Origin of the sequence: Allobosea spartocytisi, from assembly GCF_014764685.1 — a bacterium.
Taxonomy (GTDB): domain Bacteria; phylum Pseudomonadota; class Alphaproteobacteria; order Rhizobiales; family Beijerinckiaceae; genus Allobosea; species Allobosea spartocytisi.
The window spans coordinates 115,344-228,048 of the sequence record NZ_JACXWY010000002.1 but is presented as its reverse complement, the minus strand read 5'-3'; the positions used below and the strand labels follow the sequence as shown (position 1 = coordinate 228,048).

102 protein-coding genes, 1 tRNA gene and 1 riboswitch (1 of these 104 running past the window's edge) are annotated in these 112,705 nt (G+C 67.3%); of the genes, 39 read left to right on the top strand and 64 right to left on the bottom strand.

The window, feature by feature from the left end; translation table 11 throughout:
• The 3 genes from IED13_RS03895 to IED13_RS03885 all read left to right on the top strand — a co-directional run.
• Positions 1–333: the 3' portion of a DoxX family protein gene (locus IED13_RS03895; RefSeq protein ID WP_191123439.1), read on the top strand. Its footprint begins 93 nt before the window's first position; the window shows 333 of its 426 coding nt (coding positions 94–426); the start codon falls outside the window, past its left edge; its stop codon occupies positions 331–333.
• Positions 334–426: 93 nt separating this feature from the next.
• On the top strand, positions 427–1,404 hold the full coding sequence (locus IED13_RS03890) for a LysR family transcriptional regulator (protein WP_191123438.1): 978 nt from the start codon (positions 427–429) through the stop codon (positions 1,402–1,404).
• Between the two features lie 77 nt (positions 1,405–1,481).
• Positions 1,482–1,643 carry a hypothetical protein gene (locus tag IED13_RS03885; protein WP_156116080.1) on the top strand — a complete coding sequence of 54 codons (162 nt, stop codon included), beginning with the start codon at positions 1,482–1,484 and terminating at the stop codon, positions 1,641–1,643.
• A gap of 131 nt (positions 1,644–1,774) precedes the next feature.
• Here the strand turns inward: IED13_RS03885 and sugE are convergent, their stop codons facing one another.
• From sugE to IED13_RS29045, 7 genes are all read right to left on the bottom strand, one after another.
• The gene (gene sugE, locus IED13_RS03880; protein WP_112761875.1) at positions 1,775–2,092 is read right to left on the bottom strand and encodes a quaternary ammonium compound efflux SMR transporter SugE; all 318 of its coding nucleotides are present in this window, start codon (positions 2,090–2,092) and stop codon (positions 1,775–1,777) included.
• Positions 2,093–2,269: 177 nt separating this feature from the next.
• Positions 2,270–2,761 carry a MerR family transcriptional regulator gene (locus IED13_RS03875; RefSeq protein WP_191123437.1) on the bottom strand — a complete coding sequence of 164 codons (492 nt, stop codon included), beginning with the start codon at positions 2,759–2,761 and terminating at the stop codon, positions 2,270–2,272.
• Between the two features lie 41 nt (positions 2,762–2,802).
• Positions 2,803–3,117, bottom strand: coding sequence for an integration host factor subunit alpha (locus IED13_RS03870; protein WP_191123436.1), 315 nt, complete (start codon positions 3,115–3,117; stop codon positions 2,803–2,805).
• A 190-nt stretch (positions 3,118–3,307) separates the two neighbouring features.
• Complete coding sequence (locus tag IED13_RS03865; RefSeq protein ID WP_038368276.1) at positions 3,308–4,285, bottom strand: beta-ketoacyl-ACP synthase III; 978 nt, start codon at positions 4,283–4,285, stop codon at positions 3,308–3,310.
• 12 nt (positions 4,286–4,297) lie between these two features.
• The gene (gene plsX, locus IED13_RS03860) at positions 4,298–5,356 is read right to left on the bottom strand and encodes a phosphate acyltransferase PlsX (protein WP_038368278.1); all 1,059 of its coding nucleotides are present in this window, start codon (positions 5,354–5,356) and stop codon (positions 4,298–4,300) included.
• A 164-nt stretch (positions 5,357–5,520) separates the two neighbouring features.
• Complete coding sequence (locus tag IED13_RS03855) at positions 5,521–6,081, bottom strand: YceD family protein (RefSeq protein ID WP_191123435.1); 561 nt, start codon at positions 6,079–6,081, stop codon at positions 5,521–5,523.
• On the bottom strand, positions 6,071–6,613 hold the full coding sequence (locus IED13_RS29045) for a ubiquinol-cytochrome C chaperone family protein (protein ID WP_191123434.1): 543 nt from the start codon (positions 6,611–6,613) through the stop codon (positions 6,071–6,073). Before IED13_RS29045 ends, IED13_RS03855 begins: the two co-directional genes overlap by 11 nt.
• Before the next feature lie 149 nt (positions 6,614–6,762).
• Here IED13_RS29045 and IED13_RS03845 point away from each other — a divergent pair, with 149 nt between their 5' ends.
• Positions 6,763–7,257 carry an outer membrane protein assembly factor BamE gene (locus tag IED13_RS03845; RefSeq protein ID WP_081925652.1) on the top strand — a complete coding sequence of 165 codons (495 nt, stop codon included), beginning with the start codon at positions 6,763–6,765 and terminating at the stop codon, positions 7,255–7,257.
• Positions 7,258–7,345: 88 nt separating this feature from the next.
• On the opposite strand, the gene IED13_RS03840 is transcribed toward IED13_RS03845, so the two are convergent.
• The 11 genes from IED13_RS03840 to glyA all read right to left on the bottom strand — a co-directional run bounded on the left by IED13_RS03840 (position 7,346) and on the right by glyA (position 18,850).
• Complete coding sequence (locus IED13_RS03840) at positions 7,346–8,272, bottom strand: DMT family transporter (RefSeq protein ID WP_191123433.1); 927 nt, start codon at positions 8,270–8,272, stop codon at positions 7,346–7,348.
• 197 nt (positions 8,273–8,469) lie between these two features.
• Positions 8,470–10,626 carry a sodium-translocating pyrophosphatase gene (locus IED13_RS03835; protein WP_038368288.1) on the bottom strand — a complete coding sequence of 719 codons (2,157 nt, stop codon included), beginning with the start codon at positions 10,624–10,626 and terminating at the stop codon, positions 8,470–8,472.
• A 211-nt stretch (positions 10,627–10,837) separates the two neighbouring features.
• A complete protein-coding gene (allE, locus tag IED13_RS03830) occupies positions 10,838–11,638 on the bottom strand; it encodes a (S)-ureidoglycine aminohydrolase (protein ID WP_142020708.1) in 801 nt (266 codons plus the stop codon).
• A gap of 33 nt (positions 11,639–11,671) precedes the next feature.
• Positions 11,672–12,877 carry an MFS transporter gene (locus tag IED13_RS03825; protein ID WP_191123432.1) on the bottom strand — a complete coding sequence of 402 codons (1,206 nt, stop codon included), beginning with the start codon at positions 12,875–12,877 and terminating at the stop codon, positions 11,672–11,674.
• A gap of 36 nt (positions 12,878–12,913) precedes the next feature.
• On the bottom strand, positions 12,914–13,909 hold the full coding sequence (gene thiL / locus IED13_RS03820; RefSeq protein WP_191123431.1) for a thiamine-phosphate kinase: 996 nt from the start codon (positions 13,907–13,909) through the stop codon (positions 12,914–12,916).
• 160 nt (positions 13,910–14,069) lie between these two features.
• A complete protein-coding gene (gene nusB / locus IED13_RS03815) occupies positions 14,070–14,537 on the bottom strand; it encodes a transcription antitermination factor NusB (protein ID WP_112761867.1) in 468 nt (155 codons plus the stop codon).
• Positions 14,534–15,058: a 6,7-dimethyl-8-ribityllumazine synthase gene (ribH, locus tag IED13_RS03810; protein WP_038368300.1), complete on the bottom strand. Its 525-nt coding sequence runs from the start codon at positions 15,056–15,058 to the stop codon at positions 14,534–14,536. The genes nusB and ribH overlap by 4 nt, the downstream gene beginning before the upstream one ends.
• A gap of 186 nt (positions 15,059–15,244) precedes the next feature.
• A complete protein-coding gene (locus tag IED13_RS03805; RefSeq protein ID WP_112761866.1) occupies positions 15,245–15,892 on the bottom strand; it encodes a riboflavin synthase in 648 nt (215 codons plus the stop codon).
• The gene (gene ribD / locus IED13_RS03800; protein ID WP_191123430.1) at positions 15,892–17,022 is read right to left on the bottom strand and encodes a bifunctional diaminohydroxyphosphoribosylaminopyrimidine deaminase/5-amino-6-(5-phosphoribosylamino)uracil reductase RibD; all 1,131 of its coding nucleotides are present in this window, start codon (positions 17,020–17,022) and stop codon (positions 15,892–15,894) included. Before ribD ends, IED13_RS03805 begins: the two co-directional genes overlap by 1 nt.
• The gene (nrdR, locus tag IED13_RS03795; RefSeq protein ID WP_038368308.1) at positions 17,015–17,509 is read right to left on the bottom strand and encodes a transcriptional regulator NrdR; all 495 of its coding nucleotides are present in this window, start codon (positions 17,507–17,509) and stop codon (positions 17,015–17,017) included. The genes ribD and nrdR overlap by 8 nt, the downstream gene beginning before the upstream one ends.
• Before the next feature lie 42 nt (positions 17,510–17,551).
• Complete coding sequence (gene glyA / locus IED13_RS03790; RefSeq protein WP_038368309.1) at positions 17,552–18,850, bottom strand: serine hydroxymethyltransferase; 1,299 nt, start codon at positions 18,848–18,850, stop codon at positions 17,552–17,554.
• A gap of 278 nt (positions 18,851–19,128) precedes the next feature.
• On the opposite strand from glyA, the gene IED13_RS03785 reads away from it, so the two are divergent.
• Positions 19,129–20,463 (top strand): hemolysin family protein, encoded by a 1,335-nt coding sequence (locus IED13_RS03785; protein ID WP_038368843.1) that lies wholly within the window; start codon positions 19,129–19,131, stop codon positions 20,461–20,463.
• A gap of 148 nt (positions 20,464–20,611) precedes the next feature.
• On the opposite strand, the gene IED13_RS03780 is transcribed toward IED13_RS03785, so the two are convergent.
• The 5 genes from IED13_RS03780 to IED13_RS03760 all read right to left on the bottom strand — a co-directional run bounded on the left by IED13_RS03780 (position 20,612) and on the right by IED13_RS03760 (position 26,762).
• Positions 20,612–21,856: a L,D-transpeptidase family protein gene (locus tag IED13_RS03780; protein ID WP_191123429.1), complete on the bottom strand. Its 1,245-nt coding sequence runs from the start codon at positions 21,854–21,856 to the stop codon at positions 20,612–20,614.
• A gap of 291 nt (positions 21,857–22,147) precedes the next feature.
• On the bottom strand, positions 22,148–22,660 hold the full coding sequence (gene ldtR, locus IED13_RS03775; RefSeq protein WP_038368311.1) for a transcriptional regulator LdtR: 513 nt from the start codon (positions 22,658–22,660) through the stop codon (positions 22,148–22,150).
• Between the two features lie 341 nt (positions 22,661–23,001).
• A complete protein-coding gene (locus IED13_RS03770; protein ID WP_051988506.1) occupies positions 23,002–23,442 on the bottom strand; it encodes a DUF6163 family protein in 441 nt (146 codons plus the stop codon).
• 2 nt (positions 23,443–23,444) lie between these two features.
• Positions 23,445–24,500, bottom strand: coding sequence for an enoyl-CoA hydratase/isomerase family protein (locus IED13_RS03765; RefSeq protein ID WP_133565642.1), 1,056 nt, complete (start codon positions 24,498–24,500; stop codon positions 23,445–23,447).
• Positions 24,501–24,722: 222 nt separating this feature from the next.
• Positions 24,723–26,762, bottom strand: coding sequence for a putative bifunctional diguanylate cyclase/phosphodiesterase (locus tag IED13_RS03760; RefSeq protein WP_210323492.1), 2,040 nt, complete (start codon positions 26,760–26,762; stop codon positions 24,723–24,725).
• Between the two features lie 275 nt (positions 26,763–27,037).
• On the opposite strand from IED13_RS03760, the gene hemB reads away from it, so the two are divergent.
• The 5 genes from hemB (at position 27,038) to IED13_RS03735 (ending at position 31,804) form a co-directional block, all read left to right on the top strand.
• Positions 27,038–28,093 (top strand): porphobilinogen synthase, encoded by a 1,056-nt coding sequence (gene hemB / locus IED13_RS03755; RefSeq protein ID WP_191123427.1) that lies wholly within the window; start codon positions 27,038–27,040, stop codon positions 28,091–28,093.
• 33 nt (positions 28,094–28,126) lie between these two features.
• Entirely contained in the window at positions 28,127–28,549 is a 423-nt protein-coding gene (locus IED13_RS03750) for a GatB/YqeY domain-containing protein (RefSeq protein WP_191123426.1), read from the top strand.
• A gap of 65 nt (positions 28,550–28,614) precedes the next feature.
• Positions 28,615–29,955, top strand: coding sequence for a branched-chain amino acid ABC transporter permease (locus IED13_RS03745; RefSeq protein ID WP_142020702.1), 1,341 nt, complete (start codon positions 28,615–28,617; stop codon positions 29,953–29,955).
• A gap of 74 nt (positions 29,956–30,029) precedes the next feature.
• Positions 30,030–31,274 carry a threonine ammonia-lyase gene (locus IED13_RS03740; RefSeq protein WP_038368319.1) on the top strand — a complete coding sequence of 415 codons (1,245 nt, stop codon included), beginning with the start codon at positions 30,030–30,032 and terminating at the stop codon, positions 31,272–31,274.
• A 56-nt stretch (positions 31,275–31,330) separates the two neighbouring features.
• Positions 31,331–31,804 (top strand): RDD family protein, encoded by a 474-nt coding sequence (locus tag IED13_RS03735; RefSeq protein ID WP_051988508.1) that lies wholly within the window; start codon positions 31,331–31,333, stop codon positions 31,802–31,804.
• Between the two features lie 4 nt (positions 31,805–31,808).
• Here IED13_RS03735 and IED13_RS03730 read toward each other — a convergent pair whose 3' ends face one another.
• A complete protein-coding gene (locus tag IED13_RS03730; protein ID WP_191123425.1) occupies positions 31,809–32,639 on the bottom strand; it encodes a class I SAM-dependent methyltransferase in 831 nt (276 codons plus the stop codon).
• 86 nt (positions 32,640–32,725) lie between these two features.
• Here IED13_RS03730 and IED13_RS03725 point away from each other — a divergent pair, with 86 nt between their 5' ends.
• The 4 genes from IED13_RS03725 (at position 32,726) to IED13_RS03710 (ending at position 36,497) form a co-directional block, all read left to right on the top strand.
• Positions 32,726–33,490 (top strand): arginyltransferase, encoded by a 765-nt coding sequence (locus IED13_RS03725; protein ID WP_038368323.1) that lies wholly within the window; start codon positions 32,726–32,728, stop codon positions 33,488–33,490.
• A gap of 204 nt (positions 33,491–33,694) precedes the next feature.
• Entirely contained in the window at positions 33,695–34,720 is a 1,026-nt protein-coding gene (locus tag IED13_RS03720) for a DUF2336 domain-containing protein (protein ID WP_191123424.1), read from the top strand.
• A gap of 104 nt (positions 34,721–34,824) precedes the next feature.
• Entirely contained in the window at positions 34,825–35,433 is a 609-nt protein-coding gene (locus tag IED13_RS03715; RefSeq protein WP_038368326.1) for an outer membrane protein, read from the top strand.
• 203 nt (positions 35,434–35,636) lie between these two features.
• Positions 35,637–36,497, top strand: a complete 861-nt coding sequence (locus IED13_RS03710; protein ID WP_051988509.1) for a peptidoglycan-binding domain-containing protein — start codon at positions 35,637–35,639, stop codon at positions 36,495–36,497.
• Between the two features lie 34 nt (positions 36,498–36,531).
• On the opposite strand, the gene parC is transcribed toward IED13_RS03710, so the two are convergent.
• From parC to IED13_RS03695, 3 genes are all read right to left on the bottom strand, one after another.
• On the bottom strand, positions 36,532–38,778 hold the full coding sequence (parC, locus tag IED13_RS03705) for a DNA topoisomerase IV subunit A (RefSeq protein WP_191123423.1): 2,247 nt from the start codon (positions 38,776–38,778) through the stop codon (positions 36,532–36,534).
• Positions 38,779–38,958: 180 nt separating this feature from the next.
• Positions 38,959–39,705: a DNA repair protein RecO gene (recO, locus tag IED13_RS03700; protein WP_112761853.1), complete on the bottom strand. Its 747-nt coding sequence runs from the start codon at positions 39,703–39,705 to the stop codon at positions 38,959–38,961.
• 141 nt (positions 39,706–39,846) lie between these two features.
• Positions 39,847–40,227, bottom strand: coding sequence for a tautomerase family protein (locus IED13_RS03695; protein WP_191123422.1), 381 nt, complete (start codon positions 40,225–40,227; stop codon positions 39,847–39,849).
• A gap of 122 nt (positions 40,228–40,349) precedes the next feature.
• On the opposite strand from IED13_RS03695, the gene IED13_RS03690 reads away from it, so the two are divergent.
• Complete coding sequence (locus tag IED13_RS03690; protein WP_191123421.1) at positions 40,350–41,195, top strand: LysR family transcriptional regulator; 846 nt, start codon at positions 40,350–40,352, stop codon at positions 41,193–41,195.
• Between the two features lie 57 nt (positions 41,196–41,252).
• On the opposite strand, the gene IED13_RS03685 is transcribed toward IED13_RS03690, so the two are convergent.
• The 3 genes from IED13_RS03685 to IED13_RS03675 form a co-directional block, all read right to left on the bottom strand.
• Complete coding sequence (locus IED13_RS03685; RefSeq protein WP_038368850.1) at positions 41,253–43,466, bottom strand: RelA/SpoT family protein; 2,214 nt, start codon at positions 43,464–43,466, stop codon at positions 41,253–41,255.
• Positions 43,467–43,624: 158 nt separating this feature from the next.
• On the bottom strand, positions 43,625–44,014 hold the full coding sequence (gene rpoZ, locus IED13_RS03680; protein ID WP_038368333.1) for a DNA-directed RNA polymerase subunit omega: 390 nt from the start codon (positions 44,012–44,014) through the stop codon (positions 43,625–43,627).
• A gap of 240 nt (positions 44,015–44,254) precedes the next feature.
• Positions 44,255–45,973 carry an ATP-binding protein gene (locus tag IED13_RS03675; protein ID WP_191123420.1) on the bottom strand — a complete coding sequence of 573 codons (1,719 nt, stop codon included), beginning with the start codon at positions 45,971–45,973 and terminating at the stop codon, positions 44,255–44,257.
• A gap of 234 nt (positions 45,974–46,207) precedes the next feature.
• Between IED13_RS03675 and IED13_RS03670 the strand changes: the two genes are divergently transcribed.
• On the top strand, positions 46,208–46,960 hold the full coding sequence (locus tag IED13_RS03670; protein WP_191123590.1) for a pyridoxine 5'-phosphate synthase: 753 nt from the start codon (positions 46,208–46,210) through the stop codon (positions 46,958–46,960).
• 9 nt (positions 46,961–46,969) lie between these two features.
• Positions 46,970–47,374: a holo-ACP synthase gene (gene acpS, locus IED13_RS03665; RefSeq protein ID WP_191123419.1), complete on the top strand. Its 405-nt coding sequence runs from the start codon at positions 46,970–46,972 to the stop codon at positions 47,372–47,374.
• A gap of 92 nt (positions 47,375–47,466) precedes the next feature.
• On the opposite strand, the gene aqpZ is transcribed toward acpS, so the two are convergent.
• Positions 47,467–48,192, bottom strand: a complete 726-nt coding sequence (gene aqpZ / locus IED13_RS03660) for an aquaporin Z (protein WP_038368335.1) — start codon at positions 48,190–48,192, stop codon at positions 47,467–47,469.
• A gap of 458 nt (positions 48,193–48,650) precedes the next feature.
• Between aqpZ and lepB the strand changes: the two genes are divergently transcribed.
• From lepB to IED13_RS03635, 5 genes are all read left to right on the top strand, one after another.
• On the top strand, positions 48,651–49,418 hold the full coding sequence (lepB, locus tag IED13_RS03655; RefSeq protein ID WP_191123418.1) for a signal peptidase I: 768 nt from the start codon (positions 48,651–48,653) through the stop codon (positions 49,416–49,418).
• Complete coding sequence (rnc, locus tag IED13_RS03650; RefSeq protein WP_260368319.1) at positions 49,415–50,146, top strand: ribonuclease III; 732 nt, start codon at positions 49,415–49,417, stop codon at positions 50,144–50,146. Before lepB ends, rnc begins: the two co-directional genes overlap by 4 nt.
• On the top strand, positions 50,139–51,050 hold the full coding sequence (era, locus tag IED13_RS03645) for a GTPase Era (protein WP_191123417.1): 912 nt from the start codon (positions 50,139–50,141) through the stop codon (positions 51,048–51,050). Before rnc ends, era begins: the two co-directional genes overlap by 8 nt.
• 21 nt (positions 51,051–51,071) lie before the next feature.
• Positions 51,072–51,623 (top strand): sugar O-acetyltransferase, encoded by a 552-nt coding sequence (locus IED13_RS03640; protein WP_191123416.1) that lies wholly within the window; start codon positions 51,072–51,074, stop codon positions 51,621–51,623.
• A 198-nt stretch (positions 51,624–51,821) separates the two neighbouring features.
• The gene (locus tag IED13_RS03635) at positions 51,822–52,457 is read left to right on the top strand and encodes a LabA-like NYN domain-containing protein (protein WP_038368345.1); all 636 of its coding nucleotides are present in this window, start codon (positions 51,822–51,824) and stop codon (positions 52,455–52,457) included.
• A 21-nt stretch (positions 52,458–52,478) separates the two neighbouring features.
• On the opposite strand, the gene smpB is transcribed toward IED13_RS03635, so the two are convergent.
• The 3 genes from smpB to dapA are packed head-to-tail and all read right to left on the bottom strand — an operon-like array spanning position 52,479 to position 54,543.
• Positions 52,479–52,952 carry an SsrA-binding protein SmpB gene (gene smpB / locus IED13_RS03630; RefSeq protein ID WP_038368346.1) on the bottom strand — a complete coding sequence of 158 codons (474 nt, stop codon included), beginning with the start codon at positions 52,950–52,952 and terminating at the stop codon, positions 52,479–52,481.
• On the bottom strand, positions 52,949–53,596 hold the full coding sequence (locus IED13_RS03625; RefSeq protein WP_191123415.1) for an FMN-binding negative transcriptional regulator: 648 nt from the start codon (positions 53,594–53,596) through the stop codon (positions 52,949–52,951). Before IED13_RS03625 ends, smpB begins: the two co-directional genes overlap by 4 nt.
• A gap of 53 nt (positions 53,597–53,649) precedes the next feature.
• Positions 53,650–54,543 carry a 4-hydroxy-tetrahydrodipicolinate synthase gene (gene dapA / locus IED13_RS03620; protein ID WP_191123414.1) on the bottom strand — a complete coding sequence of 298 codons (894 nt, stop codon included), beginning with the start codon at positions 54,541–54,543 and terminating at the stop codon, positions 53,650–53,652.
• A gap of 171 nt (positions 54,544–54,714) precedes the next feature.
• Here dapA and IED13_RS03615 point away from each other — a divergent pair, with 171 nt between their 5' ends.
• On the top strand, positions 54,715–56,793 hold the full coding sequence (locus IED13_RS03615; protein WP_191123413.1) for a lytic transglycosylase domain-containing protein: 2,079 nt from the start codon (positions 54,715–54,717) through the stop codon (positions 56,791–56,793).
• A gap of 8 nt (positions 56,794–56,801) precedes the next feature.
• Entirely contained in the window at positions 56,802–57,689 is an 888-nt protein-coding gene (locus IED13_RS03610; RefSeq protein ID WP_191123412.1) for an alpha/beta fold hydrolase, read from the top strand.
• A gap of 25 nt (positions 57,690–57,714) precedes the next feature.
• On the opposite strand, the gene IED13_RS03605 is transcribed toward IED13_RS03610, so the two are convergent.
• From IED13_RS03605 to IED13_RS03580, 6 genes are all read right to left on the bottom strand, one after another.
• The gene (locus IED13_RS03605) at positions 57,715–58,779 is read right to left on the bottom strand and encodes a hypothetical protein (protein ID WP_191123411.1); all 1,065 of its coding nucleotides are present in this window, start codon (positions 58,777–58,779) and stop codon (positions 57,715–57,717) included.
• Positions 58,780–58,789: 10 nt separating this feature from the next.
• The gene (locus IED13_RS03600) at positions 58,790–61,120 is read right to left on the bottom strand and encodes an OmpA family protein (protein ID WP_191123410.1); all 2,331 of its coding nucleotides are present in this window, start codon (positions 61,118–61,120) and stop codon (positions 58,790–58,792) included.
• Positions 61,121–61,495: 375 nt separating this feature from the next.
• The gene (locus IED13_RS03595; protein ID WP_191123409.1) at positions 61,496–62,881 is read right to left on the bottom strand and encodes a porin; all 1,386 of its coding nucleotides are present in this window, start codon (positions 62,879–62,881) and stop codon (positions 61,496–61,498) included.
• A gap of 390 nt (positions 62,882–63,271) precedes the next feature.
• The gene (locus tag IED13_RS03590; RefSeq protein WP_191123408.1) at positions 63,272–67,570 is read right to left on the bottom strand and encodes a translocation/assembly module TamB domain-containing protein; all 4,299 of its coding nucleotides are present in this window, start codon (positions 67,568–67,570) and stop codon (positions 63,272–63,274) included.
• 122 nt (positions 67,571–67,692) lie between these two features.
• Positions 67,693–69,705, bottom strand: a complete 2,013-nt coding sequence (locus tag IED13_RS03585) for an autotransporter assembly complex protein TamA (protein ID WP_191123407.1) — start codon at positions 69,703–69,705, stop codon at positions 67,693–67,695.
• Between the two features lie 108 nt (positions 69,706–69,813).
• Complete coding sequence (locus IED13_RS03580) at positions 69,814–70,569, bottom strand: hypothetical protein (RefSeq protein WP_038368358.1); 756 nt, start codon at positions 70,567–70,569, stop codon at positions 69,814–69,816.
• Positions 70,570–70,711: 142 nt separating this feature from the next.
• On the opposite strand from IED13_RS03580, the gene IED13_RS03575 reads away from it, so the two are divergent.
• Positions 70,712–71,224 carry a DUF4142 domain-containing protein gene (locus IED13_RS03575; protein ID WP_162738029.1) on the top strand — a complete coding sequence of 171 codons (513 nt, stop codon included), beginning with the start codon at positions 70,712–70,714 and terminating at the stop codon, positions 71,222–71,224.
• Between the two features lie 102 nt (positions 71,225–71,326).
• Entirely contained in the window at positions 71,327–72,451 is a 1,125-nt protein-coding gene (locus IED13_RS03570; RefSeq protein ID WP_191123406.1) for a zinc-dependent alcohol dehydrogenase family protein, read from the top strand.
• 146 nt (positions 72,452–72,597) lie between these two features.
• On the opposite strand, the gene IED13_RS03565 is transcribed toward IED13_RS03570, so the two are convergent.
• The gene (locus IED13_RS03565; protein WP_191123405.1) at positions 72,598–74,031 is read right to left on the bottom strand and encodes an aldehyde dehydrogenase family protein; all 1,434 of its coding nucleotides are present in this window, start codon (positions 74,029–74,031) and stop codon (positions 72,598–72,600) included.
• Between the two features lie 198 nt (positions 74,032–74,229).
• On the opposite strand from IED13_RS03565, the gene IED13_RS03560 reads away from it, so the two are divergent.
• The 3 genes from IED13_RS03560 to IED13_RS03550 all read left to right on the top strand — a co-directional run bounded on the left by IED13_RS03560 (position 74,230) and on the right by IED13_RS03550 (position 79,335).
• Positions 74,230–76,191, top strand: a complete 1,962-nt coding sequence (locus tag IED13_RS03560) for a bifunctional 2',3'-cyclic-nucleotide 2'-phosphodiesterase/3'-nucleotidase (RefSeq protein WP_191123404.1) — start codon at positions 74,230–74,232, stop codon at positions 76,189–76,191.
• 151 nt (positions 76,192–76,342) lie between these two features.
• Positions 76,343–78,253, top strand: a complete 1,911-nt coding sequence (locus tag IED13_RS03555) for a putative bifunctional diguanylate cyclase/phosphodiesterase (protein WP_191123403.1) — start codon at positions 76,343–76,345, stop codon at positions 78,251–78,253.
• Between the two features lie 41 nt (positions 78,254–78,294).
• The gene (locus IED13_RS03550) at positions 78,295–79,335 is read left to right on the top strand and encodes an aspartate carbamoyltransferase (protein WP_191123402.1); all 1,041 of its coding nucleotides are present in this window, start codon (positions 78,295–78,297) and stop codon (positions 79,333–79,335) included.
• A 222-nt stretch (positions 79,336–79,557) separates the two neighbouring features.
• On the opposite strand, the gene IED13_RS03545 is transcribed toward IED13_RS03550, so the two are convergent.
• Complete coding sequence (locus IED13_RS03545; RefSeq protein ID WP_133565667.1) at positions 79,558–80,295, bottom strand: SIMPL domain-containing protein; 738 nt, start codon at positions 80,293–80,295, stop codon at positions 79,558–79,560.
• Positions 80,296–80,485: 190 nt separating this feature from the next.
• Between IED13_RS03545 and IED13_RS03540 the strand changes: the two genes are divergently transcribed.
• Positions 80,486–81,052 (top strand): cytochrome b, encoded by a 567-nt coding sequence (locus IED13_RS03540; RefSeq protein WP_191123401.1) that lies wholly within the window; start codon positions 80,486–80,488, stop codon positions 81,050–81,052.
• Positions 81,053–81,059: 7 nt separating this feature from the next.
• Here the strand turns inward: IED13_RS03540 and IED13_RS03535 are convergent, their stop codons facing one another.
• The 4 genes from IED13_RS03535 to ccrA form a co-directional block, all read right to left on the bottom strand.
• The gene (locus tag IED13_RS03535; RefSeq protein WP_191123400.1) at positions 81,060–82,748 is read right to left on the bottom strand and encodes an acyl-CoA dehydrogenase family protein; all 1,689 of its coding nucleotides are present in this window, start codon (positions 82,746–82,748) and stop codon (positions 81,060–81,062) included.
• Positions 82,749–82,861: 113 nt separating this feature from the next.
• Entirely contained in the window at positions 82,862–83,740 is an 879-nt protein-coding gene (locus tag IED13_RS03530) for a DMT family transporter (RefSeq protein ID WP_051988516.1), read from the bottom strand.
• Positions 83,741–83,852: 112 nt separating this feature from the next.
• Positions 83,853–84,512 (bottom strand): glutathione S-transferase family protein, encoded by a 660-nt coding sequence (locus IED13_RS03525; RefSeq protein ID WP_191123399.1) that lies wholly within the window; start codon positions 84,510–84,512, stop codon positions 83,853–83,855.
• 80 nt (positions 84,513–84,592) lie between these two features.
• Entirely contained in the window at positions 84,593–85,864 is a 1,272-nt protein-coding gene (gene ccrA / locus IED13_RS03520; RefSeq protein WP_133565671.1) for a crotonyl-CoA carboxylase/reductase, read from the bottom strand.
• Between the two features lie 202 nt (positions 85,865–86,066).
• Between ccrA and IED13_RS03515 the strand changes: the two genes are divergently transcribed.
• On the top strand, positions 86,067–86,369 hold the full coding sequence (locus tag IED13_RS03515) for a hypothetical protein (protein WP_191123398.1): 303 nt from the start codon (positions 86,067–86,069) through the stop codon (positions 86,367–86,369).
• A gap of 12 nt (positions 86,370–86,381) precedes the next feature.
• Here IED13_RS03515 and ubiG read toward each other — a convergent pair whose 3' ends face one another.
• The gene (gene ubiG, locus IED13_RS03510; protein ID WP_191123397.1) at positions 86,382–87,137 is read right to left on the bottom strand and encodes a bifunctional 2-polyprenyl-6-hydroxyphenol methylase/3-demethylubiquinol 3-O-methyltransferase UbiG; all 756 of its coding nucleotides are present in this window, start codon (positions 87,135–87,137) and stop codon (positions 86,382–86,384) included.
• A gap of 141 nt (positions 87,138–87,278) precedes the next feature.
• Between ubiG and IED13_RS03505 the strand changes: the two genes are divergently transcribed.
• A complete protein-coding gene (locus IED13_RS03505) occupies positions 87,279–88,517 on the top strand; it encodes an aspartate kinase (protein WP_038368386.1) in 1,239 nt (412 codons plus the stop codon).
• Between the two features lie 133 nt (positions 88,518–88,650).
• On the opposite strand, the gene IED13_RS03500 is transcribed toward IED13_RS03505, so the two are convergent.
• The 4 genes from IED13_RS03500 to IED13_RS03485 form a co-directional block, all read right to left on the bottom strand.
• Positions 88,651–91,785, bottom strand: a complete 3,135-nt coding sequence (locus IED13_RS03500; protein WP_191123396.1) for an efflux RND transporter permease subunit — start codon at positions 91,783–91,785, stop codon at positions 88,651–88,653.
• Entirely contained in the window at positions 91,782–92,972 is a 1,191-nt protein-coding gene (locus IED13_RS03495) for an efflux RND transporter periplasmic adaptor subunit (RefSeq protein WP_191123395.1), read from the bottom strand. The genes IED13_RS03500 and IED13_RS03495 overlap by 4 nt, the downstream gene beginning before the upstream one ends.
• Before the next feature lie 15 nt (positions 92,973–92,987).
• The gene (locus IED13_RS03490) at positions 92,988–93,467 is read right to left on the bottom strand and encodes a MarR family winged helix-turn-helix transcriptional regulator (RefSeq protein WP_191123394.1); all 480 of its coding nucleotides are present in this window, start codon (positions 93,465–93,467) and stop codon (positions 92,988–92,990) included.
• Between the two features lie 165 nt (positions 93,468–93,632).
• The gene (locus tag IED13_RS03485) at positions 93,633–94,424 is read right to left on the bottom strand and encodes an enoyl-CoA hydratase/isomerase family protein (protein WP_191123393.1); all 792 of its coding nucleotides are present in this window, start codon (positions 94,422–94,424) and stop codon (positions 93,633–93,635) included.
• 174 nt (positions 94,425–94,598) lie between these two features.
• Here IED13_RS03485 and IED13_RS03480 point away from each other — a divergent pair, with 174 nt between their 5' ends.
• Both IED13_RS03480 and IED13_RS03475 read left to right on the top strand, forming a co-directional pair.
• Complete coding sequence (locus IED13_RS03480; protein ID WP_191123392.1) at positions 94,599–95,690, top strand: NADH:flavin oxidoreductase/NADH oxidase; 1,092 nt, start codon at positions 94,599–94,601, stop codon at positions 95,688–95,690.
• 161 nt (positions 95,691–95,851) lie between these two features.
• Positions 95,852–97,345, top strand: coding sequence for a carboxypeptidase M32 (locus tag IED13_RS03475; RefSeq protein WP_191123391.1), 1,494 nt, complete (start codon positions 95,852–95,854; stop codon positions 97,343–97,345).
• A 279-nt stretch (positions 97,346–97,624) separates the two neighbouring features.
• On the opposite strand, the gene IED13_RS03470 is transcribed toward IED13_RS03475, so the two are convergent.
• The 7 genes from IED13_RS03470 to IED13_RS03440 are packed head-to-tail and all read right to left on the bottom strand — an operon-like array spanning position 97,625 to position 104,287.
• A complete protein-coding gene (locus tag IED13_RS03470; RefSeq protein WP_191123390.1) occupies positions 97,625–98,677 on the bottom strand; it encodes an extracellular solute-binding protein in 1,053 nt (350 codons plus the stop codon).
• Positions 98,674–99,879: an NAD(P)/FAD-dependent oxidoreductase gene (locus IED13_RS03465; protein ID WP_191123389.1), complete on the bottom strand. Its 1,206-nt coding sequence runs from the start codon at positions 99,877–99,879 to the stop codon at positions 98,674–98,676. Before IED13_RS03465 ends, IED13_RS03470 begins: the two co-directional genes overlap by 4 nt.
• Positions 99,876–101,285, bottom strand: a complete 1,410-nt coding sequence (locus tag IED13_RS03460; RefSeq protein ID WP_191123388.1) for an FAD/NAD(P)-dependent oxidoreductase — start codon at positions 101,283–101,285, stop codon at positions 99,876–99,878. The genes IED13_RS03465 and IED13_RS03460 overlap by 4 nt, the downstream gene beginning before the upstream one ends.
• Entirely contained in the window at positions 101,282–101,572 is a 291-nt protein-coding gene (locus tag IED13_RS03455; protein ID WP_142020668.1) for a (2Fe-2S)-binding protein, read from the bottom strand. Before IED13_RS03455 ends, IED13_RS03460 begins: the two co-directional genes overlap by 4 nt.
• 5 nt (positions 101,573–101,577) lie before the next feature.
• Entirely contained in the window at positions 101,578–102,372 is a 795-nt protein-coding gene (locus IED13_RS03450; RefSeq protein ID WP_113255074.1) for an ABC transporter permease, read from the bottom strand.
• Positions 102,373–102,383: 11 nt separating this feature from the next.
• On the bottom strand, positions 102,384–103,235 hold the full coding sequence (locus tag IED13_RS03445) for an ABC transporter permease (RefSeq protein WP_191123387.1): 852 nt from the start codon (positions 103,233–103,235) through the stop codon (positions 102,384–102,386).
• Positions 103,232–104,287, bottom strand: coding sequence for an ABC transporter ATP-binding protein (locus tag IED13_RS03440; protein WP_191123386.1), 1,056 nt, complete (start codon positions 104,285–104,287; stop codon positions 103,232–103,234). Before IED13_RS03440 ends, IED13_RS03445 begins: the two co-directional genes overlap by 4 nt.
• 172 nt (positions 104,288–104,459) lie before the next feature.
• On the opposite strand from IED13_RS03440, the gene IED13_RS03435 reads away from it, so the two are divergent.
• Both IED13_RS03435 and IED13_RS03430 read left to right on the top strand, forming a co-directional pair.
• Positions 104,460–105,278 carry an IclR family transcriptional regulator gene (locus IED13_RS03435; protein WP_133565681.1) on the top strand — a complete coding sequence of 273 codons (819 nt, stop codon included), beginning with the start codon at positions 104,460–104,462 and terminating at the stop codon, positions 105,276–105,278.
• Positions 105,279–105,380: 102 nt separating this feature from the next.
• Entirely contained in the window at positions 105,381–105,695 is a 315-nt protein-coding gene (locus tag IED13_RS03430; RefSeq protein WP_191123385.1) for an Rdx family protein, read from the top strand.
• Between the two features lie 72 nt (positions 105,696–105,767).
• Here IED13_RS03430 and IED13_RS03425 read toward each other — a convergent pair whose 3' ends face one another.
• The 4 genes from IED13_RS03425 to thiO are packed head-to-tail and all read right to left on the bottom strand — an operon-like array spanning position 105,768 to position 108,381.
• Entirely contained in the window at positions 105,768–106,385 is a 618-nt protein-coding gene (locus IED13_RS03425) for a thiamine phosphate synthase (protein ID WP_191123384.1), read from the bottom strand.
• A gap of 14 nt (positions 106,386–106,399) precedes the next feature.
• Positions 106,400–107,173: a thiazole synthase gene (locus IED13_RS03420; RefSeq protein WP_038368417.1), complete on the bottom strand. Its 774-nt coding sequence runs from the start codon at positions 107,171–107,173 to the stop codon at positions 106,400–106,402.
• Between the two features lies 1 nt (position 107,174).
• A complete protein-coding gene (thiS, locus tag IED13_RS03415; protein WP_038368420.1) occupies positions 107,175–107,372 on the bottom strand; it encodes a sulfur carrier protein ThiS in 198 nt (65 codons plus the stop codon).
• A complete protein-coding gene (thiO, locus tag IED13_RS03410; protein ID WP_191123383.1) occupies positions 107,356–108,381 on the bottom strand; it encodes a glycine oxidase ThiO in 1,026 nt (341 codons plus the stop codon). The genes thiS and thiO overlap by 17 nt, the downstream gene beginning before the upstream one ends.
• Before the next feature lie 52 nt (positions 108,382–108,433).
• Positions 108,434–108,535: riboswitch (TPP riboswitch) on the bottom strand.
• A gap of 238 nt (positions 108,536–108,773) precedes the next feature.
• Here thiO and IED13_RS03405 point away from each other — a divergent pair.
• Both IED13_RS03405 and IED13_RS29320 read left to right on the top strand, forming a co-directional pair.
• Positions 108,774–108,864 (top strand) — tRNA-Ser (locus tag IED13_RS03405).
• Positions 108,865–108,931: 67 nt separating this feature from the next.
• Positions 108,932–109,198 (top strand): DUF6538 domain-containing protein, encoded by a 267-nt coding sequence (locus IED13_RS29320; protein WP_404801879.1) that lies wholly within the window; start codon positions 108,932–108,934, stop codon positions 109,196–109,198.
• A 237-nt stretch (positions 109,199–109,435) separates the two neighbouring features.
• Here IED13_RS29320 and IED13_RS03400 read toward each other — a convergent pair whose 3' ends face one another.
• Together IED13_RS03400 and IED13_RS03395 are read right to left on the bottom strand one after the other, a co-directional pair.
• Entirely contained in the window at positions 109,436–110,179 is a 744-nt protein-coding gene (locus IED13_RS03400) for a DUF6065 family protein (protein ID WP_260368318.1), read from the bottom strand.
• A 94-nt stretch (positions 110,180–110,273) separates the two neighbouring features.
• Complete coding sequence (locus IED13_RS03395) at positions 110,274–111,707, bottom strand: collagen-like protein (RefSeq protein WP_191123382.1); 1,434 nt, start codon at positions 111,705–111,707, stop codon at positions 110,274–110,276.
• A 794-nt stretch (positions 111,708–112,501) separates the two neighbouring features.
• Here IED13_RS03395 and IED13_RS03390 point away from each other — a divergent pair.
• The gene (locus tag IED13_RS03390; RefSeq protein WP_191123589.1) at positions 112,502–112,690 is read left to right on the top strand and encodes a DUF3008 family protein; all 189 of its coding nucleotides are present in this window, start codon (positions 112,502–112,504) and stop codon (positions 112,688–112,690) included.
• The last annotated feature ends 15 nt before the right edge of the window (positions 112,691–112,705 follow it).

Genomic DNA, 112,705 nt, shown 5'->3' with positions numbered 1-112,705 from the left:
ATCTTCACGCCGGCCGGCTTTGCGGGCTTCCTCGGGCAGGTCGGCCTGCCGGGCTTCCTCGCCTGGCCGATCATGCTGGCGGAGCTTCTCGGCGGCCTCGCCATCCTGCTCGGCTTCTACGGCCGCTATGTCTCGCTGCTGCTGATCCCGATCCTGCTCGGCGCGCTGATGGTCCATGCCCCGAATGGCTGGGTGTTCAATGCCCCGAACGGCGGCTGGGAATATCCGGCCTTCCTGGCGCTGACCGCCTTCGCCCACGCCCTGATCGGCGATGGCGCCTTCGCGGTGAAGCCGGCGCCGTCGCTCCTCGATGCGAAGCCCGCCCTCGCCTGACGCTGCCTGACTTCAGCACCGAGCCTCCGTCCGACGCCGGCCATGGCCGGCGTCGGTCTTGAACGTGACGATGCCTTGGCGGAAACTGACCGGATGACGTCTTCCCCTCGCCCCTCCGCCGCCAAAACGCTCGCCTGGGACGATTTCCGCCTGATCAAGGCCGTCGCCGACAAGCGGGCCCTGCCGGCGGCTGCCGACGCGCTCGGCGTCAACCACTCCACCGTGTTCCGACGGCTCGGCCAGATCGAGGAAGCGCTCGGTGTCAGGCTGTTCGAGCGGCACCGCAGCGGCTATGTCGCGACGCCGGCCGGCGAGGAGATGGTCCAGCTCGCGGGCCGGGTCGACGACGACATCCACGCCTTCACGCGCCGGCTCGCCGGCCAGGAGATCAAGCCCGCCGGCGAATTGCGGATCGCCACCAACGACACGTTGCTGGTCGATCTGCTGACACCGGTCTTCGCGAAGTTCCTGGCGCAATGCCCGGATATCCGGCTCGACATCCTGATCGGCAACCAGGCCGCCAATCTCTCCAAGCGCGATGCCGACATCGCGATCCGCGCCACCGACAATCCGCCGGAGACGCTGATCGGACGCAAGCCCGCCCGCATCGCCTGGGCGCTCTATGGGCGCAGCGCCGACTTTCCCGGCCCGGAGCTGCCCGCGCGCGAGGCCCTGTGGGAGCACAAATGGGTGTCGCTCGGCGAGCAGTTCACCATGCTGAGCGCCGTGCGCTATCTCGCGCGCCATGTCGCGCCCGAGCGGGTCGTCTACAAGCTCAACACGGTGCTCGGCCTCGCGGAAGCGGTCGAGGCCGGCATCGGTATCGGCTTCCTGCCCTGCTTCATCGGCGATACGCGGCCCGGATTGACGCGGCTTGCCGAACCCGATCCCGACCTCTCGGCCGATCTCTGGCTGCTGACCCATCCCGATCTGCGGCATACGCCGCGCGTGCGGCTGTTCCTCGACTTCGCCGCCACCGAGCTGGCGCGTCTCAAGCCGCTGGTCGAGGGCGACAGGATCATCGGACGGGCAGAAGCCGTCACAGCAACCGGCGCCGAATCCCCAGCTTGACACCGTCCGTCCGGCGGCGGTCGCCCCCGGATTTGGCGGGCGGTGCGAGCTTGCCCTATGCTCGCGCCATGGAGATCATGATCCCCCTCATCGCCGGGCTGGCGCTGTTCTGGCTGATTGGTCGTGGCGTTCCCTGGAATGCCAAGCTGACGACGATCGTGGTGACGCTCGCCATCGTCCTGCTGATCGTGGCGCTCGAACGCGGCGGCTACTGGCCCGAGGCCTTTCGCCGCCGCTAGAGCATTTTCGAGCGAAGTGGAAACCGGCTTTCGCGAGAATCCCGCTCTCACTCTTCGGTCAGAGACGGATTCGGATGTCAGATGGGATCGCCTTGCGACCCATCTGACATCGTCCGGCTCTCGCCGAAGCGTCAGGCCGAGACCAGCTTGAGCCCGACGATGCCCGCCACGATCAGGCCGATGCAGGCGAGACGCAGCGCGCCAGCCGGCTCGCCCAGCAGGACCATGCCGAGAATGGCGGTGCCGGTCGTGCCGATGCCCGTCCAGATCGCATAGGCCGTGCCGACCGGCAGGTTCTTCAGGGCGAGCCCGAGCAGGCCGACGCTGATCACCATGCTGGCGAGCGTGAAGACGGTCGGCATGAGGCGGGTGAAGCCCTGCGTGTATTTCAGGCCGATCGCCCAGCCGACCTCGAACAAACCCGCGATGAAAAGATAGAGCCAGGCCATGACGGCGCTCCTCGGAAATCCGGCGAGGTCGTCCACGCCTGTCACATGAAAGGGCTGCTAGCCGGGGTCGTCCCCGGTAGGGGAACCTAATGCGCAAGCAGCGGCAATCAAGCGCCGGAGCGCAGCCATGGGTCAGACTATGTGCTAACCGGGCAAGCGCTCGACCGCTTGCTACACTCAGGCCGGCTCGGCGGCGGGCTTCAGCGCGCGTTCGAGGATGCGCCGGCACTCGCCGAGCTCGGCCATCACGGCCGTCAGGACCGTGATGTCGTCGAGCCCTTCCGGGACGGGCGGGTGCCGGGGCGCCCTGTCATCGGCGTGAGGCGCCTCGCCTGCGTGATCGGCGCGCGCCGGCGCGGATGACGAGCCGGCGCCGCTGGCCGGGCCGATGGGCCCTCCGCGTCCGATGGCCTGGACATGGCGCGGCCCCTGCTCCTTCAGGATCCGCTGCAGGCCCTTGATCGTATAACCCTCGCCGTACAACAGGCGGCGGATGCCCTTGAGCAGGGCGACGTCGTCAGGGCGGTAGTAGCGGCGTCCGCCGCCGCGCTTCAGCGGCTTGATCTGGTTGAAGCGGGTTTCCCAGAAACGGAGCACATGCTGGGGAACGTCGAGGTCCTCTGCGACCTCGCTGATGGTTCGGAAGGCATCGGGGCTCTTGGTGTCCAATTCGGCCTCCGCATCTGCTTCGCCGGCGTGGAACTCCAGATTCACTCGGTCTCGCCCTCACCCGTCTGCCCGTTGATGCGGGCCTTCATCACGTTCGAGGGCTTGAACACCATCACGCGACGCGGCTCGATGGGCACCTCAACGCCAGTCTTCGGATTACGCCCGATTCGCTCGCCCTTGTCTCGCACAACGAACGAACCGAACGAGGACAACTTCACGTTCTCGCCGCGTGCGACCGCGTCGCAGATCTCGTCGAGCACCGCCTCGACCAGTTTCGACGCCTCCGTGCGGGACAGCCCGATCTTCTGGTAGACAGCCTCGCACAGATCCGCACGAGTCACCGTTTGCCCCGACATTCATATCCTCCAGAGGCGCATCATCGACGGCGGCCGCAGCCTCCGCCCTTCGCCAAATACGGACGGCGGACGCTAGGCGCCCGCGCTGTCCCGGTCAATCCTCGAACGCGGGATTAGCGGCCACGCCGACGAAAATCGACCCGAATCGGCAAGAAAAACGTCACAATTTAAGCAAATGCCGCAAACCGGCTCACCACCGGATCAGCGCCGACCCCCAGGTGAAACCGCCGCCCATCGCCTCGATCAGCACGAGCTGACCCGGCTTGATCCGGCCGTCCTTATGTGCCTCCGCCAGCGCCAGCGGAATCGAGGCGGCCGAGGTGTTGCCATGGCGATCCACGGTCAGCACGACATGGTCGTGGCTGATCCCGAGCTTGTCGGCGGTGGCGTCGATGATGCGGCGGTTGGCCTGGTGCGGCACGAACCAGTCGATGTCGGTACCGGAGAGCCCCGTCTCGGCGAAGGTATGGCGCACCGTCTCGGCGAGGTTGTTGACGGCGTGGCGGAAGACTTCCTTGCCCTCCATGCGCAGGAAGCCGACCGTCTTGGTCGAGCCCGCGCCGCCATCGACATAGAGCTTGTCCTTGTAGCGACCATCCGAGCGGATATGGGTCGTGAGCACGCCACGGTCGGCGAGCGTCCCCTCGCCGGGAACGGCCTTCAGCACCACCGCGCCGGCGCCGTCGCCGAAGAGGACGCAGGTCGCGCGATCCTCCCAGTCGAGAATGCGCGAGAAGGTCTCCGCGCCGATCACGAGCGCGGTCCTGGCGCCGCCCGTCGTGAGGAACTTGTCCGCCGTCGCCAACGCGAAGACGAAGCCGGAGCAGACCGCCTGCAGGTCGAAGGCGACTCCGCCGGTGATGCCGAGCGCGGCCTGGATCTGAGTCGCGGTGGCGGGAAAGGTATGGTCGGGCGTCGCGGTCGCGACGATGATCAGGTCGATCTCGGCGGCGTCGATGCCGGCATCGGCGATGGCGTCCTGCGCGGCCTTGAGGCCGACCACGGAGGTGGGCTCGTCATCGGCTGCGACATGGCGCTGGCGGATGCCGGTGCGCTGGACGATCCACTCGTCGCTGGTGTCGACGCGCGTGGCGAGTTCGGCATTGGTGACGATGCGGGCCGGAAGATAGGAGCCGCAGCCGACGACCTGTGAGCGCAAGATGGACAAGGAGACTATTCCCTATTCGGCGTCGGCCGGCTGCGCGGCGACAGGCGCCGGCTGCGTGCTCGCGGCGACCATCTCGCGCAGCTTCGCCATCAGATCCTCGCGCGCCATCTCATAGGCGAGCTCGGCCGCGCTGGCGAAGCCGATGGCATCCGTACCGCCATGACTCTTGATGACGATGCCTTCCAGCCCCAGGAAGACGCCGCCGTTGGATTTGCGCGGATCGAGCTTCTCGCGCAGCGCCGAGAAGGCGCCGCGGGCGAAGAGATAGCCGATCTTCGCCATCAGCGAACGGCTGATGGCGGCACGCAGATAGTCTGTGACCTGGCGCGCCGTGCCTTCGGCGGTCTTGAGCGCGATGTTGCCGGTGAAGCCTTCCGTCACCACCACGTCGACCGTGCCCTTGCCGAGATCGTCGCCCTCGACGAAGCCATGATAGGTCAGATGCGGCAGGTTGCCCTCGCGCAGGATGCGCCCGGCCTCCTTCACCGCCTCGACGCCCTTGATCTCCTCGACGCCGACATTCAGCAGGCCGACCGTCGGCCGGTCGAGATCGAAGACGACGCGGGCCATGGCCGCGCCCATCACCGCGAGATCGACGAGATGGCGGGCATCGGCGCCGATGGTCGCGCCGACATCGAGCACGATGCTCTCGCCGCGCGCCGTCGGCCACAGGCAGGCAATCGCCGGCCGGTCGACCTGTGCCATCGACTTCAGGCAGAATTTCGACATTGCCATCAGCGCGCCGGTGTTGCCGGCGGAGACGGTGACATCGGCCTCGCCGGTCTTGGTCGCGTCGATGGCGCGCCACATCGACGATTTATAGCGGCCGTAGCGCAGCGCCTGGCTCGGCTTGTCGTCCATCTTCACCGAGACTTCGGTATGATGGAACGTCGTGACGGCCTTGAGCTTCGGGTGCTGCTCGACCAGAGGCAGAACCTCCTTCTCGTCGCCGAAAATGACGAAGCGCGCATCCGGGCGTCGTTCCAGCATCAGGGCAGCGCCGGGAATGGCGACGGAAGGGCCGTGGTCCCCGCCCATCGCATCGAGCGCGATTGTAACCGGTCTTGTCATGGAGTTCTGGTGTGTCCCGGGAGCGGCCGACCTTCGATCCCGGGCGGCTCTTTGCCGGCCGGACAATAGCGGTTTAGCGCCAAGCCGCAAGCGGCGGAGGCGGTTTGGCGCCGCTCAATCATTGTTGCGATCCGTGTCCGCGGCCGCGCTGCCCGCTGCCCGCGTCACGTGGCGTCCCGCTTCAGCTTCGCGAGCGCGGCGAAGGGCGAGAGCTCTGCGGAATCCGCCGCCGGCGCCTCGAAGCTCACGCCCGGCTTGCGCGGGTAGGGATCAAGCGAGAGCGCCAGGAATTCGAGCGTAACGCTACCCAGGTCGATGACGCCGTCCACGATGGGCTCCGGCGGGTCCTCCTCGTTGAGCAGGACCTCGATGTCGATGTCCGCATCGCCCGAATCGGTGCGGCGAGCGGCGGCAAGCGCATCGTCCTGCGGTGCGAAATCGAGCTTCACCGGCACGTCGAGCCGGACCGGGAAAGGCTCGAGCGTGACGATGCAGGTCTGATGCAGCCGCGCCTCGATGCGGCCCTCGAGCTTCACCCGTTCGCCATTGCGCGAGAGCATATAGCGCGCCTCGAGCGCCTCCAGGGAGGCGAGGTCGAGCATCGCGGCGATGCCGGCCAGCTGCTGCGGCTCGGCCTTGACCACGGCCTCGGTGCCGCGCAGGCGGATGAGCTCGACGCGGATGGGGTGGCTCAAGGGCAAGACGCGCCCGTGATCAGGCGTCATGCACGGCCTCCTGGCTGACGAAATCGGGAAAAAGCGGCTCGCGATGCAGAAGCGCTTCGAGGTCGAGGGCGGCGAGCCCGGCCTGCGCCTCGCGCAGATAGGTGGCGACGGCGGAAGCACCCTGCTGCGAGGCATTGCGGTGCAACGCTTCCGTCAGCGCCTCGGGATCGGATCCGGCAAAGGCCGGCTCATAGGCCTGGATGCGGCCATAGAACATCTGGCCGATCTTCTTCATCCGCTTCGGCACGGCGATGTCGCTGACGCCGCCATTGCGGAAGCCCAGCTCGAGATAGGCGAAGCAGGCATCGATCAGCTCCTGCGAGAGATCGCCCGCAGGCGGCGGCAATTCGCGCAGCCGCCGCAACACAAGAAACATGTGCAGGGTCAGCGATTCGAAGCGGCCCTCGAAGCTGTCGGGAATGCCGCCCGCGAGATAGAGCCCGGGCTGACGCGACGCTTCCGCGACGCGCCCGAACAGCGCATCCACAGGTGCGCGCCGTTGCGCGCGCTTGCCGAACCAACCGAAAATCACGCTCTTGCCTCCGCCCGGCCGCGTCGCGGGCGTCCTCGCCTTGCCAAAGCCATCCTCGGGCGTTACGCCAACCCTGCCCCTTTTGACAAGCGGCTTGGAACGGTCACCCGGCCCTCCACGTCCGCCCTCGCCTTTCGGATCGTGCCCGCATGACCCAGATTTCCCGCCGCGCCGTTCTGCTCGGAGCCCTCGCGACCTCGTCCCTGACGCTGGCCGGCTGCGGCCCCGATGCCGGCGGCTTCGTCCTGCCGACATCGACCGGCATGAACGAGGAATTCACCCGTGGCTTCGTGATGGACGACTCGCTCGTCGCGCAGGTCAAGGTCGGCATGGACGTGCAGTCGGTGCTGCAGATCCTCGGCACGCCGTCGACGACCTCGACCGTCGGCAACCGCACCTTCTACTATATCAGCCAGCGGATGCGCCGTCGCTTCCAGTTCCAGGACCCGCAGGTCATCGACCAGAACGTGCTGGTGATCTATTTCAACAAGAGCTTCAAGGTCGAGCGCATCGCCAATTACGGGCTGCAGGACGGCGTGATCTTCGACTTCATCAGCCGCACCACCCCGGCCGGCGGCCAGGAGCAGAGCTTCCTGCGCAACCTGTTCCGCGGCGTCACCAAGTTCAACCCGCTCGGCGCCTGAACGGCTCCCACGCGGTCCGAAGACAGGAGAACCCCGCGACGAGGTCGCGGGGTTTCTTTTTGGGCCATTTCGGGATGTGCACCGGCCCTCAGGCAGGCCGGGCCTGCTTTTTCTCCGGCAGGGTCATCGCCATCACCCCGACGACCACCAGCGCAAGACCGGCCCAGGCCGTCGGCTGCAGGCGCTCGCCCAGGAAGACGAGGCCGATCGCCACGCCGATCGGCACGCGCAGATAGGACACCGCCGTCGTCCCGACCGAGCCGAGCGTGCGGATCAGCCGGAAATAGATGGCGAAGGCGAGCGCCGTCGAGAATACCGACAACGCCAGCAGCGCGAGCAGGGATTCCTGCGAGGGCGCCAGCGTCCAGGGCCGGTCGACGACAAGGGCGGCCGGGATCAGCAGCGCCGTGCCGGTCAGCATCGAGCCGGCCGCCGGCAGCAAGGGATCCATCCCGGTGAAATGCCGGCCGAACAGCGCCGCGCAGGCATAGGCGATCGTCGCCGCGACGATGGCGAGCTGCGGCAGGGCTTGCGAGCCCAATCCGGAAAAGGCGTCGACGCCGACGATCAGGCTGATGCCGGCGACGCCAGCGGCGACACCGAGGCCCTTGCGCCAGTCGGGGCGCTTGCCGGACATCAGCACGAGCGAGATCAGGAAGACGAAGACAGGCGTGGTGCCGTTGAGGATCGAGGCGAGGCCGGCATCGACGCTGCGCTCGGCCCAGGCGATCAGCGTGAAGGGCACGACGCTGTTGAGGCAGGCCTGGGTCAGGAAGCGCCGCCAGGCGGTCAGATCCCGCGGCATCCGCAGGCCGCGGCCCCGGATGACGGCGAGCAGGATCAAGCCGGCGATCAGCGTGCGGGCGGCGATCAGGGTCAGCGGCGGGATCGTCTCCACGCCGAGCTTGATGAAGGTGTAGGAGCCGCCCCAAAGCGTCGCCAGCGCCAGCAACAGGGCGAATTCGGTGCTGCGGTTCGGGGTCGCGGATGTGGCTTCGAGCGCTTGCGTGGACATGGTTCCTCCTCGGTCGCGGGGACCATGCCAGCACTTCGCGCCGACAGCATGCGGCAACACTACGCTCCCGGCCGTAGCTTGCGGGCTTGATTCAAGGCGTTGCCGATTTGATTCAATCGGCCGCAGCAAGCCATTGCCAAAAAAGAAGAACCCGCGACTTTCGTCGCGGGCTCCAGATGTTCAGGCGATGCCTGCGCTCAGCTATGCGCCAGGATCGCCAGCAGCAGCAGGGCGATGATGTTGGTGATCTTGATCGCCGGGTTCACGGCGGGGCCCGCCGTGTCCTTGTAGGGGTCGCCGACGGTATCGCCGGTCACCGAGGCCTTGTGCGCGTCCGAGCCCTTCATGTGGCGCACGCCGTCCTTGTCGACGAAGCCGTCCTCGAAGCTCTTCTTGGCGTTGTCCCAGGCGCCGCCGCCCGACGTCATCGAGATCGCGACGAAGATGCCGGTGACGATCACGCCCATCAGCATGGCGCCGACGGCCGCGAAGGCGTTGTTCTTGCCGGCGATCCAGTAGATCACGAAATAGGTCACGATCGGCGCCAGCACCGGCAGGAGCGAGGGCACGATCATCTCCTTGATCGCGGCCTTGGTCAGCAGATCGACGGCGCGGGCGTAATCGGGCCGCTCCGTGCCCTGCATGATGCCGGGCTTCTCGCGGAACTGCCGGCGGACTTCCTCGACCACCGAGCCCGCCGCGCGCCCGACCGCCGTCATGCCCATGCCGCCGAAGAGGAAGGGGATGAGGCCGCCGAGCAGCAGGCCGACGACGACATAGGGGTTGGACAGCGAGAAATCGAGCGTGACGCCCTTGAAGTACTGGAAGGCCGTGCTGCCCGCCTTGTTGGCCTCGGTGATGAAGAAGTTGAGGTCCGAGGTGTAGGCGGCGAACAGCACCAGCGCCCCGAGGCCGGCCGAGCCGATCGCATAGCCCTTGGTGACCGCCTTGGTGGTGTTGCCAACCGCGTCGAGCGCGTCGGTGGAGTGGCGGACCTCCTTGGGCAGCCCCGCCATCTCGGCGATGCCGCCGGCATTGTCCGTCACCGGACCGAAGGCATCGAGCGCCACGACGACACCGGCCAGCGCCAGCATGGCCGTGGTCGCGATCGCGATGCCGAACAGGCCGGCGAGGCTGTAGGCGGCGATGATGCCGGCGATGATGACGATGGTCGGCGCCGCCGTCGCCTCCAGCGAGACCGCGAGGCCCTGGATGACGTTGGTGCCATGGCCGGTCACCGAAGCCTGGGCGATGGAGACGACCGGGCGCTTGCCGGTGCCGGTGTAGTATTCGGTGATGATGACGATGCAGAGCGTCACGGCAAGGCCTACCAGCGCGCAGCCGAAGAGGTTGCCGGAGGTGAAGGTGACGTTCTGGACCGTCGTGAAGCTGGTGGAGAAGCCGCCGAACATGACGTAGTTCACCACCGCGATCGCGCCGACCGAGAGCACGCCGGCCGCGATGAAGCCCTTGTAGAGCGCGCCCATGATCGACTGGTTGGCGCCGAGCTTCACGAAGAAGGTGCCGATGATCGAGGTGACGATGCAGGCCGCGCCGATCGCCATCGGATAGAGCATCATCGTGCCCAGCGCGGGCTGGCCGGCGAAGAAGATCGCGGCGAGCACCATGGTCGCGACCAGCGTCACCGCATAGGTCTCGAACAGGTCGGCGGCCATGCCGGCGCAATCGCCGACATTGTCGCCGACATTGTCGGCGATCGTCGCGGGGTTGCGCGGATCGTCCTCGGGGATGCCGGCCTCGACCTTGCCGACGAGGTCGGCGCCCACATCCGCGCCCTTGGTGAAGATGCCGCCGCCGAGACGGGCGAAGATCGAGATCAGCGAGGCGCCGAAGCCGAGCGCCACCAGCGAGTCGATGACGGTGCGGCTCGAAGGCTCGAAGCCGAGGAAGGAGGTCAGGACGCCGTAATAGACGGCGACGCCGAGCAGCGCGAGGCCGGCGACCAGCATGCCGGTGACCGCGCCGGCCTTGAAGGCGACGTCGAGCCCCTCGCCGAGCGACTGCATCGCCGCCTGTGCCGTGCGGACATTGGCGCGCACCGAGACGTTCATGCCGATGAAGCCGGCGCTGCCCGAAAGCACCGCGCCGATCAGGAAACCGATGCCCACCCACTTGCCGAGCAGCCAGGCCAGCACGACGAAGAGGACGACGCCGACCATGGAAATGGTGAGATATTGGCGCTTGAGATAGGCTTGAGCGCCTTCGGCGACCGCGCCGGAGATCTCCTGCATGCGCTGGTTGCCGGCATCGCGCTTCATGACGTCGCCATAGGCCCAGATGCCGTAAGCAATCGACAGCGCACTCAATACGATGATGAGAAGCAGAGCTGACATTCGGTTTCCTACCTTGAGCTTCCGGGCTGTCGGGAGCGCTGTCGCTCCTCTTTGCAGCGTTGGACGTCAGGCAGCGAAAAAACGGGCCCTGAAGACTAAAAGGCCCGCCTTGCGTCGCCTGTGTCAGGCGAATTTGTGGCAAGTTTCGGCGGTGAGCGCAAACGGCTGCGCTTACAAATTTCGTCGAATGTCAGGTACGGGCGATTCAGGCTCAGAGCGCGACGTCGCGGTTGACGTTCTTGTAGAGCAGGTAGCAGGCGTCGCCATGGCCGGTCGGGTAGAATTGCTGGGGGCAAAAGCCGCCCATCCAGATGAAATCCCGCTCCCAGATCTCGTGCCAGTCCTGATCGAGGAAGTAGAGCCCCTGCCCTTCCAGCATATAGAGGCCGTGCTCCATCACATGGGTCTCGACCGCCGGGAAGCAAACTCCCGGCTTGAACCACATCAGGTTCATCTCGAAATCGAAGCGCATATCGCCATAGGGCAGCAGGAACTGGAAGCCGCGCCCCTCCATGCCGGTATGATTCGTCATCGGCACGGCGTCGCGATGCGACAGGATCGATTCGGGAACGGCGAGGCCGGGCGCCGGCTCGTAGCGTTTGCGCAGCGCCAGCACATCGGCGCGACTGCCCGTGTCGTTGCGCAGCGTGAAGCGCGTGCCGGGCGGCAGATAGGCAAAGCCGCCGGGGCCGAGCGTCCGGCTCTCGCCACCTTCGATGGCGAAGGCGATCTCGCCGGAGAGGACATAGTAGAAATGCTGGATGTCCGGCTCGCCGAAAGGAGCCGGCGTCCCGCCGCCAGGCGCGATTTCAAGCACATATTGCGCAAATCCCGCCCCAAGCACGGGCCCGGCAAGAATGCGGACGACGGTGCTCGCCCAATGCGGCAGGCGGCTGATCAGGACGCCTTCGGGCGGCATGAAGGCATAGTTCCGCTTCACCACGCCGCGGTTATGGCCGATCGCGCCGGGCGGCACGCGGCCGGTGGCAGGCGGAAAGCTGCGGTCGGTCATCCGTTTCCCCGGCATCGTCAGATCAGGAGGGCTTCAGGCCAGCCCCACGCGCTTCTGCGTGCGCTGCCAGATCACCAAGAGCAAGGCAAGCGCGACCGGCGGAAAGACGAGCCAGTTCACGGTTTCCCAGCCGCCATGGCTGAGCAGGCCGCCGGACGAAAACGAGGCGATGGCGACCGAGCCGAAGACGAGGAAGTCGTTGGCCGCCTGCACCTTCACCCGTTCTTCCGGCCGGTAGCAATCCGTCACCAGCGCGGTGGCGCCGATGAAGCCGAAGTTCCAGCCGATGCCGAGCAGCACCAGCGCCAGCCAGAAATGGCCGACGCTGAGGCCCGTCAAGCCGATGATCGCCGCCAGCGCCGTCAGGGCGAGGCCTGTGATCGTCACCGCCTCCTTGCCGAAGCGTTCGATCAGCTTGCCGGTGAAGAAGCTCGGCCCATACATGCCGAGCACATGCCATTGGATGCCAAGCGCGGCATCACCGACCGAATGGCCGCAGGCGACCATCGCCATGGGCGCGGCCGTCATCACGAAGCTCATCAGCCCGTAGGCCACGAGCGCGGCGATGACCGAGGCAATGAATTTCGGCTGGCGCATGATCTGGCCGAGTGGCCGGCCGAGATCGCTACGGACCGTCTTCACCGGCGGCGCGTGCAGTTGCGAGACGATGCAGATCGCCAGCAGCGCCAGCGCACCCTGGGCGAGGAAGCTCGCGGCGAAGGGCGCGGATGGCGTCAGGTCGCGGGTCCAGTAGACCGATTGCGGACCGATGATGCCCGCCGCCAATCCGCCGAGCATGACCCAGGAAATCGCGCGGGGCCGGAAGCTCGCGCTGGCGGTATCGGCGGCGGCGAAGCGATAGCTCTGCACGAAGGCACCGTAGAGCCCGCAGATGAAGGTGCCGAGGCAAAACAGCCCGAATTCCCTGGAGGCGACGCCGCCAGCCGCCAGGCTCGCTCCCGTGGCCCCGACAAGCGCGCCGATGAGATAGCCGCCGCGCCGTCCGAAACGGCGCATCAGCATCGCCGCCGGAATGACGCCGGCCGCGATGCCGAGCTGCAGCAGGCTGACCGGCACGGTGGCGAAGGTCTTGTCCGCGGCGAGCTGGGCGCCGACGAGGCCGCCGAGCGAGACGACGATCGCCGGATTGGCGCCGCCGAGCGCCTGGGCGCCGGACAGCACGAGCGCATTGCGCTTCGCGAGCCTGTCGCCCTCGGCGACCTGGACATGCTGGTTCATCGCCACGCCATTCCGCGGCGCCGCGGGGCGTCGCTTTCAGAAATGAGAGAAGGAGCCGTGCGCGAAACCCTGCGCTGCGCCCTTTCCGCTGTAACGCACCGCGCCCGCCCCGGAGACGATCCGGCCGATCGGCGTCAGCGGAACCGCATGCTCCGCGGCCGCCGCAATCAGAGAAGAATACTCTCCTTCAGGCGCCGTGCAGAGAATTTCGTAGTCGTCTCCTCCGGTCCAGGCCAGTTCCGCCAGCGCGGGATCGGCCATGAGCGCGGCGCGGGCCGGACCGGACAGCGGAACGGCGTCGAGGTCGATCTCGGCCCCGACTCGGGAGGCCTTCAACATCTTGGCGAGGTCGCCGACGAGCCCGTCCGAAATGTCCATGGCGGCGCTGGCATGACGCTGGAGCGCCTCGGCCAGGGTGGTGCGCGGCTGCGGATGCAGATAGCGGTCGGCCAGGAACCCACGCTGGCCGTCATCCAGCGCGGCGACCCAGCCGGGCTTGTCCGGACCATGCACCTTGAGGCCGAGGGCGCCATCGCCGATGGAGCCGGAAACGAGCACGACGTCGCCGGGCTTCGCGCCGGCACGGCGGACCATCCGGCCGGCGGGAACCGCACCGAAAGCGGTGATCGAGAGGGTGAGCGGCCCGGAGGTCGAGACGGTATCGCCGCCGATCAACGGGCAGCCGGCCTGTTGCGCGAGACGGCCGAGGCCCGCGGCAAAGTCCTTCAGCCAGCCTTCGGTCCAGTTGCGCGGCAGGGCGATGGTGAGGACGAAGCCCTCGGGCTTCGCCCCCTTGGCGGCGAGGTCGGAGAGGTTGACGGCAAGCGCCTTCCAGCCGATCGCGGCCGGCGGATCATCCGGGAAGAAATGCACGCCGGCGACCAGCGCATCGGCGGTGACGACGACCTCATAGCCGCGGCCCGGCCGCAGCAGCCCCGCATCGTCGAGGAGGCCGAGGCCGCCCGGCCCGGCCAAAGGCGCGAAATAGCGCTCGATCAGCTCGAATTCGCCGGGGCGCTGGTTATCGGCCATCGTCGACCGGCCTCCAAGGGTTCCGAGCCTGTCCGTCGTCATTCCGGGCAAGCTGCAATAGCAACGCCGACCCGGAATCCATCATAGAACGCGACGCCCGACGATGGTTTGCGGATCTCCGCTTCGCTGCGTCCGGAATGACGGCGTAGAGCTCAATGAGCTAAGCCGCCGGAGCGTCGAACTCGTCGGCGCGGAAGTCGCGGGCCATGCGGTCGAGCACGGCGTTGATCATGCCGATCTCTTCGCCGTCATAGAAGGCACGGGCGACCGCGACATATTCGGAAATGACGGCGCGGGCCGGCACGTCCTTGCGGAAGGCAAGCTCATAGGCGCCGGCACGCAGGACGGCGCGGACGACCGCCTCGACGCGCTTCAGCGGCCAGTCCTTGGCGAGAAGCTCATCGACGGTGCGATCCACCAGCCGCTGCTCGCGCACGACACCGCCGAGCAGGTCGCGGAAGAAGGCGATCTCCGCCTTCGGCAACTCGATCTCTTCGACCTCCTGGCCGATCCAGAAGGCCTCGAACTCGGCCATGGCCTCGGTGACGCCGCGGCCGCCGATCTCCATCTCGTAGAGCGCCTGCACGACCGACAGACGCGCGCCGCGCCGCATCTCGGCGCGGCTCATTCCGGTTGCTCCGGATCGGCGGCCTCGGCCAACGAGCGCTTGTAGCGCAGCACGGCGAGCGCGGCTTCGGCCGCGCCGCCGCCCTTGTCCATCTCGGAGCGGTTGGCGCGGGCCCAGGCCTGCGCCTCGTTCTCGACGGTGAGGATGCCGTTGCCGAGCGGCAGGGCGAAGGCGACCGAGAGGTCCATCAGCGCGCGCGAGCTTTCACCCGCGACGATGTCGTAATGGCCGGTCTCGCCGCGAATGACGGTGCCGAGCGCGACGACGGCCTCGTAAGGATCGACCGACTCGTCGGCGGCGCGCAGGCCGATGACGATCGCCGAGGGAATTTCGAGCGCGCCGGGCACGGTGACCACGTCGACGCGGCAGCCGGCCTTCTCGAGCACGGCAGTGGCGCCCGCCAGCAATTCATCGGCGAGCGTGTCGTAGAAGCGCGCCTCGACCACGAGCACGCGGGCGCCCTCGATGTCGAGCGCGGGAGTTGCGGCCTCGTCGGCCGAGATCTGCCGGGGTCCGGCCATGGTTCTTGTCCTTGTTGCAGTCGACTCCGGTCCAATGACCGGATCACACAGCCCTCATCCTGAGGAGCCATTTCCACAGAAATGGCGTCTCGAAGGATGGTCCAGAGCACGCTGGAACATCCTTCGAGACGCCGCTTCGCGGCTCCTCAGGATGAGGGCTCGAATTCTCGAATTGAGCGCAGGCTCTTACCCCTGCGGGCGCGCCTCCGCAAGCCGCGCGGCATAGCGCGCCATCAGATCGACCTCGACATGGACGGCATCACCCTCCTTGCGTTGCCCCCAGGTGGTGACGGCGAAGGAATGCGGGATCAGCAATACGGTGAAGACGTCGTCCTCGACCGTGTTGATGGTGAGCGAGGTGCCGTCAAGGCAGATCGAGCCCTTGGTCGCGATGAAGCGCGCCAGGCCCTGCGGCGCCCGGATGTGGAAGCGGGCGGTCGCGCCCCAGGGCTCGTCGGGATCGGCTTCGATCGCGTCGATCTTCAGGATGCGGCCGACACCGTCGACATGGCCGACGACGAGATGGCCGCCGAGCTCGTCGCCGACCTTGAGCGAGCGCTCGAGATTGACCAGCGTGCCGGGTTCCCATTCGCCGACCAGCGTCTTGGCCAGCGTCTCGGCCGCCGCCTCGACCTGGAAGATGCAGCCGGGCTCGCCATCCGTGCGCGGCCGGAGCGCCGTGACAGTGAGGCAGACACCGGCGCAGGCGATCGAGGCGCCGATGGCGATACCGTCCGCCTCATAGGGGCAGGCGATGGCGAGGCGCTTGAGGTTCGGCCCCTTGCGCTCGGATTCGACGACCTCGCCGATGGCGGTGACGATGCCGGTGAACATCAGCCTCTCCTCACGAATTGCTCGAAACGATCGCCGCCGATCCATTCGGTTTCGGCGAGGCGGTAAAGATCGGGGTCGGCCAGCAGCCCGGCAAGGCCCGGACGCACGGCAACAATGCCGGGCTGACCCAGCATTTTCGGGGAGGTCGAGACGATGACCTCGTCGGCGAGCCCCGCCAGCGCCAGCTTCTCGCCGATGCGCGGGCCCCCTTCCGAGAACACGCGGGTGATGCCGCGCGTGCCGAGCAGCTTCAGCGCCTCGCCAAGGTCGAGATGACCGTCCGGCGCAGCCGAAACGCGCATGACCTCGACGCCGGCCGCGACCAGCGCGGTTTCCGGCTCGACCGGCGCAGTCTCGGCCGCGATCACCCAGACCGGAACCTCGCGGGCGGTGCGAACGAGCCTCGCCGTCAGCGACAGCCGCAAATGGGTGTCGAGGATGACCCGCACGGGCGAGCGCTCCGCCATGCCAGGCAGGCGCACCGTCAGTTGCGGATCGTCCGAGAGCACCGAGCCGATACCGAGCATAATCGCGTCGTGATGCGCCCGCTGCAGATGCACCCAGGCCCCGGCCGCCGGACTGGAGACGGCGATCGGCTTGCCCCCTGCCCCGCCGGCATAGCCATCGGCCGTGCGGGCGATCTTGAAGGTCACCATCGGCCGGCCTTGCGTCACCCGCAGGACATGGCCGCGATGGGCGCGCTCTGCCTCCTCCCGCAACACCCCGGTGACGACCTCGATGCCGGCCGTGCGCAGCAATGCATGGCCGAGACCGGCGATGAAGGGATTCGGGTCCGTTATGGCCGAGACGACACGCCTCACGCCGGAGAGAATCGTGTGCTCGACGCAAGGAATGCCGCCGCGCAGCGAACGATGCGAGCAGGGTTCGAGCGTGACATAGAGCGTGCCGCCCATCGATGCGGCGCCCGCCCGCGCGAAGGCCAGGGCCTCGCCATGCGGGCGCCCGCCGGCTTGCGTCAGCCCGCGCGCCACCACGATGGGCCCGTCCGGCGTATCGCGCGTGACGATGGCGCCGACCGAAGGGTTCGGCCAGGTCGCACCGAGATTGCGAGCGCCATAAGCCAGCGCCTGCGCCATGAAGACGCGGTCGACCGCGTCTCGGTCAGTCATCAGCGCGGGGCGGCGGGGCGGAAGCGGCCTCCTCCTCGATGGTGCCGAGCTGGCCGAGCAGCTCCTCGAAGTCCTTGGCCTCGCGGAAGTTCTTGTAGACCGAGGCGAAGCGGACATAGGCGACGTCGTCGAGGCCTTTCAGCCCCTCCATGACCAGTTCGCCGATGGTCGAGCTCGGGATCTCCGCCTCGCCCGAGCTTTCGAGCTGGCGCACGATGCCGTTGACCATGCGCTCGATACGCTCGGGCGCGACCGGGCGCTTGCGCAGCGCATGCGCGATCGAGGTCTCCAGCTTGTCGCGGTCGAAAGGCGCGCGCCGGCCCGAGCGCTTGACCACGGTGAGTTCGCGCAACTGCACGCGCTCGAAGGTGGTGAAGCGGCCGCCGCAATCGGGACAGACCCGGCGGCGGCGGATCGAGGCATGATCGTCGGTGGGACGGGAGTCCTTCACCTGCGTGTCGAGGGAGCCGCAATAGGGACAGCGCATTCCGGTTCGCCAGCCTTTCTCAGAGCCCCTTCGAGACCATCCTCAATAGATCGGGAAGCGCGCGGTGAGCGCCTTGACCTTGGCGGTCACGGCCTGCTCGACGGCGGCGTTGCCGTCCTCGCCATTGGCGGCGAGACCGTCCAGCACCTCGGCGATCAATTCACCGACCTGCTTGAACTCGGCGATGCCGAAGCCGCGCGAGGTCGCCGCAGGGGTGCCCAGACGGATGCCGGAAGTCGTCATCGGCTTCTCCGGGTCGAAGGGGATGCCGTTCTTGTTGCAGGTGATGTGGGCGCGGCCGAGCGCCGCTTCCGCCGCCTTGCCGGTCAGCTTCTTCGAGCGCAGATCGACCAGCATCAGGTGGTTGTCGGTGCCGCCGGTGACGAGGTCGAAGCCCTTCGCCTTCAGCGTCTCGGCCAGCGCCTTGGCGTTGGCGACGACGGCATGGGCATAGGTCTTGAACTCGGGCTGCAGCGCCTCGAGGAAGGACACCGCCTTGGCGGCGATGACATGCATCAGCGGGCCGCCCTGGATGCCCGGGAAGATCGCCGAGTTGATCTTCTTCGCCAGCGCCTCGTCATTGGTCAGGATCATGCCGCCGCGTGGGCCGCGCAGCGTCTTGTGCGTCGTGGTGGTGACGACATGAGCATGCGGGAACGGCGAAGGATGCGCGCCACCGGCGACGAGACCAGCGAAATGGGCGATATCGACCATGAAATAGGCGCCGACCTTGTCGGCGATCTCGCGGAAGCGGGCGAAGTCCCAGTGGCGGGCATAGGCCGAGCCGCCGGCGACAATGACCTTCGGCTTGTGCTCGACGGCGAGACGCTCCAGCGCGTCATAGTCGATCAGCTGGTCGACGACGCAGACGCCGTAGGAGACGACGTTGAACCATTTGCCGGACTGGTTGACCGGCGCGCCATGGGTCAGGTGCCCGCCGGCGGCGAGATCGAGGCCCATGAAGGTGTCGCCGGGCTGCATCAGGGCCATGAAGACGCCCTGATTGGCCTGCGAGCCCGAGTTCGGCTGGACATTGGCGAAGCTGCAGCCGAACAGCCGGCAGGCGCGCTCGATGGCGAGCTTCTCGGCGATGTCGACGAACTGGCAGCCGCCATAGTAGCGCCGGCCGGGATAGCCCTCGGCATATTTGTTGGTCATCACCGAGCCCTGCGCCTCGAGCACGGCGCGGGAGACGATGTTCTCGGAGGCGATCAGCTCGATCTCGTCGCGCTGGCGACCGAGCTCCAGATCGATCGCGCGGGCGATCTCGGGATCGGCATCATGCAGCGAGGCGCCGAAGAAGGAGTTCGAGAGGTGCTTGTCGCGCGCGGCTTCGCTCATATCCGGCTCCTGAAGTTCGGCGGCCGGCCACGAACCGGCTCCATCGCCGGCTCCCTATCATGCGGCGGGGGGCTGTCCAAGCGTTTCCCCTACCCCGAGGCATTGCGCCGCTCGCCGAGGCGCCGCCGCCGCCCGCGGGCACGGGCTCTAGCCAGCCGCGGCCCCGGCATGTTAGTTGCGAAATATCCGCGTCAGGCGCGGATGCGGCGGCATCCAGCGCGATGCCGCCTTTTTTGTTCTCCGGCGTGGCGACACGCCGCAACCTTCCAGAGGAGATCATGCCTGCGGGCGATGGCAGTAGCAGTTGGGTCGACGTTCTCGGAATTCTGTCGGTCCTCATCCTCGTTGCCGCGAACGGCTTTTTCGTCGCGGCGGAGTTCTCGCTCGTCGCGGTTCGCAAGAGCCGGGTGACGGAGCTGGTCGCGGCAGGCCGCATGAATGCGACCGTCCTTCAGCGCGCGCTCGACAATCTCGACTCCAACCTGGCCGCCACGCAGCTCGGCATCACCATATCCTCGCTCGCCCTGGGCTGGATCGGCGAACCCGCGCTGGCGCATCTCATCGTTCCGCTGCTGGGGTGGCTGCCGGAGGGGCTGATCTCCTTCGGCTCGCACGCCATCGCCGTGGCGATCGCCTTCATCATCATCACGACCCTGCACATCGTGCTGGGCGAGCTCGCGCCGAAAAGCCTCGCACTGCAGCGCAGCGAGGGCACGGCGCTGTGGATCGTGCGCCCGCTCGGGCTGTTCCTGTTCCTGCTGCGGCCGGCCATCGTGACGCTCAACGGGCTCGGCAACCTCGTCCTGCGCGCCTGCGGCCTGCGGCCGGGCGCAGCGGAAGGAGCATTGCACTCGCCCGATGAGCTGAAGCTGCTGGTTCAGGCCAGCCAGGAAGCCGGCATCTTCGAAAGGGCGCAGCAGGAGGTGCTGGTCCGGGCGCTGAACATCGGTGACCTGCGGGTCGCCAACATCATGACGCCTCGCCACGAGATCGAGTGGATCGACGCCGAAGAAACGCGCGAGGACATGATCCGCATCATCCGCGCCTGCCGGCACGAGCAGTTGCTCGTCGGGCGCGGCAGTATCGACGAGCCGCTCGGCATGGTGCTGAAGAAGGATCTTCTCGACCAGTTCCTGGACGGGCAGCCGCTCGACCCCATCGCGGTGATCCGCGAACCGGTGATCGTCCATGAGGCGACATCAGCGGTGAAGATTCTCGAGCTCTTCAAGCGCTCGCCGCTACGCCTGGCGACGATCGTCGACGAATATGGCAGCCTCCAGGGCATCGTCACGCAAACCGACCTGCTCGAGGCCATCGCCGGCGCCCTGCCCGCCACGGAAGGCGAGGATCCTGACGTCACCGTGCGGGAGGACGGCTCGCTGCTGATCGACGGCATGATGCCGGCGCACGAGGCCCTGAGCCATCTCGGCATCAGGCCGCAATCCGCCGACGGCGATTTTCACACCGTCGCAGGCTTCGCGCTGTTCCAGCTCGGGCATCTGCCCGATGTCGGGGAAAGCTTCGTTTTCGACGGCTGGCGCTTCGAAATCGTCGACCTCGACGGCCGCCGCATCGACAAGCTCCTGGTGCGCCCGGAGTCTGCCCCGCAATAGGCGCGCCTCGTGTATCGGTCCGGCGTGGCCGCCGGTGCTCCCGCGTCTCCGCGACGCGCGGCCCGGACGATCGAAGCAGGCGAACCAAGCAAAAAGCCCGCCGATGAAGATCGGCGGGCTTCGTAGCGATCCGGCGGAGCGCCCGGGATCAGATGTCGTTTTCGCCCTGAAGCGCGGCGACCGGCGCCGGGCCGAGGCCGTCCTTGTTGTAGATGTCGTCGCGGAACTGCACACCGCCATCCGGCGTCGCCCAGGCCGTGACATAGACCCAATAGCAGGAGACCGGATCGGCGATGCGGGCGTTGACGCGCTGGCCGGAATTGATCGTTTCGTCGATCTTGGCACGGTCCCAGCCGGGGGTGTTCTTGAGCAGCCAGGCGACGTAGTCGCGCACGTTCTGGACGCGCATGCAGCCCGAGGAGACGAAGCGGTAATCGTCGCCGAAGATGCCCTTGGCCGGCGTGTCGTGCATGTAGACGCCGTAGGGGCTGGGAATGTTGATGCGCACGAAGCCGAGCGAGTTGAAGTCGCCGCCCGGATCCTGCCGGAAGGTGTAGCGCGTCGCCTCGTCCGAATTCCAGTTGACCTGCGAAGGCGCGATCTCGCCACCGCTGGACGAGATGATGCGGATCTTGTTCTCGGCGAGGTAGTTCGGCTCCTTCCTCATCTTCGGGATGAGGTCCTTCTTGATGATCGAGGCGGGAACCGTCCAGGTCGGGTTGAAATTGACTTCCGGAATCTTGGTCTGGAGCAGCGGCGACTGGCGGTCGATCTTGCCGACGCCGGCAGCATGGCGCGTCGCGACATGGCCGTTCTCGACCGTCTCGACCATCGCAGCCGGGATGTTGGCGACGACATAGCGCCCGCCGAGATTGCCGGACCAGGTGCGCAGGCGCACGACGTTGGTCTCGAGCTGGCGGATGCGGCGGTCGATCGGAACGTTCAGCGCAACGACCGTCGCGCGGTTGATCGCGCCGGTCGTGGAGAGGCCGACCCGGGCCTGGAACTGGCGCACCGCCGCTTCGACATAGGAGTCGTAGACGTTGCTCTCACCGGCATTCTGCTGGAGGTCGCCGGTGATCGAGAGGCGCTGGCGCAGCGCCGCAACGGCGGACCCCCTGGCGCCGAGGCCCATGCGATCGGGCAACTGCACCGGTTGCCAGCCGCCGCGGGCGGCAAGGTCGCGATAGGCAGCGATGGCCTGCTCGGTCGCCTGCAGCGACTCGGGCGACAGCATCGGCGTCGAGGAGCGCAACACGGCGTTGCGCGGGCCGGCATCGTAATTCTGAAGCCATTCGGCCTGCTGGGCGAAAGCAGGAGCCGCTGCGGTCGAGGCAGCGCCGGAAAGCAGCGCCAGCACAGTCTCGCGGCGTGTCAGGCTCAGTTGCGACATCTCTTCCCTCTTCAACTTCATCCGAACGCGGGCGGCCGGCACGAAAACGCCGCCGGCGGGAGCGGCAGCGCGGCTGATCGGCTCCCATGACGGCGACGGTGTCGTATCACAGTTAAAGAGGCGTGATGAGAGCGGCGAATTTAGGGCATGGCCATGTTTTGCCGCATGCATGGCAGTAAAGTCACACTTGACTGCCGGCCGGCATCTCACCGCCGCTGAAACGACCCCGGACGGCTGGGGTTAGCCAGCCGCCCGGTGGGCAATCTCCCGAAACCCCTGGAAAGACGGCCTTCAGAGCTTGTAGCGGATCTGATCGGTCCAGAAGCGCTCCAGCCGCAGCAGCGCGTTGTTCATGCGCTCGAAGTCATCAGCCGCGATGCCGCCGATCTGCTCGACGGTGCGAACATGCTTGTCGTAGACGCCCTTCACGATGTCGTGCACTTCGGCGCCCTTCTCGGTCAGGCTGATGCGGACCGAGCGGCGGTCGATGCGCGACCGGGCGTGATGGAGATAGCCGAGCTCGACCAGCTTCTTGACGTTGTAGGAGACGTTCGAGCCGAGATAGTAGCCGCGGGTGCGCAGCTCGCTGGCGGAGAGTTCGGCGTCGCCGATATTGTAGAGCAGCAGGGCCTGCACGCTGTTGACGTCGTCGCGACCGCGGCGCTCGAACTCATCCTTGATGACGTCGAGAAGCCGGCGATGCAGCCGCTCCACCAGGGTGAGCGACTCAAGATAAAGCGGCTTCACGTTGAGATCGGCCGCGCTATCCTTGGCAACTACAGAAGTCTTCACGCTCGCTTTCATGGTATTACCCGCCTGTTGTGTGCCGGCCGGAATTTCTCTTCCGGTCCGCTTCTGAAAAACACCATAAGCCTGCCCGGATGAAAACGAGTTTAAATATCAGGATGAATCGGAGATTTACCCCTTTGGGTGAATCGTAGGTGAAGCCAGAAACGCTTAAGCTAAAGCGATTCTTACCATGACTCGCGGCAATCGCACGGTTGCAGGGCGTCAGCGCCCGTCGCTCGAAGTCGGCCGGAGGGTCGATATCTGCGCTGAAATCCGAGCCTCATCCTGAGGAGCCATTCCCGAGGGAATGGCGTCTCGAAGGATGAGGGCTCGCTCGACAAGGAGGCCGGAGCGCCCTACTCCGCCTCGTTCTCGGCCGCCCAGGTGACGAGGAAGTAGACCGCGATCAGCGCCATATAGATGCCGACCATCCAGGTCGTCATCGGCACGAAGCGCGGAAAGAAGAAGCTCAGCAGGAGCTGGCTCAGCGTCGCGAGCAGCCAGAGCACCCCGCCCCAGGTCGAGGTCAGCCACAGCCCCACCGCCGCGACGAGGTCGATCACCGCGAAATAGACGATGATCGCCTGGAAACTGAGCAAACGATTCTCGAAGGGCAGCTGGCCGTCGCCCGAAACGCCGAAGATCACCATCCAGGCCATCAGCCCCTTGGCGAGCCAGAGCACCGAGAGCAGCCGCAGGAACCAGACCAGCACGAGCCGCCAGCGGGCCGCATCCTTGGTGCCGCCCTCGCCCGCCTGTTCGCCGCGCAGGGCCTCGACGTCGCCACCCAGACCCAAGCTCAGACCTCCAGCTTCAGCTCGGCGGCGCCGAGCGGAGCGAAATAGGCCGCGATCGCGGCAGGCTCGACGGCTTCCAGCGTATCCGGCCGCCAGTGCGGCGCCTGGTCCTTGTCGATCACCACCGCGCGCACGCCTTCATAGAAATCATGGCCATGGGCGATGCGCGAGACGATGCGGAATTCGGTGCGCATCGCCTCGGCGAAATCGAGATCCTTGCCGCGGCGCATCTGCTCATGGGCGATGGCGACGCTGGTCGGCGATTTGGCGGCGATGGTCTGCGCGAGCTTGCCGGCAAAGGCGCTGCCGCCGGTCGCGAGAGCTTTCAGCCGCGCGACGACCTCCAGCGGCGAGGCCGCGGCGAAGGCGTCCGCGATCGTCGCGGCCTCCGCCTGCAACGGGCCGGGCGGCCGGGCGATGGTGAAGCCGGCGAGGATGTCGTCGAGGGCGGCGCGGCTGGTCAGCGCGTCGGCGAGCTCGGCCATGCGGTCGCTGGCGACGCTATGGGTGGCAAGGCCGACCGAAAGCGCGTCGGCCGCACCGATGCGCTCGCCGGTCAGGGCGAGGAAGTTGCCGAAGGCGCCGGGCAGGCGCGGCAAGGCATAGGTCGCGCCGACATCGGGGAAGAAGCCGATGCCGACCTCGGGCATGGCGAAGAGATAGCGGTCGCCGGCGATGCGATGGCTGCCATGCAGCGAGATGCCGACACCGCCGCCCATGACGATGCCGTCGATGAGCGCGACATAGGGCTTGGGATAGGTCTTGATGCGATGGTTGAGGATGTACTCCTCGCCCCAGAAGGCGAGCATCTCGTCCTGGCGGCCGGCCTTGCCGCAATCATGCAGCCAGCGGATGTCGCCGCCGGCCGAAAAAGCCTTCTCGCTCGTGCTGATGACGACGACGCGCGTCACCTGCGGATCGTTCTCCCAGGCGTCGAGGGCGCGGGCGAGCTCGCGGACCATGCCGAGGCTGAGCGCGTTCAGCGCCTTCGGCCGGTTGAGGATGACCACGCCGGCCGCGCCGCGGATCTCGCAGATGATGTCCTGGTCCTGCGCCATGATCCGCCCCGGTTACGATGGGCTGCGGTTCTGGAAGGCGGGGGCGAGGTTGTCAACGCGGGGGGTGGTGTAACGGTGCAAATGTCGGTTTGGGGTGGAAACGAACGCTGGAGGATCTCCCCTGAAGCCGGCACCCTGCCTCCAAGACCTGCCCCGGCTCAAACGGTGCTGCTGGAGCCGGTGAAGGTTGCGTGCTGGCCGGTGGCTCGGATCATTGGTGCGTCAGGAGCGGGTCGAGGGCGAGCGGCCTGCCGGCGACCAATTCCGAATGGTCTTCGGCACCTTCTCCCCTTGCAGAGGCCTTGCATACAAATAGCCTTGAGCGGAATCGCACCCTGTTTCTCGCAGGCGCGCGGCCTGCTCGGCGCTTTCGACCCCTTCTGCCGTCGTATGCATTCCCATGGCGTGGCCGAGGCTCACGATGGCGGCGACAATCGCGGCGTCACTGTCGTCGCTGATCAGGTTCTGCACGAAACTCTGGTCGATCTTGATGTGATCCACGGGGAACTGCTTGAGGTGGAGGAGCGAGGCAAACCCCGTCCCGAAATCGTCCAGAGCGATGGAGACGCCAGCCTCATGCAGTTCGCTCAAGATGGCGGACGCCGTCGCTGTCCTGCGCCCGAGGAACGCCGTTTCGGTCACTTCGACTTCGAAATGCTCGGAGGAGACGCGCGCCTCTTCCAGGATGCGGAGAATCCTGTCGGCGAGTTTCGGGTCGGAGATGTCGGCCGAAGACAAATTGACGGCTACCCGGCCGCATTCGAGACCCTGGTCCAGCCATAACCGAACATCGGCGGCAACCTGGCGGATCATCTGCTCGCCCAGCGCAATCGAAATGGCCTGCTCGGCGAACATGGAGCCAAAATAACCGGGAGTGAGAAGCCCTTTGGTCGGGTGGTTCCACCGCGCGAGGGCCTCGAAGCCGACGATCCGGCCTGTCACCAACGACACTTTCGGCTGGTAGTACGGAACGAACTGCCGCGCAGCGAGCCCTTCCCGCACGTCATGTGCGATGGTCACGCGGTGTTCCATCGTCTCGCGGGCGGCGCTGGTATACACCACGGCCTGGCTGCGCCCCTGCTCCTTGGCGCGATAAAGCGCGATGTCGGCGTCCTTCATCAGTTCGACCGGGTCGCGGTGATGTTCCGGGAAGGTCGCCAGCCCAATGCTGACCGTGGTGGAGAGCGCCCGTCCCTCGTGCTGGAAGGGCGCGCGCAGAGCCTCGACAATTTCCGCAGCCCGGGCGATGGCGTCGCTCCCCGCTGAAATCTCGGCGAGGATAATGGCGAACTCATCGCCCCCGAGGCGTGCCACGGTATCACCTTCGCCAACGAAGCTCCTGAGCCGAAGGGCCGCTTCCTGAAGGAGGAGGTCTCCGACCGCATGGCCGAGGGTATCGTTGACATCCTTGAAGTCGTCGAGATCGAGCAGCAGCAGGCCCACACCGGCCCCGGAGTCCCCCGCATTCTTCAGGGCCTCGTTCAGGCGGACATGGAACAGCGCCCGGTTCGCCAGGCCCGTCAGGGGGTCGTGGTTGGCGGTTCGCCAGATGGCTTCCTCGGCCGCTTTCCGATCGGCGATGTCGAAGGTCAGTCCGATGAGCCGGTTTTCGCCCTTTCGCTCAGCCCTGAGCGACAGCCATGTATGCGTGCCGTCGGGGGACAGGTAGCGCACTTCGGTCGCGCCACTGCCCTCCGACATGACGGCGTGCCAGAAGGTCGTCACCCTCTGCCGGTCGTCGGGATGCACCCGATCGATGAAATCGGCCGCCGGTCCCGAAGAAATCCCCAGCAGCACCATGGAATTCTCGGAGCGATCGACCCACAGCGTCTCGAGATCGAGTTCCCAGGCCGCCATCCTGCTGGCTTGCAACGCCAGCCGCAGGCGCTCCTCGCTCACCCTGATCGCGTTCTCGGCTGCATTGCGGATGGTGATGTCGGTAAAGGTGCGCACCATTCCGCCATTGGGAAGGCGGTTGGTTCGAACCTCCAGCACCGTCCCGTCCGGTCTCTGCCTCTCATAGTCCAGAATTTCGACGTTTATTCCTTCGTATTTGATGGCGCGAAGGAGCGCTTCGGTGACCGTACCAAATTCGCCTTGCTCCATCTGCCATCGTTTCACCGCCTCGAACGACGGATGGGACCGCATCAAGTCGGCAGGCAGGCCGAGCAGATCGATCGCGCGCTGATTGCAGACCGCCACATAGCCGTTGGCATCCACCATCAGAATTCCCTGGTCCACATGCTCCACGACAGCGTTCAACAGAGCGCTGTCCACGGGGAATGCTCGCGTCATGCGCTGAGTGGTCAAGCGTCGGCCCCTCCCCAAGCTAATGGTCAAGCAAGGTATGGCCGCCCACTTTCGAAATACTGAAAGACCGAATGCCCGGCATCGCAGGCCAGACCGGCATGCTCGCCAGGCTTGCGACCATGCGCCTCTGGTTTGGAATTGTTCCGATGTGATATGAAGCCGGCATGAAGCTGCCGCCCCCGCTCAAGCCTCGGGCGTGCCGCGACGTCGTCATTTGAGGCATCGCCATGGAATCCCGGGTCGTCAGGCCGTTCCCCCATCCTGAATCGCGCCAGAGCGAGGCCCAGGCCGCCCCCTCGCTCGGGTTGACGCGCCGCATGCGCCGCAACCGCAAGGCCGAGTGGTCGCGACGGCTGGTGCGCGAGACGCGGCTGACGACCGACGATCTGATCTGGCCGATCTTCCTGATGGACGGGCAGCAGGCCCGCACGCCGGTGGAATGGATGCCCGGCGTCGACCGGCTGAACATCGACGAAGCCGTCCGGCAGGCGGCCGAGGCGGCGGCACTCGGCATCCCCGCCATCGCCCCCTTCCCCTATGTCGAAAAGGCGCTGCGCGACCCGACGGGCTCCGAGGCGCTGAGCAGCGAAAACCTGATGTGCCGCGCGGTGCGGGCGATCAAGCGGGAGGTGCCGCAGATCGGCATCATCTGCGACGCCGCGCTCGACCCCTACACCTCGCATGGCCATGACGGCGTGATGGATGGCGAGCGCATCCTGAACGATGCCAGCGTCGCGATCCTCGTCCGGCAGGCGCTGGCGCTGGCCGATGCCGGCGCCGACGTGATCGCCCCCTCCGACATGATGGACGGGCGCGTCGGCGCGATCCGCGCCGCGCTCGACACCGCCGGCCAGGAGGACGTGCAGATCATGGCCTATGCGGCCAAATATGCGTCCGCCTTCTACGGCCCGTTCCGGGACGCCATCGGCACCAATGCGACGCTGATCGGCGACAAGCGCACCTACCAGATGGACCCGGCCAACACCGACGAGGCCATCGCCGAGGTCGCGCTCGACCTCGAGGAGGGCGCCGACATGGTGATGATCAAGCCCGGCCTGCCCTATCTCGACGTGGTGGCGCGGGTGAAGGATCAGTTCCGCGTGCCGACCTTCGCCTATCAGGTCTCCGGCGAGTACGCGATGCTGATGGCCGCCGTGCAGAATGGCTGGCTCGACGGCGACAAGGCGATGCTGGAGAGCCTGCTGGCCTTCAAGCGCGCCGGCGCCGACGGCGTGCTGACCTATTTCGCGCCGCGCGTGGCGAAGATGCTGAAGGCGGGCTGAGCTTTCCGGTCCCAGACGATTTCGGCGCGTTCGGTGGGTGCCGAATGGTTTTCCGCTCCGCTCGAAAGCGACGACGGTTTCAGCATGATGACGGATGAAAGCCAGAGCTTCCTGGCGCGACTGAAGGCCGACCTGCGAGCAGCGATGCGCGAGCGCAAATCGGTCGAGGTGACGGCACTGCGTGAATTGATCGCTGCGATCGACAATGCCCAGGCCGTTCCAGTCGGCGATCGGCACGACAGCTATGTGTTTCACGCATTCGGCGACAGCGCGGTCGAAGTCCCACGCAAGGTGCTGGGCAAGGACGAGCTGCGCCGATTGGTCGAAGCCGAAATCCAGAGCCGAAACAATACAGCGAAGACGTATCGTAGCCTCGGGCGCGACGACAAGGCTCAGGATCTGTCTGATGGAGCACAGACCCTGAATCGATATCTCGATCCGCCCGATCTGAGCTAGCGGCACACCACCCACTCCAAAGCCATGTTTCAAACGGCACGGGCAAGCGCTACCGTTGCCGCCGCATGCGCCCGCTCCTCCTGCCGATTCTGGTTGCCGTCCTCGTGGCCCTCGCCGGTTGCGGCGAAGACTTCGACACCGACCAGACGCGGCTGTGCCGGCAGGCGATCCCGCCGCTCAACCCGCCGGGAGCGCATATCGAGATCGAACGGATGACGGTCGGCCCGGTGCGGCGGGCCCTGCGCCTGCTCTACCGGATGCAGCTCGGCGACGGCGTCGCGCGGCATCGCAGCATCGACTGCCTGTTCGGCACGGACGACAAGGGGCTCGGGCGGCCGACGCTGATCGGCATCGCCTCGGACGGGCAGCCGATGTCGGATGCCAGCTTCTATTTCCTGCGCCGCTTCTATCTCGAGGATCGCAGCGAGCCCCCGCCGGACCCGGCCGCGCCCACGGCGTCGGACCTGCCCGCCGTGCCGGCCGGCCTCGCCTATGGCCTGCAGCAGGCACTGAGCGGCCTGCCCTCGGCAGCGATCTACGGGCTGCTCGCCGCCGCCTATGCGCTGGTCTACGGGCTGACCGGCCGGATCATCCTGTGCTTCGGCGAATTCGCCGCGCTCGGGGCGCTGGCCTCGGTGGTCGGCGTGGCGCTGCTGCTCTCGCTCGCCGTCTCGACGCCGCTGACGGGGCTCGCCGTCGCCTTCACCGTGGCGATCCTCGTCTCGGCGCTGCACGGTTTCGCCATGGGCCGCTTCGTGCTGCGCCATCTCGAACGCGCCAGCGGCCAGCAGATGCTGATCGCGACGATCGGCCTTTCGATCGCGCTTTCGGAATATCTGCGCCTCGCCCAGGGGCCGCAATTGCGCTGGCTGCCGCCGGTGTTCAACGCTCCCGTGGCGCTCGTCCATGCCGGCGATTTCATCGTGACGCTCAACCCGGTCGCGACCCTCCTGACGCTGATCGGGTTGGGCGCCACGCTCGGGCTGGTGCAGCTCATCCGCCGCACCGCCTATGGCCGGGCCTGGCGGGCGGTCGCCGATGACGAGGGCACGGCGGCGCTGTTCGGCGTCGATGCACGCGCCGTGCGCGACATCGCCGTCATCATCGCCTGCGCGCTCTGCGGCATGGCGGGCGTCATCGTCACGGTGATCTATGGCGGCATGGGCTTCGCCGGCGGCTTCTCGCTCGGCCTCAAGGCGCTGGTCGCGGCCATCCTCGGCGGCATCGGCTCGGTGCCGGGCGCGGCGCTGGGCGGATTGTTCATCGCCGGCTTCGAGGCGGTCTGGTCGGCGACGCTGCCGATCGAGCAACGCGACCTCGCGGTCTATCTGCTGCTCGCCATCGTGCTGATCTGGCGCCCCGGTGGCTTCTTCGGCGACAGCGAATTGACGCCGCGCCAGGTTTGACGACAGCCTGCGGCATCGGCTTCCGTCCGAAAACACATTTGCCTTTCGCCCCCGGACGAGACACGGACCTCATCATGACCGAGACCTTCGCGATCACGCCCGAGGACATCGACGCCGCCGCGGGGCGGATCGCAGGCCATGTCCTGCGCACGCCGCTGGTGCCGGCGCCGCGCCTCTCCGAGCTCACGGGCGCGCAGGTCATGGTCAAGCATGAGAACATGCAGGCGACCGCCTCCTTCAAGGAGCGCGGCGCGGTCAACAAGCTGCTCTCGCTCAGCGAGGCCGAGCGGGCCCGCGGCGTCATCGCCATGTCGGCCGGCAACCATGCCCAGGCGGTGGCCTATCACGCCAAGCGCTTCGGCATCCCGGCGACCATCGTGATGCCCGAGACGACGCCGCTGGTGAAGGTCGAGAACACCCGCGCCCATGGCGCGCGCGTCGTGCTCCATGGCGAGACGCTCTACGAATCCGCGCAGAAGGCACGCGAGCTCGCCGGCGCCGAGCAGCTCGTCTTCGTCCACCCCTATGACGATGCCGCGGTGATGGCGGGCCAGGGCACCGTCGCGCGCGAGATGCTCGCCGACGAGCCCGATCTCGACATGCTGATCATCCCGCTCGGCGGCGGCGGGCTGATGGCCGGCAACGCCGTCGCCGCCAAGGCGATCAAGCCCGGCATCGAGCTGATCGGCGTCGAGGCCGACCTCTACCCCTCCTTCTTCAACGCCGTGAACGGGCAGGACCGCCCCATCGGCGGGGCGACGCTGGCCGAGGGCATCGCGGTCAAGACCGTCGGCCAGATGACGCTGCCGATCGTCTCGAAGCTGGTTTCCGACATCGTGCTCGTCGGCGAAGACCTGATCGAGCGCGCCGTCAACGCCTATGCCTGCCTGCAGCACAGCCTGGCGGAAGGCGCCGGCGCGGCCGGGCTCGCGGCCATGCTGAAGGAGCCGGAGCGCTATGCCGGGCGCAAGGTCGGGCTCGTGCTCTGCGGCGGCAACATCGACACCCGCCTGCTCGCCGCGATCATGGTGCGCGAGCTGGAGCGGGAGGACCGTATCGTCGCCTTCCGCCTGACCAGCAGCGACCGGCCCGGCCTGCTCGGCAAGATCGCGAGCCTGCTCGGCAATGAGGGGGCCAATATCCTCGAGGTCAGCCATGGCCGGCTTTTCCTCGACGTGCCGGCGAAGGGCGTCTCGCTCGACGTCACGGTCGAGACGCGCGGCGAGGCGCATTCGCGCGCGATCGAGGACATGCTGGCGAAAAATGGCTTCGCGCCCCGGCGCATCCTGCCGCGTGGCCTTGCGGAACCGACGCGCTGATCAAACATTGTTGCCCGGGTGCGCATTCCCGCGCGCCGTCATGAGGATCGAGTTCGATGAGCGATACCCGCTACGGCCAGCCGCCGATCACGGCTCTGGAGCAGCGTCCCTACCAGAACGTCAGCGGCGTCCTGGGCTCGCGGCTCTTCGCCTGGATCATCGACATCGTCGTGCTGTTCTTCCTCGGCTGGCTGGTCTTCCTGCTGCTGGTGGTGCTCGGCCTCGTCACCTTCGGCGCGACCTGGTTCCTGATCCCGGCCGCCGCCTTCGTGACGGCGCTGGGGTATGCGGCCTTGACGGTCGGCGGCCGGCGCCAGTCGACCTGGGGCATGCGCGTCGCCGGCTTGCGGGTCGAGACCGCGGATGGCGGGCGGCCGGACGGGCTCGTCGCGGCGGTGCATGCGCTGTTCTTCTACGTCGCGGCCGGAACGGTGGCGCTGTGGCTCATCGACATCGGCTGCGGCCTCTTCCGCTCCGATCGGCGCCTCGGCCATGACCTGCTGACCGGCCTCGTGGTCGTGCGGGCTTGAGGGGCTAAAACCGGAAACGCAGCAGGCGGCCGATTCGCGAGAAGGCCGGGATCATCTCCATGACCGGCACGGCCATTCGCGCGAACAGGGACAGGCGCGCGATCTGGTCGAGGTCGTAGCCGCGCGAACCATAGCCTGTGAGCTCCTCCACCAGCTCGAGCCGGGGAAGCTGCCGGAGCAGTTCCTCCGGCTCGTCGAGCGCCCAGTGCAAGGCCGCGCCGGTGGCGCGGATGGAGGGCTGCCAGGCGATCAGGATGAGCCCGAGCTGGCTATAGGCATCGAAGGCCAGCTCGCCCCCGGGCAGATGCCCGGTCACGCGCTCCAGCAGCAACGGCACCTCCTCCGACGGCAAATAGGGCAACAGCCCTTCGGCGATGACGAAGGCCGGCTTGTCCCGCGGCACGGCTTCGAGCCATTCGGGCTCGGTCACCGAGGAGCCGATCAGCACACAGCCGTCGCGGGCCGGGTAGAGGCGCTGCCGCAGGGCGATCACGTCCGGGTAGTCGACGTCGAACCAGCGGACGGTTTCGGGCGGCGCGATCCTGAAGACGCGGCTGTCCAGCCCGCAGCCGAGATGAAGCACCGTCGCATCCGGGTGTCGCCCCAGAAAATCGCGCGTCCAGCCATCGATGAGGTGAGCCCGCAAGGCGACGCCGATCATGATGTCGCGGTCGATCCTCAGCCGGTCGAAATCGTAGTCGATCCCCGCCAGGGCCTGCGCGGCAAAGCGGTCCTTCAGCAGGGTATCGGGCAGCTGGCTCTCGCCGGCCTTGGCACAGAGCGTGACGAGAAGCGTTTCGCGCGCGCCGTGGAGAACTACCTTTTCACCGGCCATCGCGTCCTCCCGATCTCGCATCGCGCTTGTTGCCGCCGCTGCCGATGCTACATTGAAGGGCGGAAGCTTCCGGGGAGCCAGCCGACGTGACGCGCCCGTTGCGGGATGCCCCGCAATTCTACCTCACTTCGCCGACCGCGTGTCCCTATTTGCCGGGCCGCGAGGAACGGAAGGTGTTCACCCATCTCGTCGGACCGCGCGCCGGCGACCTCAACAACGTGCTGTCGCAAGGCGGATTCCGGCGTTCGCAGAGCATCGCCTACCGCCCGGCCTGCGAGGTCTGCCGGGCCTGCGTCTCGGTGCGCGTCTGCGTCGACGATTTCCGCTACTCGCGCGGCTTCCGCAAGGTGCTGGCCCGCAACAGCGACCTGATCGGCGAGGCCCGCCCGCCGCAGCCGCGCTCCGAGCATTATTCCCTGTTCCGCTCCTATCTCGACGAGCGGCATCCGGACGGCGGCATGGCGACGATGTCGGCGCTCGACTTCGCGATGATGGTCGAGGACACCCATGTCGAGACCAACCTGATCGAGTATCGGCGGCGCGGACCGGATTCGGGCTTCACCGGGCGCGGCCAGGGCGACCTCTTCGCCATGGCGCTGACCGACACGCTGAACGACGGCCTGTCGATGGTCTATTCGGTCTATGATCCCGGGCTGGAGCTCCGCTCGCTCGGCACCTTCATGGTGCTCGATCACATCGCGCGCGCCCGCAGGCTCGGACTGCCTTACGTCTATCTCGGCTATTGGGTCGATGGCTCGCCCAAGATGTCCTACAAGGCCCGGTTCCTGCCGCAGGAGCGGCTGACGCCGCAGGGCTGGGAGCGGGTCGAGACGAACGCTCCCACCGCGTGAAGCGCGTCGCGACGCCAACGAACCGAATTCCGCAACCTATGAGGGCATTATCTCAAGAATGATCGCATTCCCGTAGGGCGTCGGGCCATACGGTCAGGGATCGGCGTATCCGCCCCCGTTTTCCCCGAAAAAGCGCAATCGGCTTAAGAGTAAATCAAGTCCGCATCTCGCATTGTCCCGGTACCTGATCGCCTGGGGGGCTTCATGCTGCGCGACCTGACCCGGATGCCGGCCGAGATGTCGTCGGATTCGCGCCGGCAGTTGCTCAATGCCGTCACGGACCTGTTCCTGCTGGACCAGGAGCCGAGCGAGGTTAGCAAGGAGCATTACGGCGACATCGCGGTGACGTCGCTCTCCCATCTCGGCGACGAGGACCGCCAGGGCTATGCCGATCGCGTCGCGGCGCTGCCGAGCCTGCCGCGCAACGTCGCCGTCACGCTCGGCGGCGACGACAATGTCGAGGTGGCGCGGCTGGTCCTGACCCTGTCCCCGGTCCTCACCGACACCGATCTCGCCGCCATCGCCGTCAGCCAGACGCAGCAGCATCTCGCGGCCATCGCCGAGCGCGCGCGCCTGTCCGAGAGCGTCACCGACATCCTGGTCGAGCGCGGCGACCGGACCGTTCTCTCAACCGTCAGCGCCAATGAGGGCGCCGCCTTCTCGGATCGCGGCTTCGACCGGCTGCTGGAGCGCGGCACCGGCGATGCGGGAATCGCCGGCAACCTCGCCCGGCGCTCGGATCTCGCACCGAAACGGGCTGAACGGGTGCTGCGCATCGTCGAGCAATTGTCGGACGGCTCCGGCGCTGCGGGGACACCGACCGACGAAGCGGTCTCGCTCGCCCGGCAGGCCCGCCAGCAGCGTCTGGAAGTGAAGCTCCTGCTCTCCGATCTCACCGCCAAGGTGCGCGAGGTCGACGACGTCCTGACCATGCTGGCCGACGAGGACCGCGCCTTCCACCTGGCGCAGGTCTTGTCGCAAGTCGCCGAGATCACCCCCGAGCAGGCGCTGCGGGTGCTGATGCAGCGCAATGCCAGCGGCATCGCGGTGACCTGCCGTTCGCTCGGCGTCGGCATGACGGCCTTCCGCGCCATCCTGCAATTGCGGGCGCGACGGCTCTATTTCTCCTCGCGCGACATCGACGACGACGTCGACGCCTATGCCAAGCTCGACCTCGCCACCGCCGAGCGGACGCTGCGCTTCCTCAAGCTGCGCACCAAGATCGCCTGAGCCGCCAGGCGCGCCTGCGCGGAGCGGCCGCGCCACAAAACGGCGACATTCGCCGGACCTCATGCTAGGCTCCAGCAGGTATTTGCCGTGAGGATGCCTTCGACGTGAGATTTCCGGTCGTTTCCGCCGCCGTGACCGCCGCTGGGCTGGCTCTGTTTGCAGCCGCCGGCACGGCACGGGCCCAGACCTCGCTCCCGCTCACCGGCTTCGCCTCGCTGCCCTCCTTCGCCTGGGACGCGCCCTCGCTCTCACCGAAATGGGAGGGCTCCTATGCGCGCATCTCCTCCGGCTTCCAGGTGACGAGCGGCAAGCATATGCGCACCAGCGCGGGGCCAACCTTCGGCCTCGAAATGGGAACGATGCGGCAGGAGGGCAATTTCGTCTACGGCATCGTCGGCGCGCTCGACTACTCGCCCACCCTCGGAGGCTACGGCACGCCGAGCTTCGGCAATGTCGCCTATACCCGCGATTTCGCCGGCGCGTTCCAGATCAAGACCGGCGTGCTCGTGACACCGGACGTGCTGGTCTACACCAAGGTCGGCATGTCCGCCGCGAACGAGACCTGGCGCTATGGCGCGACGAGCGTCTCCCCGCCCTTCAGCCAGAGCGATATCGCGGTCAGGCCCGAGGCGCGGGCCGGCGTGGAATGGGCCGTTACCGACAAGCTGACGCTCGGCGTCGAGGTCGGCGTGGTCGGCCAACGGCTTCGCTGACGGAGTCGGCGCCGACACCGGCAGGGCGGCATCCCGCGCATCGCCCCGAGATTTCGCCCTCGTCCTCCAAACTGATGATCCCGCCGCTCGCGGACACAATAAGCTGCGCCTGACCGGACGTTCCCGGATCGGGCGAGCGTGCCGCGGGCCGGCAGCCTGGATCCCCGTCGCCCGGCTTCGAACTCCTCAGGCGAGGCGAAGCGATGGCGCGCAATCTCAGCAAGGGCATGAGCGGCCAGGATGTGCGGATCCTCCAGGACCGGCTGAACTACCATCTGCGTCGCGAAACCCCGCTCGCGCTCGACGCCATCTTCGGGCCGAAGACTCATGAGCGGGTGAGCAAATTCCAGACGCTTCACGGGCTGACGAAGGACGGCATCGTCGGCCCGAGGACCCGCGCCATCCTGTTCGAAGTCGAAACCTTCCCGGCGCAGGTCCTCGTCTTTCCCGAATTGACGCGGCCGACCTTCGGAGCCGGCGGGGCTTTAGGAATCAAGCCGCCGCAGCTGATCCCGCCGCTGACGCTGCCAGGCACCACGCCCAAGCAGCCGCAATTCGTCCTGCAGCCCCCGGTCATCCTGGGCCCTCAGTTGAGCCTGGCGGGGGTCTCCTCGGCGTCCTTCTCACCCGTGAGACAGCCGAGCCTGCTCAACCTGACCTTCACGCTCGTGCCGGTGCAGGACCCGAGCGACCCGGTCGTGCGATCGACGCAGAACATCGTCAAGCTGGTCCAGGACATCCCGGTCAACAGCAGGTTCAAGGCTCAGATCCTGTCGTTCATCCCGAAGCCGTTCAAATCGATCAGCGAGCCGACCGCCGGGCTCGATGTCGATATCGGAATCCCGAAATATTCCCCGCTCGATCCCAACAAGATCAGCCAATCCGGCAGCGCGCAGTACAATCTCCGGCTCACCGGGCGGCCGGGCGGAGCGACGCCGCTCGTCATGCTGCAAGGCCGGGCCGAAGGCGAGATCGAAATCGACTACACCGGCAAGGCGCAGTCGAACTATTTCAAGGCGACCGTCACCTGCAATTTCTTCCTCGGCGTCGTCGGGACTTTTTGACCGGACCGCCGCGGGCGTCGCGACCTTAAGCCCGTCAGCCGCCGAAGCTGTTGCTCTTCGGGAAGCCCTTGGGCGGCAGGCGGCCGGACTCGGCGCGGTGGCCGAGCCATTCGAGCAGATCGGCCTGCGGCACTGTCCAGGTCCGGCCGGAGGTGTCGAGCCAGGTCAGTCCATCAGCCAGCTTGAAGGTCTTGGCGTCGGAGAGGCCACCATCCTTGTAGCGTTGCAGGCGCACGCCTTTGCCGCGCCCCATCTCCGCCACCTCGGAAATCGGGAAGCAGAGCAGCTTGCGGTTCTGGCCGATGATCGCGACATGGTCGCCATCGGCCGGCACGGCCAGCATCGCGACGGTCGCTCCGTCGACATTCAGGACCTGCCTCCCTTTACGCGTATTGGCGACGACATCGTCCGCGGGCGCGACGAAGCCCCTGCCCTCGCTCGTCACCATCAGCAGCTTCGAACCGGGCTTGTAGGCGAAAGCCGAGACGATCTCGGCCGTCTCCTCGAGCTCGATCATCAGGCGGATCGGATCGCCGAAGCCGCGCCCGCCCGGCAGCTTCGAGGCCTCCAGCGTGAAGACCTTGCCGTTCGAGGCGAGCACCAGCACCTTCGCCGTCGTTTCGGTGAAGAAGGCCGTCTGGAGCGTGTCGTCGCCCTTGAAGGAGAAGCTCGACTTGTCCTGGACATGGCCCTTCAGCGCGCGGATCCAGCCCTTCTTCGAGATCACGACCGTGATCGGCTCGCGCTCGACCATGGCCTGGGTCAGGTCGATATCGGTGGTATCGGGCATATCCGCGAAATCGGTGCGGCGCTTGCCGATCGCCGTCTCCGGTCCGAAGGTCTTCTTCACCTGGCGGATGTCCCAGGCGATGGTCTTCCACTGGGTCGCCTCGGAGCCGAGCAGCTCCTCGATCTGCCCCTTCTCCTTGGTCAATTCGTCGAGCTCGGTCTTGAGCTGCATCTCCTCGAGCTTGCGCAGCGCGCGCAGGCGCGTGTCGAGGATCGCGTTGGCCTGGACCTCGGTGAGCTCGAAGACCTTCATCAGCTCGATCTTCGGCTCGTCCTCCTCGCGGATGATTTTGATCACCCGGTCGAGGTCGAGATAGACGATCAGCAGGCCGCGCAGGATTTCCAGCCGCTTGTCGATCTGGCCGAGCCGGAAGCGCGAGCGCCGCTGCAGCACCTCGCGGCGATGGTCGAGCCAGGCGCGCAGCGCCTCGGCGAGGCCGAGCACGCGCGGCACCAGCCCGCCGGTCAACACGTTCATGTTCATCGGAATGCGCGCTTCGAGCTCGGAGAGCCTGAACAGCGATTCCATCATCAGGTTGGCATCGACATTGCGGGCGCGCGGCTCGATGACGATGCGGATGTCCTCGGCGGATTCGTCGCGCAGGTCGGCGACCAGAGGCAGCTTCTTGTCGTTGAGCAGTTCCGCGATCTTCTCGATCAGCCGGCCCTTCGAGACCATGTAGGGGATCTCGGTGACGACGACCTGCCAGGCGCCCCGCTCAAGGTCCTCCTTCAGCCAGCGCGCGCGGGTGCGGAAGGCGCCGCGCCCGGTGCGGTAGGTCTCCGCCATCGAGGCGCGGGTCTCGACGATGATGCCGCCGGTCGGGAAATCCGGCCCGGGCACGAAGGTCATGAGCTGCTCGGAGGAGGTCTCCGGGTGCTGGATCAGGTAGAGCGCGGCGTCGCAGAGCTCGGCCGCGTTGTGCGGCGGGATCGAGGTCGCCATGCCGACCGCGATGCCCTGCGAGCCGTTGGCCAGCAGGTTCGGGAAGGCGGCCGGCAGTACGACCGGCTCCTCGTCCTCACCGTTATAGGTCTCGCGGAAATCGACCGCGTCCTCGTCTATGCCGTCGAGGAGCAGGCGCGCGACCTCGGTCATGCGCGCTTCGGTGTAACGATAGGCGGCGGCGTTGTCCCCGTCGATATTGCCGAAATTGCCCTGCCCGTCGACGAGCGGGTAGCGCTGGGCGAAATCCTGCGCGAGGCGCACCAGCGCGTCATAGACCGACTGGTCGCCATGCGGGTGGAACTTACCGATGACGTCGCCGACGATGCGGGCGCATTTCTTGTGGACCTGGCCGGGGTCGAGCCGGAGCAGACGCATCGCATGGATGATGCGCCGGTGGACCGGCTTCAAGCCGTCGCGCGCATCCGGCAAGGCGCGATGCATGATCGTGGAGAGCGCATAGGCGAGATAGCGTTCTTCGAGCGCCGATTTCAGATCGATGCGCTCGGCTCCATCCTCCGGCGGCGGATCGATCGGTTTGCCCATACGCTGTCAGCCCTCTTCCCGTCCAAATTCGCGCCGATCCTGATCGTCTGGAGCATTGCTCCCTGCGGAAACCGGCACCCGCTTCTTCGCGCCATGCTCTATGGCACAGCACGAATCAGCCCGCCAGAACAATGCAGGTACGCACGCATGCGCGCAAACGCCGGAGCGGCCATTTTGCGTTCAATCGGTGGATGAATTCGCGGCCAAGCGCGTCGCCAGCTCGACCAGCCGGGCGCGCTCCGGCGGCTCCTGCAAACCGCGCGGCTCGAAGAGGTGCCGGCGCAGGAAAAAGCCGGTCAGGGAGAAGCCCGACAGGATGTCGGCGGCGGAGGGCTGGCGTCCGCCCTGCCCCTCGACGAGAAAGGCCGGGAGCTTCAGCAGCCGGTCGAGATAGGGCTGCGCCGCCGGGCGGCTGACGGCCTTGCCGGATTTCGGTGAGACATGGCTGAGGTCATCGGGCGTGCCAGTCACGGCGCAGCGGGCGAGATCGAGCCCGAAACCGAGCTCGGAGAGCATGGCGAGCTCGAAGCGCACCACCAGCGGCGGGGCGAGCTGCGGCTCGTCGAGATGCTCGACGAGGACGGCGAGCCCCTCATAGAGACCCGGATGCGGATCTCGCTCCGGCAGGAGGCGCAAGAGGCCGGCGATGGTCGCCAGCCCATAGAGCGCGACCGGTGCGGCCATCAATCGCGCGGCATGGGAGGTCAGCAACTCCACCTTGTACTCGCCGAGATGCTCGTCGAGACGAGCCCGCCATGTCAGCGCGACCCGGTTGCCGGGCTGGAGCAGCGGCTGCGTCTTCTGCGAGCGCCCGCCGCGAACGAGGCCGAGATGGCGGCCGTGGAAGCGCGTCATCACCTCCAGGATCACGGCGCTTTCGCCATGCCCCCTCAGCCCGATGACGGTGCCCTCGTCGACCCATTCCATGGACTGGATGTAGGGCAGACAAGCGCAGGAAGGAACCGCGTCATGGTCGGGCTTGCCCCGACCATCTCGGAAACGAGCTATCTTGTCATGAGATTCTCGGGTCTGCGCTTCGCTTCGCCCGAGAACGACGCCTCGTCGGTTTCACACATATTGCGCGATGCCGCCGCCGAAGGACCAGTTCTCGCGTGCCGTCTCGACGAGAATGATGAAGATGTCGTCGGAGCGCAGGCCGGGATCGCGGCGCAAATTCTCGTGGATCCTCGCGAACAATGCCTTCTTCTGCGTCACGCCGCGCGAGGCGCTGACGGTGATCTGGATGACCACCATCGCATCCGAGCGGTCAAAGCCGAAATAATTGGCGTCGTAGATGAACTCGCCGGCATCGTGCTGGTGAACCAGCGCGAAGAGATCGCCCTCAGGCACCTCGAAGGTCTCGCGCAGCGCCTTGTAGACGCCATCGACGATGGCGGCGGGTTCGGAGGCCGGGCGGCCGCGGCGCATGGAAATCCGGATCAGGGGCATGGTCGTCTCCATTTGCGGCGAAGCGCGATCCCGCGCCGGTCGCCGATGGAGAGAAGCTAGCGTTGAAACGACAAACATAAAACCGTATCATACGAGATATCAGAGATACGGATTTTTGATTGATGAGCTCCCCTGCCCTCGACGTGGACGCCGTCGCCGCCTTCCTGCAAGCGGCCGAGCTCGCCAGCTTCACGCGCGCGGCGGAGGCGCTCGGCTCGACGCAATCGCTGGTCAGCACCCGGATCAAGCGTCTCGAAACCACGCTCGGCCGGCTGCTGCTCCAACGCCATCCGCGCCTCGTGCGATTGACGCCGGAAGGCGAGCGCTTCCTGCCGGCGGCGCGGGAATTCCTGGCGGCGCATGGCCGGGCGCTCGCAGCCTTCACCGAGGAGCCGGAGCGTATCACGGTCGGCATCAGCGAACAGGCGGCGGGGCCCGATATCCCACTCCTGCTCTCGCGTCTGGCGGCGCATGATCCCGGCCTCGTCGTCAATCTCCGGATCGAGCCGTCAAGCCTGCTGGAAGCCGCCTTCGAGGCCGGGGAACTCGACGTCGTGCTGGTCCGACGGGTCGGGGGAGGCAGGACCGGCGAGGTGCTGCGCGAGGATGTCTTCGGCTGGTTCGCCTCGCCTGCGCTGACGCGCCGGCCGGACGCGCCGCTGCCGATGATCAGCCTCGTCACCGAGTGCCGCCTGCGCCGCCACGCCATCGAGGCATTGACCCGCTGCGGCCGGCCCTGGCGCGAAGCCTTCATCGGCGGCGGCATGGCGGCGGTGCTCGCGGCGGTCTCGGGTGGGTTGGGCGTCAGCCCGCTCGCCAGCCGCATCGCGCCGCGCGACGCGGTCGATGTCGGGGCGGATTGGGGCCTGCCGCCGCTCGGCCGCTCGCAGGTCGTGCTGCGCAGCCAGGTTTCCAGCGCACGCGGGCGCTCCTTCGTCCGCGAACTCGCGGTGGCGTTCCGGGGGTGAGCCTCGCGGTAAGGCTGCCGTCATCGGGAATGACGGACCTGCCCCGGAAGAACGGCCCTATCCCAGCACGCGCTCGACCCGGCTGATCTGACGCTTCTCGCGCAATTCGCTGATGATGGCCGAGAGGTGCTTCAGGTCCCAGACCGTCAGATCGATGGTCACATCGGTGAAGTCCGGATTGGGCCGGTTCATCTGGACGGCGTCGATATTGCCGTCATGCTCGGCGATGATCGTGGTGATCTGGGCGAGCGAGCCGGGCTCGTTGATCGACTTCAGCGCGATCCGCGCCGGGAAGCGCTGCGGCACCTTGTCGTCGAGATCCCAGCGAACATCGAGCCAGCGATCGGGCTCATTGTCGAAGGCAGCGAGTGCGGGCGACTGGATCGGGTAGATCGTCACCCCCTCGCCCGCCGTCAGGATGCCGACGATGCGGTCGCCCGGCACGGCGCCGCCTTGCGGCGAGAAGCGCACCGGCAGGTCGCGCCCAAGGCCCCGGATCGGAATGGCGTCGGCGCTGGGCTCACCCGGCAGCTTGAACTTCAGGTTCTCGCCCTTGCCGAGTTCGAACCAGCCCTTGCCGCTCGCCGTGGCCGCGGCCGGCTTGGGCTCGCCGGCCGTGCGCTTCTCCGGCTCCAGATCGGGGTAGACGGCCTTGACCACATCGCCCGAATACATCTCGCCGCGGCCGACGGCGGCCAGCACATCGTCCACGGTGCTGCGCGCGAGGCGTTTCAGCGCCGCCTTCAGCTTCTCGTCGGAGAAGGCCTTCTCGGCGCGCGAGAAAGCGCGTTCGAGGATCTGGCGGCCCAGGCCGGCATATTGCCGGCGCACCGCGACACGGGTGGCGCGGCGGATGGCGGCGCGGGCCTTGCCGGTGACGACGAGGGATTCCCAGGCGGCAGGCGGAGCCTGCCCCTCGGCGCGGGTGATCTCGACCTCGTCGCCGTTCTGCAATTCGGTCAGCAGCGGGGCGATGCGGCCGTTGATCTTGGCGCCGACGGCACTGTTGCCGACATCGGTGTGGACGGCATAGGCGAAGTCGATCGGGGTCGCGCCGCGCGGCAGGGCGATGAGCCGGCCCTTCGGCGTGAAGCAGAAGACCTGGTCGTGGAAGAGCTCGAGCTTGGTGTGCTCGAGGAACTCCTCGGGGCTGTCGCCCTCGGCCAGCAGGTCGACGGTGCGACGCAGCCATTGATAGGCGCGGCTCTCGTCGACGAGCTGCATCGGCTCACCGGGGCGGCCATCCTTGTAGTGGGCATGGGCGGCGATGCCGTATTCGGCGATGCGGTCCATCGAATCGGTGCGGATCTGCAGTTCGACGCGGCTGTGGCCGGGGCCGACCACCGTGGTGTGGATCGAGCGGTAGTCGTTCTGCTTGGGCGTCGAGATGTAGTCCTTGTAGCGGCCCGGCACCATCGGCCAGGTCATGTGGACGATGCCGAGGACGCGGTAGCAATCCTGCGGCTTCTCGACGATGACGCGGAAGCCGAAGATGTCCGACAACTGCTCGAAGGAGACGGATTTCCGCTCCATCTTCTTCCAGATCGAATAGGGGCGCTTGCGGCGGCCATGGACCTCGGCCTCGATGCCGCTGGCCGCGAGCTTGTCCTTCAGATCGCGCTCGATCTCGCCGATGACCTTGCCCTCGCGCGCGGTCACCTCCTCCAGCCGCTTGGTGACGGTGGCATGCGCCTCCGGCTTGATATGGCGGAAGGCGAGCTCCTCCAGCTCCTCGCGCAATTCCTGCATGCCCATGCGGCCGGCAAGCGGGGCGTAGATCTCGATCGTCTCCTCGGCGATGCGCAGGCGCTTTTCCGGCGGGACGAAATGCAGGGTGCGCATGTTGTGCAGCCGGTCGGCCAGCTTCACCAGCAGCACGCGGATATCGTCGACGATGGCGAGCAGGAGCTTGCGGAAATTCTCGCCCTGCGCCGCCTTCTTCGAGACGAGGTCCAGCTTCTTGATCTTGGTGAGCCCGTCGACGAGCCGGCGGATATCCGGCCCGAACAGGTTCTCGATCTCCTCCAGCGTCGCCGCCGTGTCCTCGACCGTGTCGTGCAGCACCGCCGCGACGATGGTGGCATCGTCGAGCTTCAGGTCCGTCAGGATCGCGGCGACTTCGAGCGGATGCGCGAAGAAGGGATCGCCGGAGGCGCGCTTCTGCGTGCCATGGGCGCGCATGGCATAGACATAGGCCCGGTTGAGCAGGTCCTCGTCGGTACTCGGATTGTAGCTCCTGACCCGGTCAACGAGCTCATATTGCCGCATCATGCCCATGCGGGCCCCAGCCTCAGCCTACGATCATTGCAACGCATTATTATTTGCACAGGTCTGGGCGGCAGCAAGGCGCTTTTCCGAGTATCGGGCATGAAAAAGCCCGGCAGTGCCGGGCTTTAGAGCAAAACGGTGAAGAAATTCCCCGACGGGAATCAATCCTCGTCGTCGGCGCTCTCGGTCGGCGGCACAAGGCCGTCGAGACCGCGCAGCAGGTCTTCCTCGCTCATGCGATCGAACTGGACTTCGTTGTCCGAGGTCGCGGCGCTCGTGGGGCTGGCGAGCAGCGGGACGGTCTCCGGCTCCGGCTCGTCGACCTCGACATGCTTCTGCAGCGAGTGGATCAGCTCTTCCTTCAGATCCTCGGGCTTCAGCTTCTCTTCGGCGATCTCGCGGAGCGCGACGACGGGGTTCTTGTCGTTGTCGCGCGCCACCAGGATCGAAGAGCCCGAAGCGATGTTCCGAGCGCGATGAGCCGCGAGCAGGACCAGCTCGAAGCGGTTGTCGACCTTGTCGATGCAGTCTTCAACGGTAACGCGAGCCATGGCGGCTCCTTCCGATCTCGGCGATGCAGGGAGATGAATCTGCGACGGCCATACAGGCAAAGCCGCCGCGATGCAAGAATTTCGCTGGCTGAGATACAAGCCGCCGGCGGCAAACGTCAACCGAGCGGCCGCCCTCCGCGGTCATTCCGGACAAGCCGCATCGCGGCGCCGATCCGGAATCCATCATAGAGCACGGCACCTTACGATGGATTCCGGGTCAAGCCCGAAATGACGGTGGATTCAGGCGCGCATCCGCCGCACCAGATCGTCGAGCGTCGGGTCGAAGCGCGCGCCCTCCTCCGCCGCGGTCTTGCCGCCCATGGCCGGCAGCTCGTGCGGCGCGAGCGCGGCGAAGCGCATGCGCATGGTCGTCGCCACGCCTTCGCCGAAGGCGATGGCCTCGCGGTTGCCGATCGAGGAGAGGAAGGCGATCGTGCTGGCGGAGGCGTCCGAGATCGCCGAGCGGATGATCTGCTGGTCGCGCTCATTGGCGAGGCGCATCGCGAAGATCGTCGAGCACTGCGACATGATCGTCGGGTCCAGCTCGCCCGGGCGCTGGGTCACGACACCGAGATAGGCGCCGTATTTGCGGCCTTCCTTGGCGATGCGGGCGATGGCCTGGCGCGTCGGCGCGAAGCCGAGCTGAGGGTCGGACGGCACATAGCGATGCGCCTCCTCGCAGAGCACGAGCACCTCGATCGCTCCCTGGCTGGCGACCGCCAGCTCGAAGGCGAGGCGCGACAGCACGGAGGCGACCGCATTGACCACCTCGCCCGGCAAGCCGCCGAGCTGGAAGGCCGTGATCGGGCGGCCATGCATGGGAACGCGGAAGATCTGACCGAGGATCGGCGCCATGGTTTCGTACATGTTGGCGCGGCCGAACATGAAGCGATAGCGCGGATCGGCATGGAGCGATTCCAGCCGGACCTTGAGCGAGCGCAGCGCGGCGCGGGGCCAGCGCTGCTCGTGCAGGCCGATCAATTCGTCGATGATAGCGAAGACGTCCTTGAGCCGGTAGGGCGTCGGCGCATCATGGCTCGCCTGGGCCTGCACCGGCTCCGGCCCGGCCGCGCGCGGGCCGCCGATATCGAGCGGGCGCTTCAGCAGCGAGGAACCGAGATCCCGCGCCAGATCCGGCGCGGTCGGCGTGCGGTAGCGGGTGCGCGCCGCGGCCACGACCTCGCGCAGGATGTCGGGCTCGTCGTCCAGCGCCGGACGCCCGCGGAAGACGACCTCGGCCAGCTCCTCCTGCTTGAACATCCAGAACGGCAGATCGAGCGCGTCACCGTCGATCGTCAGCGCAAGCTCGGGAAAGGCGCTGGAATATTCGTTGTGCGGGTCGAGGATGAGCACGCGCAGGCGCGGGCGGACGGAGACGGCCTTGCGCAGCAGCAGCGCGACCGCGCTCGACTTGCCGACGCCGGTGGTGCCCAGCAGCGCGAAATGGCGGGAGAGCATGTCCTGGATGTTCACGGTCGCGGGGATGCTCGCATCCTGCGTGATCTGGCCGATCACCACGCCGCCGCGCTCGCCGAGATCATGCACCAGCGCGAGATCGCCGGTGCGGATGCGGTGTGCGACGGCGCCGATCGGCGGATAGTTGGTGATGCCGCTCTGGAAGCGCGTCTTGCCGTCCGAGCCCTCCAGCACCTCGCCGAGGAACTCGACCTCGATCCGGATCGGATTCTCGGCCGTGTCGGTCCAGGCCGCCTCGACCGCATGCACGCGATAGACCAGCGCCACGATGCGGCTGCTGCCGAGATTGATCGAGATCATGCGGCCGATCGCCCAGGCGTCGCCGGCCAGCCAGCTTCCCGTCGAGACGGCGCTGAGGATCGTGGCGCGCGCGCCGTCGCAGGCGATCACGCGGCCGAGCACGCGCTCCGGCGGCTGCTTCGTGTCGCGCCGGTCCGGCATGGCGTCGCTTTCGAAGATGCCCGATTTCACGGCTAGCTGCATCGCCTTCCCCGTCCCTGTCCCGACCATAAGTAGAGACGGCCCGGTTACGATTGACTTCATGGCGGCCGGCTCATGGATTCGCGGTTAGCAAACCGCAAAGCCGTTCGCTCGCCTTGGCCGTGTCGGGCCCCATCCCGCGGACCGATCAGAATTGGTGGCCCTGCCATCACATTCGCTGCATTGAGCCCAGGGGTCCGTTTCGTTTATGCACGGCGATACGAAATAAGGGGGCGGATCATGGCCGAGCGGCTGCGTCTGGGTGTGAACATCGACCATGTCGCGACGGTGCGTAACGCACGCGGCGGCGCCCTGCCCGATCCGGTGCGCGCGGCGCATCTGGCGATCAAGGCGGGGGCTGACGGCATCACGGCCCATCTGCGCGAGGACCGGCGCCATATCCGCGACGAGGACATGGCCCGGTTTGCCGCGGAACTGACGAAGCCGCTCAATTTCGAGATGGCCGCCACCGACGAGATGATGGCACTGGCGGAGCGCTTCCGGCCGCACGCGGCCTGCCTCGTGCCCGAAAAGCGCGAGGAGCGCACCACCGAGGGCGGCCTCGACGTCGTCGGCCAGCAGGCCCAGCTCGCGCCGCGCATCGCCCGGCTGAAGGCCGCCGGCTGCCGCGTCTCGCTGTTCATCGAGCCGGACGAGGCACCGATCGCTGTGGCGGCGAAGCTGGGCGCGCCCGTCGTCGAATTGCACACCGGAAGCTGGTGCCACGCCGTCGCCGATGGCGATGCCGCGAAGGCCGAGGCGGAGTTCCAGCGGCTGAAGAGCGGAGCGGCCTATGCCGCCGGGCTCGGTATCGAGGTCCATGCCGGACACGGACTCGACTACGCGACGGCCCGCAAGCTCGCCGCGGTGCCGGCCTTCGCGGAATTCAACATCGGCCATTTCCTGATCGGCGAGGCGATCTTCGTCGGGCTCGAAGCCGCGATCACGGCCATGCGCCAGGCCATGGACGAAGGGCGCGCGGCGATTTAAGTCGGAGGCATGATCCTCGGCATCGGCTCCGATCTCTGCGACATCACGCGCATCCAGAAGTCGCTCGACCGCTTCGGCGAGCGCTTCACCCATCGCATCTTCACTGAGGGCGAGCGGGCGAAATCCGACCGGCGCGCGACGCCGGCTGCGTCCTATGCCCGCCGCTTCGCCGCCAAGGAGGCCTGCTCCAAGGCGCTCGGCACCGGGATGCGTGCCGGTGTGTTCTGGCGCGATATGGAAGTGGTCAACTTGCCCGGCGGGCGGCCGACGATGCGGCTCACCGGCGGCGCGGCCGAGCGGCTGAAGGCGATGACGCCGGCCGGTTTCGAGGCCTTCGTCCATGTCTCGCTGACCGACGATCCGCCGATGGCGCAGGCCTTCGTGGTGATCGAGGCCTGGCCAGCCGGCGGCTGACGGCACGGCATGCCAATCCGCGAGAACGGAACAAAAAAAGGCCGGCGCTGGTGGCGCCGGCCTCATTTTGAGCCTGAAAGCTCGAGCCTGGCTTATTCGGCCGGCTGGGTGCCGCTGACGACGCCCTGCGGCTCGTCGCTCAGCCAGCGATAGATCACGCCGCCGAGGATGCCGCCGAGCAGCGGCGCCACCCAGAACAGCCAGAGCTGCTGAAGGGCCCAGCCGCCGACGAACAGCGCCGGACCGGTGCTGCGGGCCGGATTCACCGAGGTGTTCGTCACGGGGATGCTGACCAGATGGATGAGGGCGAGGCCCAGGCCGATGGCGAGCGGCGCGAAGCCGGCCGGCGCCTTGCCATGGGTCGAACCCATGATGATGAAGAGGAACATCATCGTCATCACGACCTCCATCAGGAAGGCCGAGACGAGGTTGTACTTGCCGGGCGAATGCTCGGCATAGCCGTTCGAGGCGAAGCCGCCGGCGAGATCGAAGCCAGGCGCGCCACGCGCGATGACATAAAGGAGGCCCGCGGCGACGATCGCGCCGACGACCTGCGCCACGATATAGGGGACCACCTGCCCGCCGGGGAAACGCCCGCCGGCCGCGAGGCCGACCGTCACCGCCGGGTTGAGATGGCAGCCGGAGATATGTCCGATGGCATAAGCCATCGTGACGACCGTGAGGCCGAAGGCGAGCGAAACGCCGAGCAGACCGATACCCACATTCGGAAAGCCGGCGGCAATGACGGCGCTACCGCAGCCAGCAAAAGTAAGCCAAAACGTGCCGATGGCTTCGGCGGCATATTTCTTTGCATTCATTAAAATAACCCCCGATTGAATACTCGCGAACACTGGCCTTGCGCCGGAGATTCGTCAACATCCGACCTCCGCGTCCGGAGCATGGACGCCGGCTCAACCTTGCTGCTTCTGCTGCATTGCATCATCGGCATGGCAGGCACCGCAGAAGGCCGCCGTCGCCGCGGAATCGCCATAGTGCGAGCGCCTTAACCTCGGCGAGATCGCCAGGCACGACGGGCGGATCGGCGACCCTGCACCGGGAGAGCGCATGGCGGCCCCATCCCCTTGTCAGGGCAGAGGATTGCGCGGAAAAGTGGTTTCCACTTTGCGGCCCGATGCTGTAGACCGCGCGCTGGATCGCAGTCTGGATCACCGCGCGCCCCGGGGGACGCGCGGTGATCCGTATATTTTATGATCGCACCGGATGTGTCCGGAAAGTGGAGTCCGCTTTCCGGTCCGATGCTGCAGGGAGCGCCCGCGTGGCCAACGACATCGACAGCAAAACCAAGGCGGCCAAGGAAGAAGGCGGCATCCTCGAGACGATCAAGGTGGTCGTCCAGGCCCTTCTGATCGCGCTCGTCATCCGCACCCTGCTGTTCCAGCCCTTCAACATCCCGTCCGGCTCGCTGATCCCGACATTGCTGATCGGCGATTACCTGTTCGTCTCGAAATACACCTACGGCTATTCGCGCTACTCGATTCCGTTCGGGCCTCCGGTGATGTCCGGCCGCGTCTGGGCGGCCGAGCCCAAGCGCGGCGACATCGCCGTCTTCAAGCTGCCGAGCGACAATTCGACCGATTACATCAAGCGCGTCATCGGCCTGCCCGGCGACCGCATCCAGATGATCGAGGGCATCCTCAACATCAACGGCCAGCCGGTGAAGCGCGAGCGCATCGCCGACTATGTCACGAGCGACAATTGGGGCCGCAACGTCCCGGTGATCCGCTATGTCGAGACCCTGCCCAACGGCGTGAGCCACGAGATCATCGAGCGCGAGGGCGATACCGGTACCTTCGACAACACCCAGGTCTTCACCGTGCCGCCCGGCCATTTCTTCATGATGGGCGACAACCGCGACAATTCGCTCGACTCGCGCGACCGCAGCGTCGGCTACGTGCCCTTCGAGAACCTCGTCGGGCGGGCGGAGATCATCTTCTTCTCGATCGACGAGGGCGCTTCGGCCTGGAAGATCTGGGAATGGCCCTCCACGGTTCGCTGGAACCGGATCTTCAGCACCATCAAGTGAGCAAAGCGGCTGAAGGCGGGCGCAAGGCCCCGGACACGGCGCGGCTCGAAGCCACGCTCGGACATCGTTTCAACGACAAGGCCCTGCTGGCGACGGCGCTCACCCATATGAGCGCCGAGGAATTGCGGCTGGCGAGCTATCAGCGCCTGGAATTCCTCGGCGACCGCGTGCTCGGCCTCTCGATCGCTGACATGCTGTTCCGGCGCTATCCGCAATCCGAGGAAGGCGATCTCTCGCGCCGGCTCGCCGATCTCGTGCGCAAGGAGACCTGCGCCGAGGTGGCGCAGAGCTGGAATCTCGGCCAGTTCATGCGGCTCGGCGACGGCGAGATCCTGGGCGGCGCCCGCAAGAACAAGGCGATCCTGGCGGATGCCTGCGAGGCGATCATCGGCGCGGTCTTCATCGATGGCGGCTACGAGGCGGCGCGCGCGCTGGTCGAGCGCGGCTTCGGCGAGCGGCTGATGAAGCCGGTGCGCCCCTTGCGCGACGCCAAGACCGCGCTGCAGGAATGGGCGCAAGGCAAGGGCTACCCGACGCCGACCTATAGCGAGCTCGGCCGCTCGGGGCCGGACCACGCGCCGGTTTTCATGGTCGCGGCGAAGATCACCGGGCTCGAGGACGCGGAAGCGCGCGGTCCATCGAAACGGCTGGCCGAGCAGGCCGCAGCCGAAGCTTTTCTGAAACGCGAGGGTTTGTGGAACGACAAGCCGGAGGGCGACAATGTCTGAGGCCAACCAACCCACACGCTGCGGCTTCGTCGCGCTGATCGGCGCGCCGAATGCCGGCAAGTCGACGCTGCTCAACCAGCTCGTCGGCGCCAAGGTCTCGATCGTCTCGCGCAAGGTGCAGACGACGCGCACGCAGGTGCGCGGCATCGCCCTGTCGGGGCCGGCGCAGGTCATCTTCGTCGATACGCCCGGCATCTTCGCGCCCAAGCGCCGGCTCGACCGCGCCATGGTGACGAGCGCCTGGGGCGGCGCCACCGATGCCGACCTGATCGGCGTGCTGATCGACGTCGCCCGCTTCGAGCATGAGGAAAACACCGCGCTGCTGGAGAAGCTCTCCGAGCTGAAGCAACCGAAATTCCTGATCCTCAACAAGATCGACACGGTGGCGAAGGAAAAGCTGCTCGAGATCACCGCCAAGGTGAACGAGCTCGGCCAGTTCGAGGCGACCTTCATGGTCGCGGCACTGACCGGCTACGGCGTCAAGGACATCCTCGTCTGGCTGGAGAAGCGCCTTCCCCTCGGCCCCTGGCTTTACCCGGAGGACCAGATCTCGGATGCGCCGCTGCGCTTCCTCGCCGCCGAGATCACCCGCGAGAAGATCTTCGAGCGGCTGCATGACGAGCTGCCCTACCGCTCGACAGTCGAGACCGAGAGCTGGCAGCAGCGTCCCGACGGCTCGGTCCGCATCGAGCAGACGATCTATGTCGAGCGCGAGGGCCAGCGGAAGATCGTGCTCGGCGAAGGCGGCCAGACCATCAAGGCGATCGGCCAGAAGGCGCGCGTCGAGATTTCCGAGGCGGCCGAGGCCAAGGTGCATCTCTTCCTGTTCGTGAAGGTGCGCGAGAACTGGAGCGACGATCCGGAGCGCTATCGCGAGATGGGGCTGGAGTTCCCCAAGGGCTGAGCCGGGCACGGGACAGCCTCCATGCGCAGCGAAAAGGACAGGATGCTCGCGGGCGAGCTCTATCGCGCCGACGATCCCGAACTGGTCGCCGATCAGCGCCGCATCAGCGCCTGGATGGAACGCTTCAACGCCACCACCGCCTGGCCGGAGGAGAGGCCCGCGCTCTTGCGCGAAGCGCTCGGGCATGTCGGGCGTGACGTCACCATCCGGCCGCCCTTCCATTGCGACTACGGCTACAACATCAGCCTGGGCGACGGGGTTTTCCTGAACTTCAACTGCGTCATCCTCGACGTGGTCGCGGTGGCGATCGGCCAGGGCACGCAGATCGGGCCGGGCGTGCAGATCCTGACGGCCGACCATCCGCGCGATCCCGGCGAGCGTGCGCGGATGCTGGAATTCGGCCGGCCCGTCGGCATCGGCCGCAACGTCTGGATCGGCGGCGGCGCGATCATCCTGCCCGGTGTCACGATCGGCGACGATGCCATCATCGGCGCGGGCAGCGTGGTCACGCGCGACGTACCGGCCGGCACGACCGTCGCCGGCAATCCGGCGCGTCCCCTCGGCCGCAGATAAGCGGGCCGTGGATGGGTGCCGGACCGATTGCCGCAAGCCCCGCCCGCTTCACCGGCAGCCCCAACGGAACGGGCCTACGCGACAGATCGCCACGCAATTGTCATATGAAACGAGGCCATTCTCCGTGAATTGACATTGTTCCAACGCGATTGGCCCCCATCTTGAATATTTGATGACATTTCAGCAGGAGTTGTTGCCATGGCCGCCTCACCGCGCATTGCGCTGTTCATCGACGGCGCCAATCTTTATGCAACCTCGAAGCAATTGGGCTTCGACATGGATTACCGCCGGTTGCTGCGCGAGTTTCAGGGACGCGGCAACCTGATCCGCGCGTTCTATTTCACCACGCTGGTGGAGAGCGAGGAGTATTCCTCCATCCGCCCGCTGGTCGACTGGCTCGATTACAACGGCTATCGCGTCATCACCAAGGCTGCCAAGGAGTTCACCGATGCGACCGGGCGCCGGCGCGTCAAGGGCAACATGGATATCGAGCTGGCGATCGAGATGCTCGAGCTCGCGCCGCATCTCGACCAGATCTACCTGTTCTCCGGCGACGGCGACTTCCGGCCGCTGGTCGAAGCCGTGCAGCGCAAGGGCGTGAAGGTCTGGGTGGTCTCGACCATCTCGACCAACCCGCCGATGGTCTCCGACGAGCTGCGCCGCCAGTGCGACGAATTCCTCGACCTCGCCCAGCTCATGCCGAAGATCGGGCGCGACCCGGCCGAGCGCAGTGCCCGCAGCGGCGGCGCGCCGGGCGGGCCGGTGACGCCCGGCAATCCCGGGCTGGAGCGGCGCTACGGCATCCGCCAGGGCGACGAGCCGGTCGAGGGGTGAGTTTGGCGCGGGACCGGCGCCCTACCCGCCGCTCTTCAGCAACCGCTGCTTGTCGCGGTTCCAGTCGCGCTCTTTCTCGGTCTCGCGCTTGTCGTGGAGCTTCTTGCCCTTGCCGAGGCCGAGCTCGACCTTCGCCCTGCCCTTGTCGTTGAAATAGACCTTGAGCGGGATCAGGGCCATGCCCTCGCGCTGGACCGCGCCCATCAGCTTGTTGATCTCCCGCCTGTGAAGCAGGAGCTTCCGCGGCCGGCGGACCTCGTGATTGAAGCGGTTCGCCTCGAGATATTCCGGAATATGGGCGTTGAACAGGAAGAGCTCCGTCCCCATCGGGCCGGCATAGCTCTCGCCGATCGTCGCCTTGCCGCCGCGCAACGACTTGATCTCGGTCCCCTGCAGGGCGATGCCCGCCTCCACGGTTTCCTTGATCTCGTAGTTGAAGCGCGCCTTGCGATTATCGGCGGCGAGCCTGTAGCGCTCTGGATCGGGCTTTTTCATGCGTTCCCGCCGAATCCATGTTCCCTGACGAGCGCCGCCATCGCCTGCGATTCCGATTCAGGATCGGCGCTCAAGCCGTTGAGAACGCCAAGCTTGTCATCCTCGCGCCGGTTCTGGCTGAGCTTGAACTTGCCGATGATCGAGGCGATCTCGACCTCGATGCCGACGATGCCGCGGGTCTGTGCCGCGATGAAGGGCTCGGGCGCGTCGGTCACGGCCCAGGGCTCGGCGCGGGGCGCCTCCTGCTGCCGCGTCAGCGATTCGAGCTGGGCGCGCAGCCAGGCGGGGTCCTCGATGGTGCGGGCGGAACCGCGCACCTGCACCGTGACGTAATTCCAGGTCGGCACGACCTTGCCGGTCTCGCGCTTGGTCGCATACCAGGCGGGGGTGACGTAGCGCTCGACGCCGGTGAAGATCACCAGCGTCTCAGCACCGGCCGCGATCGCCTTCCATTGCGTGTTGGGTCGGGCGAGATGGGCCCGCAGCACGCCGTTCTCTCCGATATCCTCATGCAGGACGAAGGGCACGGGATTGGCGATCAGGCCGCCCTCGCCCACCGTCACCAGCGTGGCGAGCGGATGCTGGCGGATGACCGCATGCAGTTGCGCGCGGTCCTCGACCTTGAAGTGACTGGGCTCGTACATCGTTCCGGTATCCCTGGCTTCGGCCGGGGCGACCGGTCGAACACAATCCCTATTTAGGCATTCATCAGCCCGGCGAAAACCATGGCCTCGCGGATCACCTTCCCCGTCGCCGGCGTCACCGGCAGCAGCGGCAGGCGGATCTCCTCCTCGATGCGGCCGAGCAGCTTCAGGCCATGCTTGGCGCCGGCGAGGCCCGGCTCCTTGAAGGTGGCGTCATGGAGCGGCACCAGCCGGTCCTGCACCTTCAACGCCTTGGCGTAATCGCCCTTGAGCGCGGCCTCCATCAGGTCGGCGCAGAGGCGCGGCGCGACATTGGCGACCACCGAGATGCAGCCATGGCCGCCGGCCGCCATATAGGCCAGCGCCGTCATGTCCTCGCCCGAGAGCTGGATGAAATCCGGCCCCATGGCGTGGCGCTGCTGCGAGACGCGCGCGAGGTTGGCGGTGGCGTCCTTCACTCCGGCGATGTTCTTGAGCTCGTAGAGCCGGACCATCGTCTCGACCGACATGTCGACCACCGAGCGCGGCGGGATGTTGTAGATGATGATCGGAATGCCGACCGCGTCGTTCACCGCCTTGAAATGCTGGTACATGCCCTCCTGGGTGGGCTTGTTGTAATAGGGCGTGACGACGAGGAGAGCGTTGGCGCCCGCCTTCTCGGCGTGGACGGCGAGGTCGATGGCTTCCGTCGTGTTGTTGGAGCCGGCACCAGCGATGACCGGAACGCGGCCCTTGTTCTGGGCGACGACGATCTCGACGACGCGCTTGTGCTCGTCATGGGAGAGCGTCGGGCTCTCGCCGGTGGTGCCGACCGGGACGAGGCCGGTCGAGCCGCTCTCGATCTGCCAATCGACCAGCGCCCGCAGTGCAGCCTCGTCGACCTTGCCGTCTTTGAACGGCGTGACCAGAGCGGGCATCGAGCCGGTAAAGGCGGGGTGCTTGGTCATGAGGACGATCCTGAAAGGCAGAAACACGGGGTTACGGGCCGTCACACATAAACCCTCACCTCGCCAAGGCAAAGCCAACAACCCATGAAATTGCGTGGCTTCATAGTTAAGCTTTCATCAACCCGCTTCCCCGACCATCATCCGATGCCAGCACGAGGATGGAGACACGCCATGGCCTCGCCTGCCCTCCGGCGACGATTGCCGGGCGTCCTGCTGCCTCTGATGCTCTGCGCCTCCACGACCCGGGCGGGCGACGACGGCATGCTCGCCAGCCAGCAGACGCTGGCCATGATCCGCGACGTCGAGACCACCAGCTCGCTGCCGCCCTATCCCCCTGCCGCGCTCCCGGGAGACGAAACGGTCAATCTCGAGATGGTGCGCTCGGCGGTCGCGGCCTATCGCAAGGGCGCGCTGGCGGACGGCGACGCCCTCGCCGCGCGGATCGACGAGCCGGGCACCCGCGCTTTGCTGGAATGGGTCGCGATCCATGCCAATGCCGGGGTCGTGCCCTTCACGCGGATCGACGCCTTCCTGCGCGATCACCCGAACTATCCGGCCACCACCCGGTTTCGACGCCGGGCCGAGGAGGCCCTGATCGCAGAAAAGAAGAGCCCCGCCGTCATCCGCGCCTTCTTCCACGGCCGGCAGCCGGTTTCACCCTCCGGGCGCATCGCGCTGGCGCTGGCGCTCAAGGACGAAGGCAAGAGCGACGATGCGCTCGCCCTCATCCGGCAAAGCTGGCGCAAGGACCCGTTCGGGCAGGCGCTGGAGAAGATCGTCCTGGCGCAGTTCGGCGATGCCTTGACCAGGGAAGACCATCGCCTGCGCACCGAGCGCTACCTGTTCCGCCAGGATGGGCCGGCGGCCCTGCGCAGCGCCGCGCGCGTCTCGGCCGACTATGTCCTGCTGGCCCGTGCCCGCCTCGCCAGCGCCGGGGCCCGGCGGCCGATCTCCGAGAAGCTGATCTCGGCCGTGCCGGCCTCGTTGCGCGGCGACATCTCCTTCGCCTTCCTGCAGGCGCAGCAGGCGCGGCGCGGCGACAAGCTCGACGATGCCGCCAAGGCCCTGACGGCCATTCCGCGCGACCCGGCGCTGCTGGGCGACGGCGATGGCTGGTGGGAGGAGCGGCGCATCCTGTCGCGCAAACTGCTCGATGCCGGCAATGCGCAGAAAGCCTATGAGGTCGCGGCGGGGCATGGCGCCGAGGACGCGCCCGAACGCATCGAAGCCGAATGGCAGGCGGGCTTCATCGCATTGCGCTTCCTGAAGAACGCCGAGGCGGCGCTGAAGCATTTCGACGCTGCCGCCACCGTGGCGGAGACGCCGATTTCGGTGGCGCGCGCCGCCTATTGGCGCGGTCGCGCCTATGAGGCGCTCGACAAGCCAGAAGAAGCGAAAGCGGCCTTCGGGAAGGCGGCCGAACAGCCCGTCGCCTATTACGGGCAGCTCGCGCGGGCGAAGCTCGGCCTGCCGGACCTGCCGCTGCGGCTCACCGCCGCCGCTGGCCTCGATATGTTGCCGGGCCATCGCGGCGTGCGCCTGCTCTACAAGATCGGTGAGCGCGACCTCGCCAATCTGATGCTCGCCGATCTGGCGCAGCGCCTGCACACGGCCGCCGCGCTGGAGACGATCGCGGCCATCGCCCGCAGGGAGGCCGATGCGCGCACGCTCGTCGCCATCGGCAAATCCGCGCTGCAACGCGGCTTCCCGCTCGACCAGGCGGCCTACCCGACCCATGGCGTGCCCGATTTCGACGTGCTGGGCGATCCGATGGAGCGCGCCATCGTCCACGCCATCGCGCGGCAGGAAAGCGCCTTCGACCCGACCGCCATGTCGCAGGCCGGCGCGCGGGGGCTGATGCAGATGATGCCGGCGACCGCCCGCGAGACGGCGCGCCGGGCCGGCCTGCCCTTCGACTGGGAGAAGCTGGGCCAGGACCCACTCTATGCGGCGCGCATGGGCGCGGCCCATCTCAACGACCTGCTCAGGGAATGGCGCGGCTCCTACATCCTGACCTTCGCCGCCTATAATGCCGGCTCGCCCAATGTGAAGAAGTGGATCGCCGCCTATGGCGACCCGCGCGATCCGGAAGTCGATGCCGTCGACTGGGTCGAGCGCATCCCTTTCTCCGAGACGCGCAACTACGTCCAGCGCGTGATGGAGAATCTGCAGGTCTACCGGCAGCGGCTGAACCAGCGCACCGCCTATCTGATCGACTACGACTTGAAGCGGGGCGGCCGACGCGATTAGCTCGGGGGATGGACACCGGCTTCGCTTCCCGCTTCTTCACAGCTTCCGACGGGCTCAAGCTGCATGCCCGCGATTACGGCCCCCTCGCCTCGCCGGCGCTGCCGGTGATCTGCCTGCCCGGCTTCGCCCGGACCGCCGCCGATTTCCACGAGGTCGCGCTCGCATTGTCGCAGGACGAGACGAAGCCGCGCCGCGTGCTCGCGCTGGATTATCGCGGGCGCGGCCTCTCGGCCTATGACGCCAACTGGAAGAACTACGACATCCGCGTCGAACTCGACGATTTGATGCAGGTGCTGGTGGTCGCCGGCATCGAGCGGGCGGCGTTCATCGGCACCTCGCGCGGCGGCCTGCTCACCATGGCCCTGGCGGCGGCGCGGCCTGCCGTCATCACGGGCGTGGTGTTCAACGATGTCGGCCCGGTCATCGATGCGCGCGGCCTGCTGCGCATTCGCGGCTATGTCGGCAAACTGCCCAAGCCGCGCAGCTTTTCGGAAGGCGCGGAGATCCTGAAGCGGCTCTCCGACCAGCAATTTCCGCTGCTGGGCGATGCCGAGTGGGACTTGATGGCGCGGCGGACCTGGACCGATCGCGACGGGCCGCTCAGGCCGGACTACGACACCAACCTGATGAAGGTGCTGGAAGAGCTCGACCTCGAAGCGCCGCTGCCGGTGCTCTGGCCCTATTTCGAGGCCTTGCAGGGCGTGCCGGTTCTGGCGATCCGCGGCGCGAATTCCGACCTGCTCGCCGAGAAGACCTTGCAGGAGATGGCCGAACGCCACCCGGATTGCGAAACCCATGTCACGCCCGGACAAGGCCATGCGCCGCTGCTCGGCAGCAAGGACATGATCCGCCGCATCGGCAAGCTCATCGCCAAGGCGGAGCGGCGGGCGGGCTAGATCGCGGCGCGTCCGGTCCGATGCGTCAGGATTTCGCCTTCGCGCGCTCGGCCTTCAGCGTGCGCGAATGCTGCGTGTCGCCGCCATGGGCGAGGATTCCGGCGTCCTCGCGCCAGTTCTCGGAAAGGCCACGGCCGGGCGCCCCGGCGAAGGCGGAGGCATAGCGCATCTCCTCGTCGCCGAGAGCGGCGATCTGGTCGAAATGCCAGATGCCGAGCCGGTTGAGATCGGCTGCGATCGCCGGTCCGATGCCCTTGATCAGCGTCAGATCGTCGGGCTTGCCATCCCGCGCCGCGGCGAGCAGATGTTCCGGCCGCCGCCCTTCGAAGCCGTCGCCTTCGAGCGCCGCGACATTGCCCTGCCCGGCCGAGCCGTCATCACGCGAGGTCTCGACGAGCCCGGCGCGGGCGCGGTCGGCGAATTCCGTGGTCGCGCCGGTGGCCAGGCGCTTCGCCTGACCGACCCAGTCCTCGCGCTCGATGCGGCCGGGAAAAGCGAGATAGCCCCCGATCCATTCGACGTTCTCCGGAGTCCAGGCGGCGATCTGCTCGAAATGCCAGATGCCGAGCCCGTGCAGGCGCCCCTCGTTCTGCCGGCCGATCCCCTTGATGAGCTTGAGGTCGTCGGCCTTGCCGCCGCGCGCCTCGGCCAATGCGGCAGGCCTCTGGCCGGGCAGCGCCTCCTCGTTCTCGACGGGCGGAAGCGTCCGGCCGGCATCTGCCGGTGCCTGAACCGCGGCAATGGCGGGCTCGTTGGCCGCAACCGGCACGGCCGTCGATACGGTCGCAACCGAGGCGGTGGCCGTTTCCTTCACATCATCGTCGAGCGGGTGCAGCAGCGTGCCCGCCACGCAGCCGAGCCAATAGACCGCGACGAAGAGCAAGGCCGTTTCGAGCCACATCGCCGCCACGCCGTTGACGAGCTGCAACCAGGCCAGGACCGCGCCGCAAAGCCAGAGCAAGGCAACGAGGCTCCAGCCACGACTCCAGAAGCGACGCGCTGACCCGCTCTGGCTGATCCAGCCGATGACGAAGCCCAGCACGAGAGCGGCCAGGAGAAACCAGACGAACTGGCTGGCGAGATAGAGCATGGTCCCCTCCCTACTTCGCCACCGTGAACTGAACCCGGCGGTTCATCTCGCGCGCCTGGGCGGCGCCATAGGGCAACAGCGGCCGCGTGCTGCCATAGCCCTTCACCACGAGCTGGGCGGGATCGATGCCGCGCCGCGCCAGTTCGTCCCGCACGCGCTCGGCCCGCCGCATCGACAGGTCGAAATTGTCGAAGCCGCGCCATTCGCCGTCGCGATTGGCGTGGCCCTCGATGGTGACGCGCGCGCCCGGGCATTTCTTCAGAATGGACGCAGCCTCGCCGATGACGCGCTCGGTCACGGGATCGAGATCGACCACCGCGGTGCCTTGCGCGAACAGCACCGGGTTCTGCCGGGTCAATCCGTCGAGGTCGTTCTGGCAGCTCGCCGGCGGATCGACGACGCAACCGGTCTGGCGCTGGCTGACGACGACATCCGCGGAGAAGCCGGGCGGCAGGCCCGTCGCGGCGCTGGTCTCGACCTCGCTCCTGATCAGGTCCCGGCAGGTGAGGCCCCGCAGCATAACCGTCCGGTCGGTGAGCGTCGCCGAGCCGATGTCGAGCCGCAGCAGATCGGCGAGCACGGCCCTGGCGGCCTGGGCGAAGCCGTCCGGTGCCCCAGGCAGAATCACGGTCGTGTCCTCGAGCTTGCCGGCGAGCGGCGTTTCCGCGACGAGGGCGTGCAACGCCGCGCGCGCCACCTCATCCGGCAGGTAGCCGGAGAAGGCCGCGCCACCGCGATCGGCCGAGAGCGACAGGCCATAAGGCCGGACCGTCACCGTTGCCATGGCGGACGGCAGCACGAGTCCCGCGGGGCGGGCACCGGCCAGCAAGGCCTGCAAGCCCTGCCAGCCTGCCGCATCGGCGGCTTCGCCCGCGATCGAGAGGGCATTGTCGCGGATCTGGACCGATCCGGCCTTGAGCTTCGACAGCGCTTCCAGCGCGTAGCCGGCCGAAGCGGCGAAATCGGAGGCAGAGGAGCCGCCCGCCGCAAGCTCCATGCGGTCCTCCACTGTCGCACCGCCGAAGAGCCGTCCGGCCTGCGCGAGAAGGCTGGCTTTGGCCCCCGCATCGGGCACGGCCCCGGACAGCGTCAGCCGCTCTCCGGAAAGCCGGGCCGTCCAGGGGGCGACCGGAACCGGTTTCGCCGGCGGTGCCGGCGCTTGCGGCGCGGCAGCCGAAGCCGCGGGCGGCGCTCCGGATGGGGATGATTGCCCCCGAGTGCCGGGATCGGGCGCGGGCGCCGGAATCACATCATGCAGGACCGGGCCCGGAATCTCCGGCAAGGGCGGCATGACCGGCTCAGGGGGCGCCGGGGGGCATTCGATCGTCGCCTGCGCGACCGAGTCGGGACCGTCAAGCTGCGCGATCTGCAGCCGGAGCGCCTGGCAGGCGGCATAGTCGCTCGGGCCGAGGCCCGAAAGCGTATAGGCATCGCCGTCGATCTCCGCCTTGCCGGATCTGAGCCGGGCCAGTTCCGAAGCGGCCCGCCTCACCTTGGCGAGGAAAGCGGACGGCGCGCCGACGCCCGGCAACATCCCGTCACGGATCGCGACAGGTGACGGAAAGGCCGTCTGGAAGGCTGCGAGAATCTGCCTTCGCGTCGCCTCGTCGGGAACGAAGCCTTGGATCTCGACCGCGTCGGGCGTCGCGTGGGCCGCGCTCCAGCGATAGGGCGAGATCGTCGGCGGCTCGAGACCGCAGGACACGGCGCTGAACCCGGCAACCGGGGGCTTCGTGCCGATCGCCTCCAAGGCCAGGAACGCCTCGGGGCTTGCGGCCTTGCCCTCGATGCAGAAGCGACCGTCATCCAGCGCGATCCGCCCGGTCGCCAGCCGAGGCAAGGCGGCGATCATCGCGGCGCTCATCGCCGCGAATCCCTGGGGAGCACCGAAAGCGACCGTCTGGCGATCGTCGATCCTGAGACCCGGCAAGGCCGCGCCGGCTGCGGCGACATTGGCATCCGCGACCGCGAGGTCGGGCACGAAGCCACCGATGGTCACGACATTGGGCAAGCGGCTGACGAACCAGGAATAGGGCTTCTGGGCAACGACCTGGGACAGACCGCCGAGAGCCCGGCGCACGCCGAACTCCCCGCGCAGTTGGGCCATGGCCTTGGCCGCCCCGTCTGACGACATGACCTCGCCGCCGATCGTGACGTCGCGCCCCTCGACCTGCGCGGTCACCGGCCTCGCCCCCGGAGTGGCTCCCGCGCTCGCCTCCACGGCCCGCTCGGCCCGGTTGGCGACATCCCGCTGGATCGCATCGTCGAGAAGCAGATTGCCCGCGCCCCAGAGCAGCGCCAGCGGAATCACGCCCCAGAGCCAGCGCGTCGGTTGAGACATCGTTCGCCCCTCATTCCCCGCCGCCCCCGCAGCGAAGCCAGCCAGATCGCAGCCACGCATCCGCGCGGACGCAACGTCGCGATCCGTTCCTTTATCCCAACACAGGATCGTTCCGACAAGGGGATGCCACGTTTCGGGCCAAGGCTCCAGCCCATCGCCTCGATGGCATTGCAATCAAGGGGTTGGAGCCAATTCCCAAGTTATCGAATCAAGCTGGCGCAGCGCCGTTGTCACCCGCCAGCACCATGCGTCGGGCCGCTCGGCTCAATCAGTCCGGATCGGCCGGAGCCGCCAGCGACGACTATCGGCGGACAGATAGACAACAAAAAAGCCCCGGGTTTCCCCGGGGCTTCCGACTAGGATCGCGAGAGGCGATCAGAAGTCGCGCTGGATGCGCAGGCGGCCAGCAACCGAGTCTTCCGACTTGATGCCGAGGAGCGCGCTGCGAGCGTTGCCGTTGTTCACGAGGCCGACCGGCGAACGAACATCGAGGTGCGAGTAGAGCACTTCGACGCCGATATCCAGGCCGGAGACCGGCGACCAGATCAGGTTGGCAGCGAGCAGGAACTCCTTCGGGTCAGCCGAGCGAGCGGTGACGCCGTTGAAAGCAACCGCAGCGGCGTCGAGGTACTTGAGCTTCAGCTCAGAGTACGAACCGGTGATCTCGGTGCGCAGGGTGGGGGTCCAGAAGTGGCGGAACGCCGCAACAACCGACCAGCCCTTCGAGTTCTCGACATTGCCGGTGATCGGGTTGATCGCGGCATCAGCCAGCGTCAGACCACCGATGCGGCCGAGGCCGAGGCTGCCAGCGGACCAGCCGAGGTAGCCGAGAGCGCCGTCAGCATAAGCAGCCTGCAGCCAGAAGGCGTCGCCAGCGGCGAGCATCGGCAGGTTGATCTTCACGCCGCCCTGGACGGCCCAGATCATCTCGTCGCCGTTGACAGCGTTGAGAGCCACAGCCGTGGCGTACTTACGCTGGCCGACAGCGCCGGACAGCTGAGCCGAACCCCAGCCCTGATCGACGCGCAGCGACGCGATCAGATCCGGATAGTCCTGGCCCTGAACGAAGGCCGCACCAGCGCCGCCGCCGACGAGCGGGTTGAAGGAGACGCCCGGCAGCTCGCGGCCGACGGTGCCCGAGGTGCGGTCTTCCGCCGAGATCGTGGCCGAGAAGCCCGAACCGAAGGTGGCGGTGTAGGCCAGCAGGTTGACGCGCGAGTCAGCCGTACGAACCGAAGCGAAGTTCAGGTCCGAAGCGTAGAAGTCGAAGAACGACTGAGCGCGACCAGCGGTGATCGGGCCGAACTGGACGAAGGCCAGGTCGAGCAGCGAGCCGGTGGAGGTCGACGAAGCGCCGCGGACGAAGCCCGGGACGGTCGCGCCGACGTTGAACGGGGTGACGCCGCCGGCGCCGTAGATGCCGGTGTTGTTCGTCAGCTCGTAGCGGATGAAGGTGCGCAGCGTGCCGTAGGCGGTCGCGGTGCGGACGTCGATGTTCAGACGGCCACGAGCGCGGGTGCCGTAGGCATCCTGATAGTCGCTGTAGCGGGTGCCGATAGCGTACTCGGCGCGAACGCGGCCCGAGATGCGCAGGCAGGAGTCGGTGCCCGGGATGTAGAAGAAGCCGGCACCGTAGGCGGTGCAGACGCGAACGTATTCGACCGGAGCGGCCTTCCGCGAGGGAAGGTCAGCGGCCTGAGCCCCGGCGACCGCGGCGATGCCGGCGGCGGAACCGAGGAGGAGGCTCTTGACGAGCTTCATTTGGTAACCTCCAAAAGAGTTTCGAGACCCTCGGGCTTCGGCTTGCCCCCCGCCCCAGACTTGGCGTCTGATCGCAGAACCTGCCTCTTCCCGGTCTTTCGCCCACGTCCCTGACCCAATTCAGAGGCGAAGACGAAAAACAGCGACCGGGAACGTCCCGACGCATTTCCACCATACGAAAGCGGACTTGCCGATCAACCATGATCGGACCCCAGAGGTCGCCTGGGGGGTGCTTTGGAAACTGGTGTTGCAGGCGAGCCACGCTTTGACCGCCGAAATTCACAAAGCGTTAACCAGACCAGCCCGCGAGGCCGGTGTTTTGGCGCTGCAACATGGCTTTGACGGCGAATCTCGGGGGCGAATCCCCGTATGGCAGCCGAATCCCGCGAGTCAGTATTCCCACTCGGCGCCGACGCCGACCGCGGCGCTGCCATCCGCGCCCGTCTCGGCCTGCAGCTTCAGGCGCTTGGTGACGTCGATGCCGACCGAGACGCCGCTGTCCTCCGGCTTGGCGCCGACCTTCACCCCGACCGAGACATTATCGCTGATGTAGCGCGAGGCGCCCACGGTCGGGCCGCCCTCGCCCATCTGGATGTCGAGATTGTCGACGCCCAGCGATTTGCGCAGCCGTTCGAAGGTGTCGTCTCCGCCGCCACCGGCGAACTGCGCCGCCGCCTGCGCGAGCTGAACCGCCTGGAAGGGCGAGAGCGAGCCGGACGCCCGCGCGAAGAGCAGCCGCGACAGCACCTCGTCCTGCGGCAGTTGCGGCTCGGAGGTGAAGGCGAAGGCCGGTTGATCGGCCGGGCCGCTGACGATGATCTTGGCGGTCACGTCGGCGGCACGCGTCTCGGCGACGAAATCGAGATCGGGAATCAGGCCGCCGGCGAAGGTCAGCCGCCCGCGGCTGAAGTCGAGACGCTGGGTCAGCACGTTGAGCCGGCCGCGGCGCAGATCGAAGCCGCCGTCGAGCGCGGGAGCCGCCAGCGTGCCGCCGACGCGAATCTCGCCGCCGAGTTCGGCGTCGATGCCGCGCCCCCGGATGAAGACGCGGCTCGGAGCCGAGACGGTGACGGCCAGCGCCGCATCGAAGGCCGGCGCGGCGCGGCCACGGCTGCCACGTGCCTTCTGCGCCTTGCGCGCGGCGGCAAGACGAGCGGCAGCGGTGCCCTTGGCATTGACGTGCTTGATGCCGTCGACCGGCCTGAGCGAAGCCGGCAGGCGATCGGGCACCGCGACATCCAGCGAGACGACGTCGATCCGTCCGCCGATGCGCGGACGCTGCGCCAGCGGGCCGGAGATCTCGAGATTGAGCCCGGCGACAGCGGTGACGAGACCGCTAGAGACGAGCTGGGCGCGATTGCCCTGGATGCGGATCGTGCCCGGGAAGCCGGCGGCGGGATCGACCTTGACCTGCCCGCTCGCCGAAATCGTGCCGCCATTGGGCGTGCTCGCTGAGGCGCTGTCGATCGTCAGGTTGTCGCCATTGGCCGCGACGCGCGCCCGCATATCGGTGAGGCGCACGCCCTGCAGCGCATCGGTGAAGCTGCCATTGGAGAGCGTGGCGCTGCCGCTGAGGCGCGGCGCCGTGGGCGTGCCCTCGGCGCGCATGTCGATGGCGACCGCGCCGGTCAGGCGCTGACCGTTGACCGCGAGCATGGGGTTGGCGAGTGCGGCGTCAAGACGCCCCTGCGCAGCCAGAGACAGGGCGCCGGCCGCATTGAGCGGGGCGGTGCCGCGCAAAGTGAGGCTCGCGCCACGGCCGGCATTGAGGGTCGCCTCGACGCTGGTGGCGTTGCCCTTGAAGGCGCCCTGCCCCGCGATCTCGACCGGCGGCAGGCCGGCCTGCTGCGTCTCCGGCGTCACCAAACGGGCGATCCGCAGGTTCCAGGGGCCGGACAACGCATCCGGCCTGCCCTGAACCTGTGCCTGCGCGTTGAGCGTGCCCGAGAGGTTGAGGCTCGGCGCCACGATGCGCGCAGCCGAGAGAGGCACGTCGCGCGCGACGAAACGCAGGTCGAGCGTCTCGCCCGCCTTGCCGTCGAGCGTGACGCGGCCGCCATCGATCGCGAGCGCGAGCCCGGCGATCTCGACGCCCGAGGCCGGAAAGCTGAAGGTTGCGGGATTGGCGAGCGTGATGGCGCGGCCGTCGCGGCGGGCGTCGAAGGAGGCGACCTCAAGCTTCAGCGGCTCGCCCGGCACCAATCGGCCGGCACCCTTCAGGGCGAAGCCGCGCGCATTGGCACTGAGCGTGAAGGCGCTGGCCTCGGGCGCGCCCTTCGAATCGAAGCGGATCGCACTGATCGTCTCGCCGGCCGCGACGGCGCGGTCGATGGCGATCGCGGCATCGAGCATCGGACGCCCATAGAGGTCCTTCGCTCCGAGGGTCGCATCGAGCTTGTCGATCGAGACGGAAGGCCCGGCGAGCTTGGTGCCGCGCGCGGTCAGGTCGATGTTCTGGCGGCCTTCCGGGGTCGCAAGCGTGATGTCGGCGTCGAGCTGGCCGCCGAGCTTGGTCAGCGCCAGCGCCGAGAGGTCGTCGAGATTGCGGGCGGCGAGCGTCAGGCGGCCGGCGGCGCGGCTGGCCGGATCGAGCGTCACGGCACCGCTGAGACGCACCGAGCCGATGGCGAGGTCGAGCTGGGAGAGGTTCCAGCCATCGTCCGGCTGGCGGTTCAGCGCGATGCTACCGGTTGCCGGCTTGGCATCGATCTCACCGGAGAGGGTGATGCGGGAATCGAGCGCGCCCTGCAAATCCTTGCCCACGGCGTCGATGGCGAGCCGCGGGATCGGCCTTGCCAGCGCGGTCGCATTGGCGACGGCGATGCGGGCGGTGGCATCGAGCTTCCTGAGCGGGCCGGTGATCTGCGCATTGACGTCGCCGCGCCCGGACAGGCGCTGATCGGCGCGCTTGAGGTCCGGCAGGGCGAGCGCAAGCTTGAGGTCCGAGGCGTTCTGGCCGAGCGCGCCATCGGCGGTGAAACTCGCGTGCTGGCCCGCCACCTTGAGCCCGGAGACGGCGTAGTCGCCGGCAAGCGCGTTGACCTTGCCGGCGAGCGTGAGGCTGCCGGCAAGCAGCCGGTCGACAACGGCCTCGCCGGTGGCGAGGCGCTCGGCCTTGCCGCTTAGCGTTGCGGCATAGCTGCTGAGCTTGGGCGTGGCGTCGAGCTCGGCGGCGATCTCGGCCCTGCCTCCGAGCGGGCGCCGGGCGAGGCCGCTCAGCCGGGCGAGATCGGGCAGTACCGCCTTGAGCTGGCCGAGAACGCGGGCCTGACCGAGCTTGCCCTTGTAATCCAGCTCGACGCCGGAGAGCGCCAGGCGCAGCGTCTCGAAATCGGCGGTGGCGTCGTCATTGCCGGTGCCGCGCAAGGTGAAGGTCACCTTGTCGCCGACGGCCTTGGCCAGAGCCTGATCCGTCAGGGCGATGCCGCTCGCCTCGCCGTCGCTGGTCAGCGCGATGCGGCTACCGGGCTCGCCGATCGTGCCGCTCGGCGTGGCGTTGAAGGTCAGCCCCACCTTGCCGAAGCGGCCCGCCGGCAGCTTCGCGTCCTCGGCGTCCAGCCTGGCGGCAACGATCGGGCCGGCGACGGGGCCGCGGATCGTCGCGTCGAAGGCGAGCTTGCCGATCTCGGCGCCGGAGGCCACGGTGCGGCCCTCCGCATTGGGGCGTGCGGCGGCGGTGACGCGCAGGTCGAGCGTCCTGTCGGCGTTGTAGCGGCCGAGCACGTCGAGCCGCGCCAGCGCGGAGACGAGCGCGAGATTGCGGATGTCGACGCCGCCGCCATCGGCGAAGCCGACCGCTCCGTCGAGCCGGGTCGAGCCCGCGAAGACCGGCGCCACCGGCGCCGGCATCAGCCCCTCGATGCGGGCATCGAGCGCGAGCGCAAGCTGCCGCTCCGCACCGGCGCGGTTGAGCGTCGCCGAGCCGTCCGCGCCAATGGTCGGGCCGGCCGTGAAGGTCAGGTTCGAGCGGAAGGAATCGAGCGGTCCGTCGCCGTTCAGGTCGAGCTTGACCGGCGGCTCCCCCGGCAGCCCGGCCGCCTTCGAGATCAGGCCGCCGGCCGGCTCGTCGAGCTTGGCTGCCAGCCTCAGCCGCGTGCTTTCCGGCACGAAGGACAGGTCGACATTGAAGTTCCCGCCCATATCGAGCCGCCGCGCCTCGAATTTGAGGTCGAGGCCCTCATTGGGGGGGCCAAGCCGCGCGGCACCGGTCGCGCCAAGCCGTGCCGCCGCACCGATGACCGGCTCGCCGAGCACGAGTTCGTTGAGCTGGAAGGCGCGCAGGATCACCTTGAGCGGCAATTCCGGCAGGATCGGCCCGTCATTCGCGGGGACCGTCCCGGCGGGCGGCGGCGCCGGCCGGCGCAGGATCTCGAGCTTGCCGATCTCCAGCCGGTCGACATCGAGCCGGCGCAGCAGCAGCGCGCTGCGGGTCCAGATCAGGCGGACGCGGTCGAGCCTGAGCCAGACGCCGTCGCGATCCGAGAGCGCGATGTCGCGGATCTCGACATCGGAGGACAGCGCGCCGTTGACCTCGCCGATCGAGACCTGGCTGGTGTCGCTGGAGAGCGCCTTCGAGATCAGGTCGGCAACGACGCCGCGATCGGTCTGGGCGTTCTGGGCAAAGCCGCCGAAATGAGCCGAGGCGAGAAGGCCGACCGTCAGCAGCAGGGCGAAGAGCGCCAGAGACATTCCACGCTTCTTCGCAGCACGGAATGTCTCCGGGTTTCTGCTGGCGCGCATTTTCTTCACGCGAAACGGTGCCCACTTCGCTTGAAAATGTTTCAACCGCGGAAAGCTCAGGAGGCGGCGCATCAGAAGGCCTGCCCGATGCTGACATAGAGCGCGACGGGCTTGTCGCCCTTGCGCGGATTGAGGGGCGCCGCGACATCGACGCGGATCGGCCCGATCGAGGTATAGTAGCGAAAGCCGAGGCCGGCGGCCATCTGCAGCTTCTGCTTGCCGTCGGGCAGGCTCGATTCGAAGGCGGTGCCGGCATCGAAGAACGGCACGATTCCGATGGTCTCGGTGATCTTGATGCGGGCTTCCGCCGACAATTCGAGCAGGCTGCGCCCACCGGTGAGCTGTCCGAACGGCCCGAGCGGCGAAAGCGAACGATAGGCGTAGCCGCGCACCGAACCACCGCCGCCGGCATAGAAGCGCCGCGTCGCCGGGATCTCGTCGAGGCTCGCGCCCGAAATCGAGCCGAAGCCGACGCGACCGGCCAGGACATAGCGCGCATCCTCGTCGAGCGCGTAATAGCCGGAGACAGCGGCCTTGGCCTGATAGATGCCGACCGTCGAGCCGAGGAAGGTCGGATAGGGCGTGAAGGACGCCGTGGCGCGGATGCCGCGCGTCGGGTCGAGCAGGCTGTCGGTCGAATCGTAGTTCACCGAAAGCGGCAGGCCGACCAGCGTGTAGTCGACCTGGCCCAGCACATCGCTGGTCTGGCCCCGTTCCACTTCCAGCCCGGCCTGCACCGAGAAGGTGTCGCTGAAGCGATAGCGGATCGCCGTGGTGGCGTTGGCGTAGCGGGCGGTGTAGCCGCCATACCGGTTGGTACCGACGCGCTCGCGGGTGGCGACACCGTCGAGCAGCCAGTCGTAGCGGCTGCCGTCCAGAGCCGGCTTCATGAAGCTGAAGGCGAAGCGGCCGCCGAGGTCCGAGCGCTCAAAATCGCCGAATCTCTGGATCTTGGTGCCGTCGATGCGCGGGGCGAAGAAGACGCTGGATTCCAGCCGCAGACGCTCGGCCCCGCCGAACAGGTTGCGATGCTCCCAATAGACCTTCACCGCCGGGCCATCGATCGTCGAATAACGGGCGGAGAAGCCGAGAAGCCGCTTGGGACGCTCCGTCACCTCGACGAAGATCGGAAGATTCCCCGCCCCGTCGAGCTTGTCCGCCTCCCGGATGCGCACCGAGGCGACGGCCGGAATCTTGGCGATCGATTTGCGCGTGTCGGCCAGCGCCTTGGGCGAATAGGGATCGCCCGGCTCGAGATAGATGAAGGAGCGCACGACCTCGGGCGGGATCTCGTCGGTCTGGCCCACGGTGATATCGCCGAAACCGGCGAGCGGGCCGGGATCGAGCACATAGGTCACGTCCATGATGCCGGCGGCATGGTCGACCACCGGTCGCAGCTCCACCACCTTGGCGAGCGGATGCGACTGCGCGCGCATATGGTCGATGAGCCCGGCCTGCGCGGCACGCAGGGAGGCAGCCGTCGCCGGCTCGCCCGCCTTCAGCTTGGAGACCTTGAGAGGATCGGCAATCGCGGCCGAGCCGCCCCTGTCTCGTTCGACGATGTCGATCTTGCGGAAGCTGAAGACCTTGCCGGGACGAACCCTGACGGTGATCGGCACGGCGTCGCGGTTGCGGTGGGCTTCCAGCGCACGGATGAGCGGCGCGCCCGGCTCGGCCCCGACCGCCAGCGGCACGCCATCGACGACGAGCGAGACGTCGGCGTTGAAATAGCCCTGCGACCAGAGCGCATCGACGAGCGGATTGAGATCGGCGGCCATGCGGCGCGACAAGGTCTCGCCATCGGGCGGCGCGTCCTGCCGCAGGCGATAGAGCAAGGAGGCGTCCTGCAGGGTGCGCGTCAGCGCCTTGGCGTCGTCGGCCTCGCCGAGATCGAAGTCGAGCTTGTAGGGCAGCGTCGCGGCACTGGGAGCCGGCGGCTCGTCCTTCCTGGTGAAGAGGCCGAAGACATCCAGCGAGGAGAGATCGAAAGCTTTGGCAGGATCAGCCTGCAAGCCGACGAGCGCCGCAAACGCATAACCGCCGCCCAATGCCACCGTCTGGCTCGCCCTTCGCCAGAACCGCATCCGTCCTCCAAGCAACCCCCGGCCGCAACATCAAAAACTATTCGATGAGCATGGCCATCATAGAGACGGGATGGCCATGCGCAATGCTGAAGGACTCGACGGTTTCCTCTAACGAAGCGTAAACGCTACGCTCGCGAGCGGGCTGAGCTTGGTGACGACCTCGCCCTTGCCCGGCGAGAGCACGCCGCCGCAGAGGCTGCCGGTGGTGACGAGCTGGCCGGCGCGCAGGGGCCCGAGCCCCTCCTCCTTCCGGTTGGCCCAGGCCAGGAACGGCGTCATCGGATCGCCGTTTCCATGGACCGCCGGCTGGTCGTAGATCGTCACGCCATTGAGCGAGATGAAGCAGCCGAGCCCGGTCAGGTCGTCGAGCACCTTCATGTCGAGGTCCGGCCCGACGAAGTAACCGCCATGGCCCATCGCATCGGTGAGCCAGAGCGGCATGGCGACGTTGCCCGACCAGTTGGCGAGGCGGCTCTCGACGATCTCGATGCCGAGGAAGGCCTTGTCGCAGCAGGCCAGCAGCTCCGCCCGCGACCAGGGCTGGCCGGGACGCAAGGGCACGTCGCGCGAGAGGCGCAGGCCCAGCTCGATCTCAACGCGCAGCTCGGCGCCGATCGCGCCCTCATAGACCTCTCCGGGGGCGAGCCAGGGGCCCGGCATCAGCCCGCCGATCGGCGTGCCGTCCGGGGCGATGGCGACCTTCCAGCCGAGATCCTCGAAACCCGCGCCGCGGCTGACCGCACGCGCGATGGCGAGGCCCTCCGCCAGCGAGGCCGGCACGGGCAGGCTCGCGGTCTCGATCAGCGAGCGCTCGCGGCGGGCGGTCAGAAGCGCATCGCGGATGGTTTCGGCAGTGGTCGGCATGGGGATCCCCTTCCCTTTCGCGCGCGCCCATCACGGCAGCGACGCGCAGTTCTGCTATCGCAGCCCGACGAGAGGAACAAGCGCGCCCCGGCAACCCGCCCATGCAGGCGGAACCTCGCGCGCGCTGCGTCGTTGCCCTGCCATGACCCGTACACGCCGCGCCTTTCTCGCGGGCCTTGCGCCTGCGCTCGCAACGCTAGCCGTCGCTCCGGTCGCGCTGGCCAAACCGTCCCCGCAAGACCTCGTCAATCAGGTGGCCGTCGCCAACATGTTCTGCATCGAGTCGGCGACGCTGGCGCTGAAGCAGAGCAGCTCGTCGGCGATCAAGGACTACGCCCACCGCCTCGCCGACGACCATGCGACGATCGCGAGCAGCCTGAGACGGATCATCGCGCGCCGCTCCGACATCGCCTTGCCCGACCGCCCCGACACGCGCCATCTCGACCTGCTGCGCGACCTCGGCGCCTTGCAGGGCGGCGATTTCGACAAGGCCTATGTCGAGGCGCAGCGCGGCACCCATCACACGCTCGCGCTGCTGCTCGAAGCCTATGCCCGCGACGGCGAGGATCCCGAGCTCAAGGCTTTCGCGGCCGACGCCTTCCCCCGCTTCAAGGCGCTCGAGCAGAAGGCGCAGGAACTGCCGCTGTCGCCCTGAGCGATGGCATCGCCTCCGGCTACCCGACCTTCGGCGGCTTTGACAGCGGCGCTCGCGCCTGTCGGGATAGCGCCCGATCCACCAAAGCGGAGCCGCAGGCCCATGAAGATTCGCGCCGCCGTCCTGAACGAGAGCCCGGTTGCGGCGCCCTACGCCCAAAGCCGCCCGCTCAGGATCGAGGAGCTCGACCTCGCCCCACCCGGACGCGACGAGGTGCTGGTGAGGGTTCGGGCGGCGGGGCTCTGCCATTCCGACCTCTCCGTCATCGACGGCAACCGGCCCCGCCCCGTGCCGATGGTGCTCGGCCATGAGGCGGCGGGAGAAGTCGTCGAGGCCGGAGAAGGCGTCGATGACCTGAAGCCCGGCGACCGGGTGGTGATGGTGTTCGTGCCATCCTGCGGGCATTGCGCGCCCTGCGCGGAGGGGCGCCCCGCCCTCTGCGAGCCCGGCAACGCCGCCAATGGGCGCGGCGAGATGCTCGGCGGCGGGCGCCGACTCTCGGCTCATGGCCAGTCGGTGCATCACCATATCGGCGTTTCCGCCTTTGCCGAGCACGCGGTGATCTCACGCCGCTCGCTGGTGAAAATCGAAGCGGATATTCGCCATGAGATCGCGGCGCTCTTCGGCTGCGCCGTGCTGACGGGCGTCGGCGCGGCGGTGAACACGGCGCGGATCAAGGCCGGCGAGACGGTTGCGGTGGTCGGGCTCGGCGGCGTCGGCCTCTCGGCCCTGCTCGGGGCGATCGCCTGCGGCGCCTCGCGGGTCGTCGCCGTCGATCTGGCGCAGGACAAGCTCGATCTGGCGCTGGCGCTGGGTGCGACCGATGCCTTCAGGGCCGATACGCCGGATGTGATCGAGGCGATCAGGCAGGCGACGAAAGGCGGCGTCGATCATGGGCTGGAGATGGCCGGCTCGGTGAAGGCGCTCGACCTCGCCTACCAGATCACCCGGCGCGGCGGCACGACCACGACCGCCGGCCTCGCCAACCCCGCCCATACGCTGGCGCTCTCTCCGGTGAGGCTGGTTGCGGAGGAGCGCACGCTGAAGGGCTCCTATGTCGGCTCCTGCGTGCCCTCGCGCGACATCCCGCGCTTCATCGAGCTTTACCAACGCGGGCGGCTGGCCGTGGACAAGCTCTGGACCAGCTCCGGCAGCCTCGACGAGATCAACGAGGGGTTCGACGCGCTGAACGAAGGCCGGACGATCCGGCATATCGTCAGGATGTAGTTCCGGCCCTCGCATTCACACCGTCATCCCGGGCGATCGAAGAGAGACCCGGGATCCATGCCGGAACGGTTCAGGCATGGATCCCGGATCGGCGCGGCTGCGCCGCTTGTCCGGGATGACCGGGGGAGGTGGAGAACCTCCTGACCTCACCCGTGCTTGTGCACGATGGTCTTGGTCACCGCGAACTCTTCCAGCGCGATAAAACCCTTCTCGCGGCCATGGCCGCTCTTGCCGGTGCCGCCGAAGGGCAGTTCGATGCCGCCGCCGGCGCCATAGCCATTGATGAAGACCTGGCCGGCGCGGACGCGCTTGGAGACGCGCTGCTGGCGCCCGCCATCCTTCGTCCAGACCGCGGCGACGAGGCCGTAATCGGTGCCGTTGGCGGCCTTGATCGCGTCCTCCTCGTCCTCGAAGGGGAAGGCGGCCAAGACCGGCCCGAAGACCTCCTCCTGCTCCAGCCGGTTGCCGCGCGGCACCGGGCCGAACAGCGTCGGCGTGACATAGAAGCCGCCATTCGGCACACCCTGCGCGATCTGGCCCTGGGCGATCACCGGGACGCCGGCCTCGCGCGTCTGGTCGATGAAGCTCTGGACGCGGCCGCGCTGCTTCGCGTTGATGACCGGGCCGCAATCGAGGTCCATCTCCGGCGTGCCGGCCCTGAGCTTGGAGAACTCCTTGGCAACGGCGGAGATGACGTCGTCATAGATCGACTTCTGGACGAGCAGGCGGCTGCCGGCCGAGCAGGTCTGCCCGGTGTTCTGCACGATGGCCTTGCAGGCGAGCGGCACGAGCGCGTCGAGATCGGCATCCTCGAAGACGATCTGGGGCGACTTGCCGCCGAGCTCCAGCGTGCAGGGAATCAGATGCTCGGCGCAGGCGTGCTGCACCATCTTGCCGACCTCGGGCGAGCCGGTGAAGGACATGAAGTTGATGCCGGGATGGGCGGAGAGGGCAGCGCCCGCCTCATGGCCGCGGCCGGCGACGATGTTGATCGCGCCATCGGGGAAGCCGACCTCGCTCGCCAGTTCCGCAAGACGGAAAGCGGTGGCGCAGGCGTCCTCGGCCGGCTTCAGCACCACCGCATTGCCCATGGCGAGCGAGGCGGTGAGCGAGCGGCCGATCATCTGCGCCGGATAGTTCCAGGGCAGGATATGGCCGGTGACGCCATGCGGCTCGTGGATGACGCTGACGCTGTACCCGTTGAGGAAGGGGATGACGTGGCCATGCACCTTGTCGGCCGCGCCGCCATAGAATTCGAAATAGCGGATGGTGGCGTCGATATCGGCGCGGGCCTGGCTCATCGGCTTGCCGGTGTCGCGGGCTTCCAGCTTCGCCAGCTCGTCGAAATGATCCTGCACCTTGAAGGCGAGCTTCGAAATCAGGCGACCACGCTCGGCCGCGGTCAGCCTGCCCCAGGCGCCGTCGAAGGCGGCCCGCGCTGCCGTCACGGCCGCGTCGATATCGGCGGCGTTGCCGCAGGCGATGCGGGCGAATTCCTCGCCGGTGGCGGGGTCGAGCTTGGCGAGGGTTTCGCCTGTCTGGCCAGCGACATAGCGGCCATTGATGAAATGTCGATTCATGGTGGCTCCCGATCACTCCGGGCGGTTCATTCGGTCCGGGCGGATTCGCGGCGCAAGCTGGCGCCTCGGGCGTGAATTCACAAGATGCTCTTGCGTCGGGGGCCCTCGCAGCCGGCGCAGGGCCGGCGTCTCCACCCAGGTGTCACGCGCCTGCCGCAATGCTAGCTTCGTTAGGCGCTGCGCACGGAGGAGTCGGGCATGTCACGGGATCGTCGTTTCAATCGTCGCGAAACGCTGAAGGGCGGCGCCGCCCTGGCCGCTGCCGCCGCCATGCCTTCGGCGCTGAAGGCGCAGGCGCCGAGCCCCGCACGCCTCAAGCTCAGGGTGCTGGAAACGACGGATCTGCACGTCAATGTCGTGCCTTACGACTATTTCCGCGACGGGCCGGACGACACGGTCGGCCTCGCCAAGACGGCGAACCTGATCAAGGCGGCGCAGGCCGATGTGAAGAACAGCCTGCTCTTCGACAATGGCGACTTCCTGCAAGGCTCCTCGCTCGGCGACTATGTCGCCTACAAGAAGGGGCTCAAGGCCGGCGAAACGCATCCGATCGTCGCGGCGATGAACGCCCTGCCCTATCTCTGCGGCACGCTCGGCAACCACGAGTTCAATTACGGGCTCGAATTCCTCGACCATGGCCTCGCCAAGGCCGAGTTCCCGATCGTCTGCGCCAATGTCGAGCGCGCCGGCGGCGGCTCGCTGGTCGATGCCTGGCGGCTGTTCGAGCAGAGCTTCGAGGACGAGGCCGGCCATCGCCATGTCCTGCAGATCGGCGTGATCGGCTTCGTGCCGCCGCAGATCATGCAGTGGGACAAGGGCAATCTCGACGGCAAGCTCGTCGCCTTCGACATCGTCGAGGCCGCCCAGAAGCACATGCCGGACCTGCTCGACGCCGCGCCCGACCTCGTCATCGCGCTCTGCCATTCCGGCATCGCCGGCGGCGAGCGGCGCGGCATGGAGGAGAACGCGGCGCTGCACCTCTCCAGGATCGAGGGCATCGACGTGATCCTCACCGGCCACCAGCATCTCGTCTTCCCCGGCGGCAAGGCCTTCGACGGCATTCCCGGCGTCGACAATGTCAAGGGTGCGCTCAACGGCAAGCCCGCCTGCCAGCCCGGCTTCTGGGGCTCGCATCTCGGCATCATCGACCTCGATCTGGAGAAGAAGGGCGAGCGCTGGCGCATCGCCGATTTCAAGGTCGAGCCGAAGCCGATCTACGAGCGCACGCCCGAGCGCAAGATCGTGCCGAAGGCCAGCGCGGAGCCCGCCATCCTCGCCGCGGTGAAGGCCGACCACGAGGCGACGCTGATCTATATGCGCGAGCCGGTGGGCTCGACCGCCTCGCCGATCAACTCCTTCTTCGCGCTGGTCGCCGACGATCCCTCGATCCAGATCGTCTCCGAGGCGCAGATCGCCTATGCCAAGCCGCTGATGGCGCAGACGCAGTGGAAGGACCTGCCGATCCTCTCCGCCGCGGCGCCGTTCAAGGTCGGCGGCCGCTCGGGGCCCGGCTTCTTCACCGACATCCCCGCCGGGCCGCTGGCGCTGAAGAACGTGGCCGACATCTATCTCTATCCGAACACGGTGCAGATCGTGAAAGTCACGGGCGCCGAGGTCAGGGAGTGGCTGGAGCGCTCGGCCGGCATCTTCAACCGGATCGACCCGGCAAAGACGGAGGAGCAGCCGCTGATCAATCAGGGCTTCCCCTCCTTCAATTTCGACGTCATCGACGGCGTGACCTACCGGATCGATGTCACGCAGGCCTCGCGCTATGACGGTGACGGCAAGCTCGTGGCGCCCGAGGCGCACCGCATCGTCGATCTCGCCTTCAACGGCAAGCCGATCGACGAGAAGGCGCAGTTCCTCGTCGTCACCAACAATTACCGCGCCTCGGGCGGTGGCAATTTTCCGGGAACGAAGACCACGGTGGTGCTGGAGGCGCCGGACCTCAACCGCGACGTCATCGTCCGCTATCTCGTCGAGAAGAAGACGATCGAACCCAAGGCCGATGGAAACTGGGCGCTGGCGCCGCTGCCGCCGCATGTCAACGTGACCTTCGTCACCTCCCCCGCCGCGATCGGGAAGCTGCCGGCGACGCTCAAGGCGCAGCCGGCCGGCGATGGCGGCGAAGGTTTCGCCAAGTATCGATTGCTGTCGTAATCGGCCGCGAAATTCCGAAGACCTCTAAGAAATCGGCCGTGCGGCACACCGTTCATTAAGATCTCTCTCCCGAAGATGCCCTTGCCTTGCGTCATCGCAAAACAGGCTTAGGGCGGACATGATGGCGGAAGCTCGCGAAAACGAGCGCGCGATGAAGTCGGAACTGGTCGCCGCGCTCTACGGGACGCCGGGCACGATCACGACGGGCGCCATCATGGTGGCAGCCGTCATGGCCGCCGCCGCCGTTCTGACCGGCGGCGACGCCGTGTTCGGGCTGATGACGGCCGCGATGCTCGCCATCGGCGCGTTCCGCCAGATCGCGCATCGCCGCTTCATGCGGGTCGATCTTCCCAAGGCCAGCGACGCCGAGATCGACCGCCTCGAAAGGCTCGCGATGTTCGGCGCCTGGTCGACGGCAGCGCTGGTCTCCAGCTTCGGCTCCTATGCGGTGCTGAAATACACCTACCAACCCGTGGCCGTGCTCGCGATCGCCCAGACGATCGGCTATCTCGCCGGCGTCTCCGGCCGCAACAGCTCGCGCCCGCTCATCACCCGCGTCCAGATCCTGATCGCGGCGGTCCCCTTCCTGCTCGCGCTCGCCTCGACCGGCGATGCCGCCTATGTCGTGATCGGGCTCACCGTCGCGCTGACGACGGTGCTGACCTTCTCCAGCGCCCAGGTCATCCACCGGATGTTCGTCGCCCGGCTGCGCACGATGCGCGAGCTGGAGACCCTTGCCGTCAACGACACGATCACCAGCCTCTACAATCGCCGCGGCTTCATGCGGGAAATCCGGGCCATCGCCACCGCCGGGCAGCCGGTGACGCTGATCTCGATCGATATCGACCGCTTCAAGGGCATCAATGACAGCTTCGGCCACGATGTCGGCGACGCGCTGCTGCAGTCCTTCGGCGACATGCTGAGCGCGGAGCTCCGGCGGGGCGACATCGCCGCGCGCACCGGCGGCGACGAATTCATGGTCGCGACCTCGCGCGACGCGCCCGAAGCCGCGACCTTCGCCCGTCGCCTGGTGATGCTGCTCGGCAGCCAGCGCGTCCTGGCCGGGCGGCACGTCACGGCGACCGCCAGCATCGGCATCGCGCCGGCCGGCTGCGCGTCCTCGATCGACGAGGCACTGAAATGCGTCGACATCGCGCTCTATCGCGCCAAGCTCGAAGGGCGGAATCGCTTCGCGGTCTACACCGAGGCGATCCAGGACGAGCATGAGGACGGCCGGGCGATCGAGGCGGAGCTGCGCGAAGGCATCCGGCGCGGCGAGTTCTCGCTCGAATTCCAGCCGATCTACAATCCCCGCTCGGGCACGGCGACGATGGCCGAGACGCTGCTGCGCTGGAACCATCCGCGCCGCGGCGTGGTCAGCCCCGAGATCTTCATCCCGCTGGCGGAGCGCACCGGCCTCATCACCGTGCTCGGCGCCTGGGTGCTCGACCAGGCGATCCGCACCGCGCTGACCTGGCCGCGCAGCGTCGGCGTCAGCGTCAACGTTTCGGCCCGGCAGTTCGACCGCGGGCATGATCTGGTCGGGCTCGTCGCGGCGCTGCTGCGCCTCCATGGGCTCGAGCCGCACCGGCTGACGATCGAGATCACGGAGAGCTCGCTGATCGCGGATGCCGAGCATGTCACCGCGCGGCTCGTCGCTCTGCGCGCGCTCGGCGTGCGAATCGCGCTCGACGATTTCGGCACCGGCTATTCCTCGCTCAGCTACCTCGCCCATCTGCCGATCGACACGATCAAGATCGACCAGGCCTTCACGCAGGAGCTAGGCTCGTCGCGCAAGGCCGAGTATCTGATGAACGCCATCACCCAGCTCGCGCACGACCTCAAGCTGCGCCTGATCGTCGAAGGCGTGGAGACGCAGGAGCAGCTCGCGATCATCCAGAAGCATGCGACCCACGGGATCCAGGGCTTTGTTTTCGCGCGCCCGATGACAGCGGAGAAATTGCTGCCCATGATCGGCAACCGGGTGGCGACGGGGCGTACGAAGTCGGCACGACCCGGAGGCGGCCCCCGCAAGGGCGACCGCTTCAGCGAAGTCGCGTAGTCGCGCCCCCCGCACGCATCCGCGCGAGCCGGAGGCCTTCAATGCAGCGCCCGAACTATCCGAGCGGGAAGGACCTGCTGAGCGCCGACGCGATCTCGCGCTTCGACCTCGACGACATCTTCGAGCGTGCCGAGCGGCATCTGCGGGAGGAAGAGCAGGAGAAGGCCGGCATCCTGCCGGAGCAGCCGCCGGTCTATCGCCGACGGCCCAAGGTCATCGCGACACTGTTCGACCAGCGCAGCACGCGCACGCGACTCGGCTTCCAGTCGGCGGCGGCCCGGCTCGGCCACCAGTCGATCGACGCCTACGACACCGACCGCAGCCGCCTGGGAACCAGCACCGGCGAATCGATCGAGGACCACGTCCACACCGTCGAGCTCTACAGCGACCTCTTGGTCGTGCGCTCGCATCTGGAGGACATGCCCTACCGCGTCTCGCGGTTGAGCTACCTGCCGGTGATCAATGCTGGCAATGGCGCGGACGAGCATCCGAGCCAGGCGCTGATCGACCTCTTCGCCATCCGCCAGATGCGCGGCGAGATCGAGAAGCTCACGATCGCGCTCTCCAGCGACACGCGCGCCCGCTTCGCGATCTCCTTCGTCAAGATGCTGCGCCTGACGCCGCCGAAGCGCTTCACCCTGTGCTGCCTGCCGGATGTGCCGATCAACCCGGCGATGCGCGAGGCGATGACGGTTCTCGCCGGGCTCGGCACCGAGATCGGCATCGTGCACGACGTGCGCCAGACGCTCGGCCACGACATCCTCAGCATCCAGATGCAGGACATGAGCAAATTCGCCCATGCCTCGCTCGGCAACGAGGCCGTCGACAAGGAGAAGGAGACCGAGCCCTTCACCATCACGGCGCAGAAGATCCTGGAGGCGCGCTCCGACACGCTGATCCTCAACCCGCTGCCGCGCTTCTCGGAGCTCGACACCTCCTGCGACAGCCTGCCCAATGCCGGCTATTTCCGGCAGGTCCAGCTTTCGGTGCCGATGCGGATGGCGATCCTGGAGCGGATGCTGCTCGGCATCCCCTGGACCGGCCAGGCGGCGGCCGCGAGCGGATCGCCCGCGGCGCCCTGACCGGGCGCCTGCTAGAGCATTTCCGCGTTTCCGCGAATCACGAAAATGCTCTAGCTCTTTGTTTTATCGCATTTTCTTCACGCGAACCGGTTTCCACTTCGCTCGAAAATGCTCTACAGCATCGGCCCGAACATTGTATTCGGTCCGATGCTGTAGCTCTTTGTTTTTACATCGGCTTTTCCCGAAAACCGCGTGCCACTTTTCGGGCCGATGCTCTGGCCGTCAGCGCGCGATCTCGAAGACCACGCTGACCTGCGTCTGGTAGCTGTTCTCGCCACTCGCCAGCGGCACGGCCATGTCAGCGGCGGCCTTGCGCATCGGGGCCGCATAGGCGATCGGCCGCGGCGGCGCGGCATTCTCCTCGATGGAGAGGATCGGACCGAGCTTCACGCCTGCCGCCTCGGCCAAGGTGCGGGCCTTGTCCATCGCATCCGCGACGGCACGCTTGCGCGCTTCGGTCAGCGTCGCCTTGAGGTCTTCCTTGACGAAGGTGATACCGCCGCCCTGGTTGACGCCGAGGCCGACGACCTTGTCGATGATCGCGCCGGCCTCAGCCAGCTTGCGGATGCGGACGGTGACCTCGTTGCTGACGGCATAGCCGACGATCTTCGGCTCCTGCGGCTTGTCGCGCGCGGGCTGCGCGTAGCGCGGCTGGATGTCGAGCCGCGAGGTCTGGATATCGCGCTCCGCAATGCCGGCGGCCTTGAGGGCGTCGAGCACCTCCTTCATCGCCGTGCTGTTGGCGTTGAGCGCCTCGCGCGCCGTAGCGGCCTCACGCAGCACGCTCAGCGTCACCACCGCCATGTCCGGCACGACGGAAGCCTCGCCCTCGCCGACGACGCTGATGCGCGGCGGCTGGCGGCCGCCTGCGGCGTCCTGGGCCAGCGCAGGCGCGACAGGCAGCATGGCGGCGGCGAAGAGAGCAGCTCCGGCAAGCGCGGGGGCGAAGAGGCTGGACATCGAAACTCCTGCTGATCATCGGCCGGGATCGGCCATATCGCATCCAAATCGGTCGATCATGTCGAAATTATCACGATTCCGCGCGGCATCCTGGCCGTGCACGCGGGATATCGATCATGGACGAGATTTAACTTTCGCGGGAAAGGCACAGCCCATAGATTAGAATTACTATAATCTATGGAGCTCCGTCATGGCCAACCCCTCCTCCCGGCCTGCAGCCACCTCCTTCTACGACGTGGTGTCCCGCAGGCTGCACTGGGGCATGGCCGTGCTGATCCTGGCGGCCTTCGCCCTGGGGCTGACCGTCGATGTCTTTCCGAAAAGCTGGGAGCACGCGGTGGTCGAAACCCACAAGGTGATCGGCATCGCGATCCTGCTCCTGCTGCTCATCCGCTTCGGATGGCGGCTGAGCCATCGCGCACCGGCTCCGCTGGAAAGCTCGGCCGCGCTGGCCCTGGCGGCGCGAGCCGGCCACGTCTTTCTCTATGTCCTGATGCTGCTCGTGCCGGTGATCGGGCTGGTCTATGCGATCCGGCGCGGACAAGGCATCGACTTCGGCCTGTTCGCCCTGCCGCCCTTCCAGGCGCCGGAAGCGCGTGCCGTCACGCGCCCGATCCGGGAATGGCATGAATGGGCGGCCTATGGGCTGATCGGCCTCGCCTGCCTGCATGCGCTGGCGGCGCTCTGGCACCATCTGGTCCGCAAGGACGATACCTTGCGGCGGATGCTGCCGGATGCGTCCCAGCGGCCTCTCTGAGGCCGCGCTATTCCTCCACCAACCGCCGGGCGATCACCTGCGCCTGGATCTCGGCGGCGCCCTCGAAGATGTTGAGGATGCGAGCGTCGCAGAGCACGCGGCTCACCGGATATTCCAGCGCGAAGCCGTTGCCGCCATGGATCTGCAGCGCATTGTCGGCCGCAGCCCAGGCGACGCGGGCGCCGAGCAGCTTCGCCATGCCGGCCTCGAGGTCGCAGCGGCGCCCGGCATCCTTCTCGCGGGCGGCGAAATAGGTGAGCTGGCGGGCGATCAGGATCTCGGCCGCCATCATCGCGAGCTTGTCGGCGACGCGCGGGAAGGCGATCAGCTTCTTGCCGAACTGGATTCTGTCCTGCGCATAGCGCAGTCCCAGATCGAAGGCCGCTTGCGCGACGCCGATGGCCCGGGCCGCCGTCTGGATGCGCGCGGCCTCGAAGGTCTGCATGAGCTGCTTGAAGCCCTGCCCCTCGACGCCGCCGAGCAGGTTCTCGCCCTTCACCGCGAAGCCGTCGAAGGCGAGCTCGTATTCCTTCATGCCGCGATAGCCGAGCACCTCGATCTCGCCGCCGGTCAGGCCCTCCACCGGGAAGGGATCGGCGTCGCTGCCGCGCGGCTTCTCGGCGATCAGCATGGAGAGGCCGCGATAGCCCGGCGCGTCGGGATCGGTCCTCACCAGCAGCGTCATGATGTCGGCACGGACCGGATGGGTGATCCAAGTCTTGTTGCCGTAGACCTTCCAGACCGCCTTGTCTCCCTCGCCATCCTTCACCGCCCGGGTGCGCAGGCTGGCGAGGTCGGAGCCGGTGTTGGGCTCGGTGAAGACGGCGGTGGGCAGGATCTCGCCCGAGGCGATCTTCGGCAGCCAATGCGCCTTCTGGGCGTCGGTGCCCCCGCACAAGATGAGCTCGGCGGCGATCTCGGAACGGGTGCCGAGCGAGCCGACGCCGATATAACCGCGCGACAGCTCCTCCGAGACCACGCACATCGAGACCTTGGACAGGCCCAGGCCGCCGAACTCCTCGGGGATGGTCAGGCCGAAGACGCCGAGCTCGGCCATCTTCTCGACCACGGGCATCGGGATGTATTCGTTGGCCAGGTGCCATTCATGGGCATGCGGCGTGACTTCCGCCGCGCAGAAGCGGCGCATCTCGGAGCGGATCGCCTCCAGCGTCTCGTCGAGACCGGGATCTCCGACGCTGGCCGTGCCGTCGCTCTGGCTGAACAGGGCGACGAAGCGGGCCCGGTTCTCCGGCGTGTTGCCCTCGGCGATCAGCATCTCGGCCGCCTCCGAACAGGCAGCGGCCACGGCGTCCTGCGACAGGCCCAGCGCCGGCAAACGGACGATCTCGCCCTGGCTCATCGGGATGCCGCCGAAAATCTGGGCGGCGTATTCGCCCGCGCCGATGCGGATGGCGCAGTCCTCGACCGCGCCGTAGCGCCCCTCCTCCAGCAGGCGCTCGCCATAGGCCTTCAGCTCACGCAGCGCCGCGACATAGGTGGCGAGCCAGGAAAGACCGTGGGCGGCGTGCTGTTCCGCCTCGAGCCTAGCCGAGGAGATCCGGCCATCGGCATCGACCTTGCGGCGCACGGCTGCGGTCGCGGCCTCCAGAAGCGTTTCGAAGCCCGGCAGGGCGGCGCCGACGAGATCGACCGCGCTCACGCGGCTTTCGGATTGCAACGCGGCGTTGGCGCTCATGGTGATCGACCTCCCTTTTGTTGCGGCGCAGCATAAGGGCAAGTCCGGGGAAACCAAAATCAGCCTTTCGGCGAGGGCACCTGTCCGGCCGGTGCAGCGGCGAAAGCCGCGGCCTATTTCCGGCTGGCGAGGACGACGCCGAGAATGGTCACCGCCATGCCGGCGATCTGCAGCATCGAGAGGGTCTCGCCGAAGAGCAGCCAGGCCTCGACCGCGACCAGCGCCGGCACGAGGTAGAGGAAGGTCGCGATGCGGGAGACCTCGCCGCGCCGGAGCATGAACAGGTAGAGCCCGATGCTGCCGAGCGAGAGCACGACCACCGACCAGAGCATGACCAGCGCCATGGTCAGGTTCCATTCGATGTGCATCGGCTCCAGCGCCCAGGCGAAGGGAATCGTGATCAGGAAAGCCGCGGTGTACTGGATCGCCGTCATCGTCCTGAGGTCGCCCGAGACGACACGCGCCTTCTGGTAGAAGGAGCCGAAGGTGACGGCGAACATGCCGATCACGTTCACGACCACCGGCAGCAACACTCCCCAGAGCGCGGCGGGCTCGACCCTTGCGAGCTGGGGTTCGAGCACGAGGGCGATGCCGGCGAAGCCGCAGGCGATGCCGAGCCAGCGCCACCCCGAGATGCGCTCCCCCACGAGGACGGGGGCGAAAAGCGCCGTCAGGATCGGCTGCAAGCCGGCGATCAGCCCGGAAATGCCGGCCGGCAGGCCATGGCGCACCGCCCACCAGACACCGGCGAGATAGATGCCATGCAGCAGGATGCCGGTGAGCGCGATGTCGAGGACGGCGCGGCGGCTGCGCGGCCAGGGCGCCCCGGCCGCGAGCGCGAGCAGCGCGACGAGGACCGCCGCCGTGCCGAAGCGGAGCGCGAGGAAGGTCAGGGCGTCGGCATAGCGCGCCGAATAGCCCGCCACGATCCACCCCGTCGACCATAGGAAGGTGAAGAGCAGCGGCATTCCGCGCAGGAGAAGAGACGGCATCGGACCTCGGGAACCCGGTAAGGGCTGCCGTCTCTACTCCCGATCCGCCGGCTGCGACAGAGCCGCGGCGCGGCCTTGCCATGTCTCAGCCGAGGGCCTCTCCCGGTCGATCTCAGTCGCGATCGGGCGCTCCGGGCGGGAAAAGCGGGCGGTAGGGCCGCGCCTCCTCGACGGCGCGGGCGAAGGACGGACGCGCGAGGAGCCGTGCCCGGTAAGCGCGGGCATGGGGAAAGGCCGTGTCGATCTCGTGCACCCAGTCGGCATAGAAGAGCGACGGGGCCGCGGCGCAATCGGCCAGGCCGAAGGCGTCGCCCGCCGCCCATTCTCGCCCGGCCATGGCGCCGTCGAGCCAGCGATAGGCCGTGTCGAGCGCTTCGCGCGCCCTGGCGACACTGTAGGGATCGCGATCGTCAGCCGGGCGCAGATGGTCAAAGACGATCGCCTGCATCGGCGTCATGACGTAATTGTCGAAGAAGCGGTCCATCATCCGCGCCGCGAGCGCGGCCCTGGCGTCATCGGGCAAGAGCCGGACAGGCCCCGGATGATGCAGGCCGAGATGCTCGATGATGACGCTGGACTCGACGACCGTCTCGCCACCATCGAGGAGAACCGGGAAGCGCTTCAGCGGCCACAAACCGACCCATTCCGCCCCGGCTTCCGGATCGTCCGGGCCAAGCACCCGATAGGTGAAGGGCGTCCCGTTCTCATAGAGCGCGATCAGCACCTTCTGGCTGTAGGACGAAAAAGGGTGAGCATAGAGGGTCAACGTCATGGCATCCTCCAGACCGATTGCTTTTCGCAATCAGTCTGTAAAGAAACCGATCTCGTTTTGCAACCGGATATGCGGATCCCCTACCCTCCCAGCGCCTCCGCCACATCCTCATAGGTGCGCAAGCCCGTGCGCGGCGCGTAGACCAGCACGGCCATGTTGCCCGGCGCATGCTCGTTCTTCCACATCTTGTGATGGGCGAGCGGGATCTTGTCCCAGGGGAAGACCTCGGACATGCAGGGGTCGATGCGCCGGTCGAGCACGAACTGGTTGGCGGCGCTCGCCTGCTTGAGATGGGCGAAATGCGAGCCCTGGACGCGCTTCTGCCGCATCCAGACATAACGGGCGTCGAAGGTGATGTTGAAGCCCGAGGTGCCCGCGCAGAACACCACCATGCCGCCGCGCTTGGCGACGAGGCAGGAGACCGGGAAGGTCGCCTCGCCCGGATGCTCGAAGACGATGTCGACGTCCTTCTTGCCGGTGATGTCCCAGATCGCCTTGCCGAATTTGCGGGCTTCCCTGGTCCACTCGTTGTACTCGGGCGAATTGACCTTGGGCATCTGGCCCCAGCAGTTGAAATCCTTGCGGTTGACGACGCCCTTGGCACCAAGGCCGAGCACGTAGTCGCGCTTGGTCTCGTCCGAGATGACGCCGATGGCGTTGGCGCCGGACGCCGCGCAGAGCTGGACGCCGAAGACGCCGAGACCGCCGGAGGCGCCCCAGACCAGGACGTTGTCGCCCGGCTTGATGGTGTGCGGAGCGTGGCCGAACAGCATGCGGTAGGCGGTCGCCAGCGTCAGGGTGTAGCAGGCGGATTCCTCCCAGGAGAGATGCTTCGGCTTCAGCATGAGCTGGCGCGACTGCACCCGGCAGAACTGGGCGAAGGAGCCGTCCGGCGTCTCGTAGCCCCAGATGCGCTGCGACGGCGAGAACATCGGGTCGCCGCCATTGCACTCCTCGTCGTCGCCATCGTCCTGGTTGCAGTGGACGATGACCTCGTCGCCGACCTTCCAGCGCTTCACCTTCGAGCCGACCGCCCAGACGATGCCCGAGGCATCGGAGCCGGCGACATGGAACGGAGCCTTGTGGACGTCGAAGGGCGAGATCGGCTGGCCGAGGCCGGCCCAGATGCCATTGTAGTTGACGCCTCCCGCCATCACGAGGAGCAGAACCTCCTCCTCGCCGATCGACCATGTTGGCACGACCTCGACCTGGAACGAGTCCTGCGGCGCTCCGTGGCGCTCGCGCCGGATCGCCCAGGCGTACATCTTCTCCGGCACATGGCCGAGCGGCGGCAACTCGTCGAGTTCGTAGAGATCCTTGAGCGGTTTCACGGCAGCTTGCGGCTTCGACATCGTCGTCTCCCTGCTCCCCGCCTGTCTTCGTCCTTGCGGCACTGCGGCGGCTTTGGACGGCGATCATGCACCTTATGTTGCAACGCGCCATTCGCCTAAGGAATTACCTTGCAGCGCAAAATGATCGCCCGAAATCGGGATTTTGCCGATTCCTTCACGGTTTCGGCGGATGATCAAGCCGTTCAAGCGAGGCGAGAAAGCCATGCGCGCCCTATTGACGATCGTCGGCCTGCCCGATCTGCCGCTTCTGTCGCTGATCCTCGTCGTGGTCCTGATCCTGCTCGCCGCCCTGATGTTCGGCTGGATTGCCGATCTACTGCTCGGGGAGAACGCCTACGGCACCGGCTTCAACGCCGGCATCATCCTGATCGGCGCCTTTGTCGGCGCCTGGCTCTGGCACCGCTACGGCTTCCCGACGCGCTTCGACCCCGCGGCCGTCAAGGCGGGCATCGCGACCGGCTCGGGGCTTCTGCTCCTGCTCGTCCTGGCGGTCCTGCGCCCCTGAGGCGCCGGGCTTTCAGTCGCCGCGGCTGGCGGCGAGCATGTAGTTGACGTCCATATCCCGCGAGGCGCTCCAGCGGCCGGTCAGCGGGTTGAAGACCACGCCGGTCTGCGTGCCCAGCGTGAAGCCATTGCTCTCGATCGCACCGCCGAGCTCGGCCGGGGTGACGAACTTCTCCCAGTCATGCGTGCCCCGGGGCAGCCAGCGCAGCACATACTCGGCGCCGACGATGGCGAGCGCATAGGATTTCAGCGTGCGGTTGAGCGTCGCCATGACGAGGAGCCCGCCGGGCTTCACCGCCGCGCAGCAGGCGGCGACGAAGGCCTCGACATCGGCGACATGCTCGACGACCTCCATCGCCAGCACGATGTCGAAGCGCTGGCCGGAGGCGACGACCGCCTCGATCGTCTCCTCGCGATAGTCGATGGCGAGCCCGCCCTTCTCGGCATGGGCGCGGGCGACGGCGATATTGGTCGGAGCCGGGTCGAGCCCCGTCACCTCAGCACCCAGCCTCGCCAGCGGCTCGGAGAGCACGCCGCCACCGCAACCGATATCGACCAGCGTCAGGCCTTCGAGCGACCGCATCTGCTTGGGATCGCGGCCGAAATGCGTGCAGGCCTCGTCGCGGACATAGGCGAGGCGCACGGGGTTGAACTTGTGCAGGACCGCCATCGGCCCCTTCGGATCCCACCAGTCGCGCGCGATCGCATCGAAGCGGGCGACCTCGGCCGGGTCGATCGTCGAGCCTGTGCGTTGCGTCGCAGCCGCCATGAACCGGTCCCTCGTTTATGCGGCGCCGCATTGACACCGCGCCTGCCGCCCGTCATCTACACCCGCCCCGCCGCCAGTGCGAGGGCGACGTTTCGACCCGGCTTTCCAACCGGGACAGCTATCGAGAGCCAAAAGATCGTCATGGCCCGTCTGGTGATGAAATTCGGCGGCACCTCCGTCGCCACTGTCGAGCGCATCAAGAACGCGGCGCGGCACGTCAAACGCGAATTCGACGCGGGCAACGAGGTCGCGGTCGTGGTTTCGGCGATGTCGGGCAAGACCAACGAGCTCGTCGCCTGGGCCAAGGAAGCGGCGCCGCTGCACGATCAGGCGGAATACGACGTCGTCGTCGCCTCGGGCGAGCAGGTCACCTCCGGCCTGATGGCGATCGTGCTGCAGGAGATGGGCCTGCCGGCCCGCTCCTGGCAGGGCTGGCAGATCCCGCTCTACGGCTCGGACGCGCATGGCGCGGCGCGCATCGAGAGCGTCGACGGCGCCGGCATCCTCGCCGGCTTCGACCGCAACCGCGAGATCGCGGTCTGCTCGGGCTTCCAGGGCGTGAACCCGCGCACGCACCGCATCGTGACGCTGGGCCGCGGCGGCTCCGACACCAGCGCTGTCGCGCTCGCCGCCGGCCTGAAGGCCGATCGCTGCGACATCTACACCGATGTCGACGGCGTCTACACCACCGATCCGCGCATCGTTCCCAAGGCGAAGCGCATGGACAAGGTCTCCTTCGAGGAAATGCTCGAAATGGCCTCGCTCGGCTCCAAGGTGCTGCAGGTGCGCTCGGTCGAGATCGCCATGACGCAGCGCGTGCCGACCTATGTGCGCTCCTCCTTCGACGACCCCGAAAACCCCAATCCTGGCACCCTCATCTGCGACGAGGACGACATCGTGGAACAGCAGATCGTCACCGGCATCGCCTTCTCCCGGGACGAAGCCCAGATCACGCTCCGGCGCGTGGCCGACAAGCCCGGCGTCGCCGCCGCGATCTTCGGCCCGCTCGCCGATGCCAACATCAATGTCGACATGATCATCCAGGTCGTCTCGGACGATCAGGCGACGACCGACATCACCTTCACCGTGCCGACGGCCGATTACGAGCGCGCCCGCACGCTGCTCGAGAGCAAGCACGATACGATCTCCTATCAGGACATCCAGGGCGCGACCGATGTGGTGAAGATCTCGGCGATCGGCATCGGCATGCGCTCGCATGCCGGCGTCGCCGCCCGCGCCTTCCGGGCGCTGGCCGAGAAGGGCATCAACATCCGCGCCATCACGACCTCCGAGATCAAGTTCTCGGTGCTGATCGATGCGGCCTATACCGAGCTCGCGGTGCGCACGCTGCACTCGCTCTACGGCCTCGACGCAGCCTGAGGCTGCGATACGGCCAACCCAAGGCCGTCAGCTCGGGCTCGACCCGAGCATCTCGGAAAAGCGCCCTATCCTGCATGAGCTTCCCGGGTCGAAGCCGCGCTTCGCCCCGGGAATGACGGAAGGCGCGAGACGCCTATTCCGCCGGATGAGGCGCGCCCACCGGCTTGTGCTTGTTGCTGCGGAAGAGCCCGCCGAGCTTCACCAGCCCGTCCGAGAGCCTGTTCATGTAAAGGAACAGGACGGGGGTGATGAAGAGCGTCAGCACCTGGCTGATCATCAGGCCGCCGACCACCGCGATGCCGAGCGGCTGGCGCAGCTCCGCGCTGGCGCCGGCGCCGACCGCGATCGGCAGCGTGCCCATCAGCGCCGCCAGCGTCGTCATCAGGATCGGCCGGAACCGCATGACGCAGGCCCTGTGGATCGCCTCCTGCGCCGACACGCCCTCGCGCAGGAGCACCAGCGCGACGTCGATCATCATGATCGCGTTCTTCTTGACGATGCCGATCAGCATCAGCAGGCCGATGATCGCGATGACCGAGAGGTCGAGGTCGAACAGCCTCAGCGCTCCGAGCGCGCCGATCGCCGCCGAAGGCAGGCCGGTCAGGATGGTCAGCGGGTGGATGAAGCTCTCGTAGAGAATGCCGAGCACGATGTAGATCGTCAGGATCGCGCCCGCGATCAGGAGGCCCTGGTTCGCCAGCGAGTCCTGGAAGACCTTGGCCGTGCCGGCGAGCGTCGTCGTGATCGATTTCGGCAGGCCGATCTGCTCCTTCAGCACGCCGATGCGGTTGACGCTGTCGCCGAGCGCGACGCCGGCCGGCAGGTTGTAGGAGATCGTCACCGCCGGAAGCTGGCCGAGCTGGTTGACCGTGAGCTGGCCCGCCGTGCGCTCGATCCTGGCGAAGGCGCCGAGCGGCACGAGGGTGCCGGTCTTGGTGCGGACGCGGATCGCGTTCAGCCGCTCCGGCGTCCACTGGTCGTTGGGGTTGAACTCGACGACGACCTGATAGCTGTCGCCCGTGGTGTAGATCGTCGAGACCTGCCGGACGCCGAAGCCCGAATAGAGCGTCGAGCGCAGGATGTCCGAGCCGATGCCGAGCTGGTTGGCCTTGTCGCGGTCGATGATCACCGTCGCCTGCAGGGCGTTGTTCTGCAGGTCGGTGGTCACGTCGAGGAAGGTCGAGGGCTCGCGGCTCATGGCGTCGGCGAGGCGTAGCGCCCCGTCGTTCATCGCCTTCTGGTCGAGGCCCTGGACGACGAGCTGGTACTGGCTCTTCGAGGAGCGCGCGCCGATATTGAGGTTCTGGACCGGCGTCATATAGGTGTTGATGCCCGGCACCTGCGCGAGATCGCGCCGCAGCGACGACAGCACGACGGAGAGCTGCGGCCGCTTGTCCTGCGGCTTCAGCTCGACAAAGAGGCGCCCGGCATTGAGCGCGCCGGCATTGCCGTTGGTCGCGCCGACGCTGGACGCGACATGGGCGACATAGGGCGAATGCATGAAGATGTCGGCGACCTGCCGCTGCAGCTTCTGCATGGCATCGAAGGACACATCCTGCCGCGCCTCGGTCGCGACCTGGAGCTGGCCGATATCCTCCTGCGGGAAGAAGCCCTTCGGCGAGGTCTGCATCAGCCAGACCGTGCCGGCCATGGTCGCGAAGAAGGCGAGCAGCACCACCGGCTGGAAGCGCAGGCAAAAGGCGAGGCCGCGGTCATAGCCATGCAACAGCGCCTCGAAACCCTTCTCGAGCCAGCGCCCGACGGCATTCTCCTGATGATGCTCGCCATAGCCCGAGAGCAGGCGCGAGCAGAGCATCGGCGTGAGCGTCAGCGAGACGAAGGCGGAGGCCAGGATCGAGACCGTCACCACCACCGCGAACTCGTTGAAGATGCGCCCGACGACGCCGCCCATGAGCAGGACCGGAATGAAGACCGCGACCAGCGAGAGCGAGATCGAGATGATGGTGAAGCCGATCTCGCTGGCGCCCTTCAGCGAGGCATCGAAGGCGGAAAGCCCATCCTCCTCCATATGGCGGACGATGTTCTCGAGCATGACGATGGCGTCGTCGACGACCAGGCCGACCGAAAGGGTCAGGCCCAGCAGCGAGATGTTGTCGATCGAGAAACCGAACAGATACATCGCCGCCAGCGTGGCGATGACCGAGATCGGCACCGCCACCGCCGGGATGAAGGTTGCGGCGACGCGGCGCAGGAAGACGAAGATGACCATGACGACCAGCGCGACGGTGAGCAGCAGCGTGAACTGCACGTCGTCCACCGCCTGGCGGATCGAGGTCGAGCGGTCGTTCAGCAGCGAGAGCGAGGCCGCGGCCGGCAACTGCTCCTCGAAGGCCGGGATCATCGCCTTGACGCGATCGACCACCTCGACGGTGTTGGCGTCGGGCTGGCGCTGCACCGCGAGCACGATCGCCGGAACGCCGTCATAGCTGCTGCGGGTCTGGGTGTTCTCGACGGAATCGATCACCTTGGCGACGTCGCCGAGACGCACCGGCTTACCCGAGCGGGTGGTGATGATGACGTTGGCGAACTGCGCCGCGTCGGCGAGCTGGGTATGCGCCTCGATGGTGAGCTGCTGAGCGCTGTTCTGGATGGTGCCGACCGGCGTGTTGGCGTTGGTCGCAGTGATGGCGGCCTGCAATTCGTCGAGGCCGATGCCGCGCGCGGCAAGCGCCGTCGGGTCGATCTGGATGCGGACGGCGTATTTCTGGCTGCCGAAGATCAGCACCTGCGCGACGCCATCCACCGTCGAGAGCGCGGGCGAGATCACCTGCTGGGCGAAGGCGTCGAGATCGGAGAGCGGCACGACATCGCTCTTCAGGGCCATCAGGATGATCGGCGCGTCGGCCGGATTCACCTTGCGATAGCTCGGCGGCGTCGTCATCTCGATCGGCAACTGCTTCTGCGTGCGCGTGATCGCAGCCTGCACGTCGGCCGCAGCCGCGTCGATGTCGCGGTTCAGCACGAACTGGATCGCGATCGAGGTCGATCCTTGCGCGTTGATGGTGGAGATCGAATCGATGCCCGCGATCGTGCCGAACTGCTTGATCAGCGGTGTGGCGACCGAGGTCGCCATCGTGTCGGGCGAAGCGCCGGGCAACTGGGCCGAGACGTTGACGACCGGGAACTCGGCGCGCGGCAGCGCCGCCACCGGCAGGAAGCGATAGGCGAACGTCCCGGCCAGCACCAGCGCGACCGACATCAGGATGGTCGCGACCGGGTGCCTGATGCAGAAGGACGAGACGTTCATGAGTGCCCCTCCTGCGCGACCGGCGTGCTCACCGGCGCCTTCTCGCCGCTGGCTCCCCGCTCGCGCACCGCCGTGCCCTGCTTCAGGCGCATCTGGCCGTCGACGACGACGCGCTCGCCCGGCGCGAGGCCTTCCGTCACCGCCGTCTTGCCGCCATCGCTGAGCGCGACCTTGATCTGGCGCAGATCCACCGTCGAATTCGCCTTGGCGACGAAGACGTAGGGACCTTTCTGGCCGGTCTGCACCGCGACCGTCGGGATGACGGTGACGCCCTTCAGCGTGTCGGGGATGAACTCGACATCGACATACTGGCCCGGCCAGAGACGCAGATCGTCATTGGCGAAGGCTGCCTTGGCCGTGATCGTGCCCGAGGTGATGTCGACATTGGAATCGACGAAGTTGAGCTTGCCCACGGCCGGCTGGTCGCCGGCCTGGGGAATTTTCGCCGTGACCACGGCCGAATCCGGCGCGAGAAGCGCGGCATGCAGCGTCGGCAGCTCGCTCTCGGGCAAGGCGAAGGAGACGCGCAGCGGCTTCATCTGCGTGATCGTCAGGAGGCCGGTGCTGCTGTTGTTGCTGTTGGCGCTGACGAGATTGCCCGGCGTGACCATCACGGCGCCGACCCGCCCGTCGATGGGGGCGAGGATGCGGGTATAGCTCAGCTTGAGCCTGTCGGCGTCGAGCGTCGCATGATCGGCCTGGATGTTGGCGGCCGAGCTCTTCTCGTCGGCCGTGCCCAGATCCACCTGCTGCTGGGTGCCGGCATTGCGGGCGAAAAGCTGCTTGTAGCGTTCGAGATCGGCGACGTTGCGCGTATGGGTCGCCTCGTCGCGCAGGAGCATCGCCTCATCCTTGGCGATCTGGGCCTTGATGTCGCGGTCGTCGAGCGTGAACAGCAGGTCGCCCGCCTTGACGAACTGGCCGTCGGTGACGTGCTGCGCGACGATCTGGCTGTCGATACGCGACTTCACCGTCACGCTCGCCGGCGTCTCGACGAAGCCGATGGCGTGCTTGCGGATCGGGAAATCCGCCTGCTCCGCCACCGCCGACACCACAGACACCGCGGGGGCGCCCCGCCCGGCACCGGCGGCCTGCGGCGCCTTCTCGCCCTGCAAACGCGTATACCAGACGCCCGCCGCAACAGCGGCGACCAGAACGAAGCCGACAAGAAATCCCGAACGCTTCATAGTTGCCCCACCGGCTCAGGCCATGCGACCAGCCGAAAGCGGCTGCTGCGTCTTGTCATCCGCCCGCTGGGGCCGGATCTGCTCACGGATCGCCCCGAGCGTGTCGAGCGCCGACAGGATCGCCTCGTCTCCGACCGAGCCGAGCAGCTCATGCGCGATCGTGCCACGCACCTCGTCGAGATCATCGACCAGTCGCCGGCCCGTCGGGCTGAGATAGAGGAGATAAGCCCTGCGATCGGCCGGATTCTCGCGGCGCTCGATCAAGCCCTGATGCTGCAGGCGGTCGAGCAGGCGCGCCAGCGAGATGGGCTGCAGATCCATCTGCTCGGCCAGCGCGGCCTGGTTCAGTCCTTCCTGGCGGCGCAACCGCGCCAGAACGCCCCATTGCGCCCGTGTCGTTCCGTGCTCCCGCGCACGTTGATCGACATAGGTCCTCATCAGGCGAGAGGTTTCGACAAGCTGAAACATCAGCTCCCGCCGCAGGGGGCGCTTCATGCATAGGCCTCCGTGATTGTAAGCCTGCTCATAGTAAGTCAGATTGCGGCGGTTTTATAGTCACGATTTCGCAACTGCGAGAAATTGCCCGACCATGCCAGGCGCGGCACCGGGCCGAGCCAGAAGGGCGGCCTCCGCCCGACACGGCGTGGCCCTTTGCGGGCCTCATTCGCCCCCGAACCGGGCCGGGCGCTTCTCCAGGAAGGCCGCCACGCCCTCCCGGAAATCGGCGGTGGCGGTCGATTCCGCGAAGGCGCGCTCTTCGGCAGCCAGATGGGCGGCGAGATCATGGCCGGCCGCCTCCGTCAGCAGGTGGCGGACGCGGCCATAGGCCTGCGTCGGCCCTTCTGCGAGGCGGCGGGCGAGAGCGAGCGCCTCCGCTTCCGCCTGTTCGTTGGGGACCACGCGGTTGACGAGGCCCAGCCGCAGCGCCTCGGCGGCGTCAAAAGGCTCGGCCAGCAGCGCGATCTCCTTCGCCTTGCGCAAGCCGACCAGGCGCGACAGGCGGAAGGAGCCGCCGAGATCCGGCGTCGTGCCGAGGCGGGAATAGGCCATCGCGAAACGGGCGTTCTCGGCCGCGACGGCAAGGTCGCAACCGAGCGCGAGGCTGAAGCCGCCACCCGCCACCGCCCCATGCAGGCAGGCGACGGAGGGCTGCGGGAGGCGATCGAGCAACAGCAGGGCCTCGTGCAGCGGCTCCATGATCGCGGGAATCGTCACGGCGGGGTCGCCGCCGGCCAGGAATTGCGAAACGTCGCCGCCGGCGCAAAAACCCTTGCCCGCACCCTTCAGCAGGATGGCGCGGCTGTCGCCGCGCGCCGCGATATCCTTCACGCGGGCGAGGAACAGCTCCGCCATCGGCGCATCGAGGGCGTTCAGCACGGCCGGGCGGTTGAGCGTCAGCACGGCGACGCCGCCATCCCGTTCGAGCAGAACAGTTTCCGCGTGATCTGACATGCGATGGACTCCGTGACGGCGAGGATCGGCGGCAGGCTATCATCCCGCCGCGCCTTGGCGAGGGGTGGCCCCGCGTCGATGAGGCAGCGCATTTGCGTGAACGGCTCTGGCTTCCCGCGGCGCGGAGCTTCTAGACTACGGGCAACATCCCCTCACCCAGAGCCGACCTTCCCCATGAGCCAGCTTTTCAGCCCCTATCAGCTTGGCAATCTCACCCTTGCCAACCGGATCGTCATCGCGCCGATGTGCCAATATTCGGCCGAAGACGGCAATGCCAGCGATTGGCACGTGATCCATCTCGGCAACCTCGCCCTCTCGGGCGCCGCCCTGCTCTTCCTCGAGGCGACGGCGGTGGAGCCGGACGGACGGATCAGCCCCTTCGATCTCGGCCTGTGGTCGGACGAGAACGAGGCCGCACTGGCGAAAGTGCTCGATTCGGCGCATCGCTGGTCGGATATGCCGATCGGCGTCCAGCTCGCCCATGCCGGCCGCAAGGCCTCAGTGGATCGTCCCTGGAAGGGCGGCCACCAGCTCGGCCTCAACGAGGGCGGCTGGACGGTCCATGCCCCCTCGGAGGTCGGCTTCGAGAGCTATCCCCGCCCGCCCCGCTCGTTGACGGGAGGCGACATCGCCCGGATCGTCGAGGCTTTCGCCGCCTCGGCGCAGCGCGCCGTGCGGCTCGGCCTCGCGGCGATCGAGCTGCATGCCGCCCATGGCTATCTGATGCACCAGTTCCTCTCGCCGCTCTCCAACCGGCGCGAGGACGAATATGGCGGCTCGCTGGAAAACCGGATGCGCTTTCCGCTCGCGGTCTTCGACGCGGTGCGGGCGGTCGTGCCGGCGGGCTACCCCGTCGGCTTCCGGATTTCCGGCACGGATTGGGTCGACGGCGGCTGGGATGTCGAGCAGAGCATCGCTTTCTCCAAGGCCGCCAAGGCTCGCGGCGCCGATTTCATCCATGTCTCCAGCGGCGGGCTCTCGGCCGCGCAGAAGATCCCGCTCGGCCCGAGCTACCAGGTGCCGCTGGCGCGAGCCGTGAAGGAAGCGACGGGCGTGAGCACCATCGCGGTCGGCCTGATCACCGAGCCCGAGCAGGCGGAAGCGATCGTCGGCACCGGCGAGGCCGACCTCGTCGGGCTGGCGCGCGGCATCCTCTACGATCCGCGCTGGCCCTGGCATGCGGCGGCGGCCCTCGGCGCCAGCGTCAAGGCGCCGAACCAGTATCTGCGCTCGCAGCCACGGCAATATTCCAAGCTGTTCGCCTGAATTCTCCAGATTCGCTCCGTCGTCATCCCGGGCGACCGCAGGGAGACCCGGGATCCATGCCGGAACGCAACCGACGAGCGCTCAGGCATGGATCCCGGATCTGCGCTTCGCTTCGTCCGGGATGACAGCGCACAAGACACGAAAGCACAGAGCCAAACCCCATGACCGCCTATTCCGATCTCGCCGCCCATTTCGGCCGCATCAGTGCCCTCTCCAACGCCGTCGGCATCCTGCAATGGGATTCCGATGTGATGATGCCGAAGGGCGCCGCCGAGACGCGGGCCGAGAGCATGGCGCTGCTGCAGGTGCTGCGCCATGGCATGGTGACGGATGCAAGGATCGGCGACTGGCTGGCCAAGGCCGAGAGCGACGGCTCGCTCGGCGCCTGGGAAAAGGCCAATCTGCGCGAGATCCGGCGCGTCTGGACGGTCGACACTGCCCTTCCGGCCGATCTCGTCGAGGCCTCGAGCAAGGCCGTCTCGGCTTGCGAGATGCGCTGGCGGCAGGCGCGGGCCGAGTCCGACTTCGCCGGGCTCCTGCCCTATCTCGCCGAAGTGTTGAACCTCCAGCGTCAGATCGGCCGGGCCAAGGGCGAGAAGCTCGGGCTTTCACCCTATGACGCCCTGCTCAACGATTACGAGCCCGGCGGAAGCTCGGCCAAGATCGACGCGCTGTTCGACGACCTCGCCGATTTCCTGCCCGGCTTCACGCAGGAGGTCGTGGCGGTGCAGGCGCGCCGGCCGGCGCAGGAGCCGCTCGCGGGCCCCTTCGCGACCGAGACGCAGCGGGCGCTCGGTCTCAGGCTGATGGCGGCGCTCGGCTATGATTTCGAGCGCGGCCGGCTCGACATCTCGACGCATCCGTTCTGCGGCGGGGCCGACAACGATGTCCGCATCACCACGCGCTACGATGAGGCCGATTTCACCAAGGCGCTGATGGGCGTGCTGCACGAGACCGGCCATGCGCTCTACGAGCAGGGCCGGCCGCAAGGCTATCTGAACCAGCCGGTCGGCGCCGCCCGCAGCATGAGCATCCATGAGAGCCAATCGCTGCTGATGGAGATGCAGGCCTGCCGCTCGCGCCAATTCCTCGCCTTCGCCACGCCGCTGATGCGGGAGAGTTTCGGCGGCGCCGGCCCGGCCTGGGAGAGCGAGGCGATGTGGCGCCGCTACACCCGCGTCGAGCCCGGCTTCATCCGCGTCGACGCCGACGAGGTGACCTATCCGGCCCATATCATCCTGCGCTACCGGCTGGAGAAGGCATTGATCGCCGACGCCATGCCGCTTGCCGAACTGCCCGCCGCCTGGAACGACGGGATGAAATCCCTGCTCGGCGTCACCGTGCCGGACGACCGGCGCGGCTGCCTGCAGGACATCCACTGGCCCTCGGGCGGCTGGGGCTATTTCCCGACCTATTCGCTCGGCGCGATGACGGCAGCCCAGATCTTCGACGCGGCGACGCGGGCCGAGCCCGGCATCCTGCCCGGCATCGGCAAGGGCGATTTCTCGCCGCTCGTCGGCTGGCTGCGCGCGAACATCCACGGCAAGGGCTCGCTGCTCCCGACCGACGCGCTGCTGACGGAAGCGACCGGCCGGCCGCTCGACGCCGCGGTGTTCAAGGCGCATCTGCGCCGCCGCTATGTCGAGGAGGTGTGAGGGCCCGAATGGATCGGCACATTGCCTTGTCGTTCCCCGCACAGTCATCCCGGGTGAAGCGAAGCGGAAACCCGGGATCCATGCCGGAGCATCTCCGAGCAAGGCTCAGGCATGGATCCCGGATCTACGCGGCTTTGCCGCTTGTCCGGGATGACCCGCGCCTTTGTGATTCATCTCAGTGACTTGAACGCGTCGGCTGAAGCGGCACGCGAATCCCTCGAAACGAAAAACGGCCGGTCCTTGCGGACCGGCCGTAATCTCATCGAAAGAGCGGGCGGCTCAGCGCTCGATCATCTTGTTCCAGCGGCTGTTCCATTCCGGGCGCTTGGCGTTGATCGCGTCCCAGTCCAGCGTGACCGCCGTCTTCATATTGGTGTTGAAGACGTCGAGCTTGGCCTGTGCCTCGGGGGTCGGCGCCTTGGCGGTGGTGTTCGAGGGCACGCCGTTGCCGAAGGCCATCGCCTTGGCCTGCGCCTCGGCCGAGAGCAGATAGGCCGCGAGCTTCTGCGACAGCTCCGGCTCGGAATTGTTGGCGATGACGCATTCCGCCACCATCAGCACCACCGAACCCTCCTTGGGTTGGGCGTATTCGACCGGGATGCCTTTGTCCTTGAGAGTGGCGACGCCCGTCGGGGTCAGCGGGAAGATCGCCGCGTCGCCGGTCTGGACCATCTCAGAGATCTTGGCCGAATTCGGGATGAATTCGATGACGTTCTTGCCGATCGTGTCGCGGAATTTGGTGAAGCCGGGCTCGACATTGGCCTCGGTGCCGCCCTGGATGCGGTTGAACATCAGGAAGGCATGCAGGCCAAAGGACGAGGCGGAGGCCGACTGGAAGACGACCTTGTCCTTGAACTTGGGATCGGCCAGGTCCATCCAGGAGGTCGGCGCCGCCCAGCCCTTCTCGTCGAACATCTTCTTGTTATAGGCGAGCCCGGTCATGCCCATGTCGATGCCGGCCGCCATGTTGTCCTTCATGACCGAGCCGGGCGCGAGTTGGCCGAGCTCCGGGCCGGGCTTCAGCTTCTCGCAGAGGCCGGCGCCGATGGCGCGGACCATGACGCCGTCATCGAGGAACATGACATGCATCTGCGGCTTATCCTTGGCCGCGGTCGCCTTGGCGAGGATATCGGCCGAGGTGCCGGGCACGACCACGACCTTGACGTTGTTGGCCTTCTCGAAATCCGGGAAGACGCCCTGGGTATAGGTGCGCTCGAAATTGCCGCCGTTCATGCCGATATAGAGGGTCTTGCTCTGGGCGAAGGCGCTGCCGGCGGCGGCCAGCGCGACGGCTGCGACAGTTCCGGCCAAAAGATTGCGACGGGTGATCATGTTGAAGCTCCCCTGCTTTGCGGCTCTGGATGTGGACCCGCACCCGAGCCGTGGCTGGTGCGGTCGTCGTTCTCCGGCGGCACGGGCGGCCGGCTGAAGCGGGTGATGGAAAAGGCGTCGATCGGCGTAGGCGTTCGGCCGTCGCGGACGAGTTCGGCCAAAACCTCGCCGACGCCGGGCGCGATCTGGAAGCCGGCCCCGGTAAAACCGAAGGCATGGAGCAGGCCGGGCGTCGTGCCGCTGAAGCCGATCACGGGGTTGCGGTCCGGCATCGCCGCCTCCGTCCCCGACCAGAAGCGGATCGCCTGGGCGTGGCGCAGCGCGGGGAAGATTTCGGCGGTGCGGTTCATGATCGCGAGCGCACCCGCGCCGCGCGGCCGCGAGAAATCGGGATCGTCGAGCGGCAGGCCGCGCTCGCCGCCGACCACGACATTGCCGCGTTCGACCTGACGGGCGTAGATGCCGCCACCCTCCATGCCGATATTCACGGTCATGACCGGGGCCAGCGGCTCGGTGACGATCATCGAGGGATAGATGCGCGAGAGCGGCACCGGCTCGCCGAAATCCGTGGCGAAACGGTCGGCCCAGGCGCCGGCGCTGTTGATGACGACGCGCGCGCTCAGGCCGATGCCCTCGCCCGCCTCCAGCGCGAAACCTTCGCCATTGCGGGTGAGGCCGGTGACCGGCGTGTTCTCCAGCACATGCGCCCCGGCACGGCGCGCGGCGCTGGCGAAGGCTGCCGAGACGAGGCGTGGATTGGCGTGACCATCGCCGGCGCAGAGCGAGGCGCCCAAAATGCTGCCGTCGATCCAGGGGAAGCGCTCGCGCAGGCCGTTATGGCCGACGAGCTCGAGATCGAGCCCCTGATCTGCGACCGCTTCGGCGTAGGCTTCCAGCGCCGCCATCTCGGCTTCGCTGCGGGCGAGCTTGAGATGGCCGGAGCGCAGGAACTCGCCGTCGATGCCGATCCGTTCCTTGAGGCGCGGCCAGATGGCATGGGCGCGCTGCGAGAGCGGCAACTGCTCGCGCGGCCGCCCTTGCCGGCGGACGCCGCCATAGTTCACGCCGCTCGCCTGCGCGCCGCAAAAGCCCTTGTCGAGCAGGGCGACGCTGAACCCCATGCCGCGCAGCGCTAGCGCCGCCGAGGAGCCGACCAGCCCGCCGCCGATGATCGCGACGTCGATGTCGAGATGCCGGCTCACTCTGCTGCCTCCGGCAAGTTTGCCGCGGCCTCCGGCAGATCGGCCGCCAATTGGAGGGCGAGCGGGATCGGCTTCACCGGGGCCTGCGCCCGCAGACGGCCGACGGCATCGAGCGGCTTGGCCGTCGCGGCGGCCAGCACTTCGGCAGAGGCGGAGGAGCACATCCGGCCCTGGCAGCGGCCCATGCCGACGCGGCTCACCGCCTTCAGCCGGTTGATCTCGGAGATATCGAGACGGTTCACAGCCTCGCGGATGCTGCCGGCCGTGATCTCCTCGCAGCGGCAGAGCGTGGTCGCATCGTCGATCGTCTCTGCCCAATGGGCCGGGAAAGGAAAGGCGGTTTCGAGCGCGTCGCGCAGCTTGCCGATGCGGGCCAGCTCCGCTTCGAGCGTGACGGCACGGGCCTTGTCGATGGCGAGATCACGATCCTCCAGCAAGGCCAGTGCGGCGCGCTCGCCCGCGCGCTCGGCCGCATCGGCGCCGGCAATGCCGGCACCGTCGCCGGCGAGATAGACACCCGCCACTGAGGCCCGGCCGGCGGCGTCGCGCTGGGGCAACCAGGCGCGGTCGCGCGCATCGAAGCGGAAGGCGCAGCCGGCGAGATCGGCGAGCTGCGTCTCCGAGCGCAAGGCGAGCCCGTAGCCGACGCCGTCGCAGGCGAGGCGCCGCTCGCGCCCGCCCTCCCGCCAGGAGACGCCGGAAACCCTGCCCTCGCCCTCGAAGCGCAGGCCCTCGATGCCGGAGCGGATGACGACGCCGCGCAGGCGCAGTTCGGCGACGAAGCGCGCCCCGCGCAGCACGATGCCGGGATCGAGCGGCAGGGCCTTGATGAGATTGAGCTTGGCGGAGGCCGGGGCAGCATCGAGCACGGCGGCGACTTCGACGCCCGCCTTCATGTACTGCCAGGCGACGAGATAGAGCAGCGGGCCGGAGCCGGCGAAGACGACGCGGCTGCCGATGGCGCAGCCCTGCGCCTTGAGCGCGACCTGCGAGCCACCGAGGGTAAAGACGCCGGGGAGCGTCCAGCCGGGAACAGGCAGGACGCGGTCCGTCGCGCCGGTGGCGAGCACCAGCCCGTCATAGGCGACGCGACGGGCGGTGCCGCCGACGGCGATATCGGCCACGCCGTCACGCAAATTCCAGAGCAGCGCTTGCGGCCAGTAGTCGATGCGGCCTTCGAGCGCAGCGAAGGCGGCGTGGAGCCGTTCGGCCTTGCCGGTTTCGGAACCGTAGAGATCCTTGGTCGAGCGACCGTCCTGGACGAGGCGCTGGCGGTAGATCTGGCCGCCGCAGGCCGGCGCCTCGTCGACGACCAACGGGCGCAGGCCCGCCGCGACGAGTGCCTCGGCGGCGCGGATGCCGGCGGGACCGGCACCGACGATCAGTGGCTGGCGGCGTTCGCTCATGCCACCCTCGCCGTCCCGGTGACGATGTTCATGCCGGGCTGAAGCGGTGTCGTGCAGGCGCGCAGGCGCTCGCCGGTCTCGGTCGCGACCCAGCAATCCTGGCAAGCGCCCATCTGGCAGAAGCCGGCGCGCGGCTCGCCGGTGAACTCGGTGCGGCGCAGGCTCTCCGTGCGGTTCAGGATCGCGCTCAGCAGCGTGTCGCCGGCCCGGCCCTCGCAAGGCGCGCCGTCAAGCGTGAAGGCGATGACGGGATGATCCTTGCGGGCGATGCGACGCAGCAGCGGCATGATCGTCACTTCTGGCCGACGAGGATCTTGTCGAGGCCGAAGGCGCGGTCGAGCACCAGCATGGCGCCGGCGGTCAACGCGATCATCAGGGCCGACACCGCCGCCATCATCGGGTCGATCGATTCGGTCGCATACATGTACATGCGGACCGGCAGCGTCACCGTCTGCGGCGAGGTGACGAAGATCGACATGGTCAGTTCGTCGAAGCTGTTGATGAAGGCGAGCAGCCAGCCGCCGGTGATGCCGGGCAGGATCATCGGCGCGGTGATCCGGCGGAACACGGTCCAGTGCGAGGCGCCGAGCGTCTCGGCCGCCTGCTCGGCGCTGCGGTCCATGCCGGTGAAGGCGGCCATGACGAGGCGCATCACATAGGGCGTGACGATGATGACATGGCTGGCCACCAGCCAGGCGAAGGAACCGGTCGCGCCGATCAGCGCGAAAAGGCGCAGAAGCGCGACGCCGAGCACCAGATGCGGGATGATCAGCGGGGAAAGGAAGAGCCCGTTCAACCAGTCGCGGCCGGGGAACCGGTAGCGGTCGATGGCGAGCGCGGCCGGCACGGCGAGCGCGACGGAAATCGTCGCCGCCAGCGTCGCCAGCCACAGGCTGTTGTAGAAGGAGGGCACGAAATCGGGATGCTGGAAGATCGCGGCGAACCAACGCAGCGAGAACGAGGTCGTCGGGATCGAGAGCGTGTTCTCGGGCGTGAAGGCGACGAGGCAGACCACGACGAGCGGCGCCAGCACGAAGGCGACGACAAGACCGTGGAAGAGGAGCGCGATGGGGCCGTTCTTGTGCATGGCGCGCGACCTCAGCCCAGGGCCCGGCGGGCGCGCGTCTCGACGAGACGGTTGTAGCCCAGCATGATGGCGAGGTTGGCGACGAGCACGATGATCGCGATCGCGGCGCCGAGCGGCCAGTTCAGCTCCGACATGTATTCGTCGTAGACCACCGTCGCCGCCATCTTGAGACGCCGGCCGCCGAGCAGGCCGGGAATGGCGAAGGCGCTGGCCGAGAGGCCGAAGACGATCAGGCTGCCCGAGAGCATGCCGAGCGAGACCTGCGGCAGCACGATCCGGCGCAAAGCCGTGAAGCGCGAGGCGCCCAGCGTCAGGGCCGCCGCCTCGACCGCGGGATCGAGCTTCTGCAGCGCCGTCCAGACCGGGATGACCATGAAGGGCAGCATGACGTGGACGAGCGCGATCACGATCGCCGTCTCGGTGTAGAGCAATCTCACGCTGCCGAAGCCGAGCGCGCGCAGCGACTGATTCACCAGCCCGGTCGAGCCCAGCAGCATGCTCCAGCCGAAGGCGCGCACCACGACAGAGACCAACAGCGGTCCGATGATCACCAGCAGGAAGATCGAGCGCCAGGGATCGCCCATGCGCGAGAGCACATAAGCCTCCGGCGCGCCGATCACGGCGCAGATCAGTGTCGTGAGGAAGGCGAGCCTGAGCGTGCGCCAGAAGATCGCGAGGTAGTAGTCGTCGGTGACGACCCGGACATAATGCTCGACGGTGAAGCTGTCCTGGATGCCGGTGGTGTGATCGTAGACGTGGAAGGACAGGATCACCGTCAGGATGAGCGGCAGGATCACCAGCCCGAGGAACAGCAGCGTCGCCGGCGAGACCAGAAGCCAGGGCGTCAGCGCGCGGGACTTCATGCCGCCGCTCCCGCCGCGGCCGCCACGATCGATGCGCTTTCGGGCGGCCAGCCGAGCGAGACGAGCGCGCCCTCCGCCACCGGCTCGGCGCCCTGATTGGGCAGAGAGACGACGACGTTTCCGACCGGCGTCTCGACATTGAACAGCCAGTAGCTGCCGAGGAAGAAGCGGCTCGTGACCGTGCCATCGAACAGCCCCTGCCCGGCCGCGCCGAGCAGGATCTTCTCCGGCCGGACCGCGACGCCGATGGAGGCCCCGTCCGGCAGGCTCGCCGCCTCGGATGGAAGGCCAAGCCCCGCGGCCTCGGCCCGTCCGCCGCGCCAGACCGCGTCGATGCGGTTCATCTTGCCGACGAAGGAGGAGATGAAGGCCGTCGCCGGGCGCTCATAGAGGCGATAGGGCGCATCGATCTGGGTCATGCGGCCCTGCTCCATCACGACGACACGGTCGCTGATCGAGAGCGCCTCGGCCTGATCATGCGTGACCATGATGGTGGTGGTGCCGACGCTGCGCTGGATGCGGCGCAATTCGAACTGCATCTCCTCGCGCAGCTTGGCGTCGAGGTTCGAGAGCGGCTCGTCGAGCAGCAGCACGGGCGGCTGGATGACGAGGGCGCGGGCAATGGCGACGCGCTGGCGCTGGCCGCCCGAAAGCTGGCGCGGATAGCGCTCGGCAAAAGAGGCGAGATGGACGAGGCCGAGCATCTCCTTGACACGCCGGTCGCGCTCCGGCCTCGCGACCTTGCGCATCTCCAGGCCGAAGGCGACGTTCTCGGCCACCGTCATATGCGGAAAGAGCGCATAGCTCTGAAAGACGATGCCGAGGCCGCGGCGGCTCGGCTTCTCGCGGGTGATGTCGCGTCCGTCGAGGGTGATCGTGCCCCTGGTCGGCTCGACGAGGCCGGCGATCATCTGCAGCGTCGTGGTCTTGCCGCAGCCGGAAGGGCCGAGCAGCGAGACGAATTCGCCCTGGGCGACGCTGAGGTCGACATCGCGGACGGCGGTGAAGTCGCCGAAGACCTTGCTCAACGATTGCAGCGTCAGAAAGCCCATCGGCACCTCGATCGGTGGGCTTTCCCTTAGCCGGAAAGCCGGACTGCGATGCCGCTACGAAAGCGAGGCCGACACAATTTCGTCAATCTTGAATTCCGCATTAGAGAATTTTTATTGATTAAATTCCGTTATATGGAATTTTGATCCATACCTAAGCATCTGGATTTCGATTATGGAAGCCTCGCCCGAACCGCTTTCCTCGCTGCGCCGCGCGCTCGGCCTGCTGCGCGTCCTCGCCGATGGCGAGAGCGGCGGCATGCGGCTGAAGGACATCGCGGATGCCGCCCGCTGCGGGCAGCCGACGGCCCACCGGGCGCTGCGCGACCTGATGGCGGAGGGCTTCGTCGAGCAGGCCAGCGGCGGCAAGCGCTACCGGCTGGCACTCGACTTCTTCGTGCTGGCGGCCCGCGCCGGGCAGGCCGGCGGCTTGCGCGAACTTGCCCGCCCGACCCTGCTCAGGCTCTCGGCCACGCTCAGTGACACGATCTTCCTGCTGGTCCGCAACGGCTATGACGCGGTCTGCCTCGACCGGATCGAGGGCCCCTTCCCGATCCGCTCCTTCACCGGCGACATCGGCGGCAAGGTCCCGCTCGGCATCGGCCAGGGCAGCCTCGCCATGCTGGCGCATCTGCCGGACGCCGAGCGCGAAGCGGTGATCCGCTTCAACATGCCCCGCTTGCTCGACCGCGGCTTCATCGACGAGCCGGCGCTGCGCTGCGCGATCGAGGCCGCAAGGGCGCAAGGCTGGGTCAATCTCAACACCGGCCTCATCCCCGGCATGGCCGGCGTCGCCGTGCCGGTCTTCGATGCGCAGCGGCGCGTCGTCGCGGCGCTGAGCGTCGGCACGCTGGCCGAGCGGCTGCGCGAGGACCGGCTGCCCAGCGTCGTCGCCATCCTGCGGGGCGAGGCCGACGAGCTCGGCGCCAAGCTCAACCCCTTCGACGTGACCCTGCGCTATCCCTCGCGCAGCCTGAGCACGGTCGCGGGCTGATCGGCTCCAGCTCCGAGCGCAGCCGCCATGCCGCTTTCGGGCTTGCATCGCGGCAGCGGAAGCGGGATGTCGGGGCGACATTCCTTGCCACGGTGCTCCGCCATGACCGAAACCAAGCCCGCTCCCCGCATCGCCATCACCTATTGCTCGATGTGCAACTGGATGCTGCGCTCGGCCTGGCTCGGCCAGGAGCTGCTCTCCACCTTCGGGCAGGATCTCGGCGAGGTCGCTCTGATCCCGCGCACCGGCGGCATCTTCCAGATCACCTATGACGGCGAGCTGATCTGGGACCGCAAGACCGATGGCGGCTTCCCCGATTCCAAGGTGCTGAAGCAGCGCGTCCGCGACCGGCTCGACCCCGAGCGCAACCTCGGCCATGTCGACGGGCATGCGATGTCGGAGGACGCCGAGAGCTGAGGCTCTCCTTTCACCAGCGACATCGCTGGTTGTCATCCCGGGCGAAGCTGCGCTGATCCGGGATGACGGCGTTCAGGAAGCGGGAGAAAGGCGCCCGCGCGTCGCCGCGACCCAGGCCTTCAGCCGCCCCTCGGGATCGGCGTTCAGCGTGATATCCGTCACGGCCGCCACGATATCGGCGCCGGCCTCGAAGACGCCCGGCGCCCGCTCCAGCGAGATGCCGCCAATGCCGACCAATGGCAGGGCGCCGATGCGGCGCTTCCACTCGCCCAGCTTCTCCAGCCCCTGCGGGCCGAAACGCATCTGCTTCAGGATCGTCGGATAGACCGGCCCGAGCGCGACATAGTCCGGCTGCGTATCCAGCGCGCGCTCGAGTTCCGCCTCGTCATGGCTGCTGACGCCGAGCTTCAGGCCGGCCTTGCGGATCGCGCCGAGATCGGCGGTGTCGAGATCCTCCTGGCCGAGATGCAGCCAATCGCAACCTTCCTCGATCGCGAGCTTCCAGTAATCGTTGACGACGAGCACGCAGCCGGCCTCGGCGCAGAGCCGCTTCGCGCGGGCGATCTCGCGGGCGACCTCCGGCTCCGGCCGGTCCTTCACGCGCAGCTGCACCAGCTTCATGCCGAGCGGCAGCATCCGCGCGATCCAGTCGGCGCTGTCGAAGATCGGGTAGAACGGATCGAGCGTCATGCGGAATACGTCTTTCAGGCCAGGAAGGCTTTGCCCATGACGGGGGTGGAGGGAGCGGCCATGTCGCGCGCCTCGATCGGTTGCGCGCCGAAGGCGAGCCGGCCGGCACGGATCGCAAGCGCGAAGGCTTCCGCCATCGCGGCGGGATCGCCGGCCTTGGCGACGGCGGTGTTGAGCAGGATGCCGTCATAGCCCATCTCGATCGCCTGAGCGGCGTGGGACGGCAGGCCGATGCCGGCATCGACGACGAGCGGGATGTCCGGGAAATGCTGGCGCATGGTGCGCAACCCATAAGGGTTGTTGAGGCCCCGGCCGGAGCCGATCGGCGCGCCCCAGGGCATCAGCACCTCGCAGCCGGCATCGAGCAGGCGTCCGCCGACGACGATGTCCTCGGTCGTGTAGGGAAAGACCTTGAAGCCGTCATCGGAAAGGATGCGGGCCGCCTCGACCAGGGCGATCACGTCCGGCTGGAGCGTGTCGTCCTCGCCGATCACCTCGAGCTTGATCCAGTCCGTGCCGAAGACCTCGCGCGCCATCTGGGCCGTCGTCACGGCCTCCTTCACCGAGTGACAGCCGGCGGTGTTGGGCAGCACCTTGACGCCGAGCTCGCGGATCAATGTCCAGAACGCCTGCCCAGCCCCGCCGCCGGCCGATTCCCGGCGCAGCGAGACGGTGACCACCTCGGCGCCCGAACGCCTGACCGCCTCGGCCAGGATGGCGGGCGACGGATATTGCGCCGTGCCGAGGAAAAGCGGATTTTGCGGCTCGAAGCCGTAGAAGGACGCCATCTCAACCTCCCTGCATCGGCGCGACGACCTCGATGCGGTCGCCGTCGTTGAGCGCGGTCTCGGCGCGCTTGCGGGCCGGGACGAATTCGCCGTTCACAGCGGTGGCGACGATCCGGCCGGCATAGCCGAGCTCGGCCAGCGCCTCGGCCAGCGTCTTGCCCGCGATGTCCTGGGGCGCGCCGTTAAGCAGCAAGGTCATGCAGCATCTCCGGTCGGGATTGCGGGTTCAATACGGCATCGGCCGCCATCCGCGCCATGGCGGGGCTGAGCAGGAAGCCGTGGCGGTAGAGCCCGTTGACATGGATCACCCGGCCCCGGCGCGTCAGCCGCGGCAGGTTGTCGGGAAAGGCCGGGCGGGCATCGGTGCCGATCTCGACGATCTCAGCCTCGCCGAAGGCCGGATGCAGCGCATAGGCCGCGCCGAGCAGCTCGAGCATGGACCGGGCCGAGATGCGCCGGCGCGCGCCGCTCTCGATCATCGTCGCGCCGACCATGAAATGCCCGTCCGCACGCGGCACGATATACAGCGGAATGCGCGGGTGCAGCAGCCGGACCGGACGCGACAGCGCAATCTCGTCGCTCTTCAGGATCAGCATCTCGCCCTTGACGCCGCGCAGATCGGGCAGGACGTCGCGGGCCGCAAGCCCGCGGCAATCGAGCACGATGTCGGCGTCGAGCTCGGCCGGCTCGACCGGGCTCTCGAAATGGATCGTCCCGCCTTGCGCGAGAACCTTGTCGCCCAGGGCCTTGATCGCCCGGCGCGGATCGAGATGCGCCTCCGCTGCGAAGAACAGCCCGCGCCCGAAGCGCCCGACGAGATCGGGCTCCAGCCGCGCGATCGCCTCGCCGTCGATCTCCTCGAAATGGCTGGTGCGCTGGCCGAAGCGGCGCAGCTCCGAACGATCCCGGCTCGGCGCGACGACGAGCGTGCCCTGTCGCGCGACCTCACCCGTATGCCGCTCCCACCAGCCGGCCGCCTCCTGCCCGAGCCGCACCACCGGCTCCTCGGCGCTCTCGCCCTCGCACCAGGGCGCCAGCATGCCGCCGGCATACCAGGAGCAGGCCTCGGCGCCGATGCGCGGACCGCGCTCATGGATGACGACGGCCGCGCCCCTGTCGAGCAACTCGACGGCGCAGGCGAGGCCGACGACGCCGGCGCCGACGATCGCGACGGTGGTCTGGCTTGGCCGATGCGGCAATTGTGCCATGCGCTTCCCATGCTCCCGGGAAGGCAACGGCCGGAGGCGCGATGCAGAGAACTGCGAGCCGAGGACCGTTCCCTTCGCCGGCATTACCCGGATCAGGTACGATGGGTTGGCGTGAGCCACGCCTCTCAGCCTCTCGGCACCCCAACGGACGCGCCTAATCTAGTGAGCTGGGCCTCGGAGAGCAAGGCGAGCCGATGCATACCGGCCTTTCCGGGAGATCGCCCGGCTTGACGTCTCCCTTACCAAGGGAGTGCTTCCGTCGCTCCTGCGCAGCCATATCCCCTCCCGTGTGAAGGGAGTGATCGCCCGCCCCTGTCGACCGGGAGAATTATCCTTGGTGCAAAGTGGAGACTTGTCAAACGGCGTCACGATCGGGCATAGAGCCTTGCGCTGGAGACGTGGCCGAGAGGCTGAAGGCACTCGTTTGCTAAATGAGCATACCCCACAAGGGTATCGAGGGTTCGAATCCCTCCGTCTCCGCCACTCCTACCCCCTTGATTAGTAAAGACAGTTCCAAGCGCAGCCGGGCACGATAGACGGCGGCATACACATGGCTGGCTATCTCTGGCGTCGCGGGGCCCGATTCTGGTTCCAGATCGCTATTCCGATAGATCTCCGGGGAGCGTTCGGGAGCACTCCCGTTCGACTACCTCTGCCCTGTGACGATTATCGGGACGCGTCGCGTTATGCCCGCCGACTCGCCGGTATCGCCGAGAGCTGGTTCAGGGAGTTGCAGAAGGAACGCCTCACAGGGTTGCCGTCATCTCCGGCTGAGGCCGCCGACCTCTTCGCACGGTCCGGACGCAGACCTTCCTGATGTCAGCAAGGGGTGGTTTGTGTTGAAGAAGTCGGTGTTGCTGTGGGCTTGAGGTTCTGTTTCCGTCGTCCTTGCGGAGGGCGGCGTGATGATGGGCGAGCGGACGGTTGCGCAGGAGGCACTGTTCTACGAGTTCAACCTTGAGCGGCATGTCCCGGCCAGCCGATGCAGCGGCCCCATGGCGCGAGAGACCCGACCTTCAGACGCCTTCAGTCTCCACCGGACACCGCAAACACCTCATATCTTCGATATCGGCGGTGCGTCGGACCAAGTCGGCGCCTTGAGACTTCGCTTCACCCGGTGATTCTCGCCTGCGACGGACTGCCCGGTCGGTGATTTGCCCACGAGGTAGTTCTTCTGCCATTTCTGCTCCACCGTAAGGGGGTCGCCGAGACCGATAGCAGCGTTGAATCTAACCCGCTCGCTGTTCCAGGATTTATATTCCCGGTGCAGGGCTGGATCCTCGGTAATGGGTCGAATTACCGGCTGTACGCTCTCGATGGTGACAGCTGGCACCATGGTGACGAAGCAGAACGGCTCATCCTTTTCGAAATGCACTGTGCCAGGCCGGGTGAATTTCCAGTTCATGGTAAAGCTGAAGGGTAGCCAGCCGGTCTCCACCAGCCCGTCGAGCGGGTGGATGCCGTCTTTGATGCGGTTGGGCGAGCCGCGGACCGACATCATCCAATCCGGATCTGTCCTGAACAGGTAGCCCGGATGGAAACTCAGGATGCCGTGTCCGAAGAACACCCCGGCTTGGTGCAAATGGGTACCTGGCTCGTGAGGACGAAGGGTGATGTCCTCCTTGCCATTCCAGCCGTTCCAGGTGGCAGAGAAGCCAGCCGGGTTGAGCAACTCCCAACCATTGGCGTTGGCAATTAAAAGCGGCGTGCACCGGTTTGCGAAGTGCTCGCTCGTGGCATCCATCCAATCGCGGCCGGTCGGAGCCGCGACGAGCTGTGGTGCCCGATCGATCAACACGTAACAGTCAAGTCTCGGTCCTGTCATCATTGGGCTTTCGGAACGAACTGCGTCATCGGGGACCTCGTTGCCGAGCTCCGGCCCCTTCGAGATCTCAGCCGGAAGGACCGACAGGGCCGACAGGACCGGTAGGGCCTTCAGGGCCGGAAGGGCCTTCAGGGCCGACAGGGCCGACAGGGCCAGCAGGGCCGACGGGGCCGGAAGGGCCAGCAGGGCCGGAAGGGCCTTCAGGGCCGACAGGGCCGGCAGGGCCGACAGGGCCAGGAGTACCGGCAGTGCCAGGAGCGCCGGGAGCGCCAGGAGTACCGGCAGCGCCAGGAGTACCGGCAGCGCCAGGAGCACCGGGAGCGCCAGGAGTACCGGCAGCGCCAGGAGCACCGGGAGCGCCAGGAGCACCGGGCTGCCCAGTTGCCGTGTTCTTGCGCGCCCTCGGCAGGTCGCCCGCATCGCGGCCGATATAGGTCGGCATATAGTCTTCGCGGTCGCGCCGAATGAGGGTCTTTTCGCCGAGCCACGGCGACACGTCGTTGGTGCCACTGGAGCCGAAATAGACGCGCAAGCCCGCTAGGAAGCTGAACTCGTTTCCGGAGGAACGGCCGAAGCCGCCATCCGACTTCTTGCCATAGGCGGCGTCTGCGAACAGCGAGGCGGCGGTATTGCCGAAATTGGTGAGATACTCCGCGCCGCCCACGAGCTGGTTGCGACCGCTGGTGTAGCGGTGGCCGATGTTCAGTTTGAGGTTATCGGTCACGTACCAGGCAAGGCGCACATCATCGAAGAATCTGGTTTTGTCGTTGCTGGCCACCAGGAAGCTATTGCCGACGCCGCTATAATTGTTCCACTCGACGCCCGCGAGGCCCTCCAGAGTGAAGCGGCCGAAATAGAGCTGGCCTTCGATGCCGCCCTTGGCGTTGTACATGCCGGTATTGCCAGCGCCGGAGATATTCGCTCCCCAGCTCCCGGTGCCATACAGATAGCTGCCGTAAAGCCCAAGCGCGCCGACCCCAGGGTCGCGCCAGAACAGATGCGCCGCAGCGCCGCCCAGGGCTGTGTTGGAGGCCATGCCGCCTATGGTGTCGACCTGAAACCCGAAGGCGGAGCCAAGCGGCAATGCGAGCAGGCCACTGATCTCGCCAAATCCGGAACGGCCATTGTAGCCGCCGCCCGCTTCGAGCCGGACATTGGTGGCGCTGACGGCCTGGGGGCCGGTTCCGCGCTGGGCGCCCGGCATAACGCCGTCGCCTTTCGTGACGAGGTGCCGCGGCTGAGGAGCACCTCTACTGCCAGACGGACCCTTCAACCGCGAGATTTCGGCATCGGCGGCCTTCAGCTTGATTTCAAGCGACCTCTGCTTGGCCTGAAGCTCGGTGACGAGCCTGAACAATTGCTCATTGGAGACGCCCTGCGCCTGCGCTGGTGTGATCGACCAGACGGCACAGGCAATAGCCAGCGCAGAGCACCCGGCTCGCAAATTCTTCTCGCTACCGGCGATGAGAGCCGTCTTACCCTTGATGCCGTGATCGAGCATGTTCGCCCCCCCTGATCGCAGTAGTCACACCGCGACCTCTGCCGGAGCGGAACACATTTCGGGCGTCTGACCAGAGCAGCGACAGTATCTGCTCCTGACTCCTCTTGACGGGATGTCTATTTTAAGCCGTGCGTCGGGCACGGAAAGATTCGCGGCTTTCCGGCTCTTTCAAGGATCGGTACGAGTATCGGTCAGCGCGAACCCGGCCTTGTCCAGGCCCTCCACGATATGGGCGATCTAATCTTCCTGGAACGTGCGCCAGCGCCAATCGACATAGATTTCAATGGCGCATATTGACCTCAAATGGCGCATAATTGGGATATTCGTCTCCGCTCTGGCTCTGACACCGAGATACCCTCAGACGTCCGTAATCATAACGCGTACGAAATAGCGCTTCTCATCAATGCTTTTATTTATAGAAATCTTAAAATCATCTTCGTAATCACACTTGCGATACTATTCCAGAATCGGGACGCCATATGCCATTGCAGGACGGCAGCATTCGCACGCTGGACGAATTCGACGCCCTCTTCATAGCGCTCCATGACGTAGAGGCGATTGCCCGGCGGATCCCGGGTTCGGGGCTATGGCTCGCCGCCCCGCTCGCTCAAATTCCTCGAACTTCCCCATTGCGAACAGCGCGGCGCAGGGTGTGCGCCAGAGTCGAGTGCAGCGGGAACCTGCTGCCCCCCGGCGTGTTCGTCTTCACATCAGCCATATCCGGATGTGATTCGCCAATTCGGGCGCTTTGACCAGTCGGAATGGCAATCGACGCCCCTGTGAAGGAGGAGATCATGCCTGCAAAATCGGCTGCGCAGCAGAAAGCCGCCGGCGCCGCTCTGGCGGCCAAGCGCGGCGCCATGAAGAAGAGCGGGCTCAAGGGCGCATCGAAATCGATGGAGGCATCGATGAGCGAGGCCGAGCTGGAAAAGATGGCCTCGACCAAGCGCAAGGGGAAGAAAGAACACGCTTCCGAGCACTGACCGCCTAGGCGCGGA

Bases quoted from the DNA above. Each gene is read 5' to 3' on its own strand.
- IED13_RS03890 (WP_191123438.1), top strand. From the start codon at position 427: ATGACGTCTTCCCCTCGCCCCTCCGCCGCCAAAACGCTCGCCTGGGAC.
- IED13_RS03885 (WP_156116080.1), top strand. From the start codon at position 1,482: ATGATCCCCCTCATCGCCGGGCTGGCGCTGTTCTGGCTGATTGGTCGT.
- sugE (WP_112761875.1), bottom strand. From the start codon at position 2,092: ATGGCCTGGCTCTATCTTTTCATCGCGGGTTTGTTCGAGGTCGGCTGG.
- IED13_RS03870 (WP_191123436.1), bottom strand. From the start codon at position 3,117: ATGTCGGGGCAAACGGTGACTCGTGCGGATCTGTGCGAGGCTGTCTAC.
- plsX (WP_038368278.1), bottom strand. From the start codon at position 5,356: ATGACAAGACCGGTTACAATCGCGCTCGATGCGATGGGCGGGGACCAC.
- IED13_RS03855 (WP_191123435.1), bottom strand. From the start codon at position 6,081: ATGACGCCTGATCACGGGCGCGTCTTGCCCTTGAGCCACCCCATCCGC.
- IED13_RS03845 (WP_081925652.1), top strand. From the start codon at position 6,763: ATGACCCAGATTTCCCGCCGCGCCGTTCTGCTCGGAGCCCTCGCGACC.
- IED13_RS03840 (WP_191123433.1), bottom strand. From the start codon at position 8,272: ATGTCCACGCAAGCGCTCGAAGCCACATCCGCGACCCCGAACCGCAGC.
- IED13_RS03835 (WP_038368288.1), bottom strand. From the start codon at position 10,626: ATGTCAGCTCTGCTTCTCATCATCGTATTGAGTGCGCTGTCGATTGCT.
- allE (WP_142020708.1), bottom strand. From the start codon at position 11,638: ATGACCGACCGCAGCTTTCCGCCTGCCACCGGCCGCGTGCCGCCCGGC.
- IED13_RS03825 (WP_191123432.1), bottom strand. From the start codon at position 12,877: ATGAACCAGCATGTCCAGGTCGCCGAGGGCGACAGGCTCGCGAAGCGC.
- thiL (WP_191123431.1), bottom strand. From the start codon at position 13,909: ATGGCCGATAACCAGCGCCCCGGCGAATTCGAGCTGATCGAGCGCTAT.
- nusB (WP_112761867.1), bottom strand. From the start codon at position 14,537: ATGAGCCGCGCCGAGATGCGGCGCGGCGCGCGTCTGTCGGTCGTGCAG.
- ribH (WP_038368300.1), bottom strand. From the start codon at position 15,058: ATGGCCGGACCCCGGCAGATCTCGGCCGACGAGGCCGCAACTCCCGCG.
- IED13_RS03805 (WP_112761866.1), bottom strand. From the start codon at position 15,892: ATGTTCACCGGCATCGTCACCGCCATCGGCGAGGTCGTCGAATCCGAG.
- ribD (WP_191123430.1), bottom strand. From the start codon at position 17,022: ATGACTGACCGAGACGCGGTCGACCGCGTCTTCATGGCGCAGGCGCTG.
- nrdR (WP_038368308.1), bottom strand. From the start codon at position 17,509: ATGCGCTGTCCCTATTGCGGCTCCCTCGACACGCAGGTGAAGGACTCC.
- glyA (WP_038368309.1), bottom strand. From the start codon at position 18,850: ATGAGCGAAGCCGCGCGCGACAAGCACCTCTCGAACTCCTTCTTCGGC.
- IED13_RS03785 (WP_038368843.1), top strand. From the start codon at position 19,129: ATGCCTGCGGGCGATGGCAGTAGCAGTTGGGTCGACGTTCTCGGAATT.
- IED13_RS03780 (WP_191123429.1), bottom strand. From the start codon at position 21,856: ATGTCGCAACTGAGCCTGACACGCCGCGAGACTGTGCTGGCGCTGCTT.
- ldtR (WP_038368311.1), bottom strand. From the start codon at position 22,660: ATGAAAGCGAGCGTGAAGACTTCTGTAGTTGCCAAGGATAGCGCGGCC.
- IED13_RS03765 (WP_133565642.1), bottom strand. From the start codon at position 24,500: ATGGCGCAGGACCAGGACATCATCTGCGAGATCCGCGGCGCGGCCGGC.
- hemB (WP_191123427.1), top strand. From the start codon at position 27,038: ATGGAATCCCGGGTCGTCAGGCCGTTCCCCCATCCTGAATCGCGCCAG.
- IED13_RS03745 (WP_142020702.1), top strand. From the start codon at position 28,615: ATGCGCCCGCTCCTCCTGCCGATTCTGGTTGCCGTCCTCGTGGCCCTC.
- IED13_RS03740 (WP_038368319.1), top strand. From the start codon at position 30,030: ATGACCGAGACCTTCGCGATCACGCCCGAGGACATCGACGCCGCCGCG.
- IED13_RS03735 (WP_051988508.1), top strand. From the start codon at position 31,331: ATGAGCGATACCCGCTACGGCCAGCCGCCGATCACGGCTCTGGAGCAG.
- IED13_RS03730 (WP_191123425.1), bottom strand. From the start codon at position 32,639: ATGGCCGGTGAAAAGGTAGTTCTCCACGGCGCGCGCGAAACGCTTCTC.
- IED13_RS03720 (WP_191123424.1), top strand. From the start codon at position 33,695: ATGCTGCGCGACCTGACCCGGATGCCGGCCGAGATGTCGTCGGATTCG.
- IED13_RS03710 (WP_051988509.1), top strand. From the start codon at position 35,637: ATGGCGCGCAATCTCAGCAAGGGCATGAGCGGCCAGGATGTGCGGATC.
- parC (WP_191123423.1), bottom strand. From the start codon at position 38,778: ATGGGCAAACCGATCGATCCGCCGCCGGAGGATGGAGCCGAGCGCATC.
- recO (WP_112761853.1), bottom strand. From the start codon at position 39,705: ATGGAATGGGTCGACGAGGGCACCGTCATCGGGCTGAGGGGGCATGGC.
- IED13_RS03695 (WP_191123422.1), bottom strand. From the start codon at position 40,227: ATGCCCCTGATCCGGATTTCCATGCGCCGCGGCCGCCCGGCCTCCGAA.
- IED13_RS03690 (WP_191123421.1), top strand. From the start codon at position 40,350: ATGAGCTCCCCTGCCCTCGACGTGGACGCCGTCGCCGCCTTCCTGCAA.
- IED13_RS03685 (WP_038368850.1), bottom strand. From the start codon at position 43,466: ATGATGCGGCAATATGAGCTCGTTGACCGGGTCAGGAGCTACAATCCG.
- rpoZ (WP_038368333.1), bottom strand. From the start codon at position 44,014: ATGGCTCGCGTTACCGTTGAAGACTGCATCGACAAGGTCGACAACCGC.
- IED13_RS03675 (WP_191123420.1), bottom strand. From the start codon at position 45,973: ATGCAGCTAGCCGTGAAATCGGGCATCTTCGAAAGCGACGCCATGCCG.
- acpS (WP_191123419.1), top strand. From the start codon at position 46,970: ATGATCCTCGGCATCGGCTCCGATCTCTGCGACATCACGCGCATCCAG.
- aqpZ (WP_038368335.1), bottom strand. From the start codon at position 48,192: ATGAATGCAAAGAAATATGCCGCCGAAGCCATCGGCACGTTTTGGCTT.
- era (WP_191123417.1), top strand. From the start codon at position 50,139: ATGTCTGAGGCCAACCAACCCACACGCTGCGGCTTCGTCGCGCTGATC.
- IED13_RS03640 (WP_191123416.1), top strand. From the start codon at position 51,072: ATGCGCAGCGAAAAGGACAGGATGCTCGCGGGCGAGCTCTATCGCGCC.
- IED13_RS03635 (WP_038368345.1), top strand. From the start codon at position 51,822: ATGGCCGCCTCACCGCGCATTGCGCTGTTCATCGACGGCGCCAATCTT.
- smpB (WP_038368346.1), bottom strand. From the start codon at position 52,952: ATGAAAAAGCCCGATCCAGAGCGCTACAGGCTCGCCGCCGATAATCGC.
- IED13_RS03625 (WP_191123415.1), bottom strand. From the start codon at position 53,596: ATGTACGAGCCCAGTCACTTCAAGGTCGAGGACCGCGCGCAACTGCAT.
- dapA (WP_191123414.1), bottom strand. From the start codon at position 54,543: ATGACCAAGCACCCCGCCTTTACCGGCTCGATGCCCGCTCTGGTCACG.
- IED13_RS03615 (WP_191123413.1), top strand. From the start codon at position 54,715: ATGGCCTCGCCTGCCCTCCGGCGACGATTGCCGGGCGTCCTGCTGCCT.
- IED13_RS03610 (WP_191123412.1), top strand. From the start codon at position 56,802: ATGGACACCGGCTTCGCTTCCCGCTTCTTCACAGCTTCCGACGGGCTC.
- IED13_RS03605 (WP_191123411.1), bottom strand. From the start codon at position 58,779: ATGCTCTATCTCGCCAGCCAGTTCGTCTGGTTTCTCCTGGCCGCTCTC.
- IED13_RS03600 (WP_191123410.1), bottom strand. From the start codon at position 61,120: ATGTCTCAACCGACGCGCTGGCTCTGGGGCGTGATTCCGCTGGCGCTG.
- IED13_RS03595 (WP_191123409.1), bottom strand. From the start codon at position 62,881: ATGAAGCTCGTCAAGAGCCTCCTCCTCGGTTCCGCCGCCGGCATCGCC.
- IED13_RS03590 (WP_191123408.1), bottom strand. From the start codon at position 67,570: ATGTCTCTGGCGCTCTTCGCCCTGCTGCTGACGGTCGGCCTTCTCGCC.
- IED13_RS03585 (WP_191123407.1), bottom strand. From the start codon at position 69,705: ATGCGGTTCTGGCGAAGGGCGAGCCAGACGGTGGCATTGGGCGGCGGT.
- IED13_RS03580 (WP_038368358.1), bottom strand. From the start codon at position 70,569: ATGCCGACCACTGCCGAAACCATCCGCGATGCGCTTCTGACCGCCCGC.
- IED13_RS03575 (WP_162738029.1), top strand. From the start codon at position 70,712: ATGACCCGTACACGCCGCGCCTTTCTCGCGGGCCTTGCGCCTGCGCTC.
- IED13_RS03570 (WP_191123406.1), top strand. From the start codon at position 71,327: ATGAAGATTCGCGCCGCCGTCCTGAACGAGAGCCCGGTTGCGGCGCCC.
- IED13_RS03565 (WP_191123405.1), bottom strand. From the start codon at position 74,031: ATGAATCGACATTTCATCAATGGCCGCTATGTCGCTGGCCAGACAGGC.
- IED13_RS03560 (WP_191123404.1), top strand. From the start codon at position 74,230: ATGTCACGGGATCGTCGTTTCAATCGTCGCGAAACGCTGAAGGGCGGC.
- IED13_RS03555 (WP_191123403.1), top strand. From the start codon at position 76,343: ATGAAGTCGGAACTGGTCGCCGCGCTCTACGGGACGCCGGGCACGATC.
- IED13_RS03550 (WP_191123402.1), top strand. From the start codon at position 78,295: ATGCAGCGCCCGAACTATCCGAGCGGGAAGGACCTGCTGAGCGCCGAC.
- IED13_RS03545 (WP_133565667.1), bottom strand. From the start codon at position 80,295: ATGTCCAGCCTCTTCGCCCCCGCGCTTGCCGGAGCTGCTCTCTTCGCC.
- IED13_RS03540 (WP_191123401.1), top strand. From the start codon at position 80,486: ATGGCCAACCCCTCCTCCCGGCCTGCAGCCACCTCCTTCTACGACGTG.
- IED13_RS03535 (WP_191123400.1), bottom strand. From the start codon at position 82,748: ATGAGCGCCAACGCCGCGTTGCAATCCGAAAGCCGCGTGAGCGCGGTC.
- IED13_RS03530 (WP_051988516.1), bottom strand. From the start codon at position 83,740: ATGCCGTCTCTTCTCCTGCGCGGAATGCCGCTGCTCTTCACCTTCCTA.
- IED13_RS03525 (WP_191123399.1), bottom strand. From the start codon at position 84,512: ATGACGTTGACCCTCTATGCTCACCCTTTTTCGTCCTACAGCCAGAAG.
- ccrA (WP_133565671.1), bottom strand. From the start codon at position 85,864: ATGTCGAAGCCGCAAGCTGCCGTGAAACCGCTCAAGGATCTCTACGAA.
- IED13_RS03515 (WP_191123398.1), top strand. From the start codon at position 86,067: ATGCGCGCCCTATTGACGATCGTCGGCCTGCCCGATCTGCCGCTTCTG.
- ubiG (WP_191123397.1), bottom strand. From the start codon at position 87,137: ATGGCGGCTGCGACGCAACGCACAGGCTCGACGATCGACCCGGCCGAG.
- IED13_RS03505 (WP_038368386.1), top strand. From the start codon at position 87,279: ATGGCCCGTCTGGTGATGAAATTCGGCGGCACCTCCGTCGCCACTGTC.
- IED13_RS03500 (WP_191123396.1), bottom strand. From the start codon at position 91,785: ATGAACGTCTCGTCCTTCTGCATCAGGCACCCGGTCGCGACCATCCTG.
- IED13_RS03495 (WP_191123395.1), bottom strand. From the start codon at position 92,972: ATGAAGCGTTCGGGATTTCTTGTCGGCTTCGTTCTGGTCGCCGCTGTT.
- IED13_RS03490 (WP_191123394.1), bottom strand. From the start codon at position 93,467: ATGAAGCGCCCCCTGCGGCGGGAGCTGATGTTTCAGCTTGTCGAAACC.
- IED13_RS03485 (WP_191123393.1), bottom strand. From the start codon at position 94,424: ATGTCAGATCACGCGGAAACTGTTCTGCTCGAACGGGATGGCGGCGTC.
- IED13_RS03480 (WP_191123392.1), top strand. From the start codon at position 94,599: ATGAGCCAGCTTTTCAGCCCCTATCAGCTTGGCAATCTCACCCTTGCC.
- IED13_RS03475 (WP_191123391.1), top strand. From the start codon at position 95,852: ATGACCGCCTATTCCGATCTCGCCGCCCATTTCGGCCGCATCAGTGCC.
- IED13_RS03470 (WP_191123390.1), bottom strand. From the start codon at position 98,677: ATGATCACCCGTCGCAATCTTTTGGCCGGAACTGTCGCAGCCGTCGCG.
- IED13_RS03460 (WP_191123388.1), bottom strand. From the start codon at position 101,285: ATGAGCGAACGCCGCCAGCCACTGATCGTCGGTGCCGGTCCCGCCGGC.
- IED13_RS03455 (WP_142020668.1), bottom strand. From the start codon at position 101,572: ATGCCGCTGCTGCGTCGCATCGCCCGCAAGGATCATCCCGTCATCGCC.
- IED13_RS03450 (WP_113255074.1), bottom strand. From the start codon at position 102,372: ATGCACAAGAACGGCCCCATCGCGCTCCTCTTCCACGGTCTTGTCGTC.
- IED13_RS03445 (WP_191123387.1), bottom strand. From the start codon at position 103,235: ATGAAGTCCCGCGCGCTGACGCCCTGGCTTCTGGTCTCGCCGGCGACG.
- IED13_RS03440 (WP_191123386.1), bottom strand. From the start codon at position 104,287: ATGGGCTTTCTGACGCTGCAATCGTTGAGCAAGGTCTTCGGCGACTTC.
- IED13_RS03435 (WP_133565681.1), top strand. From the start codon at position 104,460: ATGGAAGCCTCGCCCGAACCGCTTTCCTCGCTGCGCCGCGCGCTCGGC.
- IED13_RS03430 (WP_191123385.1), top strand. From the start codon at position 105,381: ATGACCGAAACCAAGCCCGCTCCCCGCATCGCCATCACCTATTGCTCG.
- IED13_RS03425 (WP_191123384.1), bottom strand. From the start codon at position 106,385: ATGACGCTCGATCCGTTCTACCCGATCTTCGACAGCGCCGACTGGATC.
- IED13_RS03420 (WP_038368417.1), bottom strand. From the start codon at position 107,173: ATGGCGTCCTTCTACGGCTTCGAGCCGCAAAATCCGCTTTTCCTCGGC.
- thiS (WP_038368420.1), bottom strand. From the start codon at position 107,372: ATGACCTTGCTGCTTAACGGCGCGCCCCAGGACATCGCGGGCAAGACG.
- thiO (WP_191123383.1), bottom strand. From the start codon at position 108,381: ATGGCACAATTGCCGCATCGGCCAAGCCAGACCACCGTCGCGATCGTC.
- IED13_RS29320 (WP_404801879.1), top strand. From the start codon at position 108,932: ATGGCTGGCTATCTCTGGCGTCGCGGGGCCCGATTCTGGTTCCAGATC.
- IED13_RS03395 (WP_191123382.1), bottom strand. From the start codon at position 111,707: ATGCTCGATCACGGCATCAAGGGTAAGACGGCTCTCATCGCCGGTAGC.
- IED13_RS03390 (WP_191123589.1), top strand. From the start codon at position 112,502: ATGCCTGCAAAATCGGCTGCGCAGCAGAAAGCCGCCGGCGCCGCTCTG.